At 59.2% G+C, this 112,291-nt stretch carries 109 protein-coding genes and 2 pseudogenes (2 of these 111 running past the window's edge); 50 read left to right on the forward strand and 61 right to left on the reverse strand.

Going from position 1 to position 112,291, the window contains the following annotated elements:
- A protein-coding gene (locus AC5SEM_RS24795) for an ATP-binding cassette domain-containing protein (RefSeq protein ID WP_495471477.1) crosses the window boundary here: on the reverse strand, positions 1-666 show its beginning. It extends 1,245 nt beyond the left edge of the window; only the first 666 of its 1,911 coding nucleotides appear in the window; it begins with the start codon at positions 664-666; its stop codon lies off the left edge, out of view.
- A gap of 50 nt (positions 667-716) precedes the next feature.
- Here AC5SEM_RS24795 and AC5SEM_RS24800 point away from each other — a divergent pair, with 50 nt between their 5' ends.
- On the forward strand, positions 717-1,178 hold the full coding sequence (locus tag AC5SEM_RS24800; RefSeq protein WP_495471478.1) for a TIGR02444 family protein: 462 nt from the start codon (positions 717-719) through the stop codon (positions 1,176-1,178).
- Here the strand turns inward: AC5SEM_RS24800 and AC5SEM_RS24805 are convergent.
- A complete protein-coding gene (locus tag AC5SEM_RS24805) occupies positions 1,175-2,392 on the reverse strand; it encodes an AlgP family protein (protein WP_495471479.1) in 1,218 nt (405 codons plus the stop codon). The genes AC5SEM_RS24800 and AC5SEM_RS24805 overlap by 4 nt on opposite strands.
- A gap of 192 nt (positions 2,393-2,584) precedes the next feature.
- On the opposite strand from AC5SEM_RS24805, the gene AC5SEM_RS24810 reads away from it, so the two are divergent.
- On the forward strand, positions 2,585-3,250 hold the full coding sequence (locus AC5SEM_RS24810) for an FKBP-type peptidyl-prolyl cis-trans isomerase (RefSeq protein ID WP_495471480.1): 666 nt from the start codon (positions 2,585-2,587) through the stop codon (positions 3,248-3,250).
- Positions 3,251-3,307: 57 nt separating this feature from the next.
- Here the strand turns inward: AC5SEM_RS24810 and AC5SEM_RS24815 are convergent, their stop codons facing one another.
- The 8 genes and pseudogenes from AC5SEM_RS24815 to AC5SEM_RS24850 form a co-directional block, all read right to left on the reverse strand.
- Positions 3,308-3,766, reverse strand: coding sequence for an Rsd/AlgQ family anti-sigma factor (locus AC5SEM_RS24815; RefSeq protein WP_038359126.1), 459 nt, complete (start codon positions 3,764-3,766; stop codon positions 3,308-3,310).
- Between the two features lie 183 nt (positions 3,767-3,949).
- Positions 3,950-4,501: a disulfide bond formation protein B gene (locus AC5SEM_RS24820; protein WP_077575003.1), complete on the reverse strand. Its 552-nt coding sequence runs from the start codon at positions 4,499-4,501 to the stop codon at positions 3,950-3,952.
- 218 nt (positions 4,502-4,719) lie between these two features.
- Complete coding sequence (locus AC5SEM_RS24825) at positions 4,720-5,958, reverse strand: heme biosynthesis protein HemY (protein WP_116028484.1); 1,239 nt, start codon at positions 5,956-5,958, stop codon at positions 4,720-4,722.
- The gene (locus AC5SEM_RS24830) at positions 5,955-7,097 is read right to left on the reverse strand and encodes a uroporphyrinogen-III C-methyltransferase (RefSeq protein WP_077575005.1); all 1,143 of its coding nucleotides are present in this window, start codon (positions 7,095-7,097) and stop codon (positions 5,955-5,957) included. The genes AC5SEM_RS24825 and AC5SEM_RS24830 overlap by 4 nt, the downstream gene beginning before the upstream one ends.
- A gap of 16 nt (positions 7,098-7,113) precedes the next feature.
- Positions 7,114-7,875, reverse strand: a complete 762-nt coding sequence (locus AC5SEM_RS24835; protein WP_495471481.1) for a uroporphyrinogen-III synthase — start codon at positions 7,873-7,875, stop codon at positions 7,114-7,116.
- The gene (gene hemC / locus AC5SEM_RS24840) at positions 7,872-8,813 is read right to left on the reverse strand and encodes a hydroxymethylbilane synthase (RefSeq protein ID WP_495471482.1); all 942 of its coding nucleotides are present in this window, start codon (positions 8,811-8,813) and stop codon (positions 7,872-7,874) included. Before hemC ends, AC5SEM_RS24835 begins: the two co-directional genes overlap by 4 nt.
- A 138-nt stretch (positions 8,814-8,951) precedes the next feature.
- Positions 8,952-9,698 (reverse strand): LytR/AlgR family response regulator transcription factor, encoded by a 747-nt coding sequence (locus tag AC5SEM_RS24845; protein ID WP_077575008.1) that lies wholly within the window; start codon positions 9,696-9,698, stop codon positions 8,952-8,954.
- A pseudogene (locus tag AC5SEM_RS24850) lies at positions 9,695-9,835 on the reverse strand (sensor histidine kinase); the annotation flags it as partial. The pseudogene AC5SEM_RS24850 and the gene AC5SEM_RS24845, both read right to left, overlap by 4 nt.
- A 333-nt stretch (positions 9,836-10,168) precedes the next feature.
- Here AC5SEM_RS24850 and argH point away from each other — a divergent pair.
- Entirely contained in the window at positions 10,169-11,563 is a 1,395-nt protein-coding gene (gene argH, locus AC5SEM_RS24855; RefSeq protein ID WP_007911110.1) for an argininosuccinate lyase, read from the forward strand.
- A gap of 107 nt (positions 11,564-11,670) precedes the next feature.
- On the opposite strand, the gene AC5SEM_RS24860 is transcribed toward argH, so the two are convergent.
- A complete protein-coding gene (locus AC5SEM_RS24860; RefSeq protein WP_495471483.1) occupies positions 11,671-12,330 on the reverse strand; it encodes a glutathione S-transferase family protein in 660 nt (219 codons plus the stop codon).
- A 123-nt stretch (positions 12,331-12,453) separates the two neighbouring features.
- On the opposite strand from AC5SEM_RS24860, the gene AC5SEM_RS24865 reads away from it, so the two are divergent.
- The 3 genes from AC5SEM_RS24865 (at position 12,454) to AC5SEM_RS24875 (ending at position 16,265) form a co-directional block, all read left to right on the forward strand.
- The gene (locus tag AC5SEM_RS24865; protein WP_495471484.1) at positions 12,454-12,738 is read left to right on the forward strand and encodes a hypothetical protein; all 285 of its coding nucleotides are present in this window, start codon (positions 12,454-12,456) and stop codon (positions 12,736-12,738) included.
- A gap of 254 nt (positions 12,739-12,992) precedes the next feature.
- Complete coding sequence (locus tag AC5SEM_RS24870) at positions 12,993-13,238, forward strand: TIGR02647 family protein (RefSeq protein WP_008084565.1); 246 nt, start codon at positions 12,993-12,995, stop codon at positions 13,236-13,238.
- Positions 13,239-13,421: 183 nt separating this feature from the next.
- The gene (locus tag AC5SEM_RS24875; protein ID WP_495471485.1) at positions 13,422-16,265 is read left to right on the forward strand and encodes a class I adenylate cyclase; all 2,844 of its coding nucleotides are present in this window, start codon (positions 13,422-13,424) and stop codon (positions 16,263-16,265) included.
- Positions 16,266-16,271: 6 nt separating this feature from the next.
- On the opposite strand, the gene rnk is transcribed toward AC5SEM_RS24875, so the two are convergent.
- The 3 genes from rnk to cyaY all read right to left on the reverse strand — a co-directional run bounded on the left by rnk (position 16,272) and on the right by cyaY (position 17,381).
- Complete coding sequence (rnk, locus tag AC5SEM_RS24880) at positions 16,272-16,691, reverse strand: nucleoside diphosphate kinase regulator (RefSeq protein ID WP_016985881.1); 420 nt, start codon at positions 16,689-16,691, stop codon at positions 16,272-16,274.
- Between the two features lie 128 nt (positions 16,692-16,819).
- Complete coding sequence (locus tag AC5SEM_RS24885) at positions 16,820-17,044, reverse strand: DUF1289 domain-containing protein (protein ID WP_454562302.1); 225 nt, start codon at positions 17,042-17,044, stop codon at positions 16,820-16,822.
- A gap of 4 nt (positions 17,045-17,048) precedes the next feature.
- On the reverse strand, positions 17,049-17,381 hold the full coding sequence (gene cyaY, locus AC5SEM_RS24890) for an iron donor protein CyaY (RefSeq protein ID WP_007911100.1): 333 nt from the start codon (positions 17,379-17,381) through the stop codon (positions 17,049-17,051).
- Positions 17,382-17,724: 343 nt separating this feature from the next.
- On the opposite strand from cyaY, the gene lptM reads away from it, so the two are divergent.
- The 6 genes from lptM to AC5SEM_RS24920 are packed head-to-tail and all read left to right on the forward strand — an operon-like array spanning position 17,725 to position 22,334.
- Positions 17,725-17,898: an LPS translocon maturation chaperone LptM gene (gene lptM / locus AC5SEM_RS24895; protein WP_042561715.1), complete on the forward strand. Its 174-nt coding sequence runs from the start codon at positions 17,725-17,727 to the stop codon at positions 17,896-17,898.
- 9 nt (positions 17,899-17,907) lie between these two features.
- Positions 17,908-19,155, forward strand: a complete 1,248-nt coding sequence (gene lysA / locus AC5SEM_RS24900) for a diaminopimelate decarboxylase (RefSeq protein WP_134175978.1) — start codon at positions 17,908-17,910, stop codon at positions 19,153-19,155.
- Positions 19,156-19,158: 3 nt separating this feature from the next.
- On the forward strand, positions 19,159-19,989 hold the full coding sequence (gene dapF / locus AC5SEM_RS24905) for a diaminopimelate epimerase (protein WP_064389522.1): 831 nt from the start codon (positions 19,159-19,161) through the stop codon (positions 19,987-19,989).
- A gap of 13 nt (positions 19,990-20,002) precedes the next feature.
- On the forward strand, positions 20,003-20,728 hold the full coding sequence (locus AC5SEM_RS24910; RefSeq protein ID WP_127930209.1) for a DUF484 family protein: 726 nt from the start codon (positions 20,003-20,005) through the stop codon (positions 20,726-20,728).
- A 2-nt stretch (positions 20,729-20,730) separates the two neighbouring features.
- Positions 20,731-21,630: a tyrosine recombinase XerC gene (gene xerC / locus AC5SEM_RS24915; protein WP_034152032.1), complete on the forward strand. Its 900-nt coding sequence runs from the start codon at positions 20,731-20,733 to the stop codon at positions 21,628-21,630.
- On the forward strand, positions 21,627-22,334 hold the full coding sequence (locus AC5SEM_RS24920; RefSeq protein ID WP_495471486.1) for an HAD family hydrolase: 708 nt from the start codon (positions 21,627-21,629) through the stop codon (positions 22,332-22,334). Before xerC ends, AC5SEM_RS24920 begins: the two co-directional genes overlap by 4 nt.
- 189 nt (positions 22,335-22,523) lie before the next feature.
- Here the strand turns inward: AC5SEM_RS24920 and sutA are convergent, their stop codons facing one another.
- From sutA to glnK, 4 genes are all read right to left on the reverse strand, one after another.
- The gene (gene sutA, locus AC5SEM_RS24925) at positions 22,524-22,850 is read right to left on the reverse strand and encodes a dormancy-specific transcriptional regulator SutA (protein ID WP_007920420.1); all 327 of its coding nucleotides are present in this window, start codon (positions 22,848-22,850) and stop codon (positions 22,524-22,526) included.
- Between the two features lie 102 nt (positions 22,851-22,952).
- Positions 22,953-23,378 carry a secondary thiamine-phosphate synthase enzyme YjbQ gene (locus AC5SEM_RS24930; protein ID WP_077575016.1) on the reverse strand — a complete coding sequence of 142 codons (426 nt, stop codon included), beginning with the start codon at positions 23,376-23,378 and terminating at the stop codon, positions 22,953-22,955.
- Between the two features lie 215 nt (positions 23,379-23,593).
- Positions 23,594-24,931, reverse strand: coding sequence for an ammonium transporter (locus AC5SEM_RS24935; RefSeq protein ID WP_038359173.1), 1,338 nt, complete (start codon positions 24,929-24,931; stop codon positions 23,594-23,596).
- 38 nt (positions 24,932-24,969) lie between these two features.
- Positions 24,970-25,308 carry a P-II family nitrogen regulator gene (gene glnK / locus AC5SEM_RS24940; RefSeq protein ID WP_002555808.1) on the reverse strand — a complete coding sequence of 113 codons (339 nt, stop codon included), beginning with the start codon at positions 25,306-25,308 and terminating at the stop codon, positions 24,970-24,972.
- Positions 25,309-25,722: 414 nt separating this feature from the next.
- Between glnK and AC5SEM_RS24945 the strand changes: the two genes are divergently transcribed.
- The 10 genes from AC5SEM_RS24945 (at position 25,723) to AC5SEM_RS24990 (ending at position 36,251) form a co-directional block, all read left to right on the forward strand.
- Complete coding sequence (locus AC5SEM_RS24945; protein ID WP_007920416.1) at positions 25,723-25,983, forward strand: accessory factor UbiK family protein; 261 nt, start codon at positions 25,723-25,725, stop codon at positions 25,981-25,983.
- A gap of 359 nt (positions 25,984-26,342) precedes the next feature.
- Positions 26,343-26,861 carry a BRO-N domain-containing protein gene (locus AC5SEM_RS24950; RefSeq protein WP_116028494.1) on the forward strand — a complete coding sequence of 173 codons (519 nt, stop codon included), beginning with the start codon at positions 26,343-26,345 and terminating at the stop codon, positions 26,859-26,861.
- Between the two features lie 196 nt (positions 26,862-27,057).
- Positions 27,058-27,603 carry an N-acetyltransferase gene (locus AC5SEM_RS24955; protein ID WP_311196406.1) on the forward strand — a complete coding sequence of 182 codons (546 nt, stop codon included), beginning with the start codon at positions 27,058-27,060 and terminating at the stop codon, positions 27,601-27,603.
- A 595-nt stretch (positions 27,604-28,198) separates the two neighbouring features.
- Positions 28,199-29,692, forward strand: a complete 1,494-nt coding sequence (locus AC5SEM_RS24960) for a YifB family Mg chelatase-like AAA ATPase (RefSeq protein WP_077575019.1) — start codon at positions 28,199-28,201, stop codon at positions 29,690-29,692.
- 358 nt (positions 29,693-30,050) lie between these two features.
- Positions 30,051-31,223 carry a hypothetical protein gene (locus tag AC5SEM_RS24965; protein WP_495471487.1) on the forward strand — a complete coding sequence of 391 codons (1,173 nt, stop codon included), beginning with the start codon at positions 30,051-30,053 and terminating at the stop codon, positions 31,221-31,223.
- Positions 31,224-31,296: 73 nt separating this feature from the next.
- Positions 31,297-31,839 (forward strand): adenylyl-sulfate kinase, encoded by a 543-nt coding sequence (locus AC5SEM_RS24970; protein WP_137218490.1) that lies wholly within the window; start codon positions 31,297-31,299, stop codon positions 31,837-31,839.
- A gap of 2 nt (positions 31,840-31,841) precedes the next feature.
- Positions 31,842-32,591 carry a class I SAM-dependent methyltransferase gene (locus AC5SEM_RS24975; protein ID WP_077575022.1) on the forward strand — a complete coding sequence of 250 codons (750 nt, stop codon included), beginning with the start codon at positions 31,842-31,844 and terminating at the stop codon, positions 32,589-32,591.
- Between the two features lie 6 nt (positions 32,592-32,597).
- Positions 32,598-34,913: a PEP/pyruvate-binding domain-containing protein gene (locus AC5SEM_RS24980; RefSeq protein ID WP_495471488.1), complete on the forward strand. Its 2,316-nt coding sequence runs from the start codon at positions 32,598-32,600 to the stop codon at positions 34,911-34,913.
- Entirely contained in the window at positions 34,910-35,530 is a 621-nt protein-coding gene (locus AC5SEM_RS24985) for a gamma-glutamyl-gamma-aminobutyrate hydrolase family protein (RefSeq protein ID WP_495471489.1), read from the forward strand. Before AC5SEM_RS24980 ends, AC5SEM_RS24985 begins: the two co-directional genes overlap by 4 nt.
- 7 nt (positions 35,531-35,537) lie before the next feature.
- The gene (locus tag AC5SEM_RS24990; RefSeq protein ID WP_495471490.1) at positions 35,538-36,251 is read left to right on the forward strand and encodes a phosphocholine cytidylyltransferase family protein; all 714 of its coding nucleotides are present in this window, start codon (positions 35,538-35,540) and stop codon (positions 36,249-36,251) included.
- Between the two features lie 12 nt (positions 36,252-36,263).
- Here the strand turns inward: AC5SEM_RS24990 and AC5SEM_RS24995 are convergent, their stop codons facing one another.
- On the reverse strand, positions 36,264-38,240 hold the full coding sequence (locus tag AC5SEM_RS24995) for a methyl-accepting chemotaxis protein (RefSeq protein ID WP_077575026.1): 1,977 nt from the start codon (positions 38,238-38,240) through the stop codon (positions 36,264-36,266).
- Positions 38,241-38,422: 182 nt separating this feature from the next.
- Positions 38,423-39,343 (reverse strand): LysR substrate-binding domain-containing protein, encoded by a 921-nt coding sequence (locus AC5SEM_RS25000; protein ID WP_495471491.1) that lies wholly within the window; start codon positions 39,341-39,343, stop codon positions 38,423-38,425.
- A 158-nt stretch (positions 39,344-39,501) separates the two neighbouring features.
- Between AC5SEM_RS25000 and AC5SEM_RS25005 the strand changes: the two genes are divergently transcribed.
- On the forward strand, positions 39,502-40,899 hold the full coding sequence (locus tag AC5SEM_RS25005) for a NorM family multidrug efflux MATE transporter (RefSeq protein WP_495471492.1): 1,398 nt from the start codon (positions 39,502-39,504) through the stop codon (positions 40,897-40,899).
- A gap of 107 nt (positions 40,900-41,006) precedes the next feature.
- On the opposite strand, the gene AC5SEM_RS25010 is transcribed toward AC5SEM_RS25005, so the two are convergent.
- Positions 41,007-42,680 (reverse strand): putative bifunctional diguanylate cyclase/phosphodiesterase, encoded by a 1,674-nt coding sequence (locus tag AC5SEM_RS25010; RefSeq protein ID WP_077575028.1) that lies wholly within the window; start codon positions 42,678-42,680, stop codon positions 41,007-41,009.
- A gap of 262 nt (positions 42,681-42,942) precedes the next feature.
- On the opposite strand from AC5SEM_RS25010, the gene rep reads away from it, so the two are divergent.
- Both rep and AC5SEM_RS25020 read left to right on the forward strand, forming a co-directional pair.
- Positions 42,943-44,952, forward strand: coding sequence for a DNA helicase Rep (rep, locus tag AC5SEM_RS25015; protein ID WP_116028506.1), 2,010 nt, complete (start codon positions 42,943-42,945; stop codon positions 44,950-44,952).
- 59 nt (positions 44,953-45,011) lie between these two features.
- Positions 45,012-45,584 carry a xanthine phosphoribosyltransferase gene (locus AC5SEM_RS25020; RefSeq protein ID WP_064116416.1) on the forward strand — a complete coding sequence of 191 codons (573 nt, stop codon included), beginning with the start codon at positions 45,012-45,014 and terminating at the stop codon, positions 45,582-45,584.
- Positions 45,585-45,715: 131 nt separating this feature from the next.
- Here AC5SEM_RS25020 and AC5SEM_RS25025 read toward each other — a convergent pair whose 3' ends face one another.
- From AC5SEM_RS25025 to dadA, 6 genes are all read right to left on the reverse strand, one after another.
- Positions 45,716-47,638: an acetyl-CoA hydrolase/transferase C-terminal domain-containing protein gene (locus AC5SEM_RS25025; RefSeq protein WP_495471493.1), complete on the reverse strand. Its 1,923-nt coding sequence runs from the start codon at positions 47,636-47,638 to the stop codon at positions 45,716-45,718.
- Positions 47,639-48,005: 367 nt separating this feature from the next.
- Positions 48,006-48,419: a c-type cytochrome gene (locus AC5SEM_RS25030; protein WP_064389547.1), complete on the reverse strand. Its 414-nt coding sequence runs from the start codon at positions 48,417-48,419 to the stop codon at positions 48,006-48,008.
- Between the two features lie 181 nt (positions 48,420-48,600).
- The gene (locus AC5SEM_RS25035; RefSeq protein ID WP_008086779.1) at positions 48,601-49,149 is read right to left on the reverse strand and encodes a cupin domain-containing protein; all 549 of its coding nucleotides are present in this window, start codon (positions 49,147-49,149) and stop codon (positions 48,601-48,603) included.
- Between the two features lie 88 nt (positions 49,150-49,237).
- Positions 49,238-50,311 (reverse strand): alanine racemase, encoded by a 1,074-nt coding sequence (gene alr / locus AC5SEM_RS25040; RefSeq protein WP_495471494.1) that lies wholly within the window; start codon positions 50,309-50,311, stop codon positions 49,238-49,240.
- 94 nt (positions 50,312-50,405) lie between these two features.
- Positions 50,406-50,759: a RidA family protein gene (locus tag AC5SEM_RS25045; protein WP_123593530.1), complete on the reverse strand. Its 354-nt coding sequence runs from the start codon at positions 50,757-50,759 to the stop codon at positions 50,406-50,408.
- A complete protein-coding gene (gene dadA / locus AC5SEM_RS25050) occupies positions 50,731-52,035 on the reverse strand; it encodes a D-amino acid dehydrogenase (protein ID WP_016985828.1) in 1,305 nt (434 codons plus the stop codon). Before dadA ends, AC5SEM_RS25045 begins: the two co-directional genes overlap by 29 nt.
- A 155-nt stretch (positions 52,036-52,190) precedes the next feature.
- On the opposite strand from dadA, the gene AC5SEM_RS25055 reads away from it, so the two are divergent.
- A complete protein-coding gene (locus AC5SEM_RS25055; protein WP_003177284.1) occupies positions 52,191-52,679 on the forward strand; it encodes an Lrp/AsnC ligand binding domain-containing protein in 489 nt (162 codons plus the stop codon).
- A gap of 110 nt (positions 52,680-52,789) precedes the next feature.
- Here the strand turns inward: AC5SEM_RS25055 and AC5SEM_RS25060 are convergent, their stop codons facing one another.
- Complete coding sequence (locus AC5SEM_RS25060) at positions 52,790-53,143, reverse strand: YkgJ family cysteine cluster protein (protein ID WP_064389779.1); 354 nt, start codon at positions 53,141-53,143, stop codon at positions 52,790-52,792.
- A gap of 148 nt (positions 53,144-53,291) precedes the next feature.
- Between AC5SEM_RS25060 and AC5SEM_RS25065 the strand changes: the two genes are divergently transcribed.
- Positions 53,292-54,602, forward strand: coding sequence for an NAD(P)/FAD-dependent oxidoreductase (locus AC5SEM_RS25065; protein WP_495471495.1), 1,311 nt, complete (start codon positions 53,292-53,294; stop codon positions 54,600-54,602).
- 116 nt (positions 54,603-54,718) lie between these two features.
- Here AC5SEM_RS25065 and AC5SEM_RS25070 read toward each other — a convergent pair whose 3' ends face one another.
- On the reverse strand, positions 54,719-54,961 hold the full coding sequence (locus tag AC5SEM_RS25070) for a DUF1127 domain-containing protein (protein ID WP_127930225.1): 243 nt from the start codon (positions 54,959-54,961) through the stop codon (positions 54,719-54,721).
- Positions 54,962-55,140: 179 nt separating this feature from the next.
- Here AC5SEM_RS25070 and AC5SEM_RS25075 point away from each other — a divergent pair, with 179 nt between their 5' ends.
- Complete coding sequence (locus AC5SEM_RS25075; protein ID WP_038359623.1) at positions 55,141-56,562, forward strand: aminotransferase-like domain-containing protein; 1,422 nt, start codon at positions 55,141-55,143, stop codon at positions 56,560-56,562.
- 60 nt (positions 56,563-56,622) lie between these two features.
- A complete protein-coding gene (locus AC5SEM_RS25080) occupies positions 56,623-58,191 on the forward strand; it encodes a phospholipase D family protein (protein WP_495471496.1) in 1,569 nt (522 codons plus the stop codon).
- 34 nt (positions 58,192-58,225) lie between these two features.
- Here the strand turns inward: AC5SEM_RS25080 and AC5SEM_RS25085 are convergent, their stop codons facing one another.
- Both AC5SEM_RS25085 and AC5SEM_RS25090 read right to left on the reverse strand, forming a co-directional pair.
- A complete protein-coding gene (locus AC5SEM_RS25085; RefSeq protein ID WP_495471497.1) occupies positions 58,226-59,371 on the reverse strand; it encodes an MFS transporter in 1,146 nt (381 codons plus the stop codon).
- A 191-nt stretch (positions 59,372-59,562) separates the two neighbouring features.
- Positions 59,563-61,056 (reverse strand): aldehyde dehydrogenase, encoded by a 1,494-nt coding sequence (locus AC5SEM_RS25090; RefSeq protein WP_099757512.1) that lies wholly within the window; start codon positions 61,054-61,056, stop codon positions 59,563-59,565.
- 239 nt (positions 61,057-61,295) lie between these two features.
- Between AC5SEM_RS25090 and AC5SEM_RS25095 the strand changes: the two genes are divergently transcribed.
- Positions 61,296-61,658: a cupin domain-containing protein gene (locus tag AC5SEM_RS25095; RefSeq protein WP_025112716.1), complete on the forward strand. Its 363-nt coding sequence runs from the start codon at positions 61,296-61,298 to the stop codon at positions 61,656-61,658.
- Positions 61,659-61,837: 179 nt separating this feature from the next.
- Here the strand turns inward: AC5SEM_RS25095 and rpmG are convergent, their stop codons facing one another.
- Both rpmG and rpmB read right to left on the reverse strand, forming a co-directional pair.
- On the reverse strand, positions 61,838-61,993 hold the full coding sequence (rpmG, locus tag AC5SEM_RS25100) for a 50S ribosomal protein L33 (RefSeq protein WP_003177274.1): 156 nt from the start codon (positions 61,991-61,993) through the stop codon (positions 61,838-61,840).
- A gap of 11 nt (positions 61,994-62,004) precedes the next feature.
- A complete protein-coding gene (gene rpmB, locus AC5SEM_RS25105) occupies positions 62,005-62,238 on the reverse strand; it encodes a 50S ribosomal protein L28 (protein ID WP_007920377.1) in 234 nt (77 codons plus the stop codon).
- A 448-nt stretch (positions 62,239-62,686) separates the two neighbouring features.
- Between rpmB and AC5SEM_RS25110 the strand changes: the two genes are divergently transcribed.
- On the forward strand, positions 62,687-64,273 hold the full coding sequence (locus tag AC5SEM_RS25110) for an ABC transporter substrate-binding protein (protein ID WP_495471498.1): 1,587 nt from the start codon (positions 62,687-62,689) through the stop codon (positions 64,271-64,273).
- Positions 64,274-64,407: 134 nt separating this feature from the next.
- Here the strand turns inward: AC5SEM_RS25110 and radC are convergent, their stop codons facing one another.
- Entirely contained in the window at positions 64,408-65,082 is a 675-nt protein-coding gene (gene radC, locus AC5SEM_RS25115; protein ID WP_007920367.1) for a RadC family protein, read from the reverse strand.
- 133 nt (positions 65,083-65,215) lie between these two features.
- Here radC and coaBC point away from each other — a divergent pair, with 133 nt between their 5' ends.
- The 4 genes and pseudogenes from coaBC (at position 65,216) to argB (ending at position 69,509) form a co-directional block, all read left to right on the forward strand.
- Entirely contained in the window at positions 65,216-66,424 is a 1,209-nt protein-coding gene (gene coaBC, locus AC5SEM_RS25120) for a bifunctional phosphopantothenoylcysteine decarboxylase/phosphopantothenate--cysteine ligase CoaBC (RefSeq protein ID WP_007920365.1), read from the forward strand.
- A gap of 5 nt (positions 66,425-66,429) precedes the next feature.
- On the forward strand, positions 66,430-66,885 hold the full coding sequence (gene dut, locus AC5SEM_RS25125; RefSeq protein WP_007920363.1) for a dUTP diphosphatase: 456 nt from the start codon (positions 66,430-66,432) through the stop codon (positions 66,883-66,885).
- A 324-nt stretch (positions 66,886-67,209) separates the two neighbouring features.
- Positions 67,210-68,586 (forward strand): annotated as a pseudogene (locus tag AC5SEM_RS25130) (phosphomannomutase/phosphoglucomutase); the annotation flags it as partial.
- Between the two features lie 17 nt (positions 68,587-68,603).
- Positions 68,604-69,509: an acetylglutamate kinase gene (gene argB, locus AC5SEM_RS25135; protein WP_003229488.1), complete on the forward strand. Its 906-nt coding sequence runs from the start codon at positions 68,604-68,606 to the stop codon at positions 69,507-69,509.
- Positions 69,510-69,677: 168 nt separating this feature from the next.
- Here argB and pyrE read toward each other — a convergent pair whose 3' ends face one another.
- Positions 69,678-70,322, reverse strand: a complete 645-nt coding sequence (pyrE, locus tag AC5SEM_RS25140) for an orotate phosphoribosyltransferase (protein ID WP_008078597.1) — start codon at positions 70,320-70,322, stop codon at positions 69,678-69,680.
- An 82-nt stretch (positions 70,323-70,404) separates the two neighbouring features.
- Here pyrE and crc point away from each other — a divergent pair, with 82 nt between their 5' ends.
- Positions 70,405-71,184 (forward strand): catabolite repression control protein Crc, encoded by a 780-nt coding sequence (gene crc, locus AC5SEM_RS25145; protein WP_007920349.1) that lies wholly within the window; start codon positions 70,405-70,407, stop codon positions 71,182-71,184.
- A 79-nt stretch (positions 71,185-71,263) separates the two neighbouring features.
- Here crc and gltS read toward each other — a convergent pair whose 3' ends face one another.
- The 3 genes from gltS to rph form a co-directional block, all read right to left on the reverse strand.
- A complete protein-coding gene (gene gltS / locus AC5SEM_RS25150; protein ID WP_495471499.1) occupies positions 71,264-72,472 on the reverse strand; it encodes a sodium/glutamate symporter in 1,209 nt (402 codons plus the stop codon).
- 365 nt (positions 72,473-72,837) lie between these two features.
- Positions 72,838-73,206 carry a DUF4870 domain-containing protein gene (locus tag AC5SEM_RS25155; RefSeq protein ID WP_007920344.1) on the reverse strand — a complete coding sequence of 123 codons (369 nt, stop codon included), beginning with the start codon at positions 73,204-73,206 and terminating at the stop codon, positions 72,838-72,840.
- Positions 73,207-73,234: 28 nt separating this feature from the next.
- Complete coding sequence (gene rph, locus AC5SEM_RS25160; protein ID WP_016985814.1) at positions 73,235-73,957, reverse strand: ribonuclease PH; 723 nt, start codon at positions 73,955-73,957, stop codon at positions 73,235-73,237.
- Positions 73,958-74,226: 269 nt separating this feature from the next.
- Here rph and AC5SEM_RS25165 point away from each other — a divergent pair, with 269 nt between their 5' ends.
- The 6 genes from AC5SEM_RS25165 (at position 74,227) to AC5SEM_RS25190 (ending at position 79,533) form a co-directional block, all read left to right on the forward strand.
- Positions 74,227-75,090 carry a YicC/YloC family endoribonuclease gene (locus AC5SEM_RS25165; protein ID WP_368966615.1) on the forward strand — a complete coding sequence of 288 codons (864 nt, stop codon included), beginning with the start codon at positions 74,227-74,229 and terminating at the stop codon, positions 75,088-75,090.
- Between the two features lie 12 nt (positions 75,091-75,102).
- Positions 75,103-75,723, forward strand: coding sequence for a guanylate kinase (gmk, locus tag AC5SEM_RS25170; RefSeq protein ID WP_008078609.1), 621 nt, complete (start codon positions 75,103-75,105; stop codon positions 75,721-75,723).
- A gap of 168 nt (positions 75,724-75,891) precedes the next feature.
- Positions 75,892-76,155 carry a DNA-directed RNA polymerase subunit omega gene (gene rpoZ, locus AC5SEM_RS25175; RefSeq protein ID WP_016985812.1) on the forward strand — a complete coding sequence of 88 codons (264 nt, stop codon included), beginning with the start codon at positions 75,892-75,894 and terminating at the stop codon, positions 76,153-76,155.
- Between the two features lie 57 nt (positions 76,156-76,212).
- Complete coding sequence (gene spoT, locus AC5SEM_RS25180) at positions 76,213-78,318, forward strand: bifunctional GTP diphosphokinase/guanosine-3',5'-bis pyrophosphate 3'-pyrophosphohydrolase (protein ID WP_064589822.1); 2,106 nt, start codon at positions 76,213-76,215, stop codon at positions 78,316-78,318.
- A 24-nt stretch (positions 78,319-78,342) separates the two neighbouring features.
- Positions 78,343-78,723, forward strand: a complete 381-nt coding sequence (locus AC5SEM_RS25185; RefSeq protein ID WP_003229509.1) for a RidA family protein — start codon at positions 78,343-78,345, stop codon at positions 78,721-78,723.
- 69 nt (positions 78,724-78,792) lie between these two features.
- Complete coding sequence (locus tag AC5SEM_RS25190; protein WP_123593522.1) at positions 78,793-79,533, forward strand: putative periplasmic lipoprotein; 741 nt, start codon at positions 78,793-78,795, stop codon at positions 79,531-79,533.
- 139 nt (positions 79,534-79,672) lie between these two features.
- Here the strand turns inward: AC5SEM_RS25190 and AC5SEM_RS25195 are convergent, their stop codons facing one another.
- On the reverse strand, positions 79,673-80,530 hold the full coding sequence (locus AC5SEM_RS25195) for an SDR family oxidoreductase (RefSeq protein ID WP_495471500.1): 858 nt from the start codon (positions 80,528-80,530) through the stop codon (positions 79,673-79,675).
- 188 nt (positions 80,531-80,718) lie between these two features.
- Between AC5SEM_RS25195 and exbB the strand changes: the two genes are divergently transcribed.
- The 6 genes from exbB (at position 80,719) to AC5SEM_RS25225 (ending at position 87,621) form a co-directional block, all read left to right on the forward strand.
- Positions 80,719-81,672 (forward strand): tonB-system energizer ExbB, encoded by a 954-nt coding sequence (exbB, locus tag AC5SEM_RS25200; protein ID WP_077575049.1) that lies wholly within the window; start codon positions 80,719-80,721, stop codon positions 81,670-81,672.
- Between the two features lie 6 nt (positions 81,673-81,678).
- Positions 81,679-82,107, forward strand: a complete 429-nt coding sequence (gene exbD / locus AC5SEM_RS25205; protein ID WP_053125060.1) for a TonB system transport protein ExbD — start codon at positions 81,679-81,681, stop codon at positions 82,105-82,107.
- Positions 82,104-82,850 carry a TonB family protein gene (locus AC5SEM_RS25210; protein ID WP_038359287.1) on the forward strand — a complete coding sequence of 249 codons (747 nt, stop codon included), beginning with the start codon at positions 82,104-82,106 and terminating at the stop codon, positions 82,848-82,850. Before exbD ends, AC5SEM_RS25210 begins: the two co-directional genes overlap by 4 nt.
- Positions 82,851-83,126: 276 nt before the next feature.
- Positions 83,127-84,056 (forward strand): hydrogen peroxide-inducible genes activator, encoded by a 930-nt coding sequence (locus AC5SEM_RS25215; RefSeq protein ID WP_007920331.1) that lies wholly within the window; start codon positions 83,127-83,129, stop codon positions 84,054-84,056.
- A gap of 9 nt (positions 84,057-84,065) precedes the next feature.
- The gene (recG, locus tag AC5SEM_RS25220; RefSeq protein WP_495471501.1) at positions 84,066-86,141 is read left to right on the forward strand and encodes an ATP-dependent DNA helicase RecG; all 2,076 of its coding nucleotides are present in this window, start codon (positions 84,066-84,068) and stop codon (positions 86,139-86,141) included.
- A 79-nt stretch (positions 86,142-86,220) separates the two neighbouring features.
- On the forward strand, positions 86,221-87,621 hold the full coding sequence (locus tag AC5SEM_RS25225) for an aminoacyl-tRNA deacylase and HDOD domain-containing protein (protein WP_064116442.1): 1,401 nt from the start codon (positions 86,221-86,223) through the stop codon (positions 87,619-87,621).
- Between the two features lie 151 nt (positions 87,622-87,772).
- Here the strand turns inward: AC5SEM_RS25225 and AC5SEM_RS25230 are convergent, their stop codons facing one another.
- Positions 87,773-88,156, reverse strand: a complete 384-nt coding sequence (locus tag AC5SEM_RS25230; protein ID WP_016985803.1) for a helicase — start codon at positions 88,154-88,156, stop codon at positions 87,773-87,775.
- A gap of 583 nt (positions 88,157-88,739) precedes the next feature.
- Between AC5SEM_RS25230 and AC5SEM_RS25235 the strand changes: the two genes are divergently transcribed.
- Entirely contained in the window at positions 88,740-89,111 is a 372-nt protein-coding gene (locus tag AC5SEM_RS25235; protein ID WP_123376100.1) for a DUF6124 family protein, read from the forward strand.
- A gap of 115 nt (positions 89,112-89,226) precedes the next feature.
- Here the strand turns inward: AC5SEM_RS25235 and AC5SEM_RS25240 are convergent, their stop codons facing one another.
- The 14 genes from AC5SEM_RS25240 to AC5SEM_RS25305 all read right to left on the reverse strand — a co-directional run bounded on the left by AC5SEM_RS25240 (position 89,227) and on the right by AC5SEM_RS25305 (position 101,526).
- Positions 89,227-89,388 carry a hypothetical protein gene (locus AC5SEM_RS25240; protein ID WP_495471502.1) on the reverse strand — a complete coding sequence of 54 codons (162 nt, stop codon included), beginning with the start codon at positions 89,386-89,388 and terminating at the stop codon, positions 89,227-89,229.
- A gap of 37 nt (positions 89,389-89,425) precedes the next feature.
- Entirely contained in the window at positions 89,426-89,959 is a 534-nt protein-coding gene (locus AC5SEM_RS25245) for an N-acetyltransferase (protein ID WP_095113212.1), read from the reverse strand.
- 227 nt (positions 89,960-90,186) lie between these two features.
- Positions 90,187-90,612, reverse strand: coding sequence for a hypothetical protein (locus tag AC5SEM_RS25250; protein ID WP_160059932.1), 426 nt, complete (start codon positions 90,610-90,612; stop codon positions 90,187-90,189).
- A gap of 56 nt (positions 90,613-90,668) precedes the next feature.
- The gene (locus AC5SEM_RS25255) at positions 90,669-91,640 is read right to left on the reverse strand and encodes a hypothetical protein (RefSeq protein ID WP_495471503.1); all 972 of its coding nucleotides are present in this window, start codon (positions 91,638-91,640) and stop codon (positions 90,669-90,671) included.
- A gap of 71 nt (positions 91,641-91,711) precedes the next feature.
- The gene (locus tag AC5SEM_RS25260) at positions 91,712-92,467 is read right to left on the reverse strand and encodes a lysozyme inhibitor LprI family protein (protein ID WP_495471504.1); all 756 of its coding nucleotides are present in this window, start codon (positions 92,465-92,467) and stop codon (positions 91,712-91,714) included.
- Complete coding sequence (locus AC5SEM_RS25265) at positions 92,464-93,312, reverse strand: tetratricopeptide repeat protein (protein WP_495471505.1); 849 nt, start codon at positions 93,310-93,312, stop codon at positions 92,464-92,466. The genes AC5SEM_RS25260 and AC5SEM_RS25265 overlap by 4 nt, the downstream gene beginning before the upstream one ends.
- Positions 93,288-93,848, reverse strand: a complete 561-nt coding sequence (locus AC5SEM_RS25270) for a hypothetical protein (protein ID WP_495471506.1) — start codon at positions 93,846-93,848, stop codon at positions 93,288-93,290. The genes AC5SEM_RS25265 and AC5SEM_RS25270 overlap by 25 nt, the downstream gene beginning before the upstream one ends.
- Positions 93,849-93,867: 19 nt before the next feature.
- Complete coding sequence (locus AC5SEM_RS25275) at positions 93,868-94,239, reverse strand: hypothetical protein (protein WP_495471507.1); 372 nt, start codon at positions 94,237-94,239, stop codon at positions 93,868-93,870.
- Between the two features lie 4 nt (positions 94,240-94,243).
- Positions 94,244-94,699: a hypothetical protein gene (locus AC5SEM_RS25280; protein ID WP_495473502.1), complete on the reverse strand. Its 456-nt coding sequence runs from the start codon at positions 94,697-94,699 to the stop codon at positions 94,244-94,246.
- A gap of 68 nt (positions 94,700-94,767) precedes the next feature.
- Positions 94,768-97,218, reverse strand: a complete 2,451-nt coding sequence (locus tag AC5SEM_RS25285) for an alpha/beta hydrolase (protein ID WP_495471508.1) — start codon at positions 97,216-97,218, stop codon at positions 94,768-94,770.
- A 9-nt stretch (positions 97,219-97,227) separates the two neighbouring features.
- Positions 97,228-98,622, reverse strand: a complete 1,395-nt coding sequence (locus AC5SEM_RS25290; protein WP_495471509.1) for a TIGR01777 family oxidoreductase — start codon at positions 98,620-98,622, stop codon at positions 97,228-97,230.
- A 138-nt stretch (positions 98,623-98,760) separates the two neighbouring features.
- A complete protein-coding gene (locus AC5SEM_RS25295) occupies positions 98,761-100,125 on the reverse strand; it encodes a lysozyme inhibitor LprI family protein (RefSeq protein ID WP_257356609.1) in 1,365 nt (454 codons plus the stop codon).
- 20 nt (positions 100,126-100,145) lie between these two features.
- The gene (locus tag AC5SEM_RS25300; RefSeq protein ID WP_257356610.1) at positions 100,146-100,607 is read right to left on the reverse strand and encodes an XAC2610-related protein; all 462 of its coding nucleotides are present in this window, start codon (positions 100,605-100,607) and stop codon (positions 100,146-100,148) included.
- A gap of 169 nt (positions 100,608-100,776) precedes the next feature.
- On the reverse strand, positions 100,777-101,526 hold the full coding sequence (locus AC5SEM_RS25305; protein ID WP_257356611.1) for a lysozyme inhibitor LprI family protein: 750 nt from the start codon (positions 101,524-101,526) through the stop codon (positions 100,777-100,779).
- Positions 101,527-102,025: 499 nt separating this feature from the next.
- Here AC5SEM_RS25305 and AC5SEM_RS25310 point away from each other — a divergent pair, with 499 nt between their 5' ends.
- Positions 102,026-102,409 (forward strand): DUF6124 family protein, encoded by a 384-nt coding sequence (locus AC5SEM_RS25310; protein ID WP_257356612.1) that lies wholly within the window; start codon positions 102,026-102,028, stop codon positions 102,407-102,409.
- 73 nt (positions 102,410-102,482) lie between these two features.
- On the opposite strand, the gene AC5SEM_RS25315 is transcribed toward AC5SEM_RS25310, so the two are convergent.
- The 7 genes from AC5SEM_RS25315 to tssM all read right to left on the reverse strand — a co-directional run.
- Positions 102,483-102,986, reverse strand: coding sequence for a hypothetical protein (locus AC5SEM_RS25315; RefSeq protein WP_476244045.1), 504 nt, complete (start codon positions 102,984-102,986; stop codon positions 102,483-102,485).
- 110 nt (positions 102,987-103,096) lie between these two features.
- A complete protein-coding gene (locus AC5SEM_RS25320; protein ID WP_476334907.1) occupies positions 103,097-103,606 on the reverse strand; it encodes a hypothetical protein in 510 nt (169 codons plus the stop codon).
- A 3-nt stretch (positions 103,607-103,609) separates the two neighbouring features.
- The gene (locus tag AC5SEM_RS25325; protein ID WP_495471510.1) at positions 103,610-105,340 is read right to left on the reverse strand and encodes a peptidoglycan-binding domain-containing protein; all 1,731 of its coding nucleotides are present in this window, start codon (positions 105,338-105,340) and stop codon (positions 103,610-103,612) included.
- Positions 105,341-105,351: 11 nt separating this feature from the next.
- Positions 105,352-107,799 (reverse strand): type VI secretion system tip protein TssI/VgrG, encoded by a 2,448-nt coding sequence (gene tssI / locus AC5SEM_RS25330; protein ID WP_495471511.1) that lies wholly within the window; start codon positions 107,797-107,799, stop codon positions 105,352-105,354.
- Between the two features lie 28 nt (positions 107,800-107,827).
- The gene (locus AC5SEM_RS25335; RefSeq protein ID WP_495471512.1) at positions 107,828-108,829 is read right to left on the reverse strand and encodes a serine/threonine-protein kinase; all 1,002 of its coding nucleotides are present in this window, start codon (positions 108,827-108,829) and stop codon (positions 107,828-107,830) included.
- Entirely contained in the window at positions 108,826-109,554 is a 729-nt protein-coding gene (locus AC5SEM_RS25340) for a PP2C family protein-serine/threonine phosphatase (protein WP_038359322.1), read from the reverse strand. Before AC5SEM_RS25340 ends, AC5SEM_RS25335 begins: the two co-directional genes overlap by 4 nt.
- Positions 109,554-112,291, reverse strand: the 3' portion of a protein-coding gene (gene tssM, locus AC5SEM_RS25345) for a type VI secretion system membrane subunit TssM (protein ID WP_495471513.1). The gene runs 802 nt beyond the window's last position; 2,738 of the gene's 3,540 nt are visible here — the last part of the coding sequence; its start codon lies beyond the right edge, outside the window; it ends in the stop codon at positions 109,554-109,556. The genes AC5SEM_RS25340 and tssM overlap by 1 nt, the downstream gene beginning before the upstream one ends.

The following is a 112,291-nucleotide window of genomic DNA, read 5'->3' on the forward strand; positions in this document are numbered from 1 at the left end:
GCGCTGATCGACGTGGGCGACGTGATCGACGACTTCGTCGAGGAAATCGCGGTCGTGGGAAATCAGCAGCAAGGTGCCCGGGTAGCTTTTCAGCCACTCTTCGAGCCAGATGATGGCGTCGAGATCCAAGTGGTTGGTCGGTTCGTCGAGCAACAACAGATCCGACGGGCACATCAATGCCTGCGCCAGATTCAGACGCATCCGCCAGCCACCGGAAAAATCGCCTACCTGACGATCCATCTGCTCGTTGGTGAAACCGAGACCGGCGAGCAACTTGCGCGCTCGCGCATCAGCGGTGTAACCGTCGGCGCTGTCGAGTTCCGAGTGCAGACGGGCCTGAGCGGCACCGTCGTGCGCCGCTTCGGCGGCGGCGAGGTCACGTTGCACCTCGCGTAGACGCAGGTCGCCATCGAGCACATAGTCGACGGCAAGGCGTTCGAGCGTCTCGATTTCCTGGCGCATGTGGGCGATGCGCCAGTCAGCCGGCAGGAAGCAATCCCCCGAGTCCGGGTGCAGCTCCCCCCGGATCAAGGCGAACAGGCTCGATTTGCCGGCGCCGTTGGCACCGATGAGGCCGGCTTTGTGGCCGGCGTGCAGGGTCAGCTCGGCGTCTTCTAGCAGACGTTGCGGGCCACGCTGTAAAGTCAGGTTCTGAAGTCGGATCATAATGGCGGCGGAGTCTACCAGCTTCGCTCACAACTGGCGCGAGTAGCACGATGTCCTCTGACCTGTGGAGCTTTTCCCTTGCCACCTACGCCCGACCGGGCGTGGAAGACGCCTGCCTGAAACTGCAAACGGCGGGCGCGAATGTATGCCTTCTGCTGTGCGGTTTATGGCTGGAGCAGCGCGCAGTGACCTGTGATCAACAACGCGTACGACTGCTTCAGGCGCTGACCGAGCCCTGGGATGTCGAGGTGGTGCAGCCGCTGCGAACCCTGCGTATGCAATGGAAAGCGCGGGCGGTGGATGACGCGGTGTTGAAAGGCATGCGCGAGCAGATCAAATCACTCGAGCTGGAAGCTGAGCGAGCGTTGCTGTCACGGCTTGAGGGTGTGGCGCAGGAGTGGACGCGAAACGATGCAGGCTCGCAGACCTGGCTGGAAGAATTGGCCGGCGCGGCGGCCAGCCCGAACCGCGACGCGCTGCAAGTGCTGCGCGTCGCGGCAACCGACACTTAGGAAGCGCTGGTCGGGTTGTTGCTGGTGCTCGACACAGCGGCTGGCGATGGCGCAGTCGATGGCGTCGAGGTAGTTGCGGCTGGAGCAGGTGCCGATGGCGCAGCCGACGCTGCCGGTGCGGCAGGCTTAGCGGCAGGCGCGGTAGCCGGTTTAGCGGTAGCTGGTTTAGCGGCAGCTGGCTTTTTAACGGCTGGTTTTGCAGCGGGCTTGGCGGCTGGTTTTGCAGCAACAGGCTTGGCAGCAGTCGCTGGTTTGGCAGCAGTGGCCGGTTTAGCGGCTGGCTTGGCTGCCGGTTTGGCGGCGGCATTCACGGCTGGTTTGGCAGCAACTTTTGCTGGTGCTTTTGCAGCAGGTTTGGCGGCAGTCTTGGCAGCTGGTTTTGCAGCAGCAGTTTTAGCGGCAGGTTTTGCGGCAGCTTTGGCAGCAGGTTTAGCGGCCGGTTTGGCAGCGGCGGTTTTCGCTGGAGCAGCTTTCGCTGGAGCAGCTTTTGCTGCAGCTGGTTTGGCGGCTGGTTTAGCAGCGGCGGCACGGGTAGCCGGCTTGGCAGCGGCAGTACGCGCAGCAGGTTTTGCCGCCGTGGTTTTAGCCGCTGGTTTTGCAGCGCTCGCTGCAGCCGGTTTTTTCACTGCAGGTTTTGCCGCAGCTTTGGCAGCTGGTTTTGCAGCGGCTTTCACCGGTGCTTTTGCAGCAGGCTTGGCGGTAGTTTTAGCAGCAGTTTTTGCCGCAGGCTTGGCCGCTGCGGTTTTCGCTGGAGCTTTTGCAGCAGCCGGTTTGGCAGCTGCTTTCTTCGCCGGTGCCGCTGCCGGTTTGGCTGCACGCGAGGACAACACTTTACCCACGGCTTCTTGAACGCGACCAACACCTTGGGCCAGTTTCAGGCTTTCCTGGGCATCGCGCTTGAGTTGCAGAATGTAGCTGCGGGTGTCGGACTGACGATCCTTCAAGGCATCGAGCAGGTCTTCCAGTTCTTTCACTGCGCCCTTGGCTTTGGTCTGTGCCTTGGCTTTGCCGGCGGCAGCTGCGTCCTGCAATTTGGTGCGGGACTTGTGCAGTTTTTCTTGCGCCTTGCCGCGTTGCTTTTCCAGTTTGGCGAGCAGTTTTTCAGCATCAGCCAAGGCTTGGGAGCAAGCGTTTTCCAGATGCTCGAGCAAGCTGCCCGAGAGTTGTTGGAGTAAGTGCAACGGAGTATTTACAGGCTTCTTGGTGGCCGACATGGTTTACCTCCTGGCTGACGTGAGTGCGGCTCATACTAGACCTCTGCAGTTACCGCCGCTAGGGCATCTTGACAGTATCGATTGCGTTGCGTTGCACCGAATCGAAAATGTTCTGCGCGAAGGCAAAAGCAGTTCACCGTTGCAGACGTTCGCGCTGGCATAATCCACCGCATCTCAGGACGGAGTGTGCCCATGTCGCGCTACTTTTTTTTATCCCTCTGGATGGTTTTTTCGGCCGCTCACGCTGACGAAAAAACCACCGCGAATGATGCTCACGATCTGGCCTACAGCCTCGGTGCCAGCCTTGGTGAACGGCTGCGTCAGGAAGTCCCGCAATTGCAGATTCAGGCGCTGGTCGATGGCTTGCAGCAAGCCTATCAAGGCAAGCCGCTGGCATTGAGCGAGGCCCGCATCGAACAGATTCTGGCCGATCATGAAGCGCAAAATGCCGAGCACTCTGCACAGCCTTCAAGTGATGCGGCGATGGAAAACGAGCAGCGTTTTCTCACCGCAGAAAAAGCCAAACCGGGCGTGAAGGAACTGGCCGACGGCATCCTCCTCACCGAGCTGACGCCTGGCACCGGCACCAAGGCCGGACCTGACGGAAAAGTGCAGGTGCTGTATGTCGGTCGACTACCCGACGGCACCGTGTTCGATCAGAACACTCAGCCACAATGGTTCAATCTCGACAGCGTGATTGCCGGCTGGCGCACCGCGCTGCAGAACATGCCGGTGGGTGCGAAATGGCGCCTGGTGATTCCATCGGATCAGGCTTATGGCGCCGACGGTGCCGACGACCTGATCGCCCCGTTCACACCATTGGTGTTCGAAGTGGAATTGCGCGGCGCGACGAGTTGAGCAGGCAATAAAAAACGGTGCGCTTGGGGCGCACCGTTTTTTTGATCAGGGTTCGGATCAGGCCTGAACCGGATCTTCTTCCTTGTGTGCTGTGTGCAGCACTTCAATCAGGCAGTCTTCGAGTTCGAAGCGCTCGTGCAGCAGGCCACCGAGTTCCTTGAACTTCTCGGCTACGCACTTGCCTTCATCGCACAGATCGTTGAAGGCGAGCAGCTTCTCGGTGATGACGTCGATGCGCGGATAGATCGTCTCGGCAAGTTCGAGGCCGCGCTTGTCGTTGAACGCTTTGGCTTCGCCAGTCAGCTGTTCGTAGATTTCGAAGTGCCCGGCCGAGACGTAATCGACCAGCACGCCGCAGAACTCCTGCAAGGGCTTGCGGCTCTCGGCCAGCGACTCCGGCTGCGCACCGAGTTTATCGTAGGCACCGATCAGCTCTTCACGCTCTTGCAACCAGCGGTCGATCAGCAGATGAACTCCACCCCAACGTTCCTGAGCATTCTGACAACTTTCGAGCATGGCGATCTCTCTTCCCTTGTGGGTCATGCTGCTCTACACCCGCGCCCCTCTTTTGATTTTGGCTTGGGGGACGGCCGGGCAGAGCGTCATCGAGCAACATAAATCCAATGACACGTGCGGGCCAGATTATGCCCGCACGCCTATGGCTTCAAGGTACGCAGGAGATAAAGTTCATACAAGTGTTTAATCCCGCAGCAGCGCCGGGTGCGACGCTTCGCCGCTGAGCGGGCGTTGCAGAGCACTCCAGACCAGCCGCAACATCTGATACACCGCGAGAATCGAGACGGCGACAAAGAACAACAGGCTCCACTCCGGGATGCTCAGGTCGAACAGGGTCCAGGAAATTTCCGCACAATCGGCACCGCCGCTAAACATACTTTGCAGCGCACAGATCCACGGCAGACCACTGAACAATGCCTCGGGGGCTGGCGAGCAATTGAGCAGATGCAGCAGCGGATCACTCTGGATCAGCACCTGCCGCCAGGCAGCCGTAGTGCCACCAAGGCTCGCGCCCAGCGTCATCAGCCAGTAGAACCACAAACCGACACGCATGGGGCCGTGCACCGCCGCCACACCGCTGGATACGCACAGCAGCGTAAGGAACAGGCGCTGCACCAGACACAGGCTGCATGGGATCAGACCGACAGCATATTCAAGATAATAGGAAGCTCCCAGAGCAAAGGCCCCCGCAGTGAAAGCCATGAAGAACAAGGAGCGTGAGCAGGCCAACGACATGGCTTTTCCGTACCAATAGAGACAGACGGTTACGGTAGAGGAAAGCGTGTCAGCCTTTCAAGGCAAGGCCCTGCCGACAGTTCACCAGAGGTGTAGGGAAAACCCGACAGGTTCGAGAGGAATAGATGTAACCCGCTGTAGGAATTTGCCCCGGACACTCACCGAAGTTGAAATTCCAGCCACAAAAGACACGCGAGGGAGCGAACTCCCCCACCACTTCAGACGTGAGCAGGAACCGGCAACGGCGCGGCCAGCAGGCGTTCGTCGAGCAGACCGAGGCCTTCCTGAAACAACTGATTGCTGCGTTCGGTATCGCCCAGCTGTGCGAGCAGACGCGCCAGCTCCGCACAGGCTTCCGGATTGCGCTGCACACGCAGGCTGCTTTCCAGATAATCCCGCGCCTTGCCCCACAGACTGGTTTGCAGACACAGCCGGCCGAGGGTCAACAGCAAGCTCGGATCGCTCGGATGATCTTTCAGCCAGCCTTCGGCGGTTTGCAACTGACGGGCCGGATCGCTGCCGCGCACCAGACCGTAGAGGCGGGCCAGATGGCTGTCGTACTTGCGCTTGAGGGCAGTGCGCAGCACTTCTTCCGCTTCGACCTGAGCGCCCAACTGACGCAACTGTTCGGCGTACGCCAACACCAGCGGCGGCTCTTGCCGCTGCGCCGAGGTGAGTTGCTGCCAGGCGCGCGTGAGCGACTGCAGACCAACTGTCCCGTCCTCTTCACGCTGGGCGGCCAGCGAAAGGTTCTCACCCCAGGCGCGGCGTTCAAGTTCAGCCAGTTCGGCGGGTGGCAGGACTTTGTCCTTGCGCAACTCCGGCAGCAAGCGAATCACCGCCGACCATTCGCCGCGCTGCTGATACAAGCGCTGCAACTGCCGCAGTGTCTGCGCATTGTGCGGATGGCGATCATGCATCGCTTGCAGGGTCACCAAGGCACCGTCGGTATCGCCACGGTCGGTCTGCAACTGCGCATGGCTCAGAGCGATTGCCAATTCCGCTTGCGGCTGACGCTCCAGTGCGCGCTCCAGCAAACGATCACACTCTTCGTAATTGCCTTGCTCATTGGCCGCGCGGGCAGCGCCGAGGTAATACAGCAATGGCTGACGCTCGGCCTCAGCCGCTCGATAAAGATGACGCTGAGCGCTGGCCCAGCGACCTTCGGCCAGATCCAGTTGGCCGTGCTCGATCGCCACTTGCACGCGGCGACTGCGGTTGCGGCGTGACCATGGGTTGACCACACCACTGGAGGTCATGACCAATTCAACCAGCGCCTTGATCCCCCAGATCAGCAGCCACAACACTGCGATCACCGCCAGTGTCGCCCACAGGCTCGACTCGTAGCGGAAGCTCTTGTAGGCCACCAGCACGTAACCGGAATGCTCGGCGATCGCCAGCCCCAGCGCCGCCGTCGCCGCGATCACCAGAAACACGATCACATACAGGCGTTTCATGGCGTGGTCTCCTGCGCGGTGTTGGCGGCAGGTTTGGCGAAGGGTTTCACCGACTCTTCGGCGTTGACGTTGCGCCGCTCAAGATAGGCTTGCACCGCGCTCAGCGTACCGGCGAGATCCGGGGTCGTGACCGTAACCGGCTCCTTGCTCAACTCGCCGACCTGTTCGAGCATCACTTTGCTTTGCGGATTGTCCGGGTTGAAATTGCCCTTGAGCACATCACGCGCTTCGGCCAGTGCCTGGGTGTAGACCGGCGCCTGCCCGTTGAGCGCAGCCCACTGCGCCTGCTCCAGCGCCAGGCTCAGGGCCAGACGTACTTGGCTCAGACTCTGTCCGGCCAGCAGCGGCCGCACATTCTTGTCGGCATTGAAATCGATACGGATGTAACGCGAGACCTTATCCCACCACTGCGCCCAACGACTGGCGCCGTCACCGTCGGCGGTCAGGCCCAGCAGCGATTCGCCGCGATCCTTGTACTCCGGCGCCAGCTCGGTGAGGTCGATGACCTGATCACGCAATGCGCCGAGCCGCAGGAACAGACCGGTGCGATCCGGTTGCGCCGTGCTACGCAGCGCCACCAGGGTTTTCGCCACTTGCTCGCGAGCGGCGAAAGAGCCGGGATCGTTTTGCTCACGAAGAATTTCGTCCGCGCCCTGCACCAGCGCCTGAGCGCTGCTGATGTCCTGCAACGCCGAAAGACGCAGGCTGGCCAGACGCAGCAAGTGCTCGGCCTCGGCCAGACGCCAGTCCTTGCGGCTGGCGCCGAGGACGGTTTCCAGACGTTGATTGAGGCGTTGTTGATCACCCTGAATCTGCGTCACCAGACGCTGACGCTCGGCAAGTTCCTCGGCACCCGGCAACTGCGCGAGGCGCTCGGTCAAACGCTGTTCATTGAGCTTCAGGCTCTGCGCCTGATCATTCAATGCCTGCACTTCACCGGACTGCTGCTGAGTGTTGGTCTGCAGGTGACGGACCTGCCAGACACCCCAGCCACCGATCGCGACGCCGGCAGCGCCGAGCAACAGGGCGACGATGGCCAGCCCATTGCCTCGGCGCGGCTCTGTGGCCGGCGGTGGAGCTTCAACCTGGGTTTCAATCACAGGCTGGACGTCATCTTTAGGCAAGGCTGTTTCGCTCACGTATCCATCCTTTGCATTAGAAAACGGGTTCGGGATGCTCCCGTAACGCCGTCAGCAAAGCCGCGGCACTCGCGCCGCGGCAATCCACAACTGTTTGAGCCCCGGCGGCACGTGCCAGCTCGGCGACCCTTGGGCTTGGTACAAACAACGGCAATTGCGCGATTGTCGGCCAGGCATCGCCGGCCATCTGACGCAGGTGCTCGAAACCCTGTCCACTGCTGACCACCAGCCCGTTCAAGCGTTCCGCTGCGATCCGCCGTGGCAGTTCGTTCGCCGCATAGGCTGGCAGGTCACGTCGATACAATTCCAGATACTCGACACTAGCACCTAGCTCGCGCAGGCGCTCGGCGAGTAGTTCGCGCCCGCCCTCACCGCGCAGGATCAATACCTGCGCGCCGGGCTGACTGACTGCCTCACGCAGACGCGGTAATTGCAGCAAGGCTTCGCTGTCATCGCCGTCAGCCGGGAAGCTGACGTCGAGGCCGTGATCGTGAAGAATCTGCGCAGTCGCGGCTCCAACACTGAACCAAGGCATCGTCAGCGACGACGAGCCGTCTAGCAGATCCACCGCAATGCGAGCCGCCGGTTTGCTGATCACAATCACCGCGTTGCAACGCGGCAACTGCGCGATCGCCCGACGAATTTTGTCAGAGACCGGCAGCGCGACAATATCCAGAAGCGGCAAACAGCTACTGAAAACCCCCTGCACGGCCAACGTCTGCGCCAGCGCCGTGCAGTCTTCCGCAGGGCGCGTCAGCAGCAGGCGCCAGCCAGTCACTCGTGACCTGCCTCGCCATAGACTGCTTTGAGAATGTCATCCGCACCCTGGCGCAGCAGGTCTTCGGCAACTTGCACACCCAGCGCTTCGGCCTCGGCGCGCGGTGCCCGGGCTTCGGCGCTGAGCAGCTTGCCACCGCTCGGCTCACCGACCAGGCCGCGCAGCCACAACTGCTCGCCTTCGAGCACGGCGTAGCAGGCGATCGGCACTTGGCATCCGCCATTCAAATGTTTGTTGAGGGCACGTTCTGCGGTCACACGCGAAGTGGTATCGGCGTGATGCAGCGGTGCGAGCAAGGCGTGGATTTCAGTGTCGGCGCTGCGGCATTCGATGCCGACCGCGCCCTGGCCACCGGCCGGCAGGCTGTCATCGACACTGATCGCGGAGGTGATGCGGTCTTCGAAACCAAGACGGATCAGACCGGCCGCCGCGAGGATGATTGCGTCGTACTCGCCGGCATCGAGCTTGGCCAGGCGCGTGTTGACGTTGCCACGCAGGAAGCGGATTTCCAGGTCCGGGCGGCGAGTCAGCAATTGCGCCTGACGACGCAGGCTGGAGGTGCCGACAATGGCGCCGGCAGGCAACGCATCGAGGCTGGCATAGGTATTGGAAACGAAGGCATCACGCGGATCTTCGCGCTCGCAAATGCAGAACAGACCGAGGCCTTCAGGGAAATCCATCGGCACGTCTTTCATCGAATGCACGGCGATGTCGGCTTCGTTTTCCAGCAGCGCGGTTTCCAGTTCTTTGACGAACAGGCCCTTGCCGCCGATCTTCGACAGGGGCGAATCGAGCAGCTTGTCGCCGCGACTGACCATGGGCACCAGCGTCACCAGCAAACCCGGATGGGCCGCCTGCAGACGGGCTTTGACGTATTCGGCCTGCCAGAGGGCCAGCGCACTTTTACGGGTGGCGATGCGGATTTCGCGAGAGGACATGGATCAATCCGTACTGAATAGATACGGCGGATAATAACAGCTCAGCCAAATCCACTTTGACTTGAATCAGAGTCGGCGCGGCCTCCCTGGCCTGCAGTGCCCGGTAATAAGAAGCTGGAGCCACCCGGAATGACCGGGTTACAAGCCCTGCATCATTTTGCGCACACCGGCTACATGCCGACGGCTGACGATCAGCGCATCACCATTGAGACCTTTGAGGAACAGCTGGAAATGCCCCAGCGGCGTGCGCTGCAGACGTTCGATACGCTCACGGGCGACCAGCGCGTTGCGATGGATACGCACGAAGCGCTCGCCGAATTCGTCCTCGAGAGCTTTGAGTGGTTCGTCCAGCAGCACCTCGCCCGCCTCGTGACGCAACGTCACGTATTTGTGGTCGGCGATAAAGTAGACCACCTGATCCAGCGGGATCAGTTCAATGCCTTTGCGGGTGCGGGCGCTGATATGGCTGCGCGGGCCGGAGCCACTCTCGGCAGCGGGACGGGTCAGGGCCGAGAGTTGCGCCCGATTGGGACGTTCAGCCCGTTTCAGGGCGTCATGCAGATGTTCGGTTCGCACAGGTTTCACCACATAGCCCACGGCGCTGGCCTGCAGGGCTTCCACGGCAAATTCATCGGGGCTGGTGCAAAACACCACGGCCGGCGGCGTTTCGCGTTCGCACAGACGGGCAGCAACCTGCAGGCCATCCAGGCCCGGCATACGAATATCGAGCAGCACGATATCCGGCTTGTGGCTGTCGATCAGTGCCAACGCCTCTTCGCCATTCGTGGCGCTGGGCTCCAGAACTGTGTAGCCCTCGAGCTCGCTCACCATTCGGCTGAGGCGCTCGCGAGCAAGTGGTTCGTCATCAACGATCAGGACATTCATATTGCGCTGGATTCCTGCGTGAGTCTCGCACAAGGATAGCGTAGACAGGTGAAGTGACGTCCGTCACCGCGATCCACGCTAAGACTAGCCCGAGCGCCAAAAAGTGCCGTACGTCGGCCAGCAATATTTGCCAGTGTCCGGGTCGTACTGCTCAAAGCCCGCTGTTTCTGCGTTTTTCACGGGGATTGTCGAAGGACAATTACACCCATCCCCTCTTCTTATAGTCGGCGGCCAGATCTTTGCCCGATCCAAGTCTCACCGACCCTTATGTCCAACTGTAGACGCTTGCCGGGCCGATATTGCTCAATCGAAAAATATCGTTGCGCAAAACCTCCGGGGCCAGCGTCAACTATGGCGCACACAATGAGAAAAAAACGTATCGACCAGTGTCAGCGACAGGATTGGCAACCCTGTTATTATCCGCGCCAGCGTTTCACGCCTTTTTTCTTCAAGCCGATACGAGCGAATTCATGAGCACTGACAAGACCAATCAGTCCTGGGGCGGCCGCTTCAGTGAACCCGTCGACGCCTTCGTCGCCCGCTTCACCGCCTCCGTCACTTTCGACCAGCGCCTGTATCGCCACGACATCATGGGCTCGATCGCCCACGCCACCATGCTGGCCAAGGTCGGCGTGCTGACCGATGCCGAGCGCGACAGCATCATCGATGGCCTGAAGACCATTCAGGGCGAAATCGAGGCCGGTCAGTTCGACTGGCGCATCGACCTCGAAGACGTGCACATGAACATCGAAGCACGCCTGACCGATCGCATCGGCGTCACCGGCAAAAAGCTGCACACCGGACGCAGCCGTAACGACCAGGTCGCGACCGACATCCGCTTGTGGCTGCGTGACGAAATCGACCTGATCCTCGCCGAGATCACCCGCCTGCAAAAAGGCCTGCTGGAGCAAGCCGAGCGCGAAGCGGCGAGCATCATGCCCGGCTTCACTCACTTGCAGACCGCGCAGCCAGTGACCTTCGGGCACCACATGCTGGCCTGGTTCGAAATGCTCAGCCGCGATTACGAGCGCCTGGTCGATTGCCGCAAGCGCACCAACCGCATGCCACTGGGCAGCGCCGCGCTGGCCGGCACGACCTACCCGATCGACCGCGAATACACCGCGCAACTGCTGGGCTTCGACGCCGTCGGCGGCAACTCGCTGGATAACGTGTCCGATCGTGACTTCGCCATCGAATTCTGCTCGGCCGCGAGCATCGCGATGATGCACTTGTCGCGCTTCTCCGAAGAGCTGGTGTTGTGGACCAGCGCGCAATTCCAGTTCATCGATCTGCCGGACCGCTTCTGCACCGGCAGCTCGATCATGCCGCAAAAGAAAAACCCCGACGTACCGGAACTGGTGCGTGGTAAGACCGGCCGTGTGTTCGGCGCACTGATGGGCCTGCTGACCTTGATGAAGGGCCAACCGCTGGCCTACAACAAAGACAACCAGGAAGACAAAGAGCCGCTGTTCGACGCCGCCGACACCCTGCGCGACTCGCTGCGGGCCTTTGCCGACATGATCCCGGCGATCAAACCGAAGCACGCGATCATGCGTGAAGCGGCGCTGCGTGGTTTCTCCACCGCGACCGATCTGGCGGATTATCTGGTGCGCCGTGGCCTGCCGTTCCGTGATTGCCACGAGATCGTTGGCCATGCCGTGAAATACGGTGTGGACACTGGCAAGGATCTGGCCGAGATGAGCCTGGAAGAACTGCGCCAGTTCAGCGATCAGATCGAGCAGGATGTGTTTGCCGTGCTGACCCTGGAAGGCTCGGTGAATGCCCGTGACCATATCGGCGGCACTGCGCCGGCGCAGGTCAAGGCTGCTGTGGTACGCGGTCAGGCCCTGATCGCCAGCCGCTAACAGCCAAAAGCCAAAAGCATCGCGAGCAGGCTCACTCCTACATTGGAATGCGTTCCCCTGTAGGAGTGAGCCTGCTCGCGATAGCTGCTTTCAACTCACTAAAAACCTCACTTCTTGGCAGCGATCATCGCCAAAAACGCAGGCATCGCCGCATCCTTGTCCGCCGCAATCTTCTGCACATGCGGATTCTGCTCCAGCCGCTCCAGCAGCGCCTTCGCCTGTGGCAACTCCGCCAGCAAATCAATCCCGAACAGCTTCTGCCCGACCGCACAGGCCAGCGGCACGCTGTAGAGGAAATACAAATCGGCAATGCTCAGACTGTCGCCCGCCACGTACGGGGCGAATTTGCCGTGCCGGCCCAGCGCCGCAAAACCCAGCAGCAATTCGGTTTGGGTCTTTTCCTTGATCGCCTCCGGCAGGCTCATGCCGAAGAACGCCTCGCCATAGCAGGCGCGTCCCGGCAGCTCGATGTACAGCTCGATTTCCTTGGCAATCGCCAGCACCTGCGCGCGTTCGAACGGATCGCTCGGCAGCAGCGGTGTGCCTTTCTGGGTTTGTTCGAGGTATTCGAGGATGATCGCCGTTTCGTTGATGAAACCGGCGTCTACGCCGAGCACCGGGACCTTGCCGCGCGGGCTGATTGCCAGAGATTCCGGTGTCTGCGCCGGATAGAACGTGACCTCTTCGAACGGTAGGCCTTTTTCCAGCAGCGCCAGCTTGACCATGTTGTAGTAGTTGCTGACTGAGAATCCGTAGAGCTTGAACATCACATAGCCTCCAGGCCGTGCGGGGTGGGCAGGGCCTGTTTATAGATCGTGCAGGCGAATCGCGCCAGCAGCATCACCCCGCTGAATGCGGGTAAACTGGCGCCTTTCCATGAGGAGCCTGCCATGAGCGAGCCGACAGACATCGACAACGACGAAGAAGAGTTCACCGAGGCTACGTTGATCGAAGCCATCGAGAACCAGATCGAAAGCGACAACCCGCCAGCGGCCAAAGCGACTTTCAACAAGCTGACACTGGTCGGAACTGAGCGTGAAGAGATCCTCAACCTGATGGCGCATGTGCTGGCCTACGAGATTGACGCGATGCTTGATGAAGACCGCCCGTTCAATACCGAATGGTACGAAGCGGCGCTGCGTGCATTGCCAGAGCTGCCACCGGAAAAGCAGTAACCCCGATCCTGTAGGAGTGAGCCTGCTCGCGATAGCGTTCTGTCAGTGAAGAATATGCTGACAGGCACTCCGCTAATCGCGAGCAGGCTCACTCCTACAATGTTTGTAACGTATCCATCCAGCCAACTCCCCGGCCCCGACTACACTGGAATCCGCCTCAAGACAAAATCCCTGATCTGAGCACTGGACATGCCGCAAAAGCGGGTTCACCTTAGGGACGCTGTCGTCCAATTCCTAGAAAGTCTGGAGTCCTTATGTCGCTTACCCCTGAGTTGGTTGCCGAACTGGAAGTCCTCGCACTCTTTCCCCTGGACAGTTCCCAGGAAGGTTTGAAAATTCATCAGACCGCTGCCCCGAAACATATTTCTGCCGCCAAACGCCTCTTTGAAAAAGATCTGACCGATCAGCCCGATGGCGGGTATCTGACCAGCCTCGGTCGCGATGCCGCACAAAATGTGCAAACCGTGCTGACCATTCTGAGAGAGCAAGAAACCGCCTGATCCCCCCTGACTTTGCCCACGGGAACTCCTGCCACGGGATTTCCGCGGGCCTGCCCGGTCGCCCACGATAGAAATCTGACGTCAAAAAACAAATTCAGCTTAAAAGTCCCGCTGCGCTAAGGCTAAACTGCCTGACATTCCGAGACCCTCTACGTCCGAGCCTTCGAGCCGGTTTGAGCTGACATGACGCGCACCCACGAAATCCGCCCCGACCTGGACGAAGGCATCGACCGCAAGGTCCTCGGCCAGCTGCGCGCGCGTTTTCTCAAACTCAATGAAGGCCGCCTCGGCCGCGCCCTCGAAGGCCTGTCGACACGTCAACAGAGCGTGTTGACGTTGTTGCCGCTGTTCTTTCACGTCAATCACCCGCTGCTGCCGGGTTATGTCTCGGGCAGTACACCGGCCGGCCTGTCGAATTACGAGCCGGATGCCAACACCCTCGCCGAAGCGCAACGCCTGACCCGTTCGTTCTCCTACAAGCCGCGCCACGGCAGCAATCCACCGCGCCCGATTCATGGCCTGTTCCTGATGGGCAGCCTCGGCACGCTGGCGCAGGCCGATCAGAGCGACATGGACGTGTGGGTCTGCCACGCGCCGGATCTGAGCGAAAGCGAACTCGCCGAACTGGGCAAGAAATGTCAGTTGCTGGAAGCCTGGGCCGCGAGTCAGGGCGCCGAGGCGCATTTTTTCCTGATCGACCCGGTGCGCTTCGTCAAAGGCGAACGCGACACCCAGCTCAGCTCGGAAAACTGCGGCAGCACTCAGCACTATCTGTTGCTGGACGAGTTTTATCGCACCGCGATCTGGCTGGCCGGGCGCACGCCGATCTGGTGGCTGGTGCCGGTTTACGAAGAAACTGCCTACGACCTTTACACCCACACCCTGCTGTCCAAGCGCTTTATCCGCGCCGACGAAACCCTCGACCTTGGCCATCTGGCGACGATTCCGCCGGGCGAGTTCATTGGTGCCGGATTGTGGCAGTTGTTCAAAGGCATCGAGTCGCCCTACAAGTCGGTACTGAAACTGCTGCTGACCGAGGTCTACGCCAGCGAACACCCGCAAGTGCAATGCCTGAGCCTGCGCTTCAAGAAAGCCGTGTTCGCCAACCAGCTGGATCTGGATGAACTGGATCCGTACATGGTGGTGTACCGGCGTATCGAGGAATACCTCACCGCGCGTAACGAGCCGGAGCGGCTGGAACTGGTGCGCCGCGCGCTGTACCTGAAGGTCAACCGCAAGCTCACCGGCAACAGCCGCACCCAGAGCTGGCAACGCACGTTGCTGGAACGGCTGGCCAGCGAATGGCATTGGGATCAGCGACAACTGACGCTGCTGGATAGCCGCAGCCAGTGGAAAGTCCGCCAGGTCAGCGCCGAGCGCCGCGCACTGGTCAATGAGCTGAACTACAGCTATCGCTTTCTGACCCAATTCGCCCGCACCGAGCAGACCGTCAGCCTGATCAACAAGCGTGACCTCAATGTGCTCGGCCGCCGGCTCTATGCCGCCTTCGAACGCAAGGCCGACAAGGTCGAGTTCATCAACCCCGGCATCGCCCCGGATCTGGCCGAAGACACCCTGACGCTGGTGCAGTCGCGTAACAAAAAGGAGCCGGGGCAAACTCAGTGGGGCCTGTACAACGGCAGCCTGACCGCATTGGAGTGGGAACACTTCGCGCCGATCAAGCGCAGCCGCGAATTGCTTGAATTGCTGACCTGGTGCCACCGCAACGGCGTGATCGACAGCAGCACGCGTCTGGCCCTGCATCCCGGCACCAGCGACCTGAGCGAGTTCGAACTGTTCAACCTGCTCGGCAGCCTGCAACAGTGCATCGCCCTGCCCTTGCCCACCGTCGCGGAAGAACCGTTGCTGCGCGCCGCGGTGCCGAGCGAAGTGCTGATTCTGGTCAACGTCGGCGTCGACCCGCTCAAGCATCACCGCGACCTCAATATCCTGATGACCACCGAGCGTACCGACTCGCTGAGTTACGCCGGGGTGCGCGAAAACCTCGTGCTGACGCTGGATCAGGTCACGCTCAATAGCTGGAACGAAGTACTGGTCAGCCGCTTCGACGGCCCGCATGCCCTGCTCGATTGCCTGCGCGACTACCTTAACAATCTGCCGCGCGGGGCCTTGCAGCCGTCGTTGAAGGTGCGTTGCTTCTGCCACAACCGCGCGCAGTTCATTGCCCGCCGGGTAGAAGAAATCATCGACACCGCGCAGAACCTGCTGCTCAGCGAGTTGAATCACCGCTATCTGATTCAGGTGCAGCAGCATTACCACGTACTGGAATTGGTGCCGGGCCAGGTCAACCACGTCGCCCTCGCCACCCTTCCGGCCCTGCTCGATTACCTCGGCGAGGAACAGCCGCGCTACAGCCCGCTGCATCTGGACCCGATGGCGCTGGAGGAACATGACCTCGCATTGATCCTGCCGATGGGTCAGCCGGAATGTATTCAAGTGTTCTACCGGATCACCGAACAGCAGGCCGAGTTGTACGTATTGGATGAGTTCAATGCGCTGTGGCAGCAACATTTGCCCTATCACGATGAGCAAAGTCTGTTGGTGCCTTTGCAGCGCTTCCTGCAGTCGATTCTGTTCCGTCGCGAAGCCGTGCTGCCGATGGACGCCGGCCCGGATGCCCGTCTCGAAACCTTGTATTACCAGTTATTGCCTTCGGGTCCGGGGCGCGCGCGCCGGGTCGAAGCGCGGCCGGCACCGCAGACGCCAGTGAACAAGCCGTTCTACGACGTGCAGGCGATCGTCGGCAAAGCCGCACCGGGCGAAGTGCAGGTCACTTTGTATTGCAATCAACGGGAATTCAGCGAGCTGGAACATGGCGACCAGCTGTTCAGCGTGGTCGCCCGGGAGATCGTCGAGCAGCGCCGCGAGAGCGAACGCTATCGCTGCTACATCACCGACCTCGACCTTTCGGGCCTGCTCGGTGACGGGCAGAGTTCAAGCAATCTGTATCTGCGCTACAAGGCTGACCTGGAGCGCGCCCTGAACGAGGCACTCGAACAGGTCTGAGGCGGGTTACTCGGGAAACGCGCCACCGTTGGCCGGTTGCGATTCGACTTCCAGCAAAGTCAGTTTGAGGGTCTTGCCACCGGGTGCCGGCCAGTCAATGTGCTGACCGACCTTCAGGCCCAGCAACGCACTGCCGACCGGGGCCAGGATCGAGATCTTGCCCTCATCGGCGTTGGCATCCTTCGGATAGACCAGCGTCAGGTGGTAATCCTTGCCACTGCCTTCTTCGCGGCAATGCACACGGGAATTCATCGTCACGACATCGGCGGGCACTTCATCGTGGCCGACCACGGTATCGGCGCGGTCCAGCTCGGTTTGCAGCGCAATCACGCCCGGCGCGGCCTGGTCTTTATCGTTCAGGCTGTCGATCAAGCGCTCCAGACGTTGCACGTCCAGACGGGTAAGGGTGATGGAAGGTGCGGTCATGATCCGGGCAGACTCCTTTCTTCTGCACACAAAAAAAGCAAAACCCCGCCAAAAAAGACGGGGTTTTCACCAGGCCTCGATGGGTTGAGGCGTGTTCGGACACTATCACAGCTCAAAAAATATACAAGTCACGCCCCGCCGCACTGCTTGCGCCGGGACGCCTGCGCGCAAATCACTCGCCGGCGCTCATCGTCCGCCGAACGCCATTCGCGAATGTCCTCGACATGGCGGAAGCAGCCGAGGCAAACCTTCTGCTCGTCCAGCCGACAAACGCCGCTGCATGGCGAAGGCACGGCCGGGCTGATGTTGCTGTAAAGCGGCTTCGGTGGACGAACAGGAGCGGTGTCGGTCACGGAATCACAGACCTTCGAAGTCGAATTCAGCGCCAGCCTGTTGCTTGACGATGCGCTCGAGCATTTCGCCCAATTGCTCTTCGCTCTTGTCGCACATCCAGCGCTCGCTTTCTTCGTCGTAGTCGAAGTGGAAACCTCCGGACACCGCCGCCAGCCACAGCTGACGCAGCGGCTCCTGGCGGCTGAAGATCAGCTGCGAGCCGTTTTCGAACTTGACGGTGAGCACACCGGCCGAGTTCTCCATGTCGATATCCAGATCACTTTCGTCAAAGATGTCTTCCAGTTTTTCCTGGGTTTCATCGACCAGATCGTGAAAACGGGCTTCGGACAAACTCATTGCGGCAACCTCAAAAAATGTTCTGATCAGGCACAAGCGCCGAAAGATACGGACGCTGCCGGCCGATTGCAAAGATTAACGACCAAGCACCTTGCCCCACTCCTGACACCAAACCCTTGTAGGAGTGAGCCTGCTCGCGATAGCGGTGTGTCAGTCAGCATATAGGTATCTGACACTCCGCTATCGTCGGATCGCCGCCCGGAGCCGGCTCACTCCTACAGGAGATTGCGGCGGTTAGGGCAGCTTTAGGCAAGCCCCGCCGGACGGGAACCCCATCGCATAGGCAAGCCGCCGGGTGGCCGGTATACTCCGGCGCAATTAACGCATTTTCAAGGATTTCGCCATGAAGCGCCTGATCTCTTCCCTTGCTGCGCTCGTCGCGGTTGCCTGCCTTGTTTCGGCCTGCGGTCAAAAAGGCCCGCTGTACCTGCCCGATGATGATCAGGACCCGGCCGAGCAAGCCCAGTCTTCGCAAAAGCAGCCTGCTTCGAAAGCACACAAGCACGACGTTTACTAAGGGATCGCCATGGACGCTTTTAACTACCGTGGCGGGGAGCTGTTCGCGGAAGGGGTGGCGCTGTCAGCCATCGCCGACCGTTTCGGCACGCCCACCTATGTTTACTCGCGCGCACACATCGAAGCCCAGTATCTGGCTTACGCCGACGCACTGGCCGGCATGCCGCACCTGGTCTGCTTTGCCGTCAAAGCCAACTCCAACCTCGGCGTACTGAATGTCCTGGCCCGCCTCGGCGCCGGTTTCGACATCGTTTCCCGTGGCGAGCTGGAACGCGTTCTCGCCGCTGGTGGCAGCCCGGACAAGATCGTCTTCTCCGGAGTCGGCAAGACCCGTGACGACATGCGTCGCGCCCTCGAAGTCGGCGTGCACTGCTTCAACGTCGAATCCACCGACGAGTTGGAACGCCTGCAAGTGGTTGCCGCCGAGCTGGGCGTTCGTGCACCGGTATCGCTACGGGTTAACCCGGACGTCGATGCCGGCACCCACCCGTACATTTCCACCGGTCTCAAAGAGAACAAGTTCGGCATCGCCATTGCCGACGCCGAAGACGTGTACGTGCGTGCCGCACATCTGCCGAACCTGGAAGTAGTTGGCGTCGACTGCCACATCGGTTCGCAACTGACCACGCTGCCACCGTTCCTCGACGCGCTCGACCGCCTGCTGGATCTGGTCGACCGTCTCGGCGATTGCGGCATTCACCTGCGCCACATCGATCTCGGTGGTGGTCTGGGTGTGCGTTATCGTGATGAAGAGCCGCCATTGGCTGCCGACTACATCAAAGCCGTGCGCGAGCGTCTCAACGGTCGTGATCTGGCGCTGGTTTTCGAGCCAGGCCGTTTCATCGTTGCCAACGCCGGCGTGCTGCTGACTCAGGTCGAGTACCTCAAGCACACCGAACACAAGGATTTCGCCATCGTCGACGCGGCGATGAACGACCTGATCCGCCCGGCGCTGTATCAGGCGTGGATGGACGTTACCGCGGTCAAACCGCGTGACAGCGCTGCGCGCAAATACGACATCGTTGGCCCGATCTGCGAAACCGGTGACTTCCTCGCCAAGGATCGTGAACTGGCGCTGGAAGAAGGCGACCTGCTGGCCGTGCATTCGGCCGGTGCCTACGGTTTTGTGATGAGCTCCAACTACAACACCCGTGGCCGTGCCGCTGAAGTGTTGGTAGACGGTGATCAGGTTTTTGAAGTGCGCCGCCGCGAAACCGTGGCTGAGCTGTTTGCCGGCGAAAGCCTGCTGCCGGAGTAACCCATGCTGCTGCGTTTTACTAAAATGCACGGCTTGGGCAATGACTTCATGGTTCTCGACCTGGTCAGCCAGCACGCGCATATTCAGCCAAAGCACGCCAAGCAATGGGGCGACCGCCACACCGGCATCGGTTTCGACCAGTTGCTGATCGTCGAGGCGCCGAGCAACCCGGACGTGGATTTCCGTTATCGGATCTTCAATTCCGATGGCTCGGAAGTCGAGCAATGCGGCAACGGCGCGCGCTGCTTCGCCCGCTTCGTGCTCGACAAGCGTCTGACCGCGAAACGGCAGATTCGCGTCGAGACCAAGGGCGGCATCATCGAGCTGGACGTGCGTAACGACGGCCAGATCGGCGTAAACATGGGCGCCCCGCGTCTGGTGCCAGCGGATATTCCGTTCGACGCGCCAGCGCAAGCCATCAGCTATCAGCTGGAAGTCGACGGCACCACCGTCGAACTGGCCGCCGTGTCGATGGGCAACCCTCACGCAGTGCTGCGCGTGCAGGACATCAACAGCGCACCGGTGCATGAACTGGGGCCGAAAATCGAACACCATCCGCGCTTCCCGGCGCGAGTGAATGTCGGTTTTCTCCAGGTCATCGACCGCAACCGCGCGCAGCTGCGCGTGTGGGAACGTGGCGCCGGGGAAACCCAGGCCTGCGGCACCGGCGCGTGTGCAGCGGCTGTCGCTGCGATAAGCCAGGGGTGGATGGATTCGCCGCTATTGATCGACCTGCCCGGCGGGCGTCTGTCCATTGAATGGGCAGGCCCTGGCCAACCGGTGCTGATGACCGGTCCGGCAGTGCGTGTATACGAAGGACAAGTACGTCTTTGAGTGAGCAGAAACCATGACCGATAAGCCTCAGGTACCCGCCCGACAGTCCGACGAATCAGCGTCCGAGAGCCTGGAGGCGGCAGCGGTTGCCGCATACCTCGAGGCTCATCCGGACTTCTTCGTCGAGCACGAAGAACTGCTGCCCGCGATGCGCATTCCGCACCAGCGTGGCGATACCGTTTCGCTGGTCGAGCGGCAGATGACCATTCTGCGCGATCGCAATATCGAGATGCGCCACCGCCTCTCGCAGTTGATGGACGTCGCCCGCGACAACGATCGCCTGTTCGACAAGACTCGTCGGCTGATCCTCGCCCTGATGGACGCCTCCAGCCTGGAAGACGTGGTGATCAGCGTCGAAGACAGTCTGCGTCAAGACTTTCAGGTGCCTTTTGTCAGCCTGATCCTGCTCGGTGACAACCCGGCACCGGTCGGTCGCTGGGTCAGCCACGCAGACGCCCAAGTCGCCATCGGCGGCTTGCTCACCGAAGGCAAAAGCGTCAGCGGCAGCCTGCGCGAGCACGAACTGGACTTCCTCTTCGGCGAAGAACAGCGCAAGCAGATCGGCTCCACCGCTGTGGTCGCGGTCAGCCATCAAGGCATCCATGGGATTCTGGCGATCGCCAGCCGTGATCCGCAGCACTACAAGAGTTCGGTCGGTACGCTGTTCCTCAGCTACATCGCCGAAGTCATGGGCCGCGTGCTGCCACGGGTCAACAGCTCCCTGCGCTCGGTACGCTGAGCATGGAACGACAACTGGACGCTTACTGCGAACACCTGCGCAGTGAGCGACAGGTGTCGCCGCACACGCTGTCGGCCTACCGCCGCGACCTCGACAAAGTCCTTGGCTGGTGCGTCAAACAGAACATTGGCAGTTGGGCCGCGCTGGATATTCAGCGCCTGCGCAGCCTGATCGCCCGTTTGCATGCACAAGGTCAGTCCTCGCGCAGCCTCGCGCGGCTGCTGTCGGCGGTTCGTGGGCTCTACCACTATCTGAATCGCGAAGGCCTTTGTGACCATGATCCGGCGACCGGTCTGGCGCCGCCGAAAGGCGAACGTCGCCTGCCGAAAACCCTCGACACCGATCGTGCGCTGCAACTGCTTGAAGGTGCGGTCGAGGATGATTTTCTCGCGCGGCGTGACCAGGCGATTCTTGAGTTGTTCTATTCCTCCGGCCTGCGTTTGTCAGAGCTGACCGGACTCAATCTCGATCAACTCGACCTGGCCGATGGCATGGTTCAGGTACTGGGCAAGGGCAGCAAGACCCGACTGCTGCCAGTGGGCAAAAAGGCCCGTGAAGCGATCGAACAATGGCTGCCGTTGCGGGCCATGACCAACCCGGCGGACGATGCCGTGTTCGTCAGCCAGCAAGGCCGGCGCCTCGGCCCGCGAGCGATTCAGGTGCGGGTCAAACTCGCCGGTGAGCGCGAGCTGGGGCAGAACCTGCACCCGCACATGCTGCGGCACTCCTTTGCCAGCCACTTGCTGGAGTCTTCACAGGACCTGCGCGCCGTGCAGGAATTGCTCGGCCACTCGGACATCAAGACCACGCAGATTTATACCCATCTGGACTTCCAGCACCTGGCGGCGGTCTACGACAGCGCCCATCCACGGGCCAAACGCATGAAAGGCGATGATTCATGAGCATCCAGTTGATCACCTTCGACCTCGACGACACCCTGTGGGACACCGCCCCGGTGATCGTCAGCGCCGAAGCGGTATTGCGCGAATGGCTGAGCGAACATGCGCCGAACCTGGGCGCCGTGCCAGTGGAGCATTTGTGGGCGATTCGTGAGCGCGTATTGGCTAACGAGCCGGGCCTCAAGCATCGGATCAGCGCGCTACGTCGGCGGGTGTTGTTTCATGCGATGGAAGACGCCGGGTACGCCCATGACGAAGCATCCGACCTGGCCGACAAGGGCTTTGAAGTGTTCCTGCATGCGCGGCATCAGATCGAAGTGTTCCCTGAAGTAGAGCCCGTGCTGGAGATTCTCGCCAATCACTATGCGCTTGGCGTGGTCACCAATGGCAATGCCGATGTGCGCCGGTTGGGGTTGGCGGACTACTTCAAGTTTGCGTTGTGCGCGGAAGACATCGGCATCGCCAAACCTGATGCACGGCTGTTTCATGAAGCGTTACAGCGCGGTGGCGCCACGGCCGAAACCGCAGTTCATATTGGTGATCATCCGGGTGATGACATTGCCGGGGCGCAGCAGGCGGGGTTGCGGGCAATCTGGTTTAACCCGGCGGGCAAAGTCTGGGAAGCGGATCGTCTGCCGGATGCCGAGATTCGCAGCCTGAGTGATTTGCCAGCGGTGCTTGCCCGCTGGAATGCCCTCTCGAACTGACAAAGTTCCCTTGTAGGAGTGAGCCTGCTCGCGATAGCGGTGTGTCAGATACATCTGGGCTGACTGACACACCGCTATCGCGAGCAGGCTCACTCCCACAGGGGAATTGCGTTCACTTCAATTGCGGAATTCCAGACATGAAAAAGCCCGCAGCGACGGCGGGCTTTTTCAGCAAGCAAGCGGCACGCCTCAGATAGGGCGGCTGCCGTACTTGTTGTCGGGCTTCTTCGGAGGATCGGCGACCACATTGGCCTCCACTTCCTGAACCTTGCCGCCGCGCGACAGGAACTCTTCCATGGCCTTGGCCAGGGCGTCGCGTTCCTTGTTCTTGGCTTCAATGCTCGGCAACTCATCTACCGACACCGCAGCCTTGGCTTTGCCTTTGGCAGCCGGGGCCGGCGTATCGTCGCCACCATCGTCGTCAGCAACGTCTTCCGCTGCTGCTTCCAAGCCTTCCTCGGCCTCGTCTTCGTCGCCTACTTCGAGGTCGTCGTTTTCCAGATCATCGTCGCTCATGTTCTACCTCATGACTTGCGAAAAGCAGATTAGTTATAGACCAGCTTTGGCAACTGTCGAAAGTCGCCGTTAAAAAATCAGTAACCATTGGTGACCAACGGTTTATGCCCCTTCACCGTGCAAGGTGGCGAGGACTTTTCGAGCACCGCCATGATCACGGTGCTCGCCCAGATAAACGCCTTGCCAGGTCCCCAGTGCCAAACGACCTGCCGAAACCGGCAGACTGATCTGGCAGCCAAGCACGCTGGCCTTGAAGTGCGCCGGGAGGTCGTCCAGGCCTTCGTCGTTATGCTCATAGCCGTCTGCTCCTTGTGGGATCAGACGATTGAAAAATCGTTCGAAGTCGCGACGTACCGCCGGATCGGCGTTCTCGTTGATGGTCAACGACGCCGAGGTATGCTGCAGCCACAAATGCAACAGACCGACCCGGCACTCCCTGAGTTCAGGCAGGCCAGCGAGTAACTCGTCCGTTACCAGATGAAAGCCCCGGGGCCGTGCCCGCAGGGTTATCAGAGTCTGTTGCCACATACAGTTCTCCGCACGTTCGGGGCGCATTCTAGCGCGCTCTGGGAAAAAACAAAGGCCCTAATATTCCTGCAATGATGTAAGCCATTGGCCGCAGAAAAACGCTCGTCGTAAACACGACCAAAGCCGTACGAAAAATCCTTTCAGCTGTTCTCTCTGCGACAAATTCCAGACAAAAAAATGCCCGGCGAACCGGGCAAGTTTTTTAATGCGCGTACTTACAGGTTGTAGCCGCGTTCGTTGTGTTGTGCCAGATCGAGGCCGACCGACTCTTCTTCCTCGGTCACACGCAGACCCATGACGGCGTCGAGGACCTTGAGGATGATAAAGGTGACGATCGCGGTGTAGATCACCGTGAAGCCCACGCCTTTGACCTGAATCCACACTTGCGCACCGATATCGGTGACGGTGCCGAAGCCACCCAGAGCAGGAGCTGCGAACACACCGGTGAGGATCGCGCCGAGGATACCGCCGATACCGTGCACGCCGAAGGCATCCAGGGAGTCGTCATAACCCAGTTTGCGTTTCAGCGTGGTGGCGCAGAAGAAGCACACCACGCCTGCAGCCAGACCGATGACCAGTGCGCCCATCGGGCCCACGGTGCCGGCAGCCGGAGTGATCGCGACCAGACCGGCCACCACACCCGAGGCGATGCCCAGCGCGCTTGGCTTGCCGTGGGTGACCCACTCGGCAAACATCCAGCCCAGCGCGGCGGCGGCGGTAGCGATCTGAGTGACCAGCATCGCCATGCCGGCAGTGCCGTTGGCCGCCGCAGCGGAACCGGCGTTGAAGCCGAACCAGCCGACCCACAGCATCGCCGCGCCCATCAGGGTGTAACCGAGGTTGTGCGGGGCCATCGGGGTGGTCGGGAAGCCTTTACGCTTGCCCAATACCAGGCAGGCAATCAGACCGGCGACACCGGCGTTGATGTGCACCACGGTGCCGCCCGCGAAGTCGAGCACGCCCCAGTCCCACATCAAGCCGCCGTTGCCGGACCAGACCATGTGCGCGATCGGCGCGTAAACCAGGGTGAACCAGATAGCCATGAAGATCAGCATCGCGGAGAACTTCATCCGCTCAGCGAACGCACCGACGATCAGCGCCGGGGTGATGATCGCGAAGGTCATCTGGAAGGTGATGAACACCGCCTCAGGGAACAACGCCGCAGGACCGGTCAGGCTCGAGGGCGTGACACCGGCGAGGAACGCCTTGCCCATGCCGCCGAAGAACGAGTTGAAGTTGACGACGCCCTGCTCCATGCCGGTGGTGTCGAACGCAATGCTGTAGCCATAAATGACCCACAGGATGCTGATCAGACCGGTAATGGCGAAGCACTGCATCATCACGGAAAGAATGTTTTTCGAGCGAACCATGCCGCCGTAGAACAGCGCCAGGCCGGGAATGGTCATGAACAGCACAAGTGCCGTTGAGGTCAGCATCCAGGCAGTGTCGCCGGAATTGAGGACCGGGGCCGCCACTTCGTCTGCCGCCATTGCAAGGCTTGGCATTACGATAGACAACAGGGCTCCTAGCCCTGCGAATTTACGCAGAGTCATATTGTTTTCTCCTGGGGCGTTGGGGTTTGTGGCGGCGGTTAAATCGCGTCGGTATCGGTTTCGCCGGTACGGATGCGGATCGCCTGTTCCAGATTGACCACGAAGATCTTGCCGTCACCGATCTTGCCGGTGTTGGCCGCTTTGGTGATCGCCTCGATCACCCGATCCAGATCCTTGTCGTCGATGGCCACGTCGATTTTCACCTTGGGCAGAAAATCGACCACATATTCCGCGCCGCGATACAGCTCGGTGTGACCCTTCTGCCGGCCGAAGCCTTTGACTTCAGTAACGGTAATGCCCTGCACGCCGATTTCGGACAGCGACTCGCGCACGTCGTCCAACTTGAACGGCTTGATGATGGCAGTGACTAGCTTCATGAAAACTCTCTCCCGAATTGGTGGACTTGCCCCAGGAAAACAAACCCGACTCAAGTCTAAGCGCAGTGCCTGGCTTTGTAACGCATCGTCGGCCGTACCTGCCCGACTGACGCCAGCTAACCGCTGCCGACGAAACTCCCCGCTCCGTCTGCCGCACTGCATTCGTCACAGCGACTGCATCAGTGCATGGGTCGAAGGTGACTAAGCAGAAACCTTGCCATCTCGCCAAAATCCCCTGATTTCAATCCCTTGGCCGCTGTCGCACGCCATCCCGTGCGAAACCCCATCCGGATACGCACAACAACGGTGCGTCGCCATCCGTCCGCCTGCGCGAAAAGCGTGCATCCCTGACCACGAGATTGACTATAGACACTGCGTGATACACTGCCGGCCATTGTTTCCAGGACATCCACCATGCTCGCGCCCAAAGACTTCCTCGACGCCCTGAGCGGCACCGCCTCCCGCCTTTTCAGCGGCGACACCCCGCTGCCGAAAGCCGAAATCGAAAGCCAGTTCAAGATGCTGCTGCAAAGTGCCTTCAGCAAACTCGACCTGGTCAGCCGCGAAGAATTCGACAGCCAGATGGTCGTACTGGCCCGCACCCGCGCTCGCCTCGAAAGCCTCGAAGCCAAGGTTGCCGAGATGGAAGCCAAGCTGACGCCGCCCGCCGAATAATCCGCGCCCCCTGTAAGAGCTGCCGAAGGCTGCGATCTTTTGATCTCCAGCCCTTCAATCTTCTCGGCAACTTCCTACAACTTGCACCACCGCCGTCCGATTGCGCCGAAAAGCCCAGGTTTCTAAGCTCATCCGATGCTGAATGTTCAGCACCGGGTTTGGCGACCCGAACAGCTTAAGGCGCACGACAACCATGATGGCGGCTACATTTACCGCCACATCGTTTCATGGCGGTTGTGCGTGGGAGACCTTCGGGTCTGCCGGGTTCCTTTTGCTCCGGTTCGCCAACCCGCGTACAACTGCCACCCAATCGTTTGGCGACGATTGAGGGCAGCCCCTTAAGCAAGAGGAACTGCACAATGAATCAAGAAGAGACTTATCTGACCCCGCACATCTTCACCCGCCACAAACTCCCCCTCCACGCCCTCCTCATCCAGAACCAACCCTGGTTCTGCGCCCGAGACCTGAGTCGCCTGCTACACATCTACCTCAACGAACGCATGCTGCGAAAACTCGACCCCGACCAATACCAAACCCACAAAACCTTGATCCACAACCAGATCGAAAACACCCTGCTGATCAGCGAATCCGGCATCTACGCCCTCCTCGTCTACCACTACTGCCCCGAATACCGAGCCCTGCGCGAATGGCTCACCCACCAGGTCATCCCCACCCTGCGCGACGCCCAACACCCCAGCACAAGCGAACGCCCACACCTCAGCTTGCTCAACTGGCCGGACATGACGTTGAGTTTGTTGCATTGGAATAATCAGCCGTGGATACGGTTGCAAGATGTGCCACACATGGTGACGGAGCGAGAACAGGCAAACCGCACGGTTGTGAACTCATGGTGGAGAAAGGCTCTGCAATTGATCTGAATTTTTGCGCTGCAACCTCACCAAAGGTCATTTCAGCGATACCACTGAAATGACCTTTTTTGTGTCTTCGTTATCTCCACCCCTCCTACTCCGAAATCCTCCACTCACAGAAGTAACGTCCTACAAAACGCGTCCGCCACGTCTGATTTCGCTGCCCCCTCTCTGCTGGCTATCTTCTGCGACCAGATCCAAACAGATGAAAACAATGAGAAGAAAAGGCAAAGCAACGGATCTTCGTAACCAGACATTCAGATCAAACTCGCGAAAGATCGCCTACAAATTCTTTCTCAAGGACATTGCCCCGAGAATCCCAAATATTGATGCAGCAGCGGTCAAGTTTGAGCCAATTACCCCAGCAGCGATAAAGCAATACTTTCTCTGGGAGGGGCCAACAGTTTTCCCTTGGGATGACGTTGCAGACTGGAAAAGTAAAGATGCGAAAGGTCTGGATTTGGCGATATGGTACAAACAGACTCTTTGCGGCATGTGCTATGCGACCCCGCGCGCAAGCTCTATCTGCTTAAAGATTGTTCTGTTGGAAGGGCATCCGGATAGGGCGCACCCGCTTCGCGGCAGGATCGCGCCAATTGCTCTGCTTGTCGCAGATCACTATGCGCGAGCGCTAGGATGCAAAGAAATCGAGATTCAGGATCCTGATCCGAATGTTGTTTTTTACTACCGGAAACTGGGGTTCGAATTCGACCACACCAACCGGCTTGTCATTTCTGTGAACGGTCAATAACATCGAAATCAACAACCCAATCGCACGAGGTGCGTATGAGCCCAAAAAAGCGAAAGGCAAAGCTTCTTCAGATTGTTGAACTACATCTCGAAGCACTCCGGTTGGCTGGGGATATGTCAGCCAACCAACGGCGATTTATTGAAGTTGCTGTTACGTGTGGGCCAGAGCTTGAGCCAAGCGGCCCGCTGGCCGGTAAAAGATCCTGAGTCAAAAATAAAAAGGCGTCCATAGGACGCCTTTTTTGTGTTTGGAGGAGTAGTCGCAGCGATTCTTTAGCTCCTGGCTTTGCAACCATGGGTTCAGAATCCGACGAGCTGGCCCGTCGTCACTACTTCAGAGAAACCAGCTTTCTCTGCTGCCAAAAATGCGGGGGAGCTTTTACTGGTGCCCAGTCCCGACGAATGCGCAGTTGCAGTCCTCGAGCGGGAGGATCCGTCAATGCCGGGCGAGAGTCAACGCTCCAATTCAGGCAAGCAGTGACAGCCCATCGGGTCTTGATACGTCTTGTAAACCTCTATTTCAGCACTGAAACCCGGCTCAACTACCCTTCAAAAACCCGCAGGAAGCGGCCCCCGATTCAGCTCAAGGAACGACCATGTCTCTCTCCATCGTCCACAGTCGCGCCCAGATTGGCGTGGAAGCCCCCGCTGTCACCGTCGAAGTTCATCTGGCCAATGGTCTGCCGTCGCTGACCATGGTCGGTCTGCCCGAGGCGGCGGTGAAGGAGAGCAAGGATCGGGTGCGCAGCGCGATCATCAATTCCGGGCTGCAGTTTCCGGCGCGGCGGATCACCTTGAATCTGGCACCGGCGGATCTGCCCAAGGATGGTGGGCGGTTTGATCTGGCAATTGCCTTGGGGATTCTGTCGGCGAGTGTGCAGGTGCCGTGTCTGACGCTGGATGATGTGGAATGTCTGGGTGAGTTGGCGTTGTCCGGCGCAGTACGGGCGGTGCGTGGCGTGTTGCCGGCAGCGTTGGCGGCGCGCAAGGCGGGGCGTGCGCTGGTGGTGCCGCGCGCGAATGCCGAGGAGGCGTGTCTGGCCTCGGGGTTGAAGGTGTTTGCGGTAGATCATTTGCTGGAGGCGGTGGCGCATTTCAATGGGCATACGCCGGTTGAGCCCTATGTATCTGACGGGTTGATGCATGCCAGCAAGCCCTATCCGGACTTGAATGAAGTGCAGGGCCAACTGGCGGCGAAACGGGCGTTGCTGATTGCTGCTGCGGGTGCGCATAACCTGCTGTTCAGCGGGCCTCCGGGAACCGGTAAAACATTGTTGGCCAGCCGATTGCCGGGCCTGCTTCCGCCGCTGACCGAAAGTGAAGCGCTGGAGGTCGCGGCGATTCAGTCAGTTGCCAGTGGCGCGCCACTGACCCATTGGCCGCAGCGTCCCTTCCGGCAACCGCACCATTCGGCATCCGGGCCGGCACTGGTCGGTGGCAGCTCAAAACCGCAACCCGGCGAAATCACCCTGGCCCATCATGGTGTGTTGTTTCTCGACGAACTGCCGGAGTTTGATCGCAAGGTCCTGGAGGTCCTGCGCGAGCCTTTGGAGTCCGGGCATATCGTCATCGCCCGGGCCAAGGATCGCGTGCGTTTTCCCGCGCGCTTTCAGTTGGTGGCCGCGATGAACCCGTGCCCCTGTGGATATCTTGGCGAACCCAGTGGCAAGTGTTCGTGCACGCCGGACATGGTCCAACGCTATCGCAACAAGTTGTCAGGGCCGCTACTGGACCGAATCGATTTGCACTTGACGGTAGCGCGGGAGGCGACAGCGCTGAACCCTGCGGTAAAGCCAGGAGAAGACAGCGCCAGTGCGGCCGCGTTGGTAGCCGAGGCTCGCGAGCGACAACAGAAACGCCAGGGATGTGCCAATGCGTTTCTTGATCTGCCAGGCCTGCGTCGTCACTGCAAGTTATCCACAGCCGATGAGACCTGGCTGGAGTCAGCCTGTGAACGGCTGACCCTGTCACTGCGCTCGGCGCACAGGTTGCTCAAGGTCGCCAGGACATTGGCCGATCTGAGCCAGGAAAAGGACATCACGCGCGAACACTTGGCGGAGGCTTTGCAGTATCGCCCGGCAACACAATGAAAATGACAACGCTCCTCGCAACGGACTGCCCCGAAAATAACCATCGAGCGCTGATGGCCATTGACCGACATGTGATATAACGACAGCGCTCTTTTTTACGACTTATCCGTCTATCGTCAAGACATCGAGCATTTTTCAGCGTGGAAATGGAGGCGGGATATCATGGACAAGATTTCTACTGTTCACCGGGCAAAGCCGCTCGATCAACCAGTGTATTCATAATCCAGGCCAAACCTGGCCTGGGTGCGTGTATCTGGTCATTAGCTTAAATCCAGACAACTAAAAAAGCCCTCGCCCGACGTTATTACTCCGTTTGACATTGGCCTTATTTAAACAACTAAAAAAGCAAAACTTCATTATGAAAACAGTTTATTTGCTCAGCAACGTGGCGGACGGTGGCAAAACATATCTCGAGTATCTGATCCCGGCGCTCAACTCGCTTCGAGAAAAATATAACTGTGTCGTCCTCAATACTGATCGCACCGGCTCAAGCCGGGAGGAAGTCGAAGCCGTCCTCGATTACCCGGTAAGGCAGGTTGGCAATGACTTCATTGCGAGCCTGAAATCGCAGGTTGTCATCTCAAATGATGCCTACGCCGGGCGTCTGCTGGACCATTCAAATTTTGGCATCTTCATCAGCCACGGCAATGTCGGGATGCCGACCAAAGACAAGTATTACTACGCTGAGCTGACCTCTTACTGGGATGCGATCATCTCCTCTTCCCGGTCGGGCTTTGATTTGATGACGGCCGGGCTGCAGGCATACCGTCGCGACAGAAAGGCCCTGAAAACAATGTTGATCGATGGGCTGGCCTTGCGTTCGGACATGCGCATCACCAGCCCGGTGGCTACGCTGCCGGTGAAGATTCCCGGCATCTTTGAATCATCACCGCCTTCGAAAAAAACCTCGGACGACTATGTCGTAGGGCTTCTGCCGACCCAAGTGGGTATCTGCCCGAACGGGGCGACACTGTATGAAAACCTGCAGACCGTCATCAATGCAGTCAAGTCGCAAATTCCCCACGCAACCTTCATCTTGCGTCCGTATATGGCCGAACTTTCCCATCCGACCGTGAAGGATCTGTGCGAACAACTGTCTGCCCATGACTGGATAACCATCGACAAGGCAGGCACCAGCAGCACGGTTTTCTACGCACAATGCGACACGGTCATCACCGATGCATCCACCGGTGGCGTTTCGTTCATGCTCAACACCTGCAAGCTGCCGATTTATTACGTGCCCTTTACCGAAGAGAGCAATCTCACGGTCGACGCCTGGCTAAAGCAAATGGACAACCTGTTGCCAATTGCCAGAAGCAGCAATGAGCTCAGAGACATGGCACTAGGGTTCAGCCTGCTGAAACCGGAAGATAGCTATTACATATACAACAAGTTCTACCAGGCACAATACCGCGACTTGCCCCTGCCTCAGGAAGTGTTCCACGACCTGATTGAATACCGGCACGAGTCGAAGTATTGCCCGCTCTCGATTGACTCTTTCGGGGACATTAACGAGCGGGGCAAACAGTAAAATAACGCAGGCCTGACCTCATGCGAGGAAACAGCCTGCCGATACACTCGAATCGAACACAAGTCAGAACACTATGAAATGTGATGCGGGTGGACAGGTAATCTGGATTACGGGCCTTTCAGGAGCGGGCAAATCAACGCTGGCCGGTGAATTGGTTGCCAGACTGCGTGCTGAAAGACGATCGGTGGTCATGCTCGATGGCGATGAATTGCGCGAAGTATTCGGCGCAGCCGCTGCCAACTCACAGAACCATGGCCGCGAAGGTCGCCTGGCCCTCGCTCTGCAATACGCTCGTCTGTGCAAAATGATCGCTGCACAGGGACAAACCGTGGTGATCGCCACGATCTCGCTGTTTCGCGAGGTTCACGAGTGGAACCGCGCCCACCTGCCCAAATATTTCGAGATTTATCTGAAGGTGCCCGTCGAGGAGTTGCGTCGTCGCGACCCCAAGGACATCTATCGCCGTTTCGATGCAGGCGAACTGCACAACGTTGCCGGGCTCGACCTGGCCATTGATGAACCGCTGGCCGCCGACTGCCTGGTTGAGTTCAATCGCGAACGCTCCAGCCAACGTCTGGCCGATGATTTGCTCCCTAAAATTCTTCGAAGGAACTGACTATGAAAACCGAATGGGACTACACCACCCTAGCCGATGCCTATTTGAAGCGCCCTGACTACGCCGACGCGGCCATCGACGCCATGCTGTCGATTGCCGGTGCCGAGCAAGGCGACAAGTTCTGCGACGTCGGCGCGGGTGTTGCGCACTTGACGCTGATGCTGGCCGCCCGCGGCCTGGATGTCACAGCGGTAGAACCCAACGACGCGATGCGCGGTAATGGCATCAAGCGCACCGCCGAACTGCCGAACGTCAAATGGCACGAAGGCACCGGTGAAGCTACCGGCCAGTCGACGCAAGCGTTCGACATGGTCACCTTCGGCAGCTCCTTCAACGTCTGCGATCGTCAGCAGGCCCTCAAGGAAACCGCGCGCATTCTCAAGCCGCGCGGCTGGTTTGCCTGCATGTGGAACCACCGCAATCTGGAAGACCCGATCCAGGCGCGCATCGAAGCGATCATCAAAGAGCGCGTGGCCGGTTATGGCTACGGCACCCGTCGCGAAGACCAGACTGCCGTGATCGACGCCAGCGAACTGTTCGGCCCGGTCGTGCATCTGGATGCCCGCGTGATTCACGAGCAGTCGATCGAAGAATGCCTCGAAGCCTGGCGCTCGCACGCCACGCTGGAACGTCAGGCTGGCGCCAGCTTCCATGAAGTGATCGCGGCCATCGACGACTACCTGAAAAGCCTGCAGACGCCGTCGATCCAGATTCCGTACTCGACCAACATCTGGGTTGCTCAACTGAGATAACCGCTGATGGCCCTGCATTTCTCAACCAAGGCCGGCACCCTGACCAGCCTGCAAGGGCAGCTCGCCTCGGCGCACATTGCGCCGTTGCTGGCGTTCACTGTGGCGGACTGGCAACTGGATCAGCGCGCCTGCGTTGAGAACATCCAGCGTCGGCTGCCGAGCGCTCCGTGGATCGTACGCTCCAGTTGCGGACGCGAGGACAGTGCGCAGGCGTCATTCGCCGGCGCTTTCCTGTCGGTGCCGAATGTCGATGAGGCTGGACTGGTCTCGGCGATCGAACAGGTCATCGCCAGTTACGGCGATGTGCACCTGACTGACGAGATCCTGATTCAGCCAATGCTCGGCAATGTGCTGCGCTCCGGCGTGGCCTTCTCTCACGACCCCAACACCTGCGCACCGTATCGCGTGGTGAACTGGTCGGAGGGCGATGACACCGCCGCCGTCACTGGCGGCATGGGTGGGCGGCTCTGGCAGCAGGCGGCGCACAGTGCAGTGGCAGCGCCCGCGTCGCTCGCACCGGTGGTGGCCTTGCTCGAGGAATTGCTCAGCCTGTTTGGTGATCGGCCGGTCGACTGCGAGTTCGCAGTCACCCGCGATGCTGAAGGCGAGACACTCTGGCTGCTGCAAGCCCGGCCATTGATTCTGCCGACGGCGCCTGAGTCTGCGGCCACCCAGTTCGCCCGCCTGCAAAGCATTCAGAGCAAAGTCGAACGCGGCATGCGTCCGCATCCATTTCTGATCGGTCAGCGCACGGTGTACGGCGTAATGCCCGACTGGAACCCGGCCGAGATCATCGGTATCCGGCCCAAACCGCTGGCGCTTTCGTTGTATCGGGATCTGGTCACTGACTCGATCTGGGCCTACCAGCGCCACAACTATGGCTACCGTAACTTGCGCAGCTTCCCGCTGATGCCGCATTTTTTCGGTCTGCCGTATATCGACGTGCGCCTGTCGTTCAACTCGTTTATTCCGGCCGATCTTGATGAAGGACTGGCGGGGCGCTTGGTCGATTACTACATCGATCGCTTGCTGGCGGAACCGACGCTGCACGACAAGGTAGAGTTCGAGATCGTTTTCTCCTGCTACACCCTCGACTTGTCGCAGCAACTGGAACGTTTGCGCAGTGCCGGTTTTCTTGAGCATGAACTGGACGCCATCAGCACCAGTCTGCGCAAGCTGACCAACCGCATCGTGCACCCCAAGGACGGTTTGTGGCGCAGCGATGCCAACAAGCTCGAGGTGCTCAACGCTCGTCGCGAAGAGCTGCTGGCCTCCAATGCCGATCCGCTCGAACGCATCTATTGGCTGCTGGAGGATGCCAAGCGTTACGGCACGCTGCCCTTCGCCGGGCTGGCCCGCGCCGGGTTTGTTGCCGTGCAGATGCTGCGATCGCTGGTCAGCGTCGGCGTGTTTTCGCAGGCGGATTACGATGCGTTCATGGCCGGGGTTTCCACGGTCAGCGGGCAGTTGGCCCGTGACCGCGCCACCCTCGACAAAACCACGTTCCTCGCCCGTTACGGGCATTTGCGACCGGGCACTTACGACATCCTCTCGCCGCGTTACGACGAGGCGCCGGAGCTGTATTTCGACTGGACGCAAAGCCCCGCCGCGCCGGAACCGCTGCGACCGTTTTCCCTGACGCTGCCGCAGATGCGCGAAATCGTCAAACAGCTCGAAGCCCATGGCCTGCAGCCTGATCCGGTGGGATTGCTGGACTTCCTGCAGAACGGCATCGAGTTGCGCGAGCTGGCCAAGTTTCACTTCACGCGTAACCTCTCCGATGCCTTGGCGCTGATCGCGCAGGTCGGTGCGCAGTACGGCATTGATCGTGAGGATCTGGCCTATTGCGACATCAGCGCCTTCCAGGAGCTGCATGTCGCCGCAGCAGATCCGAAGGAAGTGCTGATGCGCAGCATCGAACAGGGCAAGGCGCGTTACGCCGAAACGCTCAAGGTGTCGCTACCGCCGGTGATCACCTGCCCAGAAGATGTCTGGTGTTTCGAGTGGCCGGAAACGGCGCCCAACTTCATCACGCAAAAACGCGTGACCGCGCCGGTGGTGCTGTGTGATGACCGGGAAAAGCTTGCCGGGGCGATCGTCTGCATTCCCAATGCCGATCCGGGGTTTGACTGGCTGTTCGCCTACCCGATTGCCGGGCTGATCACCGCGTGGGGCGGGGCCAATTCGCACATGGCGATCCGTGCCGGTGAACTTGGTTTGCCGGCGGTGATTGGCGCCGGCGAAGTGCTCTACCGTCGCTGGTCGACGGCGGACTTTCTGCACCTCGATTGTCCGGGGCGCCGAGTAGAGCTGATGTCATGAAAGTGGCCGCGATCAGCCAGCGTGTCGACACACACCCTGAGCGCGGCGAAAGCCGTGACGCGCTGGATCAGCGCCTGATCGCGTTTGTGCTGGCGGCAGGCTTTATCCCTGTGCCAGTGCCCAACGACTGGAAATCACCCGATGACCTCGACCGCTGGCTGGCGGCGGTAAACCCGCAAGCCATCGTGCTGTCGGGCGGCAATGACATCGGTCAGTGCCCGGCTCGCGACCTCACCGAAAGCAGGCTGCTGGACCACGCACAGGCGCGCCATCTGCCGTTGCTGGGGATTTGCCGGGGTATGCAGATGCTTGCGCACTGGTCGGGTGTCTCGTTGAAACCGGTCACCGGCCATGTACGCACCCGGCATCAGTTATCCGGGCAGATCGCCGCCGAGGTCAACAGCTATCACTCCCTCGCCCTCGCCGATTGCCCGCCCGGGTTCGAGGTGCTGGCGCGCAGCGAGGACGGCGAAATCGAAGCGATCCGCCACCTGCAACGACCGTGGCAGGGCTGGATGTGGCACCCGGAGCGTGAAAACGATTTCGCGTCGCACGACCTTCAGCGTCTGCAGCAACTGTTTGGCGAAACCGAATCCACTGAAGAACTCACGGGATAGACCTGTTGTGAAAGCCATTATTCTGGCTGCCGGACGTGGCAGCCGCATGAAAAGCCTCACCGATGAACGTCCAAAATGTCTGGTCGAATTGCGCGGTAAACCGCTGCTGGAATGGCAGCTGGAGTCATTGCGGGCAGCGGGTATCAGCGACATCGCGGTGGTGACCGGCTACAAGCGCGAGCTGCTGGCAGGGCGTGGTCTGAGCGAGTTTCACAACCCGCGCTGGGCCGAAACCAACATGGTTTCGTCACTGGCCTGCGCCGAGTCCTGGCTTCAGGGCGAGCCGTGCATCGTCAGCTATTCGGATATTTTCTACAGCCCTGTTGCCGTGCAGTCGTTGATCAACTGCGAAGCAACGCTGGCCGTAACCTACGATCCCAACTGGTTGCAACTGTGGACCGAGCGCTTCGGCGACCCGTTGCTGGATGCCGAAACCTTTCGCCTGAGCGCCACGCACACATTGGCCGAAATCGGCAACAAGCCGCAATCGGTGGACGATGTTCAGGGGCAGTACATGGGGCTTTTGCGCTTCACGCCCGAAGGCTGGGCGGAAGTCGTACGGCTGCGTGCCGAACTGTCGCCGCAGCAACGTGACAGCATGCACATGACCAACACCCTGCAACGCGTTATCGATGCCGGTCGTGTGCCGATTGAAGCCGTCGCCTACACCGGCGAATGGGGAGAGGTCGACTCCAGTGAAGACCTCTCGGTGTATCAATAAGGCGCCGGCGTCTTAACGGAAGCGGTCAACCTCCTGACGCAGTTCGGCCGCCAGGCTTTCCAGTTCCTTGGCGGTCACGGCCAGATTCGACACCACTTCACGCTGCTCACTGTTAGCCATGGCAATGCTTTGCAGGTTGCTGCTCAGCAAGGTCGCTGTGCTGCTCTGCTCCTGAGTCGCCGTGGTAATCGCGGCAAACTGCTGACCCGCCGAACGGCTCTGCTCATCGATGCGCGCCAGCGCCGAGGCGACATTGGCGTTACGCGACAGACCTTCCTGCATCAGCACATTGCCCTGTTCCATGGTGCTGATCGCGTTGCCGGTTTCCTGCTGGATGCTGTGGATCATGCTGGAAATTTCATCCGTGGCCTGGCGAGTTCGCGAGGCGAGGCTGCGCACTTCATCCGCAACCACGGCAAAGCCGCGTCCTTGTTCGCCGGCACGGGCGGCTTCAATAGCGGCGTTGAGTGCCAGCAAGTTGGTTTGTTCGGCAATCGAAGTAATCACGCCGACGATGCCGCCAATTTCCTGCGAACGCTGACCGAGGGTGTTGATCACGGTGGCGGTGCTGTTCAGGGCGCCAGCGATTTGCTCCAGCGAGGACGACGCTTCTTCCATCGAGCTGCGACCAATCTGCGTTTGCTGAGCGTTTTCCTGCGCCAGACGCTGGGTCGCGCCCATGTTGTCGGCAATGTTCAGCGAGGTTGCGCTGAACTCTTCCACCGCACCGGCCATGCTGGTGATTTCGCCAGACTGCTGCTCCATGCCCTCATAAGCACCGCCGGACAAACCGGACAACGCCTGCGCACGGCTGTTAACTTCTTGCGAGGCACGACGGATGTGCTCAACCATGGTCGATAAAGCCTGACTCATCTGATTGAACGCGCGAGACAGCTGACCGATTTCGTCGTTGCTCGAGACGTTCAGACGCACGCTCAGATCACCGGCGCCCAAGGCCTCGGCCTGACGTACCAGATCGCTCAGTGGTGCCAGTTTGCTGCGCAGCAACCAGACTACGGAACCGACCGCCAACAACATCGCCAACAGGCTGCCAATAGCCAATTGCGTACCGACGCTCCAAGTCACCGCGCGAATCTCGGCTTTCGGCATGCTCGCCACGACCGACCACGGCCCGCCGTCGAAAGGCACGGCAACGCTGTAGAAATCCTCGGACTTGTCGTCCCAGAACTGACCTTTGCCCGGTGTTTTCGCCAGACCATTGATCACCGGAATCGCCTGATCCAGTGCCTGCACACCCGCCGGGGCGACCAGCCATTTGTTTTGCTCGTCGAGCAGCGCCAGGGAACCGGTCTGGCCGATGCGGAAGCGCTTCAGGTTATCGAACTGGGCATTCTGCGCGTCGGTGTAATCGAAGCCGACGAACAGCACTGCAATCACCTTGCCGCTGCCGTCACGCACTGGCGTGTACTGAGTCATGTAGGAACGATCGAACAGCAAGGCGCGACCGACATACCCCTGTCCTGCCATCAGCTTCGCGTAGGCCGGGTGTGCGTGGTCGAGCAAGGTGCCGATGGCGCGAGTGCCGTCCTGTTTGGTCAGCGAGGTGCTGACCCGTACGAAGTCTTCGCCGCTGCGCACGAACAGTGTGGCAACACCGGCGGTCATTTGCTTGAACTCGTCGACTTCCTTGAAGTTGTTGTTCAAGACTTCGCTGCCCAGGTGCAAGCCCGGGGTCTGGGTGCCTGCCACCGTCACCGGTTCACTCGGGTGAATGCTCAGACCCGCGCTGAAGCGCTTCTCGAACAACCCGCTCAGGCGCTGGGTGCTTTCACGCAGCGTGCCGTGAAAGGTACTCAGTTGGTCGGCCAGCAGCCGTGCCTCACTGGCCAGATGCTCTTCACGGGTGGCGAGGTTGGCGGAATCCAGCGAACGCAAGGCGAACACCGTACTGCCACTGATGACTATCGCCAGTATCACGGCGAGGGCGAGGCCTAACTGTGAGGCGATCCGAGCGCGAGGTTGAGACATGACAGCTCCTGGCCGAACTTTCCGATCCTCCTTGATCGCAGCTCGGATAATTTTTAATAGTGGGGGTGAATCGTGGATACCGGCACGACGGTTCCACATGCACGTATTCGGCGGTAAAGCCGAATACTTGAGCGAGCAGCAGGGTTATGGCACAAGGCCGGCATTGTGGCGGCTCGAACGTTTCAGCTCAAGCGTCTTACATCCGGCAGTTCCATGGCGCGGACTTCGCCTTGCAGAAAGTCGCTGAGGCGGCGCAAACGTTCACCGCCCGGACGGGTTTTTGGCCACACCAGGTAATAATTCAGTCCGCTGGCGACCGCCGTTGGCCACGGCAGGCTCAGGCGTCCTTGCGCGACGTCCTCGGCAACCATCAACAGATCGCCCATCGACACACCGTAGCCGCGCGCCGCTGCGATCATCCCCAACTCGAGGGTATCGAACACCTGCCCGCCCTTGAGCGACACCTGATCGGACAGCCCCATCTGCTCCAGCCAACTGCGCCAGTCGCGACGGTCGGGTGTCGGGTGAAGTAACTCAGTACAGGCCAGCCGAGCCAGATCCCACGGCTGATCGTTCAGCAGGTTAGGCGCCCCCACCGGAATCAGCTCTTCAGGAAACAGCAGGCTGGCCTCCCAGTCCGGCAGAAAATGCCCGTCACTCAACAACACAGCACAGTCGAAAGGCTCATCGTTGAAGTCCACCGAATCGACATCCATCCAGGCGCTGGTCAGTTGCACTTCGTTGCCCGGCTGCAAGTGGCGGAAGCGACTGAGCCGCGCCAGCAGCCAGCGCATGGTCAGGGTCGACGGCGCCTTCATGCGCAGAATGTCGTCTTCGGCGCGCAAGGTATTGCAGGCCCGCTCCAGCGCACCGAAGCCTTCGCGGATTCCCGGCAACAGCAAACGCGCCGCTTCGGTCAGCTGCAGGTTGCGACCACTGCGATGGAATAGCCGGCAAGCGAAATGATCTTCCAGGGTTCGAATATGCCGACTGACTGCGCTCTGGGTGATCGACAACTCTTCCGCCGCACGGGTGAACGAACTGTGCCGTGCCGCCGCTTCAAATGCGCGCAGGGCATACAAGGGAGGAAGACGACGGGACATACAGAAAGCTCCTATAGCGGGATGCAGCCGGACTGACAGAATCTACTCAGGATGAGTTTTACTCATGCAATCCATCCTTTTTATCCCTTTGTGCAACGCCTGCCAAGCGCCGAGAATCAACGCTCTCCTGTTCCCTCTGAAATCGACTGGTGATGACCATGCAGCATCCTGTGCGTACCGAACTCTGGGCCATCCTGCGGCTGGCAGGGCCGTTGATTGCTTCACAGTTGGCGCACATGTTGATGGTGCTGACTGACACCTTGATGATGGCGCGCCTCAGTCCGGAAGCGTTGGCTGGCGGCGGACTGGGTGCGGCGACTTATTCGTTCGTGTCGATTTTCTGCATCGGCGTGATTGCGGCGGTCGGCACGCTGGTGGCGATTCGCAAAGGTGCCGGCGACATCATTGGCGCCGCACGGCTGACCCAGGCCGGGTTGTGGCTGGCGTGGCTGATGGCGCTGGGCGCCGGGCTGCTGTTGTGGAACCTGAAACCGGTTTTGCTGTTGTTCGGCCAGACCGAAACCAACGTAAACGCTGCCGGGCAATTTCTGATTGCCCTGCCCTTCGCCCTGCCCGGTTATTTGAGCTTCATGGCCCTGCGCGGTTTCACCAGTGCAATCGGCCGGGCAACCCCGGTGATGGTCATCAGCCTTGCCGGCACGGTGGCGAATTTCCTGCTCAATTACGCGCTGATCACCGGCATGTTCGGCCTGCCGAAAATGGGCCTGACGGGGATCGGACTGGTCACGGCAATCGTTGCCAACTGCATGGCGTTGGCATTGGCCTGGCACATCCGTCGGCATCCGGCGTATGACGCTTATCCATTGCGTGCAGGCTTGTCGCGACCCAACGGGCAATATCTCAAAGAATTGTGGCGTCTCGGCCTGCCAATCGGCGGCACCTACGCGGTGGAGGTCGGTTTGTTCGCCTTCGCGGCGCTGTGCATGGGCACCATGGGCAGCACGCAGTTGGGCGCGCACCAGATTGCCCTGCAGATTGTTTCGGTGGCATTCATGGTGCCGGCGGGCATGTCGTATGCGATCACCATGCGTGTCGGCCAGCATTACGGTGCCGGGCAATTGAGCGATGCGCGGATGTCCGGGCGGGTCGGGATCGTCTTTGGCGCCGTGGTCATGCTGGGTTTCTCCATGGTGTTCTGGTTGCTGCCGAATCAGTTGGTCGGGTTGTTCCTCGATCACAACGATCCGGCGTTTGCCGAGGTGATTCGTCTGGCGGTGAGCCTGCTGGCGGTGGCGGCGTGGTTTGAGTTGTTCGACGGCACGCAGACGATTGCCATGGGCTGCATTCGAGGGCTCAAGGATGCCAAGACCACGTTTCTGGTCGGGCTCGGCTGCTATTGGCTGATCGGTGCACCGGCCGCGTGGTGGATGGCGTTCCACCTCAACTGGGGGCCGACGGGCGTCTGGTGGGGGTTGGCGCTGGGGTTGGCGTGTGCGGCGGTGAGTTTGACGCTGGCGTTTGAATGGAAGATGAAGCGGATGATTCGGCTGGAGCCTGCGTCATCAAGTCAGTTCACTGTCCCGCAGACCGACTGAGATCCCTTGTAGGAGTGAGCCTGCTCGCGATAGCGGTGTGTCAGACAACTCATCATTTCTGACACACCGCTATCGCGAGCAGGCTCACTCCTACATTGGTTATGTGTTCAGCTCACGATTTCAAGGGCAGACTGCTGGCTTGAGCCAAACGTCAGATATTCAACCAGTTCCGCCAATGGCAACGGCCGGCTGATCAGATAACCCTGCACCTGATCGCAACCAAACCCGCGCAGCAGCTCCAGTTGTTCCGGCGTCTCGACCCCTTCCGCCACCACTTCCAGATGCAGGTTGTGCGCGAGATTGATCATCGCGTGCACCAGTTTGCGGTTCTCCTCGCGCTGCTCCATGCCGCCGACAAAGCTCTTGTCGATTTTCAGCAAGGTGATTGGCAAGCTGTTGAGGTGCACGAACGAGGAAAACCCGGTGCCGAAGTCATCCAGCGAGAAACGCACGCCGAGACGGCCGAGGGCGTCCATGGTCTGCTTGACCAGATCGCTGCGGCGCATCACCGCGGTTTCGGTCAGTTCAAACTCCAGCCATTGCGCTTCAACACCGCGCTCAGCAATCAAGCGACTAAGCGTCGGCAACAACTGACTGTCCTGAAACTGCCGGAACGACAGGTTGATCGCCATGTGCAGTGCCGGCAAACCGCGTTCACGCAAGGCCTGCATATCGCGCAAGGCCCGGGAAATCACCCAGTAACCCAGCGGCACAATCAAGCCACTCTGCTCGGCCAGCGGCACGAACTCGCTCGGCGGCAGCAGGCCGCGTTCGCCGTGACGCCAGCGTACCAGCGCTTCGAGACCGACGATCTGACCGTCCGCAAGATTCAGGCGGGGCTGGTAATGCAGCTCCAGCTCATCGCGACGCAAGGCCCGGCGCAGCTCGCTTTCGAGGTCAGCCATGCTCCGCGCATTGCGGTTGATGCGTTCGTTGAAGATATGAAAAGTGCAGCCCTGCGTACTTTTCGCCTGCTGCATGGCGATGTGCGCGTGCCACATCAGCGGGTCGGCGCCGCCCTGCGCACGGGCATGGGCGATGCCGAGGCTGGAGCCGATCAGCAGGCTTTCGCCGTCGACCCAGTAAGGTTCGGCGAGCGCTTCGGTGATGCGTTCAGCCATCCATTCGGCGCGCTGCGGCGCCCGGCGAGTGTCGATCAGCAGGGCAAATTCATCGCTGCCCAGCCGAGCCAGTTGATCACCGGCCTCCAGCTGGCTTTTCAGCCGTGCGACCACTTGCAGGATCAACCGATCGCCGGCCTGATGACCAAGCGCGTCGTTGGCGTGACGGAAGTTGTCGAGATCGAGATGCCCGAGGGCCAGGCCGCGTCCGTCGTTTTCCGCGAGACGGGCGGCGAGCAAGGTCTGGAAACCCTGACGGTTGGCGATACCGGTCAGCGGGTCCTGCTCGGCCAGGCGTTGCAGGGTATTTTCAAGAACGCCGCGTTCGCGCACATGGCGCAGGCAACGGCGTAGCATGCCGGCGTCGAGAGCGTCGAACACCAGCCAGTCACTGACGCCAACCGGCGCGGTGTCCGGTTCATGTTCCAGCAGCAAGACCGTCGGCAGGCTGCAACGGCCCGGTGCCGGTTGCAATGCCGGAAGGGTCAACAACACCGCATTGCGGTTGTCTTCGAACAAACTGCTGACCGAATCCCAGCTCGGCGCGCTGATCAATACCGCCGCGCTCCCCATCGGAGCCAGACACTCGCGCAATAACGCTGTCCACGCTGGCTCTTCGGCCAGTAGCAGCAAACGCAAGGGTTCGACAGGCGTAGACAAGCTAGCTCCCTAGACTCTGCAATGATGTGGGCGGGGCATTATGCCGTTGCGCCGTTCAATGACCAAATGACAACGGTTATCAAAACGTTATTTTGTGTCACGAATGAGAACATTAGCCGCAAAATCACCGCGCATCCTCCGCGAAAGTAACAAAACCGGCAAATTTGAATCGCGTGGTACGTCACAAGTCGGACAGAGCAGCACAAATCGCTGAGCCTGTTAAAATGCCGGCCCATTTCGTCAACGACTCCCGAATTTTCGTATGTCCCGACTCAATCCCCGGCAGCAAGAAGCCGTGAACTACGTCGGCGGCCCTCTATTGGTGCTCGCCGGTGCTGGCTCCGGCAAGACCAGCGTGATCACGCGCAAGATCGCGCACCTGATCCAGAACTGCGGCATCCGCGCCCAGTACATCGTCGCCATGACCTTTACCAACAAGGCCGCGCGCGAGATGAAAGAGCGGGTCGGCACCCTGTTGCGGGCCGGCGAAGGGCGTGGCCTGACCGTCTGCACGTTCCACAACCTCGGTCTGAACATCATCCGCAAGGAACACGTGCGGCTGGGCTACAAACCCGGTTTCTCGATCTTCGACGAGACCGACGTCAAGTCCCTGATGACCGACATCATGCAGAAGGAATACGCGGGCGAAGACGGCGTCGACGAGATCAAGAACATGATCGGCGCCTGGAAAAACGACCTGATCCTGCCGCCTCAGGCGCTGGAGAACGCGCGCAATCCCAAGGAACAGACTGCCGCCATCGTCTACACCCACTATCAGCGCACGCTCAAGGCGTTCAACGCGGTGGACTTCGACGACCTGATCCTGCTGCCGGTAAAACTCTTCGAAGAACACGCCGACATCCTCGAAAAGTGGCAGAACAAGGTGCGTTACCTGCTGGTCGACGAATACCAGGACACCAACGCCAGCCAATATTTGCTGGTGAAAATGCTTATCGGCAAACGCAACCAGTTCACCGTGGTCGGCGACGACGACCAGTCGATCTACGCCTGGCGCGGCGCGCGCCCAGAAAACCTGATGCTGCTCAAGGAAGACTATCCATCGCTGAAAGTGGTGATGCTCGAGCAGAACTACCGCTCGACGAGTCGCATCCTGCGTTGCGCCAACGTGCTGATCTCGAACAACCCGCACGAATTCGAAAAGCAGCTGTGGAGTGAGATGGGCCACGGCGACGAGATCCGCGTGATCCGCTGCCGCAACGAGGACGCCGAAGCCGAGCGCGTGGCCATGGAAATCCTCAGCCTGCACTTGCGCACCGACCGCCCGTACAGCGATTTCGCGATCCTTTATCGCGGCAACTATCAGGCCAAGCTGATCGAGCTGAAATTGCAGCACCATCAGGTGCCGTATCGCCTGAGCGGTGGCAACAGCTTCTTCGGCCGCCAGGAAGTGAAAGACCTGATGGCCTACTTCCGCCTGATCGTCAACCCGGATGACGACAACGCCTTCCTGCGGGTGATCAACGTGCCACGCCGGGAAATCGGCTCGACCACCCTGGAAAAACTCGGCAACTACGCCACTGAACGCAAGATCTCGATGTACGCCGCCACCGACGAAATCGGTCTGGGCGAGCATCTGGACAGCCGCTTCACCGATCGCCTGTCGCGCTTCAAGCGTTTCATGGACAAAGTGCGCGAGCAGTGCGCCGGCGAAGACCCGATCTCGGCGCTGCGCAGCATGGTCATGGACATCGACTATGAGAACTGGCTGCGCACCAACAGCTCCAGCGACAAGGCGGCCGATTACCGGATGAGCAACGTCTGGTTCCTGATCGAGGCGTTGAAAAACACCCTCGAAAAGGACGAAGAAGGCGAAATGACCGTCGAGGATGCCATCGGCAAACTGGTCCTGCGCGACATGCTCGAACGTCAGCAGGAAGAGGAAGACGGTGCCGAAGGCGTGCAGATGATGACGCTGCATGCGTCCAAGGGTCTGGAATTCCCATACGTGTTCATCATGGGCATGGAAGAGGAAATCCTCCCGCACCGCTCCAGCATCGAAGCCGACACCATCGAAGAAGAACGCCGACTGGCTTATGTGGGCATCACCCGCGCGCGCCAGACCCTGGCCTTCACCTTTGCCGCCAAGCGCAAGCAGTACGGCGAGATCATCGACTGCGCGCCGAGCCGCTTCCTCGATGAGCTGCCACCAGACGATCTGGCCTGGGAAGGCAACGACGACACACCGACCGAAGTCAAAGTCGTGCGTGGCAATAGCGCATTGGCTGATATACGCGCGATGTTAAAGCGCTAGAATTGACCACTTTTTTTACTAGACCTTCGGCGCACAAAGCGCCAAAAGAGGACAGCTTCATGGAAGCATTGCAGCAGAAAATCCGCGAACAAGGCATTGTGCTTTCCGACCAGGTCCTGAAGGTCGACGCCTTCCTGAACCACCAGATCGACCCGGCCCTGATGAAGCTGATCGGCGACGAATTCGCCACGCTGTTCAAGGACTCGGGCATCACCAAGATCGTCACCATCGAAGCCTCAGGGATAGCCCCGGCGATCATGACCGGTCTGAACCTCGGCGTGCCGGTGATCTTCGCCCGCAAGCAACAGTCCCTGACCCTGACTGAAAACCTGCTGTCGGCGACCGTTTACTCGTTCACCAAAAAGACCGAAAGCACCGTGGCCATCTCGCCGCGTCACCTGACCAGCAGCGACCGCGTGCTGATCATCGACGACTTCCTGGCCAACGGTAAGGCGTCGCAAGCGCTGATCTCGATCATCAAACAGGCCGGCGCGACCGTTGCCGGTCTGGGCATCGTCATCGAGAAGTCGTTCCAGGGCGGCCGCGCCGAACTGGACTCGCAGGGCTACCGCGTCGAATCGCTGGCCCGCGTGAAATCGCTGACGGGTGGCGTGGTCACCTTCATCGAATAAACCAGCCGCACCGCGATCCCCCTGTAGGAGTGAGCCTGCTCGCGATAGCGTAGTGTCAGCTGATATTTTCGTCGGCTGATACACCGCCATCGCGAGCAGGCTCACTCCTACAGTTGTTTTGGGTCAGGCAGTTACTGCGCGGTGGCCTTGAGGCCGGTGAGCAGTAAACGCTGGAAGAGGTCTTCTTTCAGGCCTTCCGGGTTTGTGAGTTGCATGCGTTCGAGGTGTTCGGGGTAGAGCGATGCTTCGGGGGCGTCGAGGGCGGCTTTGCCGAGTTCGAGGATTTCGGTGAGTTTGAATTTGCTCTTCAGCCAGTTCAGCGCACGCAACAGATCCCGTTCGATCGCGGTGAAATCACAGCCCAGCGGGTACTCCGGAAACAGGTTTTTGTGCCGTGCGGCGATCGCTTGCAAGCGCTGCGGCGTGTTGTCGGCAAAGCGCGGATCGAGGCGGAAATCCTTCGGCAGTTTGCCGACTTTTTGCGCTTGCTCGATCAGGCCTTGCTGGAAGCGCGAGTCACTGATGTTCAGCAGCGATTCGATCACTACGGCATCGGTTTTACCGCGCAGATCAGCGATGCCGTATTCGGTCACGACGATATCGCGCAAATGCCTTGGGATCGTGCAGTGGCCGTATTCCCAGACGATGTTGGAACTGACGTCGCCACCGGACTCACGCCAACTGCGCAGAATCAGAATCGAACGGGCATCGTGCAACGCGTGACCCTGCGCGACGAAGTTGTACTGCCCGCCGACGCCACTGAGCACGCGCCCGTCTTCGAGTTGATCCGCCACGCCGGAGCCGAGCAAGGTCATGGTGAACACGGTGTTGATGAACCGCGCGTCGAGGCGCTGCAAGCGCTTGAGCTCTTCCTGCCCATACAACTCGTTGATGTAGCTGATGCGGGTCATGTTGAATTCGAGGCGTTTGCTTTGCGGCAACTCACGCAGTCGCTCGTAAAAACTGCGCGGGCCGAGGAAGAAACCGCCGTGCACCGAGATGCCGTCAGTCTGCGCCGCCTCGTCGAGGGTGCCGGCGTTGGCCTGTTCCTGCGTCGGCACATCCGGGTAGACCTTGCGCCGGATGATCCCGGCATCCGCCAGCACCAGCAGGCCGTTGACGAACATTTCGCTGCAGCCGTACAGGCCTTTGGCGAACGGTCCGGTGCCGCCCTCGCGCTCGATCAACCGCGCCCATTGGCTGAGATTGATGTCATGGAGCAAGGCCTGATAACCGGCGTTATCCGCCTGACGTGCGAGCAGTGCGGCGGTCAGCGCATCGCCCATCGAGCCGATGCCTATCTGCAATGTGCCGCCGTCGCGCACCAGCGTACTCGCGTGCAAGCCAATGAAATGATCCTGAAACCCGACGGGCATGTTCGGCGTGGAAAACAGCATGCTGTTGTCCTTGGCGTCGATCAGCAGGTCGAAGGTATCGATGTCGACTTCGGCATCGCCGGGCATATACGGCAGATCGGTGTGGACCTGGCCGACCAGCAAAATGGTTTCCCCGGCGTCGCGGCGCTTGGCGATCATCGGCAACAGGTCGAGGGTGATGTCCGGGTTGCAGCTCAGGCTCAGGCGATCCGGGTGTTCGCTGCTGCTGGCCAATAACTGCGCCACAAGATTGAGCCCGGCAGCGTTGATGTCGCGGGCGGCGTGGCTGTAGTTGCTGCTGACGTAATCCTGCTGGGCCGGGGCGCTGTTGAGCAGGCTGCCGGGTTGCATGAAGAACTGTTCGATGCGGATGTTGGCGGGCAGGCTGTCGCGGTGCAGGTCGGTGAGGAAATCGAATTCCGGGTAATCACCGAAGACGCGCTCGACAAAGGGTTCGATGAAGCGTTTCTGCAAGCCATCACCCAATGCCGGGCGGCCGAGGCACAGGGCGGTGTAGATCGTCAGTTGCCGCTCGGGCAGGTCTTTGATCCGTCGGTACAGCGCATTGACGAAGTGATTGGGTTTGCCCAGACCCAGCGGCATGCCCATGTGGATATGCGCCGGCAAGCGCGCCAGCACGTCATCCACTGCCTGTTCGATCGAACACAACTGCACCATCTGAAGCCTCCTGCCCGTTCCGTGAATAGGGGTAGACCGAGATTGCCTTGAGTTTGCTGCAATGAACAGCTTCAGAGTGAGTGTGCGCTGTTCTTGAAATGTTTTTCCGACTCGAAATTGTTGCCCTCACCCTAGCCCTCTCCCAGAGGTAGAGGGGACTGAGTGGGGGATATTGGGGAGGTACGCCGACGTGAAAGTGATGTGCTGAATCCATAATCGCTAAGGTCTTTCAGGTCGATGTATAGCGAAAGACACCTCGGTCGGCCCCCTCTCCCTCTGGGAGAGGGCTGGGGTGAGGGTGAGGGGCTCTTGAATCGCAGGCACAAAAAAACCGTCCGAGGACGGTTTTTTTCGTCAGAAGCGCAGCTTATTTCAGGCCGGACATCTTCTCGATCGCGCCCTTCAGGTCAGCATCGGTGCAATCGGCACAGGTGCCTTTTGGCGGCATGGCGTTGATGCCGGTGATGGCCTTGGCCAGGATACCGTCGAGGCCGCCCTGATGATCGGCGCGTTCCTTCCAGGCGGCGGTGTCGCCGATTTTCGGCGCGCCTAAAAGGCCGGAGCCATGGCAAGCGTTGCAATGTTTGGCAATGATTGAATCTGGAGTCTTGGCATCACCGCCGCCGGCAGTAGCAGCCACCTCCATCCCTTTGCATTCCTGCCCTTGAACACACACCTGGCCGACCGGCTCGAGGCGTTTGGCAATGTCGTCATTCGTCGCAGCTTGAGCGCTGACAGCCCAGAGGGCCAGTACGGTTGCTGGTGCAGCCAGCATTTTCATAATTAGGTTCACGCGTTCACCCTCAATGGTGGCTATTCACGCCTGCGGCCACGGTTCGCAGGCGGGCGGAAGTATAGCGGGTAGCCCGTCACACTGAAACAACCCCATAGTCAAAGGGGTTATACCGCACGGTAGAAAAACTCTCCGGATGCCTTTGCCATCATGGCTTGGCACCTCTTTGTTAAAAATTCGCCGGCGTGGCTGCGCTGATTAGTCGCGCAGGCAAGTCGAACGGATTACGGAAACGATGCGGCTTGGTACTTTCAAAGTAGTAGCTGTCGCCGGCTTCGAGAATAAAAGTTTCCAGACCCACCACCAGTTCCAGACGACCCTCCACCAAAATCCCGGTTTCCTCGCCTTCATGGGTGAGCATTTCTTCACCGGTATCGGCGCCCGGCGGGTAGATTTCGTTGAGGAAGGCGATGGCGCGGCTGGGGTGTGCGCGGCCGACCAGTTTCATGGTCACGGCGCCGTCGGAGATGTCGATCAGCTCGTTGGCCTTGTAGACGATCTGGGTCGGGACTTCCTGCAGGATTTCTTCGGAAAAGAACTCAACCATGGACATGGGGATGCCGCCCAGTACCTTCCTCAGCGAACTGATCGAAGGACTGACGCTGTTCTTTTCGATCATCGAAATGGTGCTGTTGGTGACGCCCGCGCGTTTGGCGAGTTCACGCTGGGAAAGCCCTTTGAGCTTGCGGATCGATTGCAGTCGTTCACCGACGTCCAAGGCGCGAGCCTCCTGATGTTGTAAGAATATTGAGCGTTATCATGGCGACAGCGTTCAGTATTTACAACACTTGGCCCCCGCAGCGGCGTCAACCCTCGGAATAGAGCCTTGGCACTCGACGCAGGTTGCAGAAGATCTGGTACGGAATGGTGTCGGCCCACTGCGCCACTTCGCTGGCGAGGATGTTTTTGCCCCACAGTTCGACGGTCGCACCGAGGTCGGCTTCCGGCACATCCGTCAGATCGATGCAGAGCATGTCCATCGACACCCGACCGAGAATGCGGCTGCGTTTGCCAGCCACCAAAACCGGCGTACCGGTCGGCGCCTGACGCGGGTAGCCGTCGGCGTAACCCATGGCGACCACGCCGATGCGCATCGGCTTATCGGTGATAAATTTGGCGCCGTAACCGATCGGTTCGCCGGCCGGCAGTTCACGCACGCAGATGACTTTCGATTCCAGGGTCATCACCGGTTGCAGGCGATCAGCCACGGCGTTGGCTTCTTCGAACGGGGTCGCGCCGTAAAGCATGATGCCCGGACGCACCCAGTCGCTGTGAATCTGCGGCCAGCCAAGCACGGCCGGCGAGTTGCGCAGACTGACTTCCGCCGCCAGGCCCTGACGCGCCGCTTCAAACACCGCGACTTGCTCGCTGCTGCTCTGCGCGTGCAGCTCATCGGCGCGGGCAAAGTGGCTCATCAACACGATCTTCGCCACTTTGCCGCTGGCCAGCAGGCGCTGATAAGCCGCCGGATAATCCTTTGGATGTAGACCGACGCGGTGCATGCCCGAATCGAGCTTCAGCCACACGGTGATCGGTTTGCTCAGTGCCGCCTGCTCGATCGCTTCGAGCTGCCACAACGAATGCACCACGGTCCAGAAATCGTGCTCGACGATCAACGCCAGCTCATCGGCCTCAAAGATCCCTTCCAGCAACAACACTGGCGCACGAATACCCGCGGCGCGCAGCTCCAGCGCCTCCTCGATACAGGCGACGGCAAAGCCATCGGCCTCGGCTTCCAGCGCCTGGGCGCAACGCACTGCGCCATGGCCGTAGGCGTCCGCCTTGATCACGGCAAGCGCCTTGGCGCCGGTGACTTCGCGGGCAATTCGGTAGTTGTGGCGCAGGGCTTCTAGGTCGATCAGGGCACGGGCAGGACGCATGGCGGCAGACTTCTAGGCGGTCATGGGAAGAAAAACCGGCGCCGACTGACGACGTGAACCGCCAACAGCGCCGGGAGAGGGATCTTTACAACGGTTACGGCAGCGCGGCGACGATGGAGATTTCTACCAGAATGCTCGGCTTGGCCATTTTCGCTTCGACGGTGGCGCGGGCCGGAGCAGCACCTTTTGGCAGCCACTGGTCCCACACCGAGTTCATCCCGGCGAAGTTCGCCTCGATGTCGTTCAGGTAGATCGTCGCCGAGAGCAGATGCTGTTTGTCGGTGCCGGCCAGATCAAGCAAACGCTCGATATTGGCCAGTACGTCGCGGGTCTGCTGTTCAACCCCGGCGTCAAAGTCGTCACCGACCTGCCCGGCCAGATACACGGTGCCGTTGTGGCTGACGATCTGACTCATGCGCTCATTGGTGAGCTGGCGCTGGATTGACATGTTTTGCGGACTCCTGGGTTTTGTTGCCGTAACGGGAAATATCGAGGCCTTCGGCGCTGATCTGTGGCTTTTTCTTCGCCATCAGGTCGGCCAGCAAACGGCCGGAACCGCACGCCATAGTCCAACCAAGCGTGCCGTGACCGGTGTTGAGGAACAGGTTCTTGAACGGCGTGGCACCGACGATCGGCGTGCCGTCCGGCGTGGTCGGACGCAGACCGGTCCAGAAACTCGCCTCGGCCAGATTGCCGCCCTGAGGATAAAGGTCGTTGACGATCATCTCCAGGGTTTCACGCCGGCGCGGGTTGAGCGACAGGTCAAAACCGGCAATCTCGGCCATGCCGCCGACGCGGATGCGGTTGTCGAAACGGGTGATCGCGACCTTGTAGGTCTCGTCGAGAATAGTCGACGTCGGGGCCATCGCCGGGTTGGTGATCGGCACGGTCAGCGAGTAACCCTTGAGCGGATAAACCGGGGCCTTGATGCCCAGCGGCTTGAGCAGTTGCGGCGAGTAGCTGCCGAGGGCCAGCACGTAGCGGTCGGCGGTTTCCAGCTTGCCGTCGATCCACACACCGTTGATGCGATCACCGGCGTAGTCGAGTTTCTGGATGTCCTGGCCGAAGCGGAATTCGACACCGAGTTTCACTGCCATTTCGGCGAGACGGGTGGTGAACATCTGGCAGTCGCCAGTCTGGTCGTTCGGCAGGCGCAGGGCACCGGCGAGAATGTCGGTGACGCCCGCCAGGGCTGGTTCGACGCGGGCAATGCCGGCGCGGTCGAGGACTTCAAACGGCACGCCGGATTCTTTCAGCACAGCGATGTCTTTGGCGGCGCCATCAAGCTGCGCCTGGGTGCGGAACAGCTGAGTCGTGCCGAGGCTGCGGCCTTCGTAGGCAATGCCGGTTTCGGCGCGCAATTCGTCGAGGCAATCGCGGCTGTACTCGGACAGACGCACCATGCGCTCTTTGTTCACCGCGTAACGGTTGGCGGTGCAGTTGCGCAGCATCTGCGCCATCCACAGGTACTGGTCGATGTCGGCGGTGGCCTTGATCGCGAGAGGGGCGTGGCGCTGCAACAGCCACTTGATCGCTTTGAGCGGCACGCCCGGCGCGGCCCACGGCGAGGCATAGCCCGGCGAGACCTGGCCGGCGTTGGCGAAGCTGGTCTCCATGGCCGCAGCCGGCTGCCGGTCGACCACCACCACTTCAAACCCGGCACGGGCCAGATAGTAAGCACTGGCGGTACCGATGACGCCGCTACCCAAGACCATTACACGCATTTTGTATCCCTCATCGCGGCAGGGCCGCGCACGTCTGTTGTTAGAGCAATGATGCGCGCAGTGTAAAAAAGAAATGCCAGTGCTTTTCACTATATAAGCGCCTATATTTGGCGACAATTCTCGGCAAAAACCCTTTTCACGGAGGCGCATCCCCTATGCGTACCAACACTCAGACCAAACGTGAGCTGGACAAGATCGACCGCAACATCTTGCGGATCCTGCAGGCGGACGGGCGGATTTCCTTTACCGAACTCGGCGAAAAGGTCGGCCTCTCCACCACGCCGTGCACCGAGCGGGTACGGCGTCTGGAGCGCGAAGGGATCATCATGGGCTACAACGCCCGGCTGAATCCGCAGCATTTGAAGGGTAGCTTGCTGGTGTTCGTCGAGATCAGCCTCGACTACAAATCCGGCGACACTTTCGAGGAGTTCCGCCGCGCAGTGCTGAAACTGCCGCATGTGCTGGAGTGCCACCTGGTGTCAGGGGATTTCGACTACCTGGTAAAGGCACGGATTTCCGAGATGGCCTCGTACCGCAAGCTGCTGGGCGACATTCTGCTGAAGCTGCCGCATGTGCGCGAGTCGAAGAGTTATATCGTGATGGAAGAAGTGAAGGAGAGCTTGAGCTTACCTATTCCGGATTGAAGATCGGTGGCGCTCCATTCGCGAGCAGGCTCGCTCCCACAGGGGAATGCACTCCAAATGTGGGAGCGAGCCTGCTCGCGAAAGCGTCGACTCGGTTCCGAGTGAGCGCGTTAAACCAACACCTGCCGATTCGCCGCCATGTACTCGAATATCTGCTTCTCCACGCGCGGATGAATCAGCTCCACCGGCCGCCGCTCATTCGGGCAAGGCAAGGTTTTGGTCGTGCCGAACAACCGGCAAATCAACGGCCGCTCCTCATACACCGTGCAGCCATTCGGCCCCAGATGCACACAGTTCAGCTCCTCCATCGCCGCATCCTGCTCGGCGCGGGTCTTGCGCGGCAGTCGCGCCATTTCTTCCGGTGAGGTGGTCACCGGGCCGCAGCAGTCATGGCAGCCGGGCACGCACTCGAACGAGGGTATCTGCTGACGCAAGGTGCGGATTTTCTGGCTGTTGCAGCTCATTGCAGCGGTGACCGAGGTGAAATAGACGGCAATTGTGCCGCAAAAGCCGCGATCCAGACACCGCAGGCCGACCAATGTTGCCCACGTTCGGGCGTGCGGCTTATGCTCCGTCAAATTTTCTCGACACCTTAGCCGTTGGATGACGCCCATGACTGCCCGCGCCTTCACCTCCGCGAGCCAACCCCACGTTGCCTCTTACTACGCCGCCAGCAGCCTGCCGCAGCCCGATCACCCGGTATTGCAAGGTGAAGTGCTCGCCGATGTCTGCGTGGTCGGCGGCGGGTTTTCCGGGTTGAACACGGCGCTGGAACTGGCTGAACGCGGCCTCAGCGTAGTGTTGCTGGAAGCACACAAGATCGGCTGGGGTGCCAGTGGTCGCAACGGCGGGCAATTGATTCGCGGGGTCGGTCACGGCCTCGATCAGTTCGCCAATGTCATCGGCAGCGACGGCGTGCGCGAGATGAAACTGATGGGCCTGGAAGCGGTGGAAATCGTTCGCCAGCGGGTCGAGCACTTTCAGATTGCCTGCGACCTGACCTGGGGCTACTGCGACCTCGCCAACAAACCCGCCGACCTTGAGGGTTTTGCCGAAGACGCCGAAGAGTTGCGCAGCCTCGGTTATCGCTACGAAACCCGTTTGCTGCAAGCCAACGAGATGCACACCGTAGTCGGTTCCAAGCGCTATGTCGGCGGTTTGATCGACATGGGCTCAGGGCATTTGCATCCGCTCAATCTCGCATTGGGCGAAGCAGCGGCGGCGCAGCAACTGGGCGTCAAACTGTTTGAACACTCGGCAGTGACGCGTATCGATTACGGCCCCGAAGTCAAAGTCCATACAGCCCAAGGTTCGGTGCGCGCCAAGACCCTCGTGGTTGGCTGCAACGCCTATCTCAATGATCTGAATCCACAACTCAGCGGCAAAGTCCTGCCGGCCGGCAGCTACATCATCGCCACCGAGCCGTTGAGCAAAGAGCAGGCGCACAACCTGTTGCCGCAGAACATGGCAGTCTGCGACCAGCGTGTCGCGCTGGATTACTACCGGCTCTCGGCGGATCGTCGTTTGCTGTTCGGCGGTGCCTGCCATTATTCGGGGCGCGATCCAAAGGATATCGGCGCCTACATGCAGCCGAAGATGCTCGAAGTGTTCCCGCAACTCGCTGGCGTGAAGATCGACTATCAGTGGGGCGGCATGATCGGCATCGGCGCCAACCGCTTGCCGCAGATTGGTCGGCTCGCGGATCAGCCGAATGTGTATTACGCCCAGGCGTACTCCGGGCACGGGGTGAATGCCACGCACCTGGCGGGCAAGTTATTGGCCGAAGCGATCAGCGGGCAGCACAGCGGGGGCTTTGATCTGTTTGCCAAGGTGCCGCACATCACCTTCCCGGGCGGCAAGCATTTGCGTTCGCCGTTGTTGGCGTTGGGGATGTTGTGGCATCGCCTCAAAGAGTTGGTCTGATGGTTTTGCAGTGAATTGAAGGCCCAATCGCGAGCAGGCTCACTCCTACAGTTGAAATGCGTTCCCCTGTAGGAGTGAGCCTGCTCGCGATGAGGCCCAAAACGACCATACAGATCTCAGATCCGCCAGAACGGCTTCAACCCCTCCTCCAGCGCCTGCTCACGGGTCAGTCCGATGTCCTTGAGCTGATCCGCCGTCAGCGCCAGCAACGCCTTGCGCGTGTGCAGACGATGCCAGAACAGATTCCAGCGGCTAAGACCAGATGGCGCGTTGCGCATGAGATTGCGCGCGTTGTCCTTCTGCCCTGCCGCCAGTTCCTGACTGTGTAACGTCAGCCGCACATCGCTCAAGCCGTTCATTTTGGTTGCTCCTGTTTACTTGGGTAGCCAGAGATTCCATGATGCGCGGGCGAGCAAAACCATTACAGATTCAAAGCAACCGTATTAACTCCATACAGATTCGTCGTTTTACAGACTGAATTGTCGATTTTTGCCACGTCTGTACTGGTTTATCGAATCACCTGCACCGAGGCAGCGCCATGACCCTTTATGTAAACCTCGCCGAATTGCTCGGCACACGCATCGAAAACGGCTTCTATCGACCCGGCGATCGGTTGCCGTCGGTACGTGCGTTGAGCGTCGAACACGGGGTCAGTCTGAGCACGGTGCAGCAGGCCTATCGCATGCTCGAAGACAGCGGGCTGGCCACGCCGAAACCCAAGTCCGGCTACTTTGTGCCGGTGGGCCGTGAACTGCCGGAGTTGCCCGCCGTCGGCCGTCCGGCGCAACGTCCCGTGGAGATTTCGCAATGGGATCAGGTGCTGGAATTGATTCGCGCGGTGCCGCGCAAGGACGTCGTGCAACTGGGTCGCGGCATGCCCGACATCAGCTCGCCAACCATGAAACCGTTGCTGCGCGGTCTGGCGCGGATCAGCCGCCGCCAGGACATGCCCGGTCTGTATTACGACAACATCCACGGCACCCTCGAATTGCGCGAGCAGATCGCTCGATTGATGCTCGACTCCGGCTGCCAGTTGAGCGCCAGCGACCTTGTCATCACCACCGGTTGTCATGAGGCGCTGTCGACCAGCATCCACGCGATCTGCGAGCCGGGCGACATCGTCGCGGTCGATTCGCCGAGCTTCCACGGCGCCATGCAAACGCTCAAAGGCCTGGGCATGAAAGCCCTGGAAATCCCCACCGACCCACTCACCGGGATCAGTCTCGAAGCGCTGGAACTGGCGCTCGAACAATGGCCAATCAAAGTCATCCAGCTCACCCCCAACTGCAACAACCCGCTCGGCTACATCATGCCGGAGTCGCGCAAACGCGCCCTGCTTACCCTCGCCCAGCGCTTCGACGTGGCGATCATCGAGGACGATGTGTATGGCGAGCTGGCCTACACCTACCCGCGTCCGCGCACGATCAAATCCTTCGACGAAGACGGCCGCGTGCTGCTTTGCAGTTCGTTTTCCAAGACCTTGGCGCCGGGCCTGCGGATTGGCTGGGTCGCGCCGGGCCGCTACCTTGAGCGCGTGCTGCACATGAAATACATCAGCACCGGATCGACCGCACCGCAGCCGCAGATCGCCATCGCCGAATTCCTCAAGGCCGGTCATTTCGAACCGCACTTGCGGCGCATGCGCACGCAATACCAACGCAGTCGCGACCTGATGATCGACTGGGTTACCCGCTATTTCCCGGCAGGCACCCGCGCCAGTCGGCCGCAAGGCAGTTTCATGTTGTGGGTCGAATTGCCGGAAGGTTTCGACACCTTGAAACTCAATCGTGAGTTGCACGACCAAGGCGTACAGATTGCCGTCGGCAGCATTTTTTCCGCCTCGGGCAAGTACCGCAATTGCCTGCGGATGAACTACGCTGCCAAACCGACCGCGCAGATCGAAGAGGCGGTGCGCAAGGTCGGCGAGACAGCGGTCAGATTGCTGGCCGAAGCCGACTGACCTTTTTCCAGAGAACCGCGTCCATATGCCGACCCTAGCCGCCATTCGGAATGACCCTACGTGAGCTTCAGACAGCCCCTGTTCGCTTTGCTGTTACTCGCCTCGTTCCTGAGTGGCTGTGTCAGCCTTGATGTTCCGCGCGAGCCAAGCCAGGGGTTGCCGGCGTCCGGCTCCAGCTTCGGCCGTTCGATTCAGGCCCAAGCGGCGCCCTATCAGGGGCGCTCGGGTTTCCGTCTGCTGTCCAACAGCAGCGAGGCGTTCACCGCCCGCGCCGAACTGATCCGCAACGCCCAGTCCAGCCTCGATCTGCAGTACTACATCGTCCATGACGGCATCAGCACGCGGATGCTGGTGGAGGAGCTGTTAAAGGCTGCCGACCGTGGCGTGCGCGTGCGCATCCTCCTCGATGACACCACCAGCGATGGCCTCGACCAGATCATCGCCACACTCGCGGCGCATCCGCAGATTCAGATTCGCCTGTTCAATCCACTGCACCTGGGCCGCAGCACTGGCGTCACCCGCGCGGCGGGGCGCTTGTTCAATCTGTCGCTGCAGCACCGGCGCATGCACAACAAGCTGTGGCTGGCGGACAACAGCGCGGCCATCGTTGGCGGGCGCAATCTGGGTGACGAGTATTTCGACGCCGAGCCGAACCTGAATTTCACCGACATCGACATGCTCAGCGTCGGGCCGGTGGCCGAGCAGCTCGGGCACAGTTTCGACCAGTACTGGAACAGCGCGCTGAGCAAACCGATCGACGAGTTCCTTACCAGCCAACCGACCGCCAAGGATCTGCAGAACACCCGCACACGCCTGGAAGAATCGCTGGAAGACACCCGTAAGCAGAATCATGCGCTGTATCAGCAGTTGATGACGTTCAAGACCGAACCGCGCATGGACATCTGGCGCAAAGAGCTGATCTGGGCATGGAATCAGGCGTTGTGGGATGCGCCGAGCAAGGTCTTGGCCAAGGGCGAACCGGATCCGCAATTGCTGCTGACCACGCAACTGGCACCCGAGCTCAGAGGCGTGAGCAAAGAGCTGATCATGATTTCGGCGTACTTCGTGCCGGGCCAGCCGGGGCTGGTTTACCTGACCGGTCGCGCCGATGCCGGCGTCTCGGTGAGCCTGCTGACCAACGCGCTGGAGGCCACCGATGTGCCAGCGGTGCATGGCGGCTACGCGCCGTATCGCAAGGCGTTGCTGGAGCATGGCGTGAAGTTGTATGAACTGCGCCGTCAGCCTGGGGATAACTACGGCAGTGGTCCGCATGTGTTTTACAGCAAGTCGTTTCGCGGCTCGGATTCAAGTCTGCACAGCAAAGCGATGATCTTTGATCGGCAGAAATCGTTTATCGGCTCGTTCAACTTTGATCCGCGTTCGGTGCTGTGGAACACCGAAGTCGGGGTGTTGGTCGACAGCCCGGAACTGGCCGGGCATGTGCGCGAACTGGCCTTGCAGGGTATGGCGCCGGCGCTGAGTTATCAGGCAAAACTGGAGAATGGCCAGATCGTCTGGGTCACCGAAGACAACGGCCAGATGCATACGCTGACCAAAGAACCGGGGAGTTGGTGGCGACGGTTCAATGCGTGGTTCAGCACCACCGTCGGCCTGGAACGCATGCTTTAAAAAGCAAAAGATCGCAGCCTGCGATCTTTTGACCTTAAGCAGGCTCGGTCACTGGGCCGAACGCCCCTTGGCGCAAGAGCAGAATCACCAATCCCAACGCGCCGATCGCCATCAACAACGGCAACGCATGGCCGCTGATCCACTGGCTGCCCGCCCCGGCCGCGAGCGGCCCGACCAGACAACCCACGCCCCACAACTGCGCAATGTGCGCGTTCGCCCGCACCAGCGCATCGTCGCGATAACGCTCGCCAATCAGAATCAGCGACAAGGTAAACAACCCACCGGCACTGGCGCCGAACAGCACCCACAACGGCCAGATCAGCAGCGTATCGAGCAACAACGGAATCGCCAGACTCGACAGCATCAACACCACCGCGCACCCGGCAAACAACGTACGGCGCGACAAGTAATCTGCCAACGCGCCAATCGGCAATTGCAGCAGTGCATCGCCGACCACCACCGTGCTGACCATCGCCAGAGCGATCTCGGCCGTGAAACCCTGTTGCAGGCAATACACCGGCAACAGCGTCAGGATCATCGCTTCGAATGCCGCAAATAATGAGACCGCCCAGGCAATCGCCGGCAGTTTGCGGGCGAAGCTCCACAACTCTCTGAACGTTACGCTGCTGGCCTCACTGCTTGGCGCACCGCTGCGACCCAGCAACAGCAGCGGCGAAACCAGCAGCAAGCCAACACCGACCCAGAAGCCGTAATCATGCTCGGTGCCCAACGCCCCCAATAACAACGGGCCCGACAGTTGGCTCAGCGCGTAGCTGCTGCCATACAGCGCCACCAGGCGACCGCGCCAGTGCTCGACCACCAGTTGATTGATCCAGCTTTCACCGAGGATGAACACGATGGTCAGGATCACGCCGATCATCAGCCGCAGCACCAACCAGATCGGATAGCTCGGCAGCAGCGCCAGCAAACCGATCGACAACGCCCCGGCCCACAGGCACAGGCGCATCAGATTGGCCGTGCCGAAGTGCGCGGCCAGATGACTGGAAATCTTCGCGCCCAACAACACGCCAATCGCTGGCATCGCTGCCATTACACCGATGGCGAAGGAACCGTAACCCCAGCCTTCCAGGCGCAACGACACCAACGGCATACTGACCCCCAGGGCCAGACCGACACTCAAGACAGACGCCAACACGGCGAAATACGTCGCCCACCGCATGTTCCACGCTCCTGTGGATAATTATTTTTAGAGGCCACATCAAACAAATATGGGAGCGAGCCTGCTCGCGAAAACGGTTTCACATTCAGCACAGGGGCTGACTGGGACACCGCCTTCGCGAGCAGGCTCGCTCCCACAGGGGATCTGCTTCGTCTGGAGGATTGCTCTGTGAACAGATCCTCCCTAATGGCTTACAGCTTGATCCACGTCGCTTTCAGCTCGGTGTACTTGTCGAACGCGTGCAGCGACTTGTCGCGACCATTGCCCGACTGTTTGAAGCCGCCGAACGGTGCGGTCATGTCGCCACCATCGTACTGATTGACCCACACGCTGCCGGCACGCAGGGCCTTGGCGGTCAGGTGTGCCTTGGAGATGTCCTGGGTCCAGACCGCAGCGGCCAAGCCATACGGCGTGTCGTTGGCGATCTGGATCGCTTCTTCAGCGGTATCGAAAGCGATGACCGACAGCACTGGGCCGAAGATCTCTTCCTGAGCGATTTTCATCGCGTTGCTCACGCCGTCGAAAATCGTTGGCTCAACGTAGGTGCCACCGGTTTCCTGCAGAATGCGTTTGCCGCCAGCCACCAGTTTGGCGCCATCGGTATGGCCGGATTCGATGTACGACAGCACAGTGTTCATCTGCTGCGTGTCGACCAGTGCACCAACGTTGGTCGCCGGGTCCAGCGGATTGCCCGGCTTCCAGGCTTTCAGCGCCTCGATCACCATCGGCAGGAATGTGTCCTTGATCGAACGCTCGACCAGCAGACGCGAACCGGCGGTGCAGACTTCGCCCTGATTGAAGGCGATGGCGCTGGCGGCGGATTCGGCAGCGGCTTGCAGGTCCGGCGCATCGGCAAAGACGATGTTCGGGCTCTTGCCACCGGCTTCCAGCCAGACGCGCTTCATGTTCGATTCGCCGGAGTAGATCATCAGTTGCTTGGCGATTTTGGTCGAACCGGTAAACACCAGCGTATCGACATCGTTGTGCAGCGCCAGCGCCTTGCCGACGGTATGACCGTAACCCGGCAGCACGTTGAGCACGCCTTTCGGAATACCGGCTTCAACGGCCAGCGCAGCGATGCGGATGGCGGTCAGCGGGGATTTTTCCGACGGTTTGAGGATCACCGAGTTACCGGTCGACAATGCCGGGCCGAGCTTCCAGCAGGCCATCATCAATGGGAAGTTCCACGGCACGATGGCGCCGACCACACCGACTGGTTCGCGGGTCACCAGACCCAGTTGGTCGTGCGGCGTAGCGGCGACTTCGTCGTAGATCTTGTCGATCGCTTCACCGCTCCAGCTCAGCGCTTGCGCCGCGCCCGGGACGTCGATGTACAGCGAATCGCTGATCGGCTTGCCCATGTCGAGGGTTTCGAGCAGGGCCAGTTCTTCGGCGTGCTGCTTGAGCAGGCCGGCAAAACGGATCATGGTGGCTTTGCGTTTGGTCGGCGCCAGGCGCGACCAGACGCCGGAATTGAAGGTGGCGCGAGCGTTTTCCACGGCGCGCTGGGCGTCGGCGGCGTCACAGCTGGCGATCTTGCCAAGCAGACGGCCATCGACCGGGCTGATGCACTCGAAGGTTTCGCCGGAGACGGCGTCGGTGTATTCGCCATTGAGGTAGGCGCGGCCTTCGATTTTCAGGTCGCGGGCGCGTTGTTCCCAGTCGGCACGAGTCAGGGTGGTCATTTCGAGTGTCCTCCGCTTGTTGAATACGAGCGCCGCGCGATCTTCGCCAGCGTCCTCAGGAATTCTGCCCGGCCAGCCGGTTTTTCGGCCAGAGGCACCCGCCACCCTAAACCAGCGGCCGGGGTTGTTTCAATATATTTGACATAAGGTGGTCATACGGCCTTGCGGTGTTGATTTTAATCAACATAGACTTTGGCCCTTTCCAGCCAATCGCGCCGTATTCACGGGAGATAACAACAATGAACATCCAGAACGTCGTCGACATCAGCCTGACCAGCAGCGAAGCCGAACGCTATCGCCCGGACCCGGCGAAGGTGCTGAAAGGAGATCCTGAGCAAGCGGTGTTCCATCAGTACGAAAGCCCTTGTGGGCAGATGGGCGTTGGCGTGTGGGAAGGTGCGGTGGGGCAATGGACGGTGAATTACACCGAGCACGAATATTGTGAGATTTTGCAGGGCGTTTCGGTGCTGCGTGACAGCGATGGTAACGCCAAGACCTTGCGTGTTGGCGACCGGTTTGTGATTCCGGCGGGGTTTCGCGGCACCTGGGAAGTGCTTGAGGCTTGCCGCAAGGTCTATGTGATCTTTGAACAAAAGGCTTGAGGATTTTCGCTGGCTGATCGGCCCTATCGCGAGCAGGCTCACTCCTACAGGTGACCGCATTCCAATGTAGGAGTGAGCCTGCTCGCGAAGGGGCCAGAACAGGAAACACCAAATCCGAGGCAACAAAAAAGGCCCGTATCGTGAGATACGGGCCTTTTTTGTAAGTCGGGAAAAATCAATTACTTGATTTTGCCTTCCTTGTAGATCACGTGCTTGCGAACAACCGGATCATATTTCTTGATCTCGATTTTGTCCGGGGTAGTACGCTTGTTCTTGTCGGTAGTGTAGAAGTGACCAGTACCGGCGCTCGAGATCAAACGAATCAATTCACGCATGATTAGCTCCCTTAAATCTTGCCATCGCGGCGAAGTTCGGCGAGCACGACAGTGATGCCACGCTTGTCGATGATACGCATGCCTTTGGCAGATACGCGCAGACGCACAAAACGTTTCTCTTCTTCAACCCAGAAGCGGTGATGCTGCAGGTTCGGCAGGAAACGACGACGGGTTTTGTTGTTTGCGTGGGAAATGTTATTCCCAGTCACCGGACCCTTACCGGTAACTTGACATACTCTCGACATGCCTCAGCCCTCTAAAACCACATGCCCAACCCGGCATGGGTTGGCCGCTTAATCTCTCAGTCATTTGGCGCCAGGCGCCGCGTTTCTTTAGAGGTCTTACCGGCTACACCTACAGTGAAGGAACCGGGCCCCTAGAAAAGAGCGCTGCTTTATACCAGAAAGACTTCGGAGCAACAACATTCGGTGTGCAAACAATCCACAAAAAGGCGCTTTTTCAGCCTGCGAACGCCTTGGATAAAGGCTGGCATCGATTTTTACCACTCGTCGCAGAAAACCACCCTTGCGGGTGTTTCAGACTTTTGGCCGCGCCCCGCAGCCTGAAAAACGGCCATTACTGTGCCCCGAAAATGCAAAAAGGGGATAGTCATTTGTAATCCAGACCTCTAGGGTAGGCCTTTTCCAGACTGCACTTGCAGATGGGCCTTCGATCTGTAAAAGGAAACCGACCATGCGCCTCGCTGCCCTACCCCTGTTGCTCGCCCCGCTCCTGCTGAGCCCCCTGGCCCAGGCCGCCGCGCTGAGCGTCTGCACCGAGGCCAGCCCGGAAGGGTTCGACGTGGTGCAGTACAACTCGCTGACCACCACCAACGCCTCGGCCGACGTGCTGATGAACCGTCTGGTGGATTTCGACACCGCCAGCGGCAAAGTCGTGCCAAGCCTGGCCGACAGCTGGGAAGTCAGCACCGACGGCCTGACTTACGTGTTCAAGCTGCATCCGCAGGTGAAGTTTCACACGACTGAATACTTCAAGCCGAACCGTGAGCTGACCGCCGAAGACGTCAAATTCAGCTTCGACCGCATGCTCGACCCGGCCAACCTGTGGCACAAGGTTGCTCAAAGCGGCTTCCCCCATGCGCAGTCGATGCAGTTACCTGCACTGATCAAGAAAATCGACGCACTTGATCCGCTGACCGTGCGCTTCACCCTCGATCACCCGGACTCTACGTTCCTGGCGACTCTGAGCATGGGCTTCGCTTCGATCTACTCCGCCGAATACGCCGACAAACTGATGAAGGCCGGCGCGACGGACAAGCTCAACAGCCAGCCGATCGGCACCGGCCCGTTCGTCTTCAACCGTTTCCAGAAAGACGCAGCGATCCGTTACAAGGCCAACCCGGATTACTTCGGTGGCAAGCCTGCGGTGGATCCGTTGATCTTCGCCATCACCCCGGACGCTAACGTGCGCCTGCAAAAACTGCGGCGCAATGAATGCCAGATCGCCCTGTCGCCAAAACCGTTGGACGTACAGGCCGCGCTGAAAGAACCGACACTGAAAGTCGAAAAGACTGACGCGTTCATGACCGCGTTCGTCGGCATCAACAGTCAGCATCCACCGTTGGACAAGCCGGAAGTGCGTCAGGCAATCAACCTCGCGTTCGACAAGGCCAACTACATCAAAGCCGTGTTCGAAGACACTGCCGAAGCCGCGAACGGCCCTTACCCGCCGAACACCTGGAGTTACGCGAAGAACCTGCCGGGTTACCCGCACGATGTCGCCAAAGCCAAGGCATTGCTGGCCAAGGCCGGGTTGAAGGACGGTTTCCAGACCACCATCTGGACGCGTCCTTCCGGCAGCCTGCTGAATCCGAACCCAAGCCTGGGCGCACAGATGTTGCAGTCAGATCTGGCGGAAATCGGCATTCAGGCAGAAATCCGCGTGATCGAGTGGGGCGAACTGATTCGCCGCGCCAAGGCCGGCGAGCATGACCTGCTGTTCATGGGCTGGGCCGGCGATAACGGCGACCCGGATAACTTCCTCACGCCGCAGTTTTCCTGCGCAGCGGTCAAGTCCGGCACCAACTTCGCCCGTTATTGCAACGCCGACCTGGACAAGCTGATCAGCGCCGGCAAGACCACCAGCGAACAAGGCGTGCGCACCAAACTGTACGAGCAGGCGCAGACGCAGATCCAGCAGCAGGCGTTGTGGCTGCCGTTGGCGCACCCGACGGCCTATGCGCTCACACGCAAGGACGTACAGGGTTATTCGGTTAGCCCGTTTGGCCGGCAGGACTACTCCAAGGTCAACCTGAAATAACCTGCCCAGCACACCACCTGTAGGAGTGAGCCTGCTCGCGATGGCGTCATTTCAGTCAACCCATTCGGTGACTGGAAAATTGCTATCGCGAGCAGGCTCACTCCTACAGGGGGTTAGCGTTTTTCCCCTGAGCGTTACATCCAGCCACACTCCGCCATCGACAGCGGCTCACCATCGCCAACGATGAAATGATCGAGCACCCGCACATCGATCAACTCCAGCGTCTTCTGCAGACGCTTGGTCAGCAATCGATCTGCCTGACTGGGGTCGGTATTCCCCGATGGATGGTTGTGGCACAGGATCAGCGCCGCCGCGTTATTGGCCAAACATCGCTTAACCACCTCGCGGGGATGCACGCTGGTGTTGTCGATCGAGCCGCGAAACAGGATCTCGAAATTCAGTACTTGATGTTTGGAGTCGAGAAACAGGCAACCAAACACCTCATGCGGTTCGTGACGCAGCATCGATTTCAGATAATCGCGAACGACCTGAGGGTTTTCCAGGGCTGGTTTCTGCCGTGATTTCTCAGCCAGATGCCGCCTGTTCATTTCCTGAGCCGCTTGCAGTTGCGCAAACTTCGCCGGCCCGAGCCCCAATTGTTTGCTGAATGCGTGCTGATCGGCCTCAAGCAGCAAACGCAGGCTGCCGAATTGAGTCAACAGATTGCGCGCCAGGTCCACAGCGCTTATTCCGGGCAATCCGGTGCGCAGAAAAATCGCCAATAACTCAGCGTCCGAGAGGCTCGCTGCCCCATGCTCCAATAACCTTTCCCGCGGGCGTTCCGCCGCAGGCCAATCGCGAATACTCATACACATTCCCTGTCTGTGGGCGCCGCTGTTCCGTAGCGGTCGCTGTGATATCGTAGCCCATCTTTTTTGCGGTCGATTCAACCCTGGGGAGGGGCATCGCATCGCAGTCATCAACGAAATGAAAGGCAGACCTATGCAGCGGCTGTATCGGAAACGCATCGTTCTGGGCGTCGGCGGCGGCATCGCGGCCTACAAGAGCGCCGATCTGGTTCGTCGCCTGATCGACCAGGGCGCCGAAGTGCGCGTGGTCATGACCCACGGTGGCGCCGAGTTCATCACCCCGCTGACCATGCAGGCCTTGTCCGGCCACCCGGTGCACCTCGACCTGCTCGACCCGGCCGCTGAAGCCGCGATGGGCCACATCGAGCTGGCCAAGTGGGCCGATCTGGTGCTGATCGCCCCGGCTACCGCCGACCTGATCGCCCGCCTGGCCCAAGGCATCGCCAACGATTTGCTGACCACCCTGGTGCTGGCCACCGACGCTGTCGTCGCCGTTGCTCCAGCGATGAATCAGGCGATGTGGCGCGATCCGGCGACCCAGGCCAACCTGCAACTCTTGGAAAGCCGTGGCCTGAAGACCTTCGGCCCAGCCTCCGGCAGCCAAGCCTGCGGCGACGTCGGCATGGGCCGCATGATGGAAGCCACCGATCTGGCGCAATGCGCAGCGGACTGCTTCCAGCGGCAGGCGCTGACCGGTAAACACGTGGTGATTACCGCCGGCCCGACCCAGGAAAACATCGACCCGGTGCGCTACATCACCAACCACAGCTCCGGCAAAATGGGCTTTGCCCTCGCCGAAGCCGCGGTTGAAGCCGGCGCCCGCGTCACGCTGATCAGCGGCCCGGTGCACCTGCCGACGCCGGATCGCGTCACCCGTATCGACGTGGTCAGTGCCCGCGACATGCTCGCGGCTTGCGAATCGGCGATCCCGTGCGATGTGTTTATCGCCTCGGCTGCGGTTGCGGACTACCGTCCGGAAGTCGTCGCCCCGCAAAAACTCAAGAAAGATCCTACGAGCGGTGACGGCTTCGTCCTGCAAATGGTGCGTAACCCGGACATCCTGGCCACCATCGCGACCCGTCCCGACCGTCCGTTCAGTGTCGGCTTTGCCGCCGAGACCGAACACCTGCTCGACTACGCTGCACGCAAGCTGAAGGACAAGAATCTCGATTTGATCGTCGCCAACGACGTCGCCAACCCGAGCATCGGTTTCAACAGCGAAGAAAACGCCTGCAGCGTGATTGACCGTGCGCTGCACGCCACGGTTTTCGCCCAGACCAGCAAGAGCAAGATCGCTCGCCAACTGGTCACTTTTATCGCCGAACGTCTGAACCAGGTTTAATTTACATGCACGCTTTGCAAGCCAAGATCCTCGACCCACGCATCGGCAGCGAATTCCCGCTGCCGCAATACGCCACCCCGGGCTCCGCCGGCCTCGACCTGCGCGCCATGCTGGATCAGGACATTGTGATCAAGCCGGGTGAAACCGTGCTGATTCCGACCGGTCTGTCGGTTTACATCGGTGACCCTAACCTCGCCGCGCTGATCCTGCCGCGCTCGGGCATGGGCCATAAGCACGGCATCGTGCTGGGCAACCTCGTGGGTTTGATCGACTCCGATTACCAGGGCCCGCTGATGGTGTCGTGCTGGAACCGTGGTCAGACCGACTTCACCATGACCGTCGGCGAACGTCTGGCGCAACTGGTGCTGGTACCGGTGGTGCAGGCGCATTTCGAAATGGTTGAAGAGTTCGTCGAAACCGAACGCGGCACCGGCGGTTTCGGCCATACCGGCACCAAGTAACCGGCGTCATCGTCTGTAGGAGCTGCCGAAGGCTGCGATCTTTTGATTTGGTTTTCTACGATCAAGATCAAAGATCGCAGCCTGCGGCAGCTCCTACAGGGGGAAATTTCAGGCAGATCGGCTGAAAGGTTTACCGCCGTAAATCAAGGTTTTGCCGGCCGAAAGCCACGCCAGCCGAGGCGTCATGGCCCTTTCATACCACGAACTCTCTGTGGAAAACGCCGTCATACCCTTCAGTTTGAGCCTGCCGTCGAACGATTCGTCGGTCTGTCCCGCCACTTTCGAGATGGAGCATTTCCGTAGATGAGCACCCCAGCCAAGATTGCCCCGAAGCTGCCCGACAGCATTTTCCGCGCCTATGACATTCGCGGCACCGTGCCGGAATTCCTCAATGCCGAAACCGCTTACTGGATTGGCCGCGCCATCGGTTCGCAGAGCCTGGCCCAAGGTGAACCAAATGTTTCCGTCGGTCGCGACGGTCGCTTGTCCGGCCCGGAGCTGGTGGCCGAGCTGATTCGCGGTATCGCCGAAAGCGGCTGCCATGTCAGCGACGTTGGCCTGGTGCCGACGCCGGCGCTGTACTACGCCGCCAACGTGCTGGCCGGCAAGTCGGGCGTGATGCTCACCGGCAGCCACAACCCGTCGAACTACAACGGCTTCAAGATCGTCATCGCCGGCGACACCCTCGCCAACGAACAGATTCAGGTGCTGCATGAGCGCATCAAGACCAACAACTTGAGCAGCGGCACCGGCAGCGTCACCCAGGTCGAAATCCTCGACCGCTACAACACCGAAATCGTCCAGGACATCAAACTGGCCCGGCGCATGAAGGTCGTGGTCGACTGCGGCAACGGCGCGGCCGGTGTGATCGCCCCGCAACTGATCGAAGCGCTGAACTGCGAAGTCATCCCGCTGTTCTGCGAGGTCGACGGCAACTTCCCGAACCATCATCCGGATCCGGGCAAGCCTGAGAACCTCGTCGACCTGATCGCCAAGGTCAAGGAAACCAACGCCGACATCGGCCTGGCGTTCGACGGCGACGGCGACCGTGTCGGCGTGGTGACCAACACCGGCAGCATCGTCTACCCGGATCGCCTGCTGATGCTGTTCGCCCGCGACGTGGTGGCGCGCAACCCGGACGCCGAGATCATTTTCGACGTCAAATGCACCCGTCGTCTGGTGCCGCTGATCAAGGAATACGGTGGTCGCCCGCTAATGTGGAAGACTGGTCATTCGTTGATCAAAAAGAAAATGAAACAATCCGGTGCTCTATTGGCCGGTGAAATGAGCGGGCACATCTTCTTCAAGGAGCGCTGGTTCGGTTTCGATGACGGCATCTACAGCGCCGCACGGCTGCTGGAGATCCTCAGCAAGGAAAAATCCACTGCGGAAGAGCTGTTTGCGACCTTCCCGAACGATATTTCTACGCCGGAAATCAATATCCATGTGACCGAAGAGAGCAAATTCAGCATCATTGATGCTCTGCACGACGCACAGTGGGGCGCAGGCGCTGACCTGACCACCATCGACGGCGTGCGAGTCGATTACGCCAAAGGCTGGGGCCTGGTGCGCGCGTCCAACACCACACCGGTGCTGGTGCTGCGTTTCGAGGCCGATGACGAGGCTGAATTGCAACGCATCAAGGATGTGTTCCACGCCCAATTGAAACGCGTTGCACCTGATCTCCAACTACCGTTCTGATCCACCCGGAGCCCTGAATGACCCTCGAACGCGAAGCCGCCGCCCATACCGCCCAGGTCCTGTCCGAAGCGTTGCCTTACATCCGACGCTATGTCGGCAAGACCCTGGTGATCAAATACGGCGGCAACGCGATGGAAAGCGAGGAGCTGAAGACCGGCTTCGCCCGCGACATCGTGTTGATGAAAGCCGTGGGCATCAACCCGGTGGTGGTTCATGGCGGCGGCCCGCAGATCGGTGATCTGCTCAAGCGCCTGTCGATCGAAAGCCACTTCGTCGATGGCATGCGCGTCACCGACGCCGCGACCATGGACGTGGTGGAAATGGTCCTCGGCGGCCAGGTCAACAAAAGCATCGTCAACCTGATCAACCGTCACGGCGGTAGCGCCATCGGCCTGACCGGTAAAGACGCCGGGCTGATTCGCGCGAAGAAACTGACCGTCACCCGTCAGACCCCGGAGATGACCCAGCCTGAAATCATCGACATCGGTCAGGTGGGCGAAGTGGTCGGCATCAACACCGAACTGCTGAACCTGCTGGTCAAGGGCAACTTCATCCCGGTGATCGCGCCGATTGGCGTCGGTGAAAACGGCGAGTCCTACAACATCAACGCTGATCTGGTGGCCGGCAAAGTCGCCGAAGCACTGAAAGCCGAAAAGCTGATGCTGCTGACCAACATCGCCGGCCTGATGGACAAGTCGGGCACCGTGCTGACCGGCCTGAGCACCCAGCAGGTCGACGATCTGATCGCCGACGGCACCATCTACGGCGGCATGCTGCCGAAGATCCGTTGCGCGCTGGAAGCGGTTCAGGGCGGCGTGGGCAGCTCGCTGATCATCGACGGTCGTGTACCGAACGCGATCCTGCTGGAAATCTTCACCGACACCGGTGTGGGTACGCTGATCAGCAATCGCAAGCGTCCTTAAGCTTTAGTGCAAACAAAAAGACCCCGCTCAGCCTGGCTGAGCGGGGTCTTTTTTTGCACCGCAATCCCTGTGGGAGCGAGCCTGCTCGCGAAAGCGGCCTCTGCATCACATCAATGCTGAATGTGAAGACCTCTTCGCGAGCAGGCTCGCTCCCACAGTGCTCTGCGGTTAAACGCCGAACTGGGCGCGGTAGGCTTCCACGGCTGGCAGGTGTTGCTTGAGCTGCGGATCGTCGGCGAGGAATTCCAGCACCTGATTCAACGAAACAATGCTGATCACCGGAATGCCGAAGTCGCGCTCGACTTCCTGGATTGCCGACAACTCACCGTTGCCACGCTCCTGACGGTTCAGGGCGATCAGCACACCGGCAGCCTTGGCGCCGTCCTGCGAGGCGATGATCTGCATCACTTCGCGGATTGCTGTACCGGCGGTAATCACGTCATCAATGATCAGTACGTCACCGGTCAACGGCGCGCCGACCAGACTGCCGCCTTCGCCGTGGGCCTTGGCTTCCTTGCGGTTGAAGCACCACGGCAGATCACGGTCGTGGTGCTCGGCCAGCGCCACGGCAGTGGTCGCCGCCAACGGGATGCCTTTGTAGGCCGGGCCGAACAGAACGTCGAAGGGAATGCCGCTTTCGGCAATGGCTGCCGCGTAGAAACGCCCCAGTTGCGCCAGGGCCGAACCCGAGTTGAACAGGCCGGCATTGAAGAAGTAAGGACTGGTGCGCCCGGACTTCAGGGTGAACTCACCGAAGCGCAAAACGCCGCGATCGATGGCAAAACGAATGAAATCGCGCTGATACGCTTGCATGAAAAAAACCCCAAATACCACGGATTTAGCTAATTAGCTTGACGCCGTGTATCATACACGCACGCGATTTTTGGGGCCATTTATGCGGATCATCAGTGTGAACGTCAATGGTATTCAGGCTGCAGTCGAGCGTGGTTTGCTCAGTTGGCTGCAAGCACAGAATGCCGACGTCATCTGCCTGCAGGACACCCGTGCCTCCGCCTTTGAACTGGATGACCCAGCCTTCCAACTGGATGGCTACTTCCTTTATGCCTGCGATGCTGAAGTCCCTGCCCAAGGCGGCGTGGCTTTGTATTCGCGGTTGCAACCGAAGGCTGTCATCAGCGGTCTCGGTTTCGAGACGGCCGACCGCTACGGGCGCTACCTGCAAGCAGATTTCGACAAAGTCAGTATTGCCACCTTGCTGCTCCCTTCGGGGATGAACGGCGATGAGGACTTGAACCAGAAGTTCAAGCTCATGGACGACTTCGGCAAGTACCTGGACAAACAGCGACGCAAACGTCGCGAGTACATTTATTGTGGCTCGCTGTACGTGGCGCAGCAGAAGCTCGACATCAAAAACTGGCGCGACAGCCAGCAATCCCCGGGCTTCCTGGCGCCAGAACGCGCCTGGATGGACGAGATTGTCGGCAACATGGGTTATGTCGATGCCCTGCGCGAAGTCAGTCGTGAAGGCGACCAGTACAGCTGGTGGCCGGATAACGAACAGGCCGAGATGCTCAATCTGGGCTGGCGCTTCGATTACCAGATCCTGACTCCAGGCCTGCGACGCTTCGTACGCAGCGCACGCCTGCCACGTCAGCCGCGGTTCTCGCAGCACGCACCACTGATCGTCGACTACGACTGGACGCTGACCATCTAAGCGCCGTTCGCAGTACAAAAAATGCCCGTATCGCAAGATACGGGCATTTTTTATGCGCCACTTCCAGACAGGCTCGAATTCAGACTGCCACGAAAAACGGTAAGGCCAGATACAGCTTGATCACGATGACATTGATAATGTCGATGAAGAACGCTCCGACCATCGGCACCACCAGAAACGCGATCTGCGAGGGGCCGTAGCGCTGCGTCACGGCCTGCATGTTGGCAATGGCAGTCGGCGTGGCACCCAGGCCAAAACCGCAATGCCCTGCCGCCAGCACGGCCGCATCGTAGTTGCGGCCCATCACCCGGAATGTAACGAAGATCGCGAACAGCGCCATGACCAGCGCCTGCACAGCCAGAATGATGAAGATCGGCAACGCCAGCGCCGCCAGATCCCACAACTTGAGCGACATCAGGGCGATCGCCAGAAACAGCGACAGGCTGACATTGCCCAGTACCGAGACCTCACGCTCAAACACCTGATACAAGCCCAACGCTGAAAGACCGTTGCGCAACACCACGCCTACAAACAGGACGCAAACAAACGTCGGCAACTCGAATGCAGTCCCTTGTAGCAGGCCGTTCAACAGATTGCCCGCGAGCAAGCTGACTGCAATCAGAGCGAGGGTTTCGACAAACGAGAATGGCGTGATCGAGCGCTCCTTGTTCGGCTGCTCAAAACCTTTTGGCAATCGTGCCGCATCCAGTTGCTGGCCGCCGGGCACTTTCACTCGCTTGATGAGCAAACGCGCGACCGGCCCGCCAATCAAACCACCCAGTACCAGACCAAACGTCGCAGAGGCCATCGCCAGTTCGGACGCAGAGGCCAGACCATACTTCTCACTGAATACAGTGCCCCAAGCAGCACCGGTGCCATGACCGCCCGCCAGAGTGATCGAACCGGTCAGCAGCCCCATCAATGGATCAAGCCCGAGCATTTTTGCCAACCCGATCCCCATCGCATTCTGCACCACCAACAGCCCGGTGACCGCCAGGAGAAATATCCCCACTATCCGGCCACCTTTCTTCAGACTGGCGAAGTCTGCGCTTAAACCGATGGTGGCAAAAAAGGCCAGCATCAAAGGTGTCTGCAGGGAAGTATCGAAACGAACTTCAACATCGAACGTTCGCAGCAGCAACAACAGCAAGGCAACTACCAGCCCACCCGCTACAGGTTCAGGGATATTGTAACTGCGCATGAAACCAACACGCCTAACTAGCCCGCGCCCTAGCAGAAGTACTAAGGATGCGGCCACAAGTGTTCCGTAAAAATCGAGCTGAATCATTGGGATTATTCTTGGCTATATATTCAGAGGCGCGCTTTTTTACCTGCACCCGCCTCATGAACCGGCTGATTGTCTCAACACTGATTACTGTGGAATTCAAGAGCCTTCGTTGGCTTGAATATATCTTAATATTTCAGAAGGAATATTAGCCCGGCAACTTTAACAATCGCCATCTGTGATTCCAATGATATGAACCAGAACCAAGCCACTGCAGTTGTGACAAAAAGTGTAATTACGCCATTGATATAAAATGTTACTTGCCACTCATCGCAACAAGATTATTCCTACATACCGAAGAGATAACTTTATGGTCGCAAATAAAAATGCCCTGACATCTCAGGGCATTTTTTAAACTGGGCGAGCTTTTATTTGATCAACCGCCAGGTAAACGGATATCGGTACGGGAAGCCTTCATTAGCCTTCACCCCCGCAATGATCGTCAAAACCAGTGCGCCGATAGCCAGTATTCCCAACAGAAAGAAACCGATGATCAACACCATCAACAGAAAGCAGATCAACGATGCGATGGCGACGGTAATCTGAAAATTCAGCGCCTCTTTACCTTGAGCATCGATGAACGGGTCCGTTTCGCGCTTCATCTGCCAGAGGATCAACGGTCCGATCAGATTGCCGAACGGAATCCAGATCCCCAGCAAGGCGGACAAGTGACAAAACATCGCCCATTGGCGAACCTCTTGGCTCGGTTTGGGCAGCAACTCTTGCTCGTCACTCATCGCGTCCTCCTTGCGGTTATCAACCTGCTCAGTCGGCCAGTGCAGCCTTTTGCAGTTCGAAGATTTCGTTCATGCCCTGCTTGGCCAGCTCCAGCATGGCGTTCAAGTCTTCAGGCTGGAACGGCGCGCCTTCGGCGGTGCCCTGCACTTCGATGAAACCACCGGTGCTGGTCATCACTACGTTGAGGTCAGTCTCGGCAGCGGAATCTTCAAGATAGTCCAGATCCAGCACGGCCTCGCCCTGATACATACCGACCGACACAGCACCAATCATCTGCTTGAGCGGATCGCCGCCCTTCAAGCCACCACGCTTCTTGATCACTTTCAATGCATCAACCAGCGCAACCATGGCGCCGGTGATCGAAGCGGTGCGAGTACCACCGTCAGCCTGGATCACGTCGCAGTCGACGTACAGGGTGACGTCGCCCAGCTTGGACATGTCCAGCGCCGCGCGCAGGGAACGACCGATCAGACGCTGGATTTCCAGAGTGCGACCGCCCTGCTTGCCACGGCTCGCTTCACGCTGGTTACGCTCGCCAGTGGCGCGCGGCAGCATGCCGTATTCGGCAGTCAACCAGCCTTGGCCCTGTCCCTTGAGGAAACGCGGCACGCCGTTTTCGACGCTGACGGTGCAGATGACTTTGGTATCACCGAATTCGACCAGTACGGATCCCTCGGCGTGTTTGGTGTAGTTGCGGGTAATGCGGATCGAGCGGAGCTGATCGGCAGCGCGACCACTTGGACGTTTCATAGGGAATACCTGTACTGGGGACGGAAAACTGCCGAGCATTATAGAGCGCTGTACCGCGCCTGGGCACTCGTTAAAAAATCCGGGCGACGATCAAAGCCCCTGAAACACCGATTACCGACGGGCTGCAGCCCTTTGTCACACCGTGTGTTTGGGCGCATTCGCCGCACTGCGCTACAATCCTGCGCCTTTGCTGCCAGTCGGCTTAAATTCATTGATATCGAGCCTGCGGAACATCCTGCTGCGCCGATCTGCATTGCGAGGTCACCGCCATGGTGCACAGCATGACCGCCTTCGCCCGCGTCGAGAAAGCCGGCGCACAGGGCACCCTGAGCTGGGAACTGCGCTCGGTCAACAGCCGCTACCTTGAACCGCACCTGCGTTTGCCGGAGTCGTTTCGCGACCTCGAAGGCGCGGTGCGTGAAGCGCTGCGTCAGGGTCTGTCGCGGGGCAAACTCGAATGCACCCTGCGGTTCACCGAAGAAAGCACCGGCAAAACCCTGCAAGTCGATCGCGAGCGCGCCGCGCAACTGGTCGCTGCGGCCGAGACCGTTGCCGGTCTGATCAAGAATCCTGCCGCACTCAATCCCCTGGAAGTGCTGGCCTGGCCCGGCGTACTGGTGGGCGATGCGGCCGACCCGCAGGCACTGAACGCCGACGCACTGGCCCTGTTCAATCAAGGCCTGAAAGAGTTGAAGGCCGGCCGCGAGCGCGAAGGCGCGGAGCTGGCACGCCTGATCAACGAGCGCCTGACTTCCATTGAAGAAGACGTCGTCACCCTGCGTGAACTGGTCCCGCAGATGCTCGCCACCCAACGCCAGAAAGTCCTCGATCGCTTCGCCGACATGAAGGCCGAACTGGACCCGCAGCGCCTCGAACAGGAAATGGTCATCCTCGCGCAAAAGAGCGACGTAGCCGAAGAACTGGATCGCCTGAGCACCCACATCATCGAAGTGCGCCGGGTGCTCAAATCCGGCGGCGCGGCCGGGCGTCGCCTGGACTTCCTGATGCAGGAACTCAACCGCGAAGCCAACACACTGGGCTCCAAGGCCTTCGACCCGCGCAGCACCCAGGCCGCCGTCAACCTCAAGGTGTTGATCGAGCAGATGCGTGAACAAGTGCAGAATATTGAGTAAGGCAACCCCGACATGACCCACAGCACCGGCACCCTGTACATCATTTCCGCGCCATCTGGCGCGGGCAAGAGCAGCCTGGTCAAGGCGTTGACCGACGCCATACCGGAAATTCGCGTTTCGGTTTCCCACACCACCCGCGCCATGCGCCCGGGTGAAGTGGACGGCGTGAACTATCACTTCGTGACCCGCGAAGAGTTCGTGAAGATGGGCGAGCACGGCGACTTCCTCGAACGCGCCGAAGTCTTCGGCAACTTCTACGGCACTTCGCAAAGCCGCCTGCAGCAGACGCTGGACGAAGGTCACGACCTGATTCTGGAAATCGACTGGCAGGGCGCCGAGCAAGTGCGCAAGCTGATGCCGCAAGCACGCTCGATCTTTATCCTGCCGCCGTCGCTGCAGGCCCTGCACCAGCGCCTGACCAACCGCGGCCAGGACAGCGACGAGATCATTGACGGGCGGATGCGCGAAGCGGTCAGCGAGATGAGTCACTATGTCGAGTACGACTACCTGATCATCAACGACGATTTTGCTCACGCACTGGACGATCTGAAGGCGATTTTCCGCGCCAATCAGCTGCAGCAGAAACGCCAGCAGGTACGTTTCGGCAAATTGCTGGCTGAGTTACTGGGTTAAAACAGCACTTCCCAAAACAGCTGCAAGCGCTTTACATTGGTGCTTGCAGCGCGTTGAAGGGCTTGGTCAAAAAATCAGCGCTTCCCTAATCGCTGGTGATTTTTTAAACTGTTGAGTCCGCTCGCCCAACCGGGCAGCGCGCATATTGCATTCGCTCCGAGGAATACCATGGCCCGCGTAACCGTTGAAGACTGCCTGAACCACGTGGAAAACCGTTTTGAGCTGGTCATGCTCTCTACCAAACGTGCCCGTCAACTGGCCACCGGCGGCAAAGAGCCACTGGTTCAGTGGGAAAACGACAAGCCTACCGTTGTAGCGCTGCGTGAAATCGCTGAAGGCCTGATGAGCTACGAGTTCATCGCCGAGCAGGAAATCGTCCAGGATGAGCCGCTGTTTGCAGCGTTCGAGGACGAGTCCAACGAGGCCGTCTAAGCCTATGCCTGGTCGACGTAGCACGGCGCGGGATCACAGCTTACGGCAGGAATTATCATGCCGAGCATAGACGCCCTCGCCGATCGCTTATCGACCTACCTCGGCAATGACCAGGTCAACCTGGTCCGCCGAGCGTATTTCTACGCCGAACAAGCCCATGACGGTCAGCGCCGTCGCAGCGGCGAGGCGTACGTCACGCATCCTCTTGCCGTGGCCAATATTCTTGCCGACATGCACATGGACCATCAGAGCCTGATGGCCGCGATGCTGCATGACGTGATCGAAGACACCGGTATCGCCAAAGAAGCGCTGCAAGCGCAGTTCGGTGAAACCGTGGCCGAACTGGTCGACGGGGTCAGCAAACTGACCCAGATGAATTTCGAGACCAAGGCCGAAGCCCAAGCCGAAAACTTCCAGAAAATGGCCATGGCCATGGCGCGCGACATTCGCGTGATCCTGGTCAAGCTTGCCGACCGCCTGCACAACATGCGCACGCTGGAAGTGCTGTCCGGCGAAAAACGCCGCCGGATCGCCAAGGAAACCCTCGAAATCTACGCGCCCATCGCCAACCGGCTGGGCATGCATGCGATCCGCATCGAATTCGAAGACCTCGGCTTCAAGGCCATGCACCCGATGCGTTCCGCGCGGATCTACCAGGCGGTCAAACGCGCCCGGGGCAACCGCAAGGAAATCGTCAACAAGATCGAAGAATCCCTTGGTCATTGCCTCGCTATCGATGGCATCCAGGGTGAAGTCAGCGGTCGGCAGAAACACCTCTACGGCATCTACAAGAAAATGCGCGGCAAGCGTCGGGCCTTCAACGAGATCATGGACGTCTATGCGTTCCGGATCATCGTCGACAAGGTCGATACCTGCTACCGCGTGCTCGGTGCTGTACATAATTTGTACAAACCGTTGCCGGGGCGCTTCAAGGATTACATTGCGATCCCCAAGGCCAACGGCTATCAGTCGCTGCACACCACGCTGTTCGGCATGCACGGCGTACCGATCGAGATCCAGATCCGTACCCGCGAAATGGAAGAGATGGCCAACAACGGCATAGCCGCCCATTGGCTGTACAAATCCAGCGGTGACGAGCAGCCGAAAGGCACTCACGCCCGCGCCCGTCAGTGGGTCAAAGGCGTGCTGGAAATGCAGCAACGCGCCGGCAACTCGCTGGAATTCATCGAGAGCGTGAAGATCGACCTGTTCCCGGACGAGGTCTACGTGTTCACGCCAAAAGGCCGGATCATGGAGCTGCCGAAAGGCTCTACGGCGGTCGACTTTGCCTACGCGGTCCACACCGACGTCGGCAACAGCTGCATCGCCTGCCGGATCAACCGTCGCCTCGCACCGCTGTCCGAACCGCTGCAAAGCGGCTCTACGGTCGAGATCGTCAGCGCTCCCGGCGCCCGACCGAATCCGGCATGGCTCAATTTCGTCGTCACCGGCAAGGCGCGCACGCACATCCGCCATGCGCTGAAACTGCAACGTCGCTCCGAGTCCATCAGCCTCGGCGAACGCCTGCTGAACAAGGTCCTCAACGGTTTCGACAGCGCGCTGGAGAAAATCCCGGCCGAACGCGTCAAAGCCATGCTCACCGAGTATCGCCTCGAACTGATCGAAGATTTGCTTGAAGACATTGGCCTCGGCAACCGCATGGCCTATGTGGTCGCCCGCCGCCTGCTTGGCGAAGGCGAGCAGTTGCCAAGCCCGGAAGGCCCGCTGGCGATTCGCGGCACCGAAGGTCTGGTGCTGAGCTACGCCAAGTGCTGCACGCCGATCCCGGGCGACCCGATTGTCGGCCACCTGTCGGCGGGCAAAGGCATGGTCGTGCACCTGGACAACTGCCGCAACATCAGCGAAATCAGGCACAACCCGGAAAAATGCATCCAGCTCTCGTGGGCCAAGGATGTCACCGGCGAATTCAACGTCGAACTGCGCGTCGAGCTGGAACACCAGCGTGGCCTGATCGCCCTGCTGGCCAGCAGCGTCAACGCAGCCGACGGCAATATCGAGAAAATCAGCATGGACGAACGCGATGGTCGCATCAGCGTGGTCCAGTTGGTGGTCAGCGTCCACGACCGTGTGCACCTGGCCCGCGTGATCAAGAAGCTGCGCGCCTTGACCGGGGTAATCCGCATCACCCGTATGCGTGCATAACTCAACCATTACAAGGAGTCATACATGACCAAGACTGTTATCACCAGCGACAAGGCCCCGGCCGCCATCGGTACTTACTCCCAGGCGATCAAGGCAGGCAACACCGTATACATGTCGGGTCAGATTCCTCTGGACCCAAAAACCATGGAACTGGTTGAAGGCTTCGAAGCCCAGACCGTCCAGGTGTTCGAGAACCTGAAGGCCGTGGCCGAAGCCGCTGGCGGTTCGTTCAAGGACATCGTCAAACTGAACATCTTCCTCACCGATCTGAGCCACTTCGCCAAGGTCAACGAGATCATGGGCAAGTATTTCGACCAGCCATACCCGGCCCGCGCCGCCATTGGCGTGGCTGCCCTGCCAAAGGGTTCGCAGGTTGAAATGGATGCCATTCTGGTCATCGAGTAATGCGCACGGCGCGGCCTTCAAACGCCGCGCCGACTGCTCTGCAAGAAAAGGTTTTGAAAGGATTCCACCATGCGCAAAGCGCTAGCTCTCCCGCTGCTCGCCATTTTCCTCGGCGGCTGCGCCAGCAACCCAGCCGACCGTGACATCAGCGGCACCTGGATCAACCAGGTGGCGATCGATGCCGCAGCCAAGGGCGGCCCCCTGCGCGAAGCGCTTCAGGCTTACGGCCCGAACCTTGAGTGGGACGTTAACACCAAGGCCAGTCAGGCCCGCTACACCAACGGTTTTGAGAACGTCGAAGGACGGCTGCTGGGTGAGAAATCCGGCGCCTGGAAAGTCGACTTCTATGGCAGCTCCGCCAGCGAACTGAAACGCGATGGCGGGCAACTGCAGCAAGCCGCCAGCGAGAACGAACCCGAGCAGGTGTTCGACCGCGCACAGATTCCGGTGCCGGAAGGCGCACCGATTGGCGCCAGTTTCGAACGCGCGCTGTATTCCGCCTACATGGGTGGCAGCTGGACAATCGCCAGCGGTCAGGGCGAAGGCAGCACCGTGCAGTTCCAGGCTGATGGCCAGGTGTCCGGTTTGCCGGGCGCCGACCGTTATGCCCTGTGCCTGGCGGGCGATTGCGCGTCGATGAGTAGTACCAACGACAACATGTGGTTGCAACTCAACGGTCAGGGCAACGCCTACATCTTTGCGCGCAAGGGCAAGGAACTGGAGATTTTCCAGGCCGTGAACACCGCGCTGGCGGATGAAATGCCGCAGTACACGCCGGGCGAGCGCAAGTGGTTGCTGGAGAAGCAGTAACCCGCTTCTGAATTCGCAGAACCCCCCTGTAGGAGTGAGCCTGCTCGCGATAGCGGTTTAACAGTCAGCACAAGTGTTGAATGTTAGGACCTCATCGCGAGCAGGCTCACTCCTACAGTTGTTTTGGGGTGTCAGGAAGTCAGCATTTACCGTCGAGGATCGCGGCGTAGCCCTCACGGTAGCTCGGGTACGTTGGCGTCCAGCCCAACGCTTTCGCCCGGGCATTGCTGCAGCGCTTGCTGCCGGTGCGCCGCACGCTGGCATCTTCCGACCATTCGGTAACGCCCAGATACTCACGCAACCAGCCCACGACTTCCGCCAATGGCGCTGGCGCATCGTCGACACCGATGTAGAAATCCTCCAGCTTCACGCCCTGCCGAGCCTTCTCCAACAGGAACGCCAGCAACCCGGCTGCGTCATCGGCATGAATTCGGTTGCCGTACAACGGAGGTTCGACCGCCACGCGATAACCGCGACGCACTTGAGTCAGCAGCCATTCGCGGCCCGGCCCGTAGATCCCGGTCAAACGCAGAATGCTCGCAGGAATGCCACTCTTAAGCGCGACCTGCTCAGCCTCAAGCATCAATCGCCCGGAATAACCGGCAGCGATGGTCTCTGAGCTCTCATCGACCCACTCACCCTCTTGCTGTCCATAAACACTGCTGCTGGAAACGAAGATCAGCCGCTCAGGCACTTGCCCATAGTCATCCAGCCAGCTCAGCACATTCTGCAAACCCTGCACATAAGCCGCGCGATAACCGGCTTCATCGTGATCGGTGGCCGCAGCGCAATACACCAGATAGTCCACGGCCCCCACCGGCCAGGTCGCCGGGCAGTCTTCGTTGAACAGGTCGCCGGCAACGCCAATCACACCATCAGGCAGCTTTGAAACATCCCGGCGCAGGCCATGAACTTCCCAGCCAGCCGCCAGCAATTGCTTGGCCAGACGACTGCCGACATCACCACAACCGGCAATCAAAACAGAAGGCGCGGACATCAAAAAACTCCTATCGGAAAGACACAGACTAGCCTCGGGACAGGACGAGCGGCTAGCAATGCAGGAAAAAAAGATACTCTATTACTTTTGTTAACAAGAATTACTTGCAATAATGCACGCCACTTTTGTTCTCGGCCTCACGAGGCCTGGTAGAGCATCACCGTTTTTCTATCTCAGGTCCGGCCAGCATGACACGTAATCAAATCCCCGCTTCGCCAACCAATCGACCTCGCGCCTGGAGCGCAGTGGCGGCTCTGCTGCTCAGCCTGATGCTGGCACCGACCGCCGCTTTCGCCGACGCTCAAGCGCCAGCAACGCCAGCTGCCACCGAGCAAAGCGCACCAGCCGCCGCTCCGGCTGCCCCGGCCGCTACCGATCCGGTGCAAGCGGTTGACGCTGCCGACGTTCCTGAAGTTCTCGAAGCCGACAACAGCCTGGGCATGGCCCACGACCTGTCGCCGTGGGGCATGTACCAGAACGCCGACATCATCGTGAAAATCGTGATGATCGGTCTGGCCATCGCTTCCATCATCACCTGGACCATCTGGATCGCCAAAGGCTTCGAGCTGATGGGCGCCAAGCGTCGTCTGCGAGGCGAAATCGCCGCCCTGAAGAAAGCCACCACCCTTAAAGAAGCCAGTACCACTGCCGGCAAGGAAGGCACCCTCGCCAACCTGCTGGTGCACGACGCCCTCGAAGAGATGCGCCTGTCGGTCAACAGCCGCGAGAAAGAAGGCATCAAGGAACGCGTCAGCTTCCGTCTTGAGCGTCTGGTTGCAGCCTGCGGTCGCAACATGAGCAGCGGCACCGGCGTCCTCGCCACCATCGGTTCCACCGCGCCGTTCGTCGGCCTGTTCGGTACCGTGTGGGGCATCATGAACTCCTTTATCGGCATCGCCAAAACCCAGACCACCAACCTTGCTGTCGTAGCGCCAGGTATTGCTGAAGCATTGCTGGCCACCGCACTGGGTCTGGTTGCCGCGATCCCAGCCGTGGTGATCTACAACGTCTTCGCCCGCTCCATCGCCGGTTACAAGGCGCAGGTTTCCGACGCCTCGGCAGAAGTGCTGCTGCTGGTCAGCCGCGACCTCGATCACCAGCCTGAGCGCAGCTCGCAGCCGCACATGGTCAAAGTGGGGTAATCGGCCATGGGCCTGCATTTGAAAGAAGGCGCAGACGACGATCTGGCCGAGAACCACGAAATCAACGTCACGCCGTTCATCGACGTGATGCTGGTGCTGTTGATCATCTTCATGGTGGCCGCGCCATTGGCCACCGTGGACATCAAAGTCGACCTGCCTGCCTCGACCGCCAAACCGGCGCCGCGGCCAGAGAAACCGGTGTTCCTCAGCGTCAAGGCTGACCAGCGCCTGTTCCTCGGCGAAGACGAAGTGAAGCCCGAAGCACTGGGCGCCACCCTCGACGCCAGAACCAAGGGCAAGAAAGACACCACCATCTTCTTCCAGGCCGATAAAGGCGTGGATTACGGCGACCTCATGAGCGTGATGGATAACCTACGCTCTGCCGGTTACCTGAAGGTCGGCCTGGTAGGACTTGAGACGGCAGCCAAGAAATGATCACGACGCGCCATAAGCTGACGCGTTACAGCGGTAGCCTGGCCGTGGTGCTGGGCGTTCACGCGCTGGCCATCGCGCTGGCGCTGAACTGGACCGCCCGCCCGCCCATCGAATTGCCGCCGCAGGCAATGATGGTTGAGCTGGCCCCGGTTCCGGCCCCGCCACCGCCTGCTCCGCCGAAAGTCGTCACACCGCCGCAGCCACCGGCTCCGGTGGAAGAGTTGCCGATTCCGAAGCTGGCCGAAGCACCGAAAGCTGAAATCGCGGTGCAGAAACCCAAGCCGAAGCCCAAGCCGAAACCGCCGAAGCCGGTCGAGAAGAAGCTGCCCGATCCACCGAAGGAAAAGCCTTCCGAGGAGAAACCGGCCGACACGCAACCGACTCAGGCACCGACGGAGAAATCCGCCCAGCCTGCACCGGGTCCGTCGCCGGCTCAGATGGCTGCCAAGGCCAGCTGGCAAGGCACCCTGCTCGCGCATTTGGCCAAGTACAAAAAGTACCCGGCCAGTGCTCAGGCACGCGGTAAAGAAGGCTTGAACCGTCTGCGCTTCGTGGTGGATGCCGAAGGCAACGTGCTGTCGTTCGAACTGGTGGGCCGCTCCGGCAACGCCGATCTGGACCGGGCTACCCTGGAAATGATCCGCCGCGCCCAACCGCTGCCCAAGCCACCGGCCGACATGCTGAACAATGGCTCGATTGAAATTGTTGCGCCGTTTGTTTACTCCCTCGAACGCCGCCGCTAAGCAACACCGCAATACCCTGTGGGAGCGAGCCTGCTCGCGAAGAGGTCGTGTCAGTCAGCCCATGCTTGTCTGACCCACCGCTTTCGCGAGCAGGCTCGTCCCACAGTGGTTATGTGTTGAACGTTAGATCGAAATAAAGGCACCGAAAGGTGCCTTTTGCGTATCTGCGCGCGGCAAACCTACATTGCCCGGTGTCGCATTCCACACTCAGTCTGATAACGTGCGTCTATCGATTGCAGCCGGTATGCTTGGCCCGCATCTTCATGGACGCTTGCTATGACCCTCACAGAATTACGCTACATCGTTACCCTCGCCCAAGAGCAGCATTTCGGCCACGCCGCCGAACGTTGCCACGTCAGCCAGCCGACCCTGTCGGTGGGCGTGAAAAAGCTTGAAGACGAACTCGGTGTGCTGATTTTCGAGCGCAGCAAAAGCGCCGTGCGCCTGACTCCGGTCGGCGAAGGCATCGTCGCTCAGGCGCAGAAAGTCCTCGAGCAAGCGCAAGGCATCCGCGAACTGGCCCAGGCTGGCAAGAACCAGCTGACCGCGCCGCTGAAAGTCGGTGCGATCTACACCGTCGGCCCGTACCTGTTCCCGCACCTGATTCCACAACTGCACCGGGTCGCCCCGCAGATGCCGTTGTACATCGAAGAAAACTTCACCCACGTGCTGCGCGACAAACTGCGCAACGGCGAGCTCGACGCGATCATCATCGCCCTGCCGTTCAACGAAGCCGACGTGCTGACCCTGCCGCTGTACGACGAGCCGTTCTACGTCTTGATGCCGGCCCAGCACCCGTGGACACAGAAAGAAACCATTGACGCCGGCCTGCTCAACGACAAGAGCCTGCTGCTGCTCGGCGAAGGCCACTGCTTCCGCGATCAAGTCCTGGAAGCCTGCCCGACCCTGACCAAGGGCAACGACGGCGCCAAGCACACCACGGTCGAATCCAGCTCGCTGGAAACCATTCGCCACATGGTCGCGTCCGGTCTGGGCATCTCGATCCTGCCGTTGTCGGCGGTCGACAGCCATCACTACGCCCCGGGCGTGATCGAAGTGCGCCCACTGTCGCCGCCGGTGCCGTTCCGCACCGTGGCCATTGCCTGGCGCGCGAGCTTCCCACGGCCGAAAGCCATCGAGATCCTCGCCGACTCCATTCGCCTGTGTTCGGTGGCCAAGCCAGCGGCACCGGTTACGGCCGGTTAAGCGAGCGTCATGACTGAGCTGTCGCAAGTGTCGGTGACGGCACTCAAGGGTGTCGGCGAAGCCATGGCCGAGAAATTGGCCAAGGTCGGCCTGGAGAATCTGCAGGACGTGCTGTTTCACCTGCCGCTGCGCTATCAGGATCGCACCCGCGTGGTGCCGATCGGTGCGCTGCGACCGGGGCAGGACGCCGTGATCGAAGGCACCGTCAGCGGCGCCGACGTGGTCATGGGTCGACGCCGCAGCCTCGTCGTGCGCTTGCAGGATGGCACCGGCGGACTAAGTCTGCGCTTCTACCATTTCAGCAACGCACAGAAAGAAGGCCTCAAGCGTGGCACGCGGGTGCGCTGCTACGGCGAAGCCCGGCCCGGCGCGTCAGGACTGGAAATCTACCACCCGGAATACCGCGCCATCACCGGCGACGAACCACCGCCGGTGGATGAAACCCTGACCCCGGTCTATCCGCTCACCGAAGGCCTGACCCAAGCGCGTCTGCGCCAGTTGTGCATGCAGACGCTGACAATGCTCAAGCCAGACACCCTGCCCGACTGGCTGCCGACCGAACTGGCGCGCGACTATCAACTGGCGCCACTGGCCGATGCGATCCGCTACCTGCACAACCCGCCCGCCGATGCCGACGTCGACGAACTCGCCCTCGGCCATCACTGGGCGCAACATCGCCTCGCTTTCGAAGAACTGCTGACCCATCAACTGTCGCAACAGCGTCTACGCGAAAGCATGCGTTCGCTGCGCGCGCCAGCGATGCCGAAAGCGACCAAGTTGCCGCCGAAATACCTGGCCAACCTCGGCTTCAACCCGACCGGCGCGCAACAGCGCGTCGGCAATGAAATCGCCTACGACCTCAGTCAGCACGAACCGATGCTGCGACTGATTCAGGGCGACGTCGGCGCGGGCAAAACCGTGGTTGCCGCCCTCGCTGCACTGCAAGCGCTGGAGGCTGGCTATCAGGTCGCGCTGATGGCGCCGACCGAGATCCTCGCCGAACAGCACTTCATCACCTTCAAGCGCTGGCTCGAACCGCTGGGCATTGAAGTCGCGTGGCTGGCCGGCAAGCTCAAGGGCAAGAACCGCGTCGCCGCGCTGGAACAGATTGCCAGCGGCACACCGATGGTGGTCGGCACTCACGCGCTGTTCCAGGACGAAGTGCAGTTCAAGAATCTGGCGCTGGTGATCATCGACGAGCAGCACCGCTTCGGCGTGCAGCAGCGTCTGGCGCTGCGGCAGAAAGGCGTCGGCGGGCGCATGTGCCCGCATCAACTGATCATGACCGCCACGCCGATTCCGCGGACATTGGCGATGAGCGCCTACGCCGACCTCGACACCTCGATCCTCGACGAACTGCCGCCCGGTCGCACCCCGGTCAATACCGTGCTGGTCACCGACACCCGCCGCGTCGAAGTCATTGAACGCGTACGCGGTGCCTGCGCCGAAGGGCGTCAGGCCTATTGGGTGTGTACGCTGATCGAAGAGTCGGAAGAGCTGACCTGTCAGGCCGCCGAAACCACGTTCGAAGACCTCACCCTCGCCCTCGGCGAATTGAAAGTCGGGCTGATTCACGGGCGCATGAAACCCGTCGAGAAGGCCGCCGTCATGGCCGAGTTCAAGGCCGGCAACCTGCAACTGCTGGTCGCCACCACGGTGATCGAAGTCGGCGTCGACGTGCCCAACGCCAGCCTGATGATCATCGAAAACCCCGAGCGCCTCGGCCTCGCGCAACTGCACCAGTTGCGCGGCCGCGTTGGCCGGGGCAGCGCCGCCAGCCATTGCGTGCTGCTCTACCATCCGCCGCTGTCGCAGATCGGTCGTCAGCGCCTGGGCATCATGCGCGAGACCAACGACGGCTTCGTCATCGCCGAAAAAGACCTCGAACTGCGCGGCCCCGGGGAAATGCTCGGCACCCGCCAGACCGGTCTGCTGCAATTCAAGGTCGCCGACCTGATGCGCGACGCCGACCTGCTGCCCGCCGTCCGCGACGCCGCGCAAGCCTTGCTGGAACGCTGGCCAACCCACGTCAGCCCATTACTCGATCGCTGGTTGCGCCACGGGCAGCAATACGGCCAAGTGTGAGCACCGTCGCAGTTTCTGACAGATCGTTCTGACCAAGCTGGTTATACTCCTGCCATTGTTTCAAAAACGGATACAGACCATGACCGAAGCCGCTCTCGCCCCCGAATCCCCGCACGCGCCGTCTGTCATTCGGCTGCTGCTAGGCAAGCTGGGCATCGCCTACGAAGAAGTGCTCGACCACCACGGTCTCAATGCATCGCGCAAGGTACAAGCCGTGTTGCTGGACGACGCCGTCGGCGCGCTGATGGTGCTGTTTCCGCAGAGCCAATTGCTCGACCTCAACCGCCTCGCCGAACTCACTGGCCGGCGTCTGACTGCCGTGTCCACCGAGCGCCTGGAAAAGATGCTCGGCAAACACAGCCTGAGCCTGCTGCCGGGCCTGCCAGCGCTGACCAGCTCGCCGTGCCTCTACGAAGAAAGCCTGCTGCGCGAACCGAAGTTGCTGATCAACTCCGGCGAGCCGGGCCTGCTGCTGGAAATCGCCAGCGAAGATTTCAAGACCATGCTGACCAAGGCCAGCGCCGCCAACTTCGGCGAAGCCCTGAGCAGCATCCGCCCGAACCTCGACCGCCCGGACGATGACCGCGAGGAAATCACTCAGGCCGTGCAAGCGTTCACCGCGCGACGCATCCAGCAGCGTCTGGAAGCGACCATCGAGATTCCGCCGCTGGCCGAGACCGCGCAAAAAATCATCAAACTGCGCGTCGACCCCAACGCCACCATCGACGACATCACCGGCGTCGTTGAAACCGACCCGGCACTGGCCGCACAAGTGGTGAGCTGGGCGGCGTCGCCGTACTACGCCTCACCGGGCAAGATTCGTTCGGTAGAAGACGCGATCGTTCGTGTGCTGGGTTTCGATCTGGTGATCAACCTGGCGCTGGGCCTGGCCCTCGGCAAGACCTTAAGCCTGCCGAAAGACCACCCGCAACACACCACACCGTACTGGCAGCAGTCGATCTACACCGCCGCCGTCATCGAAGGCCTGACCCGCGCCATGCCGCGCGCCCAGCGCCCGGAAGCCGGCCTGACCTATCTGGCCGGTCTGCTGCACAACTTCGGTTACCTGCTGCTGGCCCACGTCTTCCCGCCGCACTTCTCGCTGATCTGCCGCCACCTGGAGGTCAACCCGCACCTGTGCCACAGCTACATCGAGCAACACCTGCTCGGTATCAGCCGCGAACAGATCGGCTCGTGGCTGATGCGCTACTGGGACATGCCCGACGAACTGGCCACCGCCCTGCGCTTCCAGCACGACCCAAGCTACGACGGCGCCTACGCCGAATACCCGAACCTCGTCTGCCTGGCCGTGCGCCTGCTGCGTGGACGCGGCATCGGTTCCGGCCCCGACGAAGACATCCCCGACGCCCTGCTTGAGCGTGTGGGTCTGACCCGCGACAAAGCCAACGACGTCGTCAGCAAAGTCCTCGAAGCCGAAGTCCTGCTGCGTGAACTGGCCTCGCAGTTCAGCCAGGCCTAAAACGAAACAGGCCCGCTCCCCAAGGATCACCAAAATCCCTGTGGGAGCGAGCCTGCTCGCGAAGAATCCAACTCGGTCTACCAGACCGCCCCTGATCATTCCCACGCTCCGCGTGGGAATGCATCCCGTGACGCTCCGCGTCACCAAAGGCTCAAGCCTTAGGCTTAGCCTTCCTCGGCACCAAATACTTCATCAACCCCTGAAACCACATCACCAGCGCCGGATTACCCTTGAGCTGGATCGACTTGTCCTGAATCCCCTGCATAAACGCCAACTGCTTGTTCTTCGCCTGCATCGTCGCAAAGCCATAACCCGCATCTTTAAACGCAATCGCAAACGCCGGCTCCGCCACCACCCCAGACTTGCTGGTGATGCGCTGATCCTTGACCACGAAATGCCGCGCCACTTTCCCGTCCAGCGTCTGCAGCTGAAACACCAGATCCTTGTCACCCAACTGCTGCTGGAACGCAGGATTTGTCCGGCTGGCCTTACCCATCAACAAACCCATCATCCACAGAAGAAAACGAAATTTCATGCGCACAGCCTCAAAAGGAAAATGAACGGCCGGGGCAGTGTAAGGGATTCGGACGATAACGCCAGTATCTGACACTGTTGGAAGAGGATGCAGACCATTTCCCGCACGATGACCGCCAAGTCACGGTTCAGCGCTCGCCCCTGATCGTTCCCCCGCTCCGCGTGGGAATGCATCCCGAGCCGCTCCGCGTCTCACCACTCACCTTTCCTACACCTGTTGAAACACATCCCTGTAGGAGCCGGCGAAGCCTGCGATCTTTTGATCTTCCGGCCCGCGAATCTATGGGAAATTTCCTGCAAAGTGCGGTGCTGTCCATGAACTAGGCGAGTTGGCTAGCGATCGATAGGCTCTGTGTGTCGCCGCAGATTGGCGATACGGACGTGCAAGTCCGGTTGGAGTACACATTGGTTATGGCAATTCGCCGAGCGTTTTCCTATGCTCGCGGATCGTTATGGCGGCTGTGTATGGGAGGCCTTCGGGTCTGCCGGGTTACTCCACCGGTCTTGCACACCTATGCACAGCTGCCACCACTTTCGAAGTGCGAGCGAAACGGTGTCGGCTCCTTAAACTGGAGTAAGACCGAATGATCAAACCAACACCCAATCCCCCAGAAAACCCAGACGTTTCGCCCTACGAAACCCTGGAATCAAAGAAATTCCACGAAGCCGCCGAGCGCGCCCTCGACCACCATTTCAAACCAGCCGTCGATCCACACCCCAAACGCGAGAACGGCCTCTTCAAACTCTCCCCCGGCACCGACGCCGAAGCCCTCATGGCCAACGCCTCCGAAGACCTCCTGTCCATCAGCGTAATCGCCTGCGACCTCGCCGACGACCTCCACGGCTCCCGCCGCTCGGTGGCACTCGCCTTGAGCAGAATGGCGGACGGCGTGAGATTAATGGTGGAAGGGACGCTCGACCAGATTGAAGTGCGAAGCGTGGCGGCCAAGCCGTAGCGGGATTTGCGGATGAAAAAAGGGGACGTTAAGTCCCCTTTCTGCAACTGCCTGTAAAAATTCAGGCACAAAAAAACTGCCAATCACGGCAGCTTTTTTGAGAATCCGAAAACCTTCAACCAGCCAGTCGACCGACTGGCTCAAAATCAGAACCTTTGGCCAACGCAACATCCAGAAAGCGGCTGCGCTTACCAGAGCGCATGGCCAAAACTTCACGAGCTTCAGCCTGGAACCGAGCAGCCATCATAGGCTTGGGTTCATGTTTGGACTTTTTCATGGAAACCTCTCGGGTCTCGAAATTTGACTGGATAGTATTACCGCTCAACCCCAATAACAAGCCGGCCCGTCGGATCAAAGCCAAACCCTAAACTCTCATACAACGGTATAGCAGCGGCGGCTGGTTCTTGAACTTCAATTTCCGTACAGCCAATCAAGATCGCGTAGTTTTCAATCGCGGTTAATGCCAAAGCAGCCACGGTGCCTCGCAACGGATGAGATCTGTCCGGCTTACCCTCCAGAATCACAATCTTGATGCACAGCTTGCTCTTGCGAGGCGACGCATAACATAACCCACATAATTCTTGATCGAACCAAAGCGAGACGTCAAAACCACGGGTGTCTGCTTGCTTCCATTGGTGCACATCGTGCCACGGGTACAAGGTAGCCTCATCTCCCCAAAGATCGGCCGCCTCGATGGCAACGGGAGTAATGGGCTCGTACTGAATTCGAGTTGTATCAATACCTCTGGTTATGAGGTTCTGGTTCCCACGCGCCAGATCTTCCGCTGCCTTGCGCGCTTCAGATCGCCAGATCTGGTAGCGATACCCGTTCCCTCGACTCTTGGACATGGACAACCACTGGCAATTTTCAAGGTCGAGAGCGTAGCGGCGTTTGAAGGCTTTTGAACATCAACAGAAATACCCTGACATTGATTATCTGGTCCGAGCAATCCGCGGCCCTCTAGCCTCAGCCACTTACGCCATCGCTCAACGGCAGGACGGGGTGAGATTGAGCCATGTCGTAACGAGATTTGCGGATGAAAAAAGGGGACGTTAAGTCCCCTTTCTTGAAGATTTCATCCCCACTGACAACCCGTCTCCGGAGAGGCTTCGATACTGAAGTCCTCATCGAACGAATACTGCTTGCCGGATTTGTAATTCGTGTAGCGCATCGAGTTCACCCGAGCGCCTTGCGTTGCAATGACATACTGCCCCGTCACTGCACCGTCTGAAACTTCCACCCAAGTCGTCGTGAATTCGTAGGGCCCGCCCTCCGTCATGACGTACTCTTCGGTTCGGTGATGAACCAAAGTAATGGCTTTCTTCGACTTGCTGTACCTGACACTTGCACCACTCCATTTGGCGGCCACGTCGTAATAGGTTCTGAACTCAAAATTGATGTTTTTGCCTTCCAGCGAGTGGAAGCACCTTACCTGTGTAGAAACTTCGCTGTGGGCCGCCAACGGCAACACCAACAACAGCACTAAAAATAACTTCTTCACAAATCCCTCTGAATCCGTTCTGTTGAATACGCTTATGCCGATGAACGCCGGCGTTTCTAAAGCGAATAATCCGCCACTGCTTCCAGCCGCCAACACTGCCCACGAACAAACCGATATTCGAAGACATAGTCGGTATCCGGCTTCTGCAGGATCGCGATCGCTTTTTTGTCCCGCGCTTCCTTGACGGTCAACGTCAGGCCCTGGGCCTCTCGCGTTGCTTGATCCGGAATGACAGGAAACTTAAGTTGATCGCCGCTGAGACTGCGCTTTTCCATCTCGGGTTCGGGATCGCCGGCCACGGTCGTGACCATTTTCAGCGGTTGTTGTACGAAGGCTTTTTGCACATCTGCGCGTTCGGAGAAAGCTGAGAGGAACGCTGAAAAGTCGGTCGAAGGGCAAGCAACATTGGACGTATCAACCTCGGCTTTGAGTGGATTCTGGCCGATGTCCTGATGCAGTTTTGAATCCGCAATTATCTTTGCATCCAAGTCTGCCAAGCGCTTTTTAATGCTGGTCGCATCCTTGTAAGCACATTCGACCTTTACATCATCCGCCAGATTTAGACCGTCGAGGCAGTTCTCAAGCTCGGGATCTGGTGGGTCGCCGCTAAAAAACCGCAAGGCCAACTGATCGCCGTCCTTCACCAAAGGCAATTCCAGCACCGAATAGGAATCACCTTCGAATTGACTGTGCGAGACTTTTTGTTTTGTCAGAACAAACATGGACTTCCCCGCTTGCTCCGGGAATTTGCGCTCGAAGAAGAACACCGAGGCGATCTGCTCACCTTCGACTTTCCACACATAATTCAGCGAAGGCTTCACTGCATTCGTGGTGGTGTAGAAGATCTCGGCGTAAGGAACATGCCCTTCCCTCACCTGACCTTTGAGGTTGTTCTTCAAAAAGAACACGGTGATTTTTTGATCACCGAGCGAGGCAACTACAGGCGGATGCAGCTCACCGATGGTTTGTGGGTCACTCGCTAATGCCGGCTGAGCCAACAAGGCAACCATGAATCCGAGCGCACTCATACAACTTAAGAGCCTGGCCAATTCCACTCACTTCCCTGTTAATCAATCTTCAAATGTTTAGGCTGAGGGTTTTACGATGACTCAGGTGCGCCGCACTTCAGCTCTTTGATTTGCTCATTCTGGATCGGTATCACACAAGCGAGCCGCTTCTCTCTTTCCCCACGAAGCTCGAACAAGCTGAGCGTCAGGTGTAAACCATCAGAAGCGAACGCATGATCCTCAAACACCGCACTGGCATAGCCATCCCAAAACGACTTGCCCTCGAAACTGCAGAACCGCTTGGACGCCAGTACTCGCCAATTGCCATCGGGCGCGAGAAGCTGGACATTGAGGCAAGGGTTGCCAAACGTAGTGACGTAGCGAGCTACCACATCACCGAAACGTTGCGAGGCCGATGCAGAAACCTTGGCCACATCGACCACTTCACTCGGGCCGTCAGGCGCAATCGCATCCAGGTAGGCGGCACGCTCCAGACTCATTCTGGTGATGCACTTATTGAGTACTTGGGAATAAGCCTGCGAACCGGGTGCGACAGCCGTGGTTTCGAGGGGGCAGGTGGTGTCACGCAATTTGATCCAGGCACGTTGCGACTCTTTGGCAGCGGCCATATTTGTCTTGGTCAGCTCCGGTTCGGGGCTGGACTCAAACCGCGACATCAGTTTTTTGTAGCTGACATTGAGTCGTGCGTCGGCATTCTTACGGTCGGCCTCCAAGCACTCATCGTATTGCCAGCTCACGTTGATGACTTTGCAGGTGTCCTCGGCATGCGCGATTGATGCGCACAGCGTTCCAAGAGGCAATGCGATAAAACGGACAATCCTGTTCAATTTTTCATTCCCTGATGTGCAGTTCGCTCAATCACTCTTTGCGGAATTTTCTGCGCCTTACCGTCGGCGCTCATCGCGTCGCGGTACTCGCGGTAATAACGCTGCGCTTCTTCTTTCCGATCAAGGCGCCAGAGTGAATCGGCGATGTTCAACATCAGTACCGTGCGTTTACCAACGGCCTCAACGCCGCGATAAAACTTCAGCGCCAGCTCATCTCTACCGCCCTCGGCCAGATAAAAACCCAGATCGTTGTACGCCTGAACATTTTGCGCCGGGGGATGGCACGCCATGTAGGACTCTGGACTCAAAAAAGTCAGGCTCGATTCGATGGAGTCAGCGCGGGACTGCGCAGCTTTGATGGTCGAGATATATTTCAACCAGTCCTTCGGGGACTTCGTTTCCAGGCTAGGTGTGAGGACTTCGCCATCTTCCGAAAACCACTGATTACCCACCCATTTGCCGAGACAAAAACGAGGGGAACGCTCGGCCAGCACGCAACCGGTTTCCATGGAGATCACATCGCAATGCTGTTGCGACACGAGTTTTTCTTCTTGATTCTCGTCCGACAACATGCCGAAGACCACCGGGTCGAGCAATAAGGTTTTCTTGTCAGGACTGAGCCAATCCGAGTGCCCATCAGCGCCAACATCTGCACTGAAGAGCGGGAAGGTTTTGCCGTTGGCGGTGAACCATGCGGTCGCCGAATCCACACCGGGCATCGTCCATTTTGTCGCTCTAAACGTCACGGTGTGCCCATCGATACCGACTATTGGCGGGTCCTCGGCAAAGGCACTTGTGGCGGCAAGAAAGCTGCCGATCATCAACACCCACTTAAGGCTGGCCATAGACGATCCTCTTCACCGCCGGGCTTTCTGACATTAACTGTCTCTTCGTAACGCCATAGGCCTTGATCAGCTCGTCCCGAGATCCCTTCGAGCCAAAATGAGCGCTGGTTATTATCGAAGCTGTATTGCTCCAATCGCCCTGCTGTCGAGTAATACCCGTGCCACTCCGCGCAGGCACCACAACCGCCATAGCCGCCTATCGAAACAAGACTGCCCTTGGTGCCTTCCACGCAATCCATCGCCACAACAACATTGCTCAACATGTTCGTCTTCGCACCGTCGGAAGTGAGTTGTGAAACTTTGCTGATATCGCGACGAAGCACTTTGCCGCCGATGTTGATGGTTTGGTCAGAGCAAACCGGGATGACGTGGGTTTGCGCACCATCCACCGTCACCGATCGGCAGGACGACACCAACACCACTTCAACACCGCCGCACTGCATGACATCGCGTTGGGTGTAAGCATCCGTCGGCGTGGCGAAGGCTGGGGAAGAGAACAACCATGCCAGGCTCCCGGCGAACAAAAGCTGATTCATCGAGAAATCCTTTTCGCCGTTAGCCGGCCTGTTGTTCCGCCAAGCACTTCGCATAGCCGTCCGCAAACTTGGCATCGAATGACAATGCCACTGGCTCCTCCAACTCCGCCGAGCTATTGAGCAATACACGGGTAGCCGGGGTGTATTTGATCCAGCCGATCGTGCCGGTGCCGTCGGTGTCGAAGAACAACTGAGCGCGCACTACTTCACCGTCGTCCTCGTCGATCAGCAGGTTGATGTTGTCCTTGCCGACATAACGAAACGGAAAATCGCTGCTCCTGACAAGCTCAGTAAGGTAGCCGTAGCAACTCCCTTCACTGGCAGTCGCGGACAGTGAATGAGGTAATAGCGAAAGCGCAATCAGCGCAGACCGAATGAAAAACCGGTTCATCCACTCACTCCTCATCCATCGGCGACGATTCCATGTCGGTCATGCTCAGCAGTCGAAATTCATTGTTCACAAACTCGTAGAAACGGTCCCGGTTAACGCTTTCCAACGCATTCCCCTGCGCATCTTCTTCACCGTCGAGCGTGATGCCGGAGACGATGATCAATCGGCTGTCGGGTTGGTAAACCATGCCGAACGTGCTGCCGTCGTAAGCATTGGGCAGACCGCCAACCACTTCACCGGTCTGAGCATCCAGCACTTCGCCGCAAATTGCGCTGCCGCCACAGCCGAGCCTGTGAAGGATGTAATGGCCGGCGAAGTTGACCTTGCCTCTCAGGGCTTGCACCCGTGCCTGATCCATCATTGGGCTGCTGTTTTCTTGCGGCACCAGCTTATGGTTGGGGCCGGTGAAAACTGGCGTGACGGTGTAATCCTTGAAGGCTGGATCGGCAGCGAAGGCCATGGCGGTTGAAATTGCCAAGAGACTGCCCGCTACCAGTGACAGCCAGTTCATACGCAACAATAGTGTTTTCACTTCCTATCCTTCGAATTCATCAATTCCAACTCACCATCCCGATACAACACCTCACACCCCACCCACGCCGGATCCACCCGCGGCATCACCGCCGAAGGCTTGCGCAATTCGCGCAGCAACGTTGAACCATGGGACAAGCGACCACCCATCCGCGCAATCACAGCCCGCGCTGTTTGGTAATGCGCGTGTCGCCCCGGATCGAGGGTGTCTTCGAGCAGGATGTCGGCGCCGAGGATGCCCCGCACCTGCCCCGGATAAATCATGAACCCGGTGGCCTGCTCCGCACCTTCGCGACCGTCCTGCCAAAAGCTGCCATCGCGGGTGCGCACGTCGGGATGCGGCGCGAACCAATGTTCGCGATCCGCCAGTGGCATGGCGTGATGAAGCCGGAAGAAGATGCGCATGAGGTTGTCGCGATACCACTCGCGCACTTGCAGGTAGTAACCGCGCAGGCCCGGCAGGCCGGTCGAATGGGCGAGGCGGATCAGCCCTGACCATTGCGGGAATGGTTGTAATGGCAGCTCACTCGACGCGGGTCTAGGGGTGGCCGGATCGGTTTCCCAGGGCAATCGATGTGGACTGTTTTCTAGATTGTCGTAAGCGGTCGGCGGGCGGCCCATCCAATCACCGCCACTGCTGGCCAGCGCCGTGGCGATACACAGATTGCCTTGCACCACGAACACGTAAAACCGGGTGAACCAGTCTGCGAGTTGTTGACCATCGGCAGCTTGGGCGACGAGTTCGGCCAGTTCCTGATCGAAGCGCTGCAAGCCATTTTCAAGGTTCAGCAAATGGCCGCGAGCCTTGCGTTGCATACGCAAAAACAGCGGCAACGAACGCAGCATCTTCAGCGGTTGCCATGGCAAATGCGGAGTCGCGCCACCGACTTCACCGGCGTAGTTCGCGGCGCTGATGCCCCAGTCGGCCAGCCGGGCAAGAAACAGATCATTGTTGATATAGGACGCGCCGCCGAACACCGCGGTGAACGGCTCGTTGTCCTGCAACACTCGCGCATCCCAACGCGCCATGATCGCCGGAATACTCGCGGCTGCTCGGCGCTGGGCGTATTCCACCAGCACGCTCGGTTGCGGCGGCAGGATCTCGGCGATATTGGCGGCGGTCAGGTGGCGGCGCCAGCCGTAATCGCTGATCGGCCGGTATTGCAGCAGCCACAGTTGCGCGCCGTCCCAAGCCCATTCGACGTCGCCGGGCACGTAGTGAAACACGCGCAACACGTCTTGCAGAAAGTGCCAGAGCAGGCCTTCGGTCAAGCCATGGGACGGCGTGAACGTGCCGCTGCGCCACGCATCGCCAAGCCGCGAAAGCGTTGCCCGTGAGGGGCTGACGTGACCGTCGGCCAGCGATTCGAGATGGCCTTCAACCCACTCCAGTTCTACCGAGAGATGGCGCACAAAAGCGATCCCGGACACTACCGGCGCGATGAAGCGTTGCACCACCACTTCCTCGACACCTTCGGCCGTCAGTTCGGCGATGCGTTTCGGCACATTGGCGGTCGGTTCGCGCAGATAGGTGGTGCTCAAACCGGCATTCGCCGAATCGGCCTGATCTTCGCCATAACTGGAGGAGCGCACCGCCCAGGTCACATCAGGTTGGGCAGCGAGAAATGCGGGCAGACGCAGGTCAGTGCAATCGTTGAGAGTCAGCGCCGTCGGCACCGGTTGCCGCGCCAGTTCAGCCAGGCGCAAACGCCCGCCCTTGGTGTGCGCGACAAACCCGCGCTCGCCCGACTCCAGCCACTCGGCGAATTCGGCGGGCGAGTCGATCCACGGGTAATGGCCCCAACCGGGCTTCAGGCTGATGGTCAGATCAGCGCGGGCGAGAATCGCTGACCATGCCGCCGCTTGCTCGATGCCGAGTACCGCGTCCTGATCGCCCCAGACCAGCTCGACCGGATCGGTGATCCACTCCAGCAGCGGCAGCGCGGTGTCGGCCCGCACCAGATCCCAATGCGGCACGAATGCCCGGCAGCGCGCATAACCGGCGCTCATGCGTTGGTACTGCGCGGGCGTCCAGGTCTGGTTGGAGAACTTGCGGGCGAACAGCGTGGGTTTGTTCGACAGCAGCCAGTGAATGGTCTTGCGGATCGGCAGCGGCGACATCAGTGCCGGCAACCGCCGCTGCCACAGAAACGCACCGACCGGCGCCAACAAAACGCTGCGGGAAAAGTGCCCGGGACGACGTTGCAACGCATGCAGCACCAGCAACGCATTGACCCCGACTGCCATGATCGCGCTGCCCTTCTGCGTCATCGCCAACAAGGTCTGCGCGTAGTCCGCCAGATCCTCGCAGGGTGGCAGCGGATTGGCGCCGAAGCCCGGCAACTCCAGCGGCACGACTTCGTAGCGCTGGAAGTGCGGCAGCGCGTCATCCCACCAATCGGCAGCGCTACCGTTGCCGGCCAGCAGGTACATCAACGGCTTGCTCATGAGCGATCCTCAGGTCAGATCGCGCAGAGCGGCGTCGAGGGTTGGATAGCGGAATGTGTAGCCAGCCTCAGTCAAACGCTGCGGCACCACGCGCTGACCGTCGAAGAACAACTGCGCCATCTCTCCCGCCAATGCACGCACTGGCGCGGCGGGAATGTGCAACCACACCGGGCGCCTGAGGACCTTGCCGACCTGCTCGGCGAACGCGGCCTGACTGACCGTTTCCGGCGCGACCATGTTGTAGGTGCCGCGCAGACTGTCGTCGTTGAAAGCCCGCGCGATCACCTGAAGCACATCGTCGCGATGCACCCAGCTCATGATCTGCTGACCGTCACCCATGCGCCCGCCGAACCCCAGGCGGAACGGCAGCAGCAACGGCGTCAACGCACCGCCGGGACCGAAGACCACGCCAAGACGCAGTACCACCTGACGCACGCCAAACTCCGTGGCCGGTTGCGCGGCGGCTTCCCAACGCGCACAGAGTTCGGCCATGAAGCCGTCGCCCTGGCTCGCGTGTTCGTCGAGGCTTTCGCTGGCATCACGCACGCCGTAGAAGCCGATGGCCGAGGCTTGAATCCATAGCGCTGGTTTGTGCTTGGTGTTTTTCAGCCAGGTCATCAACGCTTCGGTGGTGCCGACTCGGCTGGCGAGCAGTTGCGCCTGACGCTTGGGAGTCCAGCGCGGGCCGGCGACGGGTGCTCCGGCGAGATTGATCACTACGTCGAAGGTGTCGTCGTGGCTGAGTTCGCTGAGCGAATGCACGCAGCGGACGCGGCCGTTGAATAGATTGGCCGCGCTCAACGGATCGCGCGTCAGTACGCTGACCGAGTGGCCCGCATCGAGTAATTGATTGACCAAGGTTTCACCGATGAACCCGGTGCCGCCGGTGATTAGCACACGCTTGAAAGCGCTGCCGGCAAACGGGCTGGATTGGCTCGGTGCCTTTTCTGAAGGGGATTTGCGGCGGTCATGCCGATACAGCCAGAATAACGGCGGCACCAACACCAGCAACGCAAAACCGTCGAGCCACAGGTGCGACCAGACCTGTTGTTGCGCTGAAAGCCACATGTCCTGCGGCGCCCATAACAGGATGCCGGCGCTCAACCAGCCCCAGACTGCCGGGGTTTTCAAGCGATTGCCCAAGTGCACCAGCGCGAGCATGTACAGCGAATAACTTTGCAGCGTCGCGCCGAACAGCGCGAGCCACCAGACTTGTTGTTCGTGGCCGGCGGTGGGAACCGCATCAGCGCCCCAGAATGCGAGTTCGAGATTGTGCAGGTAGCCGTCGAGTAATCCGGAGTGACCGGCCCAGGTCAGGGTGAGGCCGGCGAGTATGTGCACGACTGCGGCGGCGTATAGCCAGAGCACTAACGCTGGGCGAAGGGAGTTCGAGGGGGCTGGCATTCCGTGTCCTGAGCGCATTCCTTGGGGGTGGGGAGTTTAAAGGAAAATCGCGGTCGTCAGATGCTCAAAAACTAAACGTTTTACCGGACGGATTCAGACTCAACGACTGCGAAAACGCATCAGACATGACCCGGCATTTCAGATGCAGTGACTGGCTTTGATCGGTTCAGCGCCCTGCGATCCCAATCGCCCCACGTTGAAGATGCCCACCTGATTACCTTTGTCAGCCGCCATTTGATAACAGGCTAACGCTCGGGACATATCCTTCGTTCCAAACTCGCCACCTTCGAAGGTCGAGGCCAGATAATTCATCGCGTCTGTGGAACCCATGGTGATCGCCCGAATGACCTGCTCTTTCGCCTGCTCGGGATGGAGGCAAGGGCCGTTATAGTCGGTGGAGTTTCCGACACAAAAAAACGTGGCATAGGCCAGCGCGCCACTCGGTATTTTCGAGGCCGCTTTGAACAGCGCCTCTACTTTGCTGGTTTCCAACTGGGATGCCATTTGAGAAAGACTCAGGCTTGCCGCCGAAAGACTTGCCTCTGCATCACCTGACTCCGCAGCACATACATAATTTTCTAGGGACGCTTCAACCAGTTCCACCGTTAGAGGGTATTGCTCAAGCAACCCAAGCCCACCTAAAGCTTCAGCACGCTGATCACAGAAGTTCTCGGCGCGGCTCATTCCTGGATTACGTGTTGCGACAAGATCCTTCTCACTGATCGACCAATCCTCAATCCCCTCAAGCACCCAGCACGCCTGACGAGAGAAGTTGAAGATTTTCACATTGCTGTTACCTGCCCTCTTATCCACCACATTGACGTGACTGTCATCGACCTCTTCGATTTCGACTCCAAGTGTCTTGCCGGGCGTGATTGCAGCCATCAGCGGATAGTTGAAAGTAGCTCCACTGACTCCCGAGGTCGAAGGCTCAAAGGTACTACGTTCCTTTCCCGCCACCGGTTTCAACACCAGCGACTTGACCGTCATCGCCGTGAGACGGCGTTGTGATTCGCTGTTGGCGGAAAACGCTGTCAGGAAAGGCGCGAACTCCTCCGAGGGGCAAGCGTCGCTGGTCGGTGCCGTCGAAGCGCTCTTATCGGATGCAAGCGCTGGGACAATCTTGTCCAGATACGCCGAACGCTCGCGACTCATTCTGGCGATGCACAAGTTGCTGACCGCCACGTAAGCAGGCTTACCCACCTCGATCTCGAATGCCTCCAATGGACAGTTCGCGTCGCGCAATTTCAGCCACGCACGTTGCGACTCTTTAACCTTCGCCGCGTACTCCGCAGCCAACGCCGGATCTGCTCGATAGTCAGACTCAAGTCGCGTCATTAGCTGCTTGTAACTGACATTCAACTGCGCATCGGCAGCCTTCCTCGCCGACTCCGAGCAGGGCACCATTTCCAGGCTTGAGGTGACATTGCGGCAGTCGTCCTGCGCGTAGGCGGCTGAAGCCGGCAGCAGTACGGCCAGAAGGGTTAAAACAAAACGGTTCACTGTGTTCATCCTTGAGTCATTCAGGTTTTGCGTTTGGTGAATCGGGTGATGCATTGCTTGGGTATGTTCATTTCCCAGTAAGTGCTGAGCAACGCCTTACGTTTTTTGTCGACGCGCAGGTTAACGAAGCCATCGCCGCAGTCCGGCTGCAACTCTTCGAACGTGCCGGTTTTGGCTTGGTAAATGAATACCCGGTAGTAGTGGTAAGTGCCCATGCCGTCATCGAGTTGCCAGATCGCGAAATCCTTGGCGCCGTCGAAATTGAAATCGTCGAACTGCATGTGGAGTTCATTCTCGGCTTCAAAATCGATTGTCCGCGACTCGCTTTGCGTTTCGCTTTTAACCGCGATGTTCAGCTTGGAGCCTTCGAGAACCAGCGTTGCTTCAACGCCTTGGGTTGGGCTGAACGTAGCGATTTCGGCTAGCGACGGGATCGTCCACAGCAGGCCCAGCAGTGATAACGCTAAAGTTTTGAAATGCATGTACTCGCCCTATTCCCATTTGCATCCGGACTCCGGAGAGGAGTCGATGCCGGTATTGATTCCGAAGCTGTACACCTTGCCGCTGGACTGCTTTGTGTAAGACATCGAGACGATCTGTGAGCCTTGAGTTATCAACTCATAAGTGCCCGTGACCTTCAAACGCTTTACTTCACTGCTTGTTCTTGTCCGGAGCCATAGCCAATTGACGCGCTCGCTCTATCGTCGCGCGGATCAAGCAGGAGTTCGACCATTCCCCAAACACCGATTTATACGATTTCGCCTCAGGCAGACACTCCGCATCGCGAAACTTCATCCAGGCTCTTTGGGTTTCTCTCAGCTCTTTCTGTGCTTTTTCGTCCAACCGCTCCATGCGCTCCCGGTAAACCAGGTTGAGCAGTGCATCCGTATCCGTCACGACCAGATCAAGCGTCCCACTCGGCAAAGTTGGCCACACAACGTCCGCCAATGCCTGCTTGGTTTCGTTGTTCCAATTGTAGAAACCGTTCTCTTCAACTTTCAGCCGGGCAGACCGCCCATAATGATTGGTCGGATCGCTCTCGCTGACTTCCGATTGGTAAACAATTTCCAGATAGATCGGGTCACTTGAGCGCTGAGGATCATTCAGAAGCGTTTGCCGAACAATGGCGCGTTGCTTTTTGCTCTCGGTTATTTCAATCGAAAAGCAAGGATCCGGGCCGGGACGGTCAGACGATTTCACCCTCGCCAGACAATCTTTACGAAGGGCCATGGATGGAGCATCCGGCCCCCATCCTACGTCTACAACCCTCACGAGCAGTCGTATTTCCGGATCTTTGGAAAAATCCGCCTGAAGCACCGTTGCGATCATCGTGCCTTCCGCATGGGCGAGGGACGATAGCAAGGACAGTAAAAAAACGACGCCGAATCTGAAAATCTTCATTCCCTGATTTCCTTGAAAAACTATAAAAGTCTGCAATTCATACGATCTGAATTTGACCCACTCAACCTCAGAATCAGATACAGGTGTCCTGCTGTAAGACCCTTCCATTTTCTGACGCAACGCTTAAACAGAACTTACGATCCTCCGATCTTCTGCTAAACGGATGTCATGTTCGTCGGACATTTCCCGCAAGACGCCGAGCCATCCATGAACTATCCACCCCTCGCTTTCACCGCTAACCTTGATTTGTCACCGCAAAAAACGGTGACACGGACGTGCAAGTCCGGGTAAAAGACGACGCGCAACGTCATTGGTCGCTGATCAGGCATATCCCTGCTCGCGGTACCGACTGTATGGCGGCTGTGCGTGGGAGATCCTTCTTTCGAGAGCGATCTGCCGGGTCCGTCTGCCCGGTCTTGCACACCTGCGCACAGCTGCCACCTTAATTTGCGTGCAAGCGAACGGTGGTGGCTCCTCATATACAGACGGAGATACATCCATGTTCAAAGTGACGCCCAACCCGCCAGACAACACTGGTGCCCCCGCCGAAGAATCCCTCGACACTGCGACGCTCGACAAAGAAGCCGCCGACCGCGCCTTCGCTCACTACTTCCCGCCTACCAACGACAAACAGTCCAAACGCCGTAAAGGCAGACTCTTCACCGTCGCCAATGACATCGACTCGGAAGCCCTCCTGGCCAACGCCTCCGAAGACATGCTGTCCATCAGCGCCATCGCTGCCAAATTAGCGGACGACGTCGAAGGCTCAAACCGCTCGGTAGCGCTAGCCCTTAGCCGAATTGCCGATGGTGCGCAGATCATGGTGGAACGTGCTTTGGATGATCTGGAAGACCTGATTGCAGGAAAGGCCGCGAAAGCGTAAGGAGTGTGACCGGGACGGATTAGAAAACTAACCCGTCCCCTACTTTGCGCTCTCTTCTCAATTTCATTCGTTACTATCTCGATTCACCTTCATACAGCTTCGTTTCCGGATTAAAGCGCCAAATATGAGGGGTAGTTAACGGCTTACCATCCCTGTGCATAATTTGATCTTGCTTATCCCTGTTATAAGAGTAGATTTTAATATCTCTAAATAGACTATCTTTTGGATGAGTATCGAGAACCTTCACATCAGCAAAATACTCACCACCAACGTTTCTTAAAAAGCCACGACATTGAATTAGAAATTCATAAATAAAATCACCGCTCGACCCGGCACTTGAATATGAAAGAAAAATAAAATCTTTCACTCCGTCACCATTGATATCTTCACTAGTGACAACCTTTCCTTCCTCAATTGAAAATTTTTCATCTTCAATTCGAGAAAGCAAATCAAAATTACGTATATCTTCCGTCCACTGGGATAAGAAATATTTAGCACCATCTGCCGGAGCACATATATTTACAGGGGCAGCGTTGGCAGTATTCGCAAAAAGCGCGAGCACCCAGAAAAATCTCATTTAAACTATCCATAACGGGAGGGATTTATTTAAACATCTCACCAAAATCAAAGCCGCTGAGCGCATTAAAATAAACCTGCTCCCTTTTTTGGTTTCAGAGTACCTCTACCTTATTCAGACTCCCCCTCATACTTTTGAGAATCAGGATTGAAGTGCCAAATATGAGGTGTCATCAGAGGCTCACCACCTTTTCGCTGGATACTCCCGTTTGAGTTTCGTTTATAAGAATAAATTTTTATGTCTTTAAATACGTTTTTTTGCTCACTTTCCGGCTCCAGGACTTCAACTTTTGCAAAGTACGAAGCACCGAGTGGTTTAAGATAGCCATGACATTGAAGCAGGAAGCTAAACACTCGATCACCACTTGAACCAACGCCTGTTGACGCTTCAAAAATAAAATCGTCATTACCGTCATTATTCAAGTCACCGGCATATACAATACTGCCGTGATCAACTAAAAAGTCTTTTCCATCCTGCATTGACAATACTTTTGTCTTACTATTACCAAGATTCCAATCAGAAATAAAACTTTTCGAGTCTTGTTCTGGATTACAGATATCTCCCACAGAAGACCATGCAATTCCGGGTAGCAAACCAATCAATAGCAAAAAATATTTCATAAGTTACACATCCATAATGAAGGAGTTTCTGCCCGGCCGGACCGCACCTTGCGGAAGATTAGTACCATACTGAATCGCATTAGTGATGGAGTCGTTCAGAGCAGCAAGCCGTCTCTGGATCTCATTGGTTAACAGCGTCTCATGCGTGTCCCCCCAGCTAGCAACTGGCAATGCCCAATTTACTTGAGAGTTTGAGTCAATTACAAATTGAATTGCCGGAACAACGAGCGACGCGTTAGTAACAACAAAAGCGGGACGATATACGTGCCAACGGAGCAAAATAGCCACAGATTTTTCTGAAGTAAAAACCGCTCCGAGAGTGCTGACCACCTCATGTCCGGAAACTCTAAATTTGACCTCTCTATCCAATATCTTACTCAACCGAAGTTTTGTCAGCTTCCACATAGCTTTACGGTAGGCCCCGATGGTTCGACCCGCCATACTAAATCTATAATGCCAGTGCCATGTTTTCATATAATTCGCACCCTCCTTTGTAGTCGGCAACGCCTCAAAGTCAGTTTCAGTGCTAAGCTTAATCCACGTATTATATGTACGTACTCCAGGGAAATATAGTCCGGCCTCTCCCCACTGGAGAACGGTATCTAACCCAAACTTTCCGAAAGCCTTGTTAAAAACTTCAGGATTCAAATTTTTAACATATGCGATAAGTCCAGGCAATTCTCCAGGCGCATACGCTGAATTTGTCGTCGAAAATACCCCCATCGTCCAGTGACATGGTCCGGCAGACATAAGCGCATTATCCCAAGCGTTCAATACATCAAATCGCCCATAGCATTCAGCCTCAGCCACCACACGCATAGTTCGATATGTCGATATCTTGGCGCTATTCGCCTCAGCAGCGTTATAGGCAGAGTCATAAAGATTCAAGATTGACATTTCCGCCTCTGGCGACCAACTATGCTTCTTTGCCGTATTAGGTCCACCGAAACCGCCAGGCTCATAATACCCAAGAGTTTGATACTCTAGCCTACTATGTGTATCAGGATAGTCATAATAGCTAGTAAAATCCCTAAAAAACACTCGCGGGGCATTACTAGCAATACTATTATGCGCCCACAAATTGCATCCGTTGCTGGCTAGATCAGTTCGAACTCCGGCTGCAGTATTATTCCATGCCTCAACGACTACTGGACATCTGTAGTCATGGCTCAACCAATATTCAATTGCAGCTCGAGTAAGCTCGTTTACTACACCGCTTATTGGGCCGGCATAAATCGAAGAGTTAGCGACAGACTGAAGACTATCAACATAATAACTAACAGGACCGACTGTCTCACCGGTTACTGTCGCAGACTTTCCAGCCTTTGCCACTATAGATGCAGAGCTATCGAAATACACATCCATGTTATTAACTTTTACTGGAGAACCTGCAGAGTCCAATAGCAGTTGCCCTTTTTTTTCTTCTCTAACTTTAGCAACTTGCGCCATGGACGCATATATTTGAAATTCTCTGACTGCCCACTCAGTATGACTACCAAACCCTCCATCAGGTGTCCCCACAATGGAGAAGCCCAAAGTAATTAAGTCTTCCTGGAGTTTTCTTACATGCTCTGAAACACCAAGAGCTGCGCTAGTACCGAGAAATGCAGCTGCTGTTTCTGCAGTGACTAAAGATAACACTGGATTATCATTTCCAGCCCAACGAGGGGGCTTGTTTTGCTCAGGTTTTCCATCATGATCACCTCGACGGAGATCAAAATTACCGTAAATCATTGCTCATTCCCTTATGCAATATGCTGTTCTTCGAGACGCTTAATATCGCTGGAAGAAAGATAATCTTTGTCTGCCAACTCACAAGAACGGTGGAAACAACGGGTGGCATGCTTCGTTTTCGGGCCATTTTCACCGTCGATTTTCCCATCATAGAACCCAAGATTTTTAAGGCGGGACTGAAGCCCTTTCACGTCCGAGGCTTCCGACTGAGCTTTCAAGTCCAACTCCCATACCCATGGCTGAGATTCTGCGCCAAAAGGATAAAAAGTAAGCTTGCCCTTCTTCGCATCGGGCGGAACTGGCTGGTCAACAAAACCTTCACTAGAAGTTGTGCCTTTGTAGGTCACTCCATCCACTTCCAGCGTATAGGGCTGTCCAGCAATACCTTTTTTGTCATAGGGACGTTTCATCTGAATACGGAAGCTCTTTTTCTCCGATGCTGGCGGAGTAGATGCCGGCGCATTCAACAACGCCTGATCCATCAAACTCCCCGCCTTATCCTTATCCGCCGCCCCCGGCAGCACCGGCGGTTTAATCCCGATGCCAGTCCCCGACCCAGCCGAGCCACCGGCATTAATTTTGATCACCGGCCCAACCACCGTCACCCCACCGCCATCCAGCTTGATAAAGCTCCCACCCCCAAGAATGGTCAGCTCCGTCCCCGCCTCAATAACAATCTTGTCCCCAGCCTTGAGGTGAATCTCTTTCCCCACACTGGTCAGCTGCGCCGTGCCCAGCTTCACATGCTGGTTCTGCCCAACCGTGAGGTGGTCATCCAGCTTCGCTTCAACCTTGCGGTCGAAAATCGTCGTGCGATGTTCCTCGGCCTTCAGCTCGGTGTAGCTGTTCTTCTCGACGGTGTCATGACGTTCATTCCCGACCCGAATCTTCTGATCGTGCTCAACGTTCTCATCCCAATCGCGCTGGGCATGAATGTAGATCTGCTCCGCACCTTTCTTGTCTTCAATGCGCAGTTCGTTATAACCACCGCCCCCCGGTGAGCTAAGCGTTTTGAACACGCTGCGAGTCTTGTTCGCCGGCAAGGCGTAAGGCACCGGGTTTTCCTTGTGGTACAGGCAGCCGGTCACCAGCGGTTGGTCGGGGTCGCCTTCGAGGAAGGTGACGAGGACTTCCATGCCGATGCGCGGGATGCTGATAGCGCCGTAGCGGTCGCCGGCCCAGGAGCTGGAGACGCGTAGCCAGCAGCTGGTTTTGTCGTCGGCCTGGCCTTCGCGGTCCCAGTGGAACTGGACTTTGATGCGGCCGTACTGGTCGCAGTGGATTTCTTCGCCTTTGGGGCCGGTGACCATGGCGGTCTGGCTGCCGAGGACGCGTGGTTTCGGGTGTTCGAGGGCCGGGCGGTAGAACACGTCCCACGGGGTGGCGAGGAAGGTGTTGCGGTAGCCTTGGTGGAAGTCGTCCTTGTTGTCGGTGGTGTCGCTGGTCACGCCTTCTTCGAGGACTTGCGGCTGCTTACCTTCGTGAAAGATTTCGGTGAGCAGCCACAGGTCGTTCCACTCGCTGCGTGGGTGGTCGGACATTTCCAGAAAGTGGCCGCTGACCAGTTTGGTCTGGTCGCCGCGACCTTCGGCCTGACGATAGTCGGCGCGGTGGCGTTCGAGGGCGCGCTGGCTGAGGAACTTGCCACGGGCGCGGTCGATGAAGCGGCCGGGGTAGTCGTAGTCTTCCAGATCTGGCTCAGCGTCTTTGCTATCGAGAGCGCCTTCGGGTTTGTAGGCGGCTTCCATTTGCAGGCGCGGTTTTTCGAAGTCGTAGTCGCGGCGTGTGGTGCGGCTGGTGCGGGTTTCCAGGCGCAGTTTGAAGCCTTTGATCACCGGTTCTTCGGCGACCATGCCGCTGCCCTGCACGTACGCGGTCGGCTGGCCGAGGTCGGGGAACACGGTCTGGTCGTCGCCAAACACCAGCAGGTGACCCTTGTCGCTGTGCTGGAAGTGGTAGTGAATGCCTTCCTCTTCGCACAGGCGCTGGACGAAGTGCAGGTCGGTTTCGTCGTATTGCACGCAGTAGTCGCGATCCGGGCACGGCTGGCTGAGCTGGAAGCTGTAGGCGTTGCCCATGATGCCGTGTTCTTCGAGGATCAGCGCGATGATTTTCGGCGCCGACATCTGCTGGTAGATGCGCTGGTTGGTGCGGTGATGCAGGTATTGCAGTTGCGGCACCATCGACACTTTATAGCGGGTCAGGCGCTTGCCGGCATCGCCTTGGGCGACGCGGTAGATCTGCCCATGGATGCCCGAGCCTTGTGGATCGAATGCCAGAAACGCTTGCTTGTGCAGCAGTTGTTCGAGGTCCAGGTCAGGGTTTTCGCTGACCAGTTCGAGGTCGAAACGAAACGGCTGGCTGATGCCTTCGGTGCCGGTGAACGACAGCACTTGCAGGTCGCCGACGTAGTCTTCGACCTTGAGGCTGAAGTGGGTTTCGTTAGCTGAGTTGAACATAAAGTGCTCCCTGTTCGAATGTCATCCGTTACGCCCGAAGTCGCAACCGTTGCAGCCAGGACGAAGTGGCGCCCATGGCGTCACGCAATTGTTGGGCAGTGATGCTGCGTTCTGCCGGGTTGAAGCTCAGCGCGGTTCGCAGCGCTGGCCAGCCGTGTTTCGGTAAGTTCGCCGGTGCTTGCAGTTCCCGCTCCAGGTGCTCATCGCGGGCCTGGGTCGAGGGCAAGCGGCGGAACGGGTGTTTGCCGCCCGCCAGTTCGTAGATCACGCAGGCCACGCCGTACACGTCCGCGCTGGCCGACAACGGTTGGCCCTCAAGCAGTTCGGGGGCGGCGTAGCCCGGGGTCCAGGCGTTGAAGCGTTCGCGGCTCAGGTGCGGCAGGCCGGGCATCACGCCCTCCTCTGCCTGACCGAGGCCGAAGTCGAACAGGCGCAGGCCGTCTTCGCTGAGCATGACGTTGCTCGGTTTCAGGTCACCGTGCAGCACGCCGCGACCGTGGGCGTAGGCCAGCGTGTCGAGCAGCGGCAGGATGATGTCGCGCAGCTCTTGCCACGGCAGGCCGAGGGGCCGCTCGCAGAGCAATTTGTCCAGGGTCAGGCCACGCATGTATTCCATGGTGATGAAGGCCCGCTGGCAGTCGGTGTCGACTTCAAAGGTATGTGCACGCACGACGTTGTCGTGGCGCAGGCGTCGGGTCAGGGCGAACTCGCTGTAGAGCAAGGCACTGGCGTCCGGCGATTCGGCAAATTCTTCGCTGAGGATTTTCAGCGCAATGTAAGGATCGGGATCACCGAACTGTTCGTGCAGCAGATCCCGCGCCCGGTAAACGGCGCCCATGCCACCGGCCCCGAGCAGACGCTCGAGGTGGTAGCGACCGGCGAGTACATCCGGCAGTGCACCGATGCTGGCCTTGGTCGGCGCCAGCAACGGTTCTGCTCTGTTTTCCTTGGCAAAGGCGAAGTAGGTCAGGTTGTTGGCCTGTTCGTCGCTCATCAGCAAGTCATCGACTGAGGATTCGATTTCAGTCATTGGCGGATCACCACGGCTGTCAGGTTGTCACGCGCGGCGCCACGCAGGGCGCCGTCGAACAAACGTTCCAGCGCCACGTGCGGCGCGCTGAGGCTGAGAGCGTTGCCGAGGGCATCGCTGCTCAAGCCCTGATACAAACCATCGCTACAGAGCAAAAACGCATCGCCCGGATAAACCTCGAGTTCGAGGACATCCAGGGTCAGTTGTTCAGCGGCGCCGACGGCTCGGGTCAAGGCCTGAGCCGCCGGGTGTGCTGCCGCTTGTTCGACGCTCATTTGTTGTTCGTCGATCAGTTGCTGTTGCAGCGAATGATCCTTGGACAGCTGATACAGCCGCTGCCCGCGCCACATGTAGCAACGACTGTCGCCGGCCCAGATGCAGGCCGCGCGGTTGCCTTCCACCAGCAGCGCCACGACGGTGCTGCCCATGATGCTGTCGTGGCGTCCGGCGGTGACCGTCAACTCCTGCCCCAAGCGCCGGTTCAGCCAGTGCAGGCACTGGCGGATGGCTTTGAGGCGTTCGTCGAAGTCCTCGTGTTGCGGCAGTTCAGCCAGGCTGGCGACGATCAACTGGCTGGCGATGTCGCCACCCTGATGACCGCCCATGCCGTCCGCGACCACCCACAGCCCCTGCTGTGGCGAGTCGAGGAAGGCATCTTCGTTGCGCGCCCGCACCTTGCCCGGGTCGGTACGCGCCGCGCTGCGCCAGGCACTGGCCACCAGCATCAGAGCTGCACCGGCATACGGAAGGTGCGCAGTACGCCCATGTCGAACGGATTCGGCGTGCGCTGGCTGGTCAGCAGGTAGTTAGCGCGCAGGCCACCTACGTCGGCTTTCAGCACCAGCACGTCGCGACCGGTCAGGTACTCGGTCTGCATCAGGTCGAACAGACGGAACAGCGACCATGGGCCGGAGTTCTTCTCGATGCCGATCGGGCGACCGGCCATTTTGTCCATGACCAGACTGGTGCGACCGTCTTCAGCATCGGTCGGCCATTTGAACGACATTGGCAGGATCGGACCGTGGCGGTATTCCATGGTCTTGTCGCCGAACTTGAACTCGGAACGGCTGACGGCCGGGTCGAGGGTGTACGGCTCCAGTTTGAACTGCACGGTCGGCTCGGCCGGGTTGATCGAGAAGAAGCTCTGACGAATCGTCAGCGCTGCCGCCATCTGGTCGAGATACATCTTCGATACCGGCAGGCTGTGGCCGTCGACGCTGCGCATGCGGTAGTTGCCCGGATCGCCGCTGACGAACGGACGCAGGTAGCTGTCGAAGAAGCGGTCGACGGTACCTTGAGCGCGGAAGAACTCACGGAAATCGCTGATCGCTACGTCGCTGGTGCTGCTGGCGCTGAACGGATAACGCTTGCTGATGGTTTTGCCATACACGCTGTACAGCTCGTTCTGATAACGGCCGTTCAGGTATTGGTAAGCATCGTTAAGCACCAGACGCCACGAGTCTTCGGCCAGCACGTTGAACCACACGCTGAGCGGACGCGGCAGACGGCTGGACGCATTGCGCAGGTTGGTCAGCGCATCACGCTGGCCGCTCATGCGGGTTTTCGCCATTTCGAACGCGGCTTGTTCCGGTGTGCTGGAACGGGCCAGACCGGCCAGTTGCAGTTGCAGGTCGTTGAGCGCGCTCAGTGCAGGCGTCAGGTCGGCCGCCGGGCCGTTGTTGTCATCGAGCAAACGATGCAGCGGTTCGAAGCGGCGTTGCAGCGACTTCTTCGCGGTGTCCGGCAGGGTCTTCGCCACGTTCAACGCCGAAGCCTTGTCCGCTGCGGCGGCGGCAAGTTTGCCAACCTTACCCAGTTTGCCTTTCTGCCCGGCCAGCGCATCAGCAGCGTCGCCAGCTTCTTCGACAGGATCTGCAGCGGCCTGGAAGCGCGTGTTCTCACGCACTTCAGTGAGCAATGCCAGCACCGGCGAGTTGGCCGAAGTCAGGCCCGCCAGTTGTTCGGCGCCTTCACCGGCGTCGCTGATTGGCGGCAGGGCAACCTGGCCAACGGCTTCGCTCCAGTAATTGGCGTAGTCGCGGAAATACAACTGCTCCAGCTCGACCATCAGACGACGCAAGTCCATGTCGCTGATGCCGGCGCCCTCGCCCAGTACCCAGTTGTCACGCAGGATGTCGGTGACCAGCGCCGAACCCTGTACCGAGAAGTACTGCTGATAACCGGTTTGCGTGTAGAACCCCGGGATCACGTATTCGGTGCCGATAAACAGCGAGCCTTGTGGGCCGAGGTGTTGGCTGAAACGATAGTCCGGCAGGTTGCGCGCCTGCTCGCGGAGCATGCGGTAAACCACGGTGGCCAGCGATTCGCTGCGCAATACCTGACGCGCCTGAGTGACCAGTTGGTCGTTCAGCGGGTAGATAAACGGCTGCTTCAGCAGGCGATCGAGGTGCGCACTCAAACCGTTCTGTACGGCGGTGTTGCCGGTATAGCGCGTCGACCAGTCAGTAGCGACCCAGTCCTTGAGCCACGCGGCATCGCGACGATCCTTCATGTTCAACATCAGGTACGCGCGCAGGCTGTTGAGCAGGCGGTCGCGGTCCTTCATGTTGGCGCGGATCTGCCCTTCGAGCATGGTCGCCACCCGTGGCAGCAGTTGCTTTTCAAGCTCGCGCTCGTAAGCCTCTTTGACCATTGGATTGACGTCTTCACCCTGATACAGACCGCCGCGCTCGTGATACGACACGTCGCCTTTTTTCGGGAAGACCTGGGTCGCGGCGTAGCTGGTGTCGAGGGTTTTCAGCACGCCCATGGCGTCATCACGCGGCGACAAAGCTGTGCGCTGCTGCGTCCAGTTCTGCGCCAGATTGCGCAGGTTTTCCAGGCGCTCGTAGTTGGCCGAGAAACCACCGGCCCAGAGCATGCCGAACAGCGCCAGCGAAGCGAGTGCGCCGACGTACAGCGCACGCTGGCCCCAATGGATGCGGCTGCGTTCGCGCTTGTCCAGACCGGCCAGATCGGCCTCTGGGAAAATCACCTGGCTGAACAAGTGATGGATGAAACGCGATCGGCCGCTGCGCAGGGTCGGCAGCACGCCGGCGCTCATGCCGAGGCTGGCGCCGATGCCGGCGGTGGTGGCATCCATCTCTTGAGTCAGGTGCGGCGCGCTCGTCAGGTAGAAACCGCGCAGTTGCGTGGCACGCTGATAACGGTTGCCGGTGAACGCCATGTCGACGAACAGGCACAGGCGCTCGCCGATCTGCCCGAGTTGATGCGGGAAGTCGAGGATGCGACCACGGCGCTGAGTGTCGCGCTCGGAGTGCATGCGCATGATCACTTGGCTGTTGAGGCGACGCAGCAGTTCTTCGAACTCGTTGCGCAGCACAGCGACGTCGGTGCCGACCTGATCCTTGCGGAAACTGGTGCCGAGCACTTGATCGCTTTCTTCGCGAGTCAGTTGATCGAAGAACTCGTCGAAACCAAGCAGCTTGTCAGCCTTGCTCA

It is taken from the genome of Pseudomonas sp. CH61 (assembly GCF_059429415.1).

What these genes read in the sequence shown, in the direction of transcription:
- AC5SEM_RS24820 (WP_077575003.1), bottom strand. Translation starts at nt 4,501, where the DNA reads ATGTCGTTGGCCTGCTCACGCTCCTTGTTCTTCATGGCTTTCACTGCG.
- AC5SEM_RS24815 (WP_038359126.1), bottom strand. Translation starts at nt 3,766, where the DNA reads ATGCTCGAAAGTTGTCAGAATGCTCAGGAACGTTGGGGTGGAGTTCAT.
- gmk (WP_008078609.1), top strand. Translation starts at nt 75,103, where the DNA reads ATGACCCACAGCACCGGCACCCTGTACATCATTTCCGCGCCATCTGGC.
- AC5SEM_RS24845 (WP_077575008.1), bottom strand. Translation starts at nt 9,698, where the DNA reads ATGAATGTCCTGATCGTTGATGACGAACCACTTGCTCGCGAGCGCCTC.
- AC5SEM_RS25085 (WP_495471497.1), bottom strand. Translation starts at nt 59,371, where the DNA reads ATGCGGTGGGCGACGTATTTCGCCGTGTTGGCGTCTGTCTTGAGTGTC.
- argH (WP_007911110.1), top strand. Translation starts at nt 10,169, where the DNA reads ATGAGCACTGACAAGACCAATCAGTCCTGGGGCGGCCGCTTCAGTGAA.
- AC5SEM_RS24875 (WP_495471485.1), top strand. Translation starts at nt 13,422, where the DNA reads ATGACGCGCACCCACGAAATCCGCCCCGACCTGGACGAAGGCATCGAC.
- AC5SEM_RS25285 (WP_495471508.1), bottom strand. Translation starts at nt 97,218, where the DNA reads ATGAGCAAGCCGTTGATGTACCTGCTGGCCGGCAACGGTAGCGCTGCC.
- AC5SEM_RS25235 (WP_123376100.1), top strand. Translation starts at nt 88,740, where the DNA reads ATGATCAAACCAACACCCAATCCCCCAGAAAACCCAGACGTTTCGCCC.
- AC5SEM_RS25070 (WP_127930225.1), bottom strand. Translation starts at nt 54,961, where the DNA reads ATGAACGGCTTGAGCGATGTGCGGCTGACGTTACACAGTCAGGAACTG.
- rpoZ (WP_016985812.1), top strand. Translation starts at nt 75,892, where the DNA reads ATGGCCCGCGTAACCGTTGAAGACTGCCTGAACCACGTGGAAAACCGT.
- sutA (WP_007920420.1), bottom strand. Translation starts at nt 22,850, where the DNA reads ATGAGCGACGATGATCTGGAAAACGACGACCTCGAAGTAGGCGACGAA.
- alr (WP_495471494.1), bottom strand. Translation starts at nt 50,311, where the DNA reads ATGCGTCCTGCCCGTGCCCTGATCGACCTAGAAGCCCTGCGCCACAAC.
- AC5SEM_RS24960 (WP_077575019.1), top strand. Translation starts at nt 28,199, where the DNA reads ATGTCTCTCTCCATCGTCCACAGTCGCGCCCAGATTGGCGTGGAAGCC.
- AC5SEM_RS24955 (WP_311196406.1), top strand. Translation starts at nt 27,058, where the DNA reads ATGAAAACAATGAGAAGAAAAGGCAAAGCAACGGATCTTCGTAACCAG.
- AC5SEM_RS25270 (WP_495471506.1), bottom strand. Translation starts at nt 93,848, where the DNA reads ATGAATCAGCTTTTGTTCGCCGGGAGCCTGGCATGGTTGTTCTCTTCC.
- AC5SEM_RS25045 (WP_123593530.1), bottom strand. Translation starts at nt 50,759, where the DNA reads ATGTCAATCCAGCGCCAGCTCACCAATGAGCGCATGAGTCAGATCGTC.
- xerC (WP_034152032.1), top strand. Translation starts at nt 20,731, where the DNA reads ATGGAACGACAACTGGACGCTTACTGCGAACACCTGCGCAGTGAGCGA.
- AC5SEM_RS25280 (WP_495473502.1), bottom strand. Translation starts at nt 94,699, where the DNA reads ATGGCCTTCGCTGCCGATCCAGCCTTCAAGGATTACACCGTCACGCCA.
- AC5SEM_RS24860 (WP_495471483.1), bottom strand. Translation starts at nt 12,330, where the DNA reads ATGTTCAAGCTCTACGGATTCTCAGTCAGCAACTACTACAACATGGTC.
- AC5SEM_RS24975 (WP_077575022.1), top strand. Translation starts at nt 31,842, where the DNA reads ATGAAAACCGAATGGGACTACACCACCCTAGCCGATGCCTATTTGAAG.
- AC5SEM_RS25210 (WP_038359287.1), top strand. Translation starts at nt 82,104, where the DNA reads ATGATCACGACGCGCCATAAGCTGACGCGTTACAGCGGTAGCCTGGCC.
- AC5SEM_RS25030 (WP_064389547.1), bottom strand. Translation starts at nt 48,419, where the DNA reads ATGAAAATGCTGGCTGCACCAGCAACCGTACTGGCCCTCTGGGCTGTC.
- AC5SEM_RS24935 (WP_038359173.1), bottom strand. Translation starts at nt 24,931, where the DNA reads ATGACTCTGCGTAAATTCGCAGGGCTAGGAGCCCTGTTGTCTATCGTA.
- AC5SEM_RS24995 (WP_077575026.1), bottom strand. Translation starts at nt 38,240, where the DNA reads ATGTCTCAACCTCGCGCTCGGATCGCCTCACAGTTAGGCCTCGCCCTC.
- spoT (WP_064589822.1), top strand. Translation starts at nt 76,213, where the DNA reads ATGCCGAGCATAGACGCCCTCGCCGATCGCTTATCGACCTACCTCGGC.
- AC5SEM_RS25275 (WP_495471507.1), bottom strand. Translation starts at nt 94,239, where the DNA reads ATGAACCGGTTTTTCATTCGGTCTGCGCTGATTGCGCTTTCGCTATTA.
- hemC (WP_495471482.1), bottom strand. Translation starts at nt 8,813, where the DNA reads ATGTCCTCTCGCGAAATCCGCATCGCCACCCGTAAAAGTGCGCTGGCC.
- AC5SEM_RS25300 (WP_257356610.1), bottom strand. Translation starts at nt 100,607, where the DNA reads ATGCATTTCAAAACTTTAGCGTTATCACTGCTGGGCCTGCTGTGGACG.
- rpmB (WP_007920377.1), bottom strand. Translation starts at nt 62,238, where the DNA reads ATGTCGAGAGTATGTCAAGTTACCGGTAAGGGTCCGGTGACTGGGAAT.
- AC5SEM_RS24930 (WP_077575016.1), bottom strand. Translation starts at nt 23,378, where the DNA reads ATGTGGCAACAGACTCTGATAACCCTGCGGGCACGGCCCCGGGGCTTT.
- AC5SEM_RS24945 (WP_007920416.1), top strand. Translation starts at nt 25,723, where the DNA reads ATGCTCGCGCCCAAAGACTTCCTCGACGCCCTGAGCGGCACCGCCTCC.
- AC5SEM_RS25075 (WP_038359623.1), top strand. Translation starts at nt 55,141, where the DNA reads ATGACCCTTTATGTAAACCTCGCCGAATTGCTCGGCACACGCATCGAA.
- AC5SEM_RS25155 (WP_007920344.1), bottom strand. Translation starts at nt 73,206, where the DNA reads ATGAGTGACGAGCAAGAGTTGCTGCCCAAACCGAGCCAAGAGGTTCGC.
- AC5SEM_RS25290 (WP_495471509.1), bottom strand. Translation starts at nt 98,622, where the DNA reads ATGCCAGCCCCCTCGAACTCCCTTCGCCCAGCGTTAGTGCTCTGGCTA.
- AC5SEM_RS25195 (WP_495471500.1), bottom strand. Translation starts at nt 80,530, where the DNA reads ATGTCCGCGCCTTCTGTTTTGATTGCCGGTTGTGGTGATGTCGGCAGT.
- AC5SEM_RS25000 (WP_495471491.1), bottom strand. Translation starts at nt 39,343, where the DNA reads ATGTCCCGTCGTCTTCCTCCCTTGTATGCCCTGCGCGCATTTGAAGCG.
- gltS (WP_495471499.1), bottom strand. Translation starts at nt 72,472, where the DNA reads ATGATTCAGCTCGATTTTTACGGAACACTTGTGGCCGCATCCTTAGTA.
- AC5SEM_RS25325 (WP_495471510.1), bottom strand. Translation starts at nt 105,340, where the DNA reads ATGATTTACGGTAATTTTGATCTCCGTCGAGGTGATCATGATGGAAAA.
- AC5SEM_RS25255 (WP_495471503.1), bottom strand. Translation starts at nt 91,640, where the DNA reads ATGAGTGCGCTCGGATTCATGGTTGCCTTGTTGGCTCAGCCGGCATTA.
- dadA (WP_016985828.1), bottom strand. Translation starts at nt 52,035, where the DNA reads ATGCGTGTAATGGTCTTGGGTAGCGGCGTCATCGGTACCGCCAGTGCT.
- AC5SEM_RS24965 (WP_495471487.1), top strand. Translation starts at nt 30,051, where the DNA reads ATGAAAACAGTTTATTTGCTCAGCAACGTGGCGGACGGTGGCAAAACA.
- AC5SEM_RS25230 (WP_016985803.1), bottom strand. Translation starts at nt 88,156, where the DNA reads ATGAAATTTCGTTTTCTTCTGTGGATGATGGGTTTGTTGATGGGTAAG.
- rph (WP_016985814.1), bottom strand. Translation starts at nt 73,957, where the DNA reads ATGAAACGTCCAAGTGGTCGCGCTGCCGATCAGCTCCGCTCGATCCGC.
- rpmG (WP_003177274.1), bottom strand. Translation starts at nt 61,993, where the DNA reads ATGCGTGAATTGATTCGTTTGATCTCGAGCGCCGGTACTGGTCACTTC.
- AC5SEM_RS25305 (WP_257356611.1), bottom strand. Translation starts at nt 101,526, where the DNA reads ATGAAGATTTTCAGATTCGGCGTCGTTTTTTTACTGTCCTTGCTATCG.
- AC5SEM_RS24865 (WP_495471484.1), top strand. Translation starts at nt 12,454, where the DNA reads ATGAGCGAGCCGACAGACATCGACAACGACGAAGAAGAGTTCACCGAG.
- AC5SEM_RS25340 (WP_038359322.1), bottom strand. Translation starts at nt 109,554, where the DNA reads ATGCTGGTGGCCAGTGCCTGGCGCAGCGCGGCGCGTACCGACCCGGGC.
- AC5SEM_RS25245 (WP_095113212.1), bottom strand. Translation starts at nt 89,959, where the DNA reads ATGTCCAAGAGTCGAGGGAACGGGTATCGCTACCAGATCTGGCGATCT.
- glnK (WP_002555808.1), bottom strand. Translation starts at nt 25,308, where the DNA reads ATGAAGCTAGTCACTGCCATCATCAAGCCGTTCAAGTTGGACGACGTG.
- exbD (WP_053125060.1), top strand. Translation starts at nt 81,679, where the DNA reads ATGGGCCTGCATTTGAAAGAAGGCGCAGACGACGATCTGGCCGAGAAC.
- lysA (WP_134175978.1), top strand. Translation starts at nt 17,908, where the DNA reads ATGGACGCTTTTAACTACCGTGGCGGGGAGCTGTTCGCGGAAGGGGTG.
- AC5SEM_RS25095 (WP_025112716.1), top strand. Translation starts at nt 61,296, where the DNA reads ATGAACATCCAGAACGTCGTCGACATCAGCCTGACCAGCAGCGAAGCC.
- AC5SEM_RS25025 (WP_495471493.1), bottom strand. Translation starts at nt 47,638, where the DNA reads ATGGTGCAGTTGTGTTCGATCGAACAGGCAGTGGATGACGTGCTGGCG.
- AC5SEM_RS25055 (WP_003177284.1), top strand. Translation starts at nt 52,191, where the DNA reads ATGCGTACCAACACTCAGACCAAACGTGAGCTGGACAAGATCGACCGC.
- AC5SEM_RS25165 (WP_368966615.1), top strand. Translation starts at nt 74,227, where the DNA reads ATGGTGCACAGCATGACCGCCTTCGCCCGCGTCGAGAAAGCCGGCGCA.
- AC5SEM_RS24950 (WP_116028494.1), top strand. Translation starts at nt 26,343, where the DNA reads ATGAATCAAGAAGAGACTTATCTGACCCCGCACATCTTCACCCGCCAC.
- AC5SEM_RS25190 (WP_123593522.1), top strand. Translation starts at nt 78,793, where the DNA reads ATGCGCAAAGCGCTAGCTCTCCCGCTGCTCGCCATTTTCCTCGGCGGC.
- AC5SEM_RS24825 (WP_116028484.1), bottom strand. Translation starts at nt 5,958, where the DNA reads ATGAAACGCCTGTATGTGATCGTGTTTCTGGTGATCGCGGCGACGGCG.
- AC5SEM_RS24910 (WP_127930209.1), top strand. Translation starts at nt 20,003, where the DNA reads ATGACCGATAAGCCTCAGGTACCCGCCCGACAGTCCGACGAATCAGCG.
- tssI (WP_495471511.1), bottom strand. Translation starts at nt 107,799, where the DNA reads ATGTTCAACTCAGCTAACGAAACCCACTTCAGCCTCAAGGTCGAAGAC.
- dut (WP_007920363.1), top strand. Translation starts at nt 66,430, where the DNA reads ATGCACGCTTTGCAAGCCAAGATCCTCGACCCACGCATCGGCAGCGAA.
- AC5SEM_RS25215 (WP_007920331.1), top strand. Translation starts at nt 83,127, where the DNA reads ATGACCCTCACAGAATTACGCTACATCGTTACCCTCGCCCAAGAGCAG.
- AC5SEM_RS25090 (WP_099757512.1), bottom strand. Translation starts at nt 61,056, where the DNA reads ATGACCACCCTGACTCGTGCCGACTGGGAACAACGCGCCCGCGACCTG.
- cyaY (WP_007911100.1), bottom strand. Translation starts at nt 17,381, where the DNA reads ATGAGTTTGTCCGAAGCCCGTTTTCACGATCTGGTCGATGAAACCCAG.
- AC5SEM_RS25240 (WP_495471502.1), bottom strand. Translation starts at nt 89,388, where the DNA reads ATGAAAAAGTCCAAACATGAACCCAAGCCTATGATGGCTGCTCGGTTC.
- AC5SEM_RS25185 (WP_003229509.1), top strand. Translation starts at nt 78,343, where the DNA reads ATGACCAAGACTGTTATCACCAGCGACAAGGCCCCGGCCGCCATCGGT.
- AC5SEM_RS25310 (WP_257356612.1), top strand. Translation starts at nt 102,026, where the DNA reads ATGTTCAAAGTGACGCCCAACCCGCCAGACAACACTGGTGCCCCCGCC.
- AC5SEM_RS24805 (WP_495471479.1), bottom strand. Translation starts at nt 2,392, where the DNA reads ATGTCGGCCACCAAGAAGCCTGTAAATACTCCGTTGCACTTACTCCAA.
- AC5SEM_RS24970 (WP_137218490.1), top strand. Translation starts at nt 31,297, where the DNA reads ATGAAATGTGATGCGGGTGGACAGGTAATCTGGATTACGGGCCTTTCA.
- pyrE (WP_008078597.1), bottom strand. Translation starts at nt 70,322, where the DNA reads ATGCAAGCGTATCAGCGCGATTTCATTCGTTTTGCCATCGATCGCGGC.
- AC5SEM_RS25005 (WP_495471492.1), top strand. Translation starts at nt 39,502, where the DNA reads ATGCAGCATCCTGTGCGTACCGAACTCTGGGCCATCCTGCGGCTGGCA.
- rnk (WP_016985881.1), bottom strand. Translation starts at nt 16,691, where the DNA reads ATGACCGCACCTTCCATCACCCTTACCCGTCTGGACGTGCAACGTCTG.
- AC5SEM_RS25335 (WP_495471512.1), bottom strand. Translation starts at nt 108,829, where the DNA reads ATGACTGAAATCGAATCCTCAGTCGATGACTTGCTGATGAGCGACGAA.
- AC5SEM_RS24800 (WP_495471478.1), top strand. Translation starts at nt 717, where the DNA reads ATGTCCTCTGACCTGTGGAGCTTTTCCCTTGCCACCTACGCCCGACCG.
- crc (WP_007920349.1), top strand. Translation starts at nt 70,405, where the DNA reads ATGCGGATCATCAGTGTGAACGTCAATGGTATTCAGGCTGCAGTCGAG.
- radC (WP_007920367.1), bottom strand. Translation starts at nt 65,082, where the DNA reads ATGAGTATTCGCGATTGGCCTGCGGCGGAACGCCCGCGGGAAAGGTTA.
- AC5SEM_RS25065 (WP_495471495.1), top strand. Translation starts at nt 53,292, where the DNA reads ATGACTGCCCGCGCCTTCACCTCCGCGAGCCAACCCCACGTTGCCTCT.
- AC5SEM_RS25110 (WP_495471498.1), top strand. Translation starts at nt 62,687, where the DNA reads ATGCGCCTCGCTGCCCTACCCCTGTTGCTCGCCCCGCTCCTGCTGAGC.
- AC5SEM_RS24980 (WP_495471488.1), top strand. Translation starts at nt 32,598, where the DNA reads ATGGCCCTGCATTTCTCAACCAAGGCCGGCACCCTGACCAGCCTGCAA.
- exbB (WP_077575049.1), top strand. Translation starts at nt 80,719, where the DNA reads ATGACACGTAATCAAATCCCCGCTTCGCCAACCAATCGACCTCGCGCC.
- dapF (WP_064389522.1), top strand. Translation starts at nt 19,159, where the DNA reads ATGCTGCTGCGTTTTACTAAAATGCACGGCTTGGGCAATGACTTCATG.
- AC5SEM_RS24810 (WP_495471480.1), top strand. Translation starts at nt 2,585, where the DNA reads ATGTCGCGCTACTTTTTTTTATCCCTCTGGATGGTTTTTTCGGCCGCT.
- AC5SEM_RS24920 (WP_495471486.1), top strand. Translation starts at nt 21,627, where the DNA reads ATGAGCATCCAGTTGATCACCTTCGACCTCGACGACACCCTGTGGGAC.
- AC5SEM_RS25020 (WP_064116416.1), top strand. Translation starts at nt 45,012, where the DNA reads ATGGAAGCATTGCAGCAGAAAATCCGCGAACAAGGCATTGTGCTTTCC.
- recG (WP_495471501.1), top strand. Translation starts at nt 84,066, where the DNA reads ATGACTGAGCTGTCGCAAGTGTCGGTGACGGCACTCAAGGGTGTCGGC.
- AC5SEM_RS24870 (WP_008084565.1), top strand. Translation starts at nt 12,993, where the DNA reads ATGTCGCTTACCCCTGAGTTGGTTGCCGAACTGGAAGTCCTCGCACTC.
- AC5SEM_RS25320 (WP_476334907.1), bottom strand. Translation starts at nt 103,606, where the DNA reads ATGAAATATTTTTTGCTATTGATTGGTTTGCTACCCGGAATTGCATGG.
- coaBC (WP_007920365.1), top strand. Translation starts at nt 65,216, where the DNA reads ATGCAGCGGCTGTATCGGAAACGCATCGTTCTGGGCGTCGGCGGCGGC.
- AC5SEM_RS24985 (WP_495471489.1), top strand. Translation starts at nt 34,910, where the DNA reads ATGAAAGTGGCCGCGATCAGCCAGCGTGTCGACACACACCCTGAGCGC.
- lptM (WP_042561715.1), top strand. Translation starts at nt 17,725, where the DNA reads ATGAAGCGCCTGATCTCTTCCCTTGCTGCGCTCGTCGCGGTTGCCTGC.
- AC5SEM_RS25225 (WP_064116442.1), top strand. Translation starts at nt 86,221, where the DNA reads ATGACCGAAGCCGCTCTCGCCCCCGAATCCCCGCACGCGCCGTCTGTC.
- argB (WP_003229488.1), top strand. Translation starts at nt 68,604, where the DNA reads ATGACCCTCGAACGCGAAGCCGCCGCCCATACCGCCCAGGTCCTGTCC.
- AC5SEM_RS25265 (WP_495471505.1), bottom strand. Translation starts at nt 93,312, where the DNA reads ATGGCCAGCCTTAAGTGGGTGTTGATGATCGGCAGCTTTCTTGCCGCC.
- rep (WP_116028506.1), top strand. Translation starts at nt 42,943, where the DNA reads ATGTCCCGACTCAATCCCCGGCAGCAAGAAGCCGTGAACTACGTCGGC.
- AC5SEM_RS25315 (WP_476244045.1), bottom strand. Translation starts at nt 102,986, where the DNA reads ATGAGATTTTTCTGGGTGCTCGCGCTTTTTGCGAATACTGCCAACGCT.
- AC5SEM_RS25060 (WP_064389779.1), bottom strand. Translation starts at nt 53,143, where the DNA reads ATGAGCTGCAACAGCCAGAAAATCCGCACCTTGCGTCAGCAGATACCC.